The following is a 113055-nucleotide window of genomic DNA, read 5'->3' on the forward strand; positions in this document are numbered from 1 at the left end:
CACACCCAGCTCTACGCCTGGCGCCCGGAGATCGGCGCGGTGCTGCACACCCATTCGGTGAACGCCACCGTGCTCTCGCGCCTGACCGCAGGCGACCGCCTGGAGCTGGAAGACTACGAATTGCAGAAGGCCTTCGCCGGCATCACCACCCACGAAGGCCGCGTGACCGTACCGATCTTCGACAATGACCAGGACATCGCCCGCCTGGCCGCCAAGGTGCAGCCCTGGCTCGACGCCCATCCCGATTGCCCCGGTTATCTGATCCGTGGCCACGGTCTGTACACTTGGGGGCCACGCATGAGCGATGCGCTGCGCCAGATCGAAGCCTTCGAGTTCCTCTTCGAGTGCGAGCTGAAGGTGCTGAGCCTGCGTGGCGCCCGCTGAACAACCCTGAGAATCGAGTAGCCCGACCATGAGCAGCCTGACCGTCTACCACGAATCGAGCCCCGAGCAGCCGCTGAAGCTGCTGACTCATGCCGAGGACATCGCCTCGACCCTGGGCGCCGTCGGCGTGCGCTTCCAGCGCTGGCAGGCCAACGCGCCCATCGCCCCCGGCGCCAGCCAGGAGGAGGTGCTCGCCGCCTACCAGCACGAGATCCGCCGCCTGCAGGAGGAGGAGGGCTACGTCACCGTCGACGTGGTCAGCCTGAGCGCCGATCACCCGCAGAAGGACGAGCTCCGCGCCAAGTTCCTCGACGAACACCGCCACGGCGAGGATGAAGTGCGCTTCTTCGTTGCCGGTCGTGGGCTGTTCACCCTGCACATCGAGGATCACGTCTACGCCGTGCTGTGCGAGAAGAACGACCTGATCTCGGTGCCGGCCGGCACCCGCCACTGGTTCGACATGGGCGAGCGCCCGCATTTCGTGGCCATCCGCCTGTTCAACAACGCCGAGGGCTGGGTGGCCAAGTTCACCGGCGACGACATCGCCAAGCGCTTCCCGTTGCTGGAAGACTGAGTTGTTCACTGGGCCCCCGCGTTCGCGGGGGTGATGTTTTGGTTCGCGGTGGTGGCGTCATTCCCGCGAACGCGGGAATCCAGATGACTGGGCCCGACCAATAACGGGATTATCGTTTCCATGCCGATCAAAGCCATCCTCACCGACATCGAAGGCACCACCAGCGCGGTTAGCTTCGTCTTCGACGTGCTCTTCCCCTATGCCGCCGCGCACCTGCCGGATTACGTCCGTGAGCACGCCGGCGAGCCGGCCGTGGCCGAACAACTGGCCGCCGTACGTGCCGACAGCGGTGAAGCCGGCGCCGACACCGAGCGCTGCATCGAGATCCTCCTGGGCTGGATCGCCGAAGACCGCAAGGCCACGCCGCTCAAGGCGCTGCAAGGCATGGTCTGGGAGCAGGGCTACCGCGCCGGCCAGCTCAAGGGGCACGTCTACCCGGACGCCGTGGATGCGCTGCGCCACTGGCATGCCGAGGGCTTCAGGCTCTACGTCTATTCCTCCGGCTCGATCCAGGCGCAGAAGCTGATCTTCGGCTGCTCCGAGGCGGGCGACCTGACGCCGCTGTTCTCCGGCTACTTCGACACCACCAGCGGCCCCAAGCGCGAGGCCGAGTCCTACCGCCGCATCGCCGCCGCCATCGGCCTGCCGGGTGAGGAAATCCTGTTCCTGTCCGACATCGTGCAGGAGCTGGACGCCGCGCAGCAGGCCGGCCTGCAGACCATCGGCCTGGCCCGCGAGGGTGGAGTGCTGGAGGGGCACGACACCGTGGCCAGCTTCGCGGTGATCGACCCGGCGCGGGTCTGAGCTGTCGCTCGCGCCGCGGGGAGGCGGGACGCTATCATTAGCGGACCAACTTTCTTATAGAGGGATCTTGAATATGGGTTTCCTGCGCGAACTGATCGCCCTGGTTATCTTTGTTGTGGACATCTGGGCCATCCTCAACGTAGCGAGAAGCAACGCTGAAATACCGAAGAAGATCATCTGGATTCTGGTGATCGCCGTTCTGCCGGTGCTGGGGTTGATCGTCTGGGCGTTCGCCGGGCCGCGCAGCCAGACGCGGGGCTGAGAGCAGAAGTGTAGGGCGTATAACGTTCGACGTTATACGCCGTTTGACCTTGGTTCCCGGCCCTACGGACTCAATCCGGAAGCCTGCCACCGAGCGCTTTGAACTCGATCATCACGTCTACTGACGATCATGGTGCATCGGCGTACAACCGCGAACGGTTGTACGCCCTACGGGAGCACGACGGTTGCCCTGCAAGCTTGGCAGTTTCCGTAGGAGCAACTGTCTTCTACCGGGTTAATCCCTGCCTGCACTGCCCCCTCACCCCAGCCCTCTCCCTCAGGGAGAGGGAGCCGTCCGTGCCGGCTGACACTACGGTTTCATCCTGCACCGAACAGTCCCCTCTCCCGCTTGCGGGAGAGGGTTAGGGTGAGGGGCCCTTGATCTTGTAGGAGCGGACCTTGTCCGCGAAATCCCTCCGGCCCCTCCATGGCAACCAGCTACCCGCCTCAACCAAACCGATAATGTATCCGCACGCATCCCGGCTCGATGGTCTTGGCCGACACCAACGTCGGTGAAGCCTGGAAGCCGGTCGCCGGGAAGAGCGGGATGCCGCCGCCGATGATCTCCGGCATCACGTAGATCTCCAGCTCATCCAGCGCCCCGCGCTCCAGAAAGGCCATCTGCAACCGGCCGCCACCAAGCATCCATACGTCCCCGTCATCCAGCGCGCGCAGCTCCGCCACCAGCGCGTCGATATCGCTGCGGGTTTCCAGCGGGCCTTTCGGGTTCTCGATGGGGCGTGACGTCACCACCAGCACCCGCTGCTCACCGTACGGCCATGGGCTGGGGGCGGCTTCGAGAAAGTCATAGGTGCCACGCCCCATGACCAGGGTGCGAATGCGCTGGATAAACAGGTCGTAGTGGTGCTCGCCCAGTTCCAGCTTGTCGTGCCGGAACAACCAATCCAGCCCGTGCTCCGGGGTGGCGATGTAGCCGTCGAGGCTGGTGGCGATGTAACCGAGAACCCTGGCCATGCTGAATTTCCTCCGCTAAGATTCACCTAAATATATAAATGAATGTTCATTTATAAAAGAGGAAGGCATGGCTCGAACCAAGACGGTCAGCGACGAAGCGATACTCGACGCTGCCATGGCGCTGATGGTGCGCGAGGGGCCGGAGGCGGTGACTTTCGCCGCCGTAGGGCGCGAAGTGGGGTTGTCCGCCGCGACCCTGGTGCAGCGCCACGCGACCAAGGCCGAGTTCCTCCGTGCTGTGCTGTTGCGCGCCTGGGACCAGTTGGATGCGCAGACGGCGCGGCTGGACGATACCGCGGAGCTGAGCCCGGAAGGCGCGGTGCAAATGTTGGTGGCGATGTTCCCGGTGGGCGAGGGCGAGACCGATTACGCGGAAGGGTTGCTGATCCTGCGCGAGGACATGCGCGACCCGCTGCTGCGCGAGCGCGGCGCGCAGTGGGGCGAGGCGCTGGCGAAGGCGTTGGGCAGGCGCTTGAGCGGCGATCCGGCGCGCCAGGCGCTGCTCGGCCGCCTGATGGCCAGCCAGTGGCAGGGCGCGCAGCTGTGGTGGGCCTTCGAGCGCAAGGGCGACCCCGCCAGCGCTATCGGCGCTGAATTGCGCCGCTGGTGCGAGGTGACGCTGGCGGCGGAAAGGCTTGCGGGATAAGGCTCGGCGGCGGACACTCGGCCGATGCATTACTGCCTGATCGAAACAGAACTCGGCTGGTTCGGGCTCGCCTGGAGTCCGCGGGGAATCGTGCGCACCTATCTGCCGGGCGACTCCGTGCATACCCTGCGCGAACGCTTCGACAAGCTCGGCACCGAGACCGCCCACTGGCCGGCGTTTATCGACGAGGCGCGCCAGTTGATCCTCGGTTACGCGCGGGGCGAGGCGGTGTGCTTCGACAGCCTGCCGCTGGACCTGTCGGCCGTCAGCGATTTCCACCGCCGCGTGTATGACGACATCCTGCAGCTTGGCCGCGGCGAGACCACGACCTACGGCGAGATTGCCCGCCGCCTGGGCGACGTCGGCCTGTCCCGCGCGGTGGGGCAGGCGATGGGCAGCAATCCGATTCCACTGATCATTCCCTGCCACCGCGTGCTCGCCAGTGGTGGCAAGACCGGCGGCTTCTCCGCGCCGGGCGGGAGCACTTCGAAGCTGCGGATGCTGGCGCTGGAAGGCTTCCAGGAGCCACAGGCCGCGCAGACCGCCTTCGACTTCTAGGCCTTTTCCAGGGCCCCCTCCAGACGCAGCAGCAATTCCTTGCGCGGCAGGCCGCCGGCATAGCCGGTGAGGCTGCCGTTGCTGCCGATCACCCGGTGGCAGGGCACGATGATGCTGATGGGGTTGGCGCCGTTGGCCGCACCCACCGCGCGGATCGCCTTGGGCCGGCCGATGCGCCGTGCCAGTTCGGCATAGACGGTGGTGTAGCCGTAGGGGATCTCCAGCAGCGCCTGCCAGACCTGGCGCTGGAATTCGGTGCCGCCGGTGTTCAAGCGCACCTCGAAGCGCTGGCGCTTGCCGGCGAAATATTCGTCCAGCTGGCGCGCCACCTCGTCCAGCAGCGGGCTGCCCTCGTGCCAATCCGGTTCGGGGTAATGCCGCTGCTCCAAGTCCATGTAGAGCATTCGCAGGCCGCTTTCGTCGCCGGCCAGCAACAGGCGGCCGGTGGGGCTGTCGTGGTAGCGGTAGTGCATGGTCATCCTCCGGTGCGGCCGGCCTGGGAGTAGGCGTGCCACAGATACACGGCGGCGTAGGCGCGCCAGGGCCGCCAGGCTTCGGCGCGGCGTTGCAGGTCGCGGGCGGTGATGCCGTCGGCGCCCCAGACCGGCGACTTGAGCAGGCCCAGGTCGGCGGTGGGGAAGGCATCCGGATCGCCGAAGGCGCGCAGGGCCACGTATTCCGCAGTCCAGGGGCCGATGCCGGGGAGGGCGCAGAGGCGCTTCACCAGGTCGTCGGCGCCGTCGTCGACGTGCAGGGCCAGGGTGCCGCTGGCACAGGCGGCGGCGAAGCGTTGCAGGGTTTCCACGCGCTTGCCGGGCATGCCGATGCCGGCGAGGTCGGCGTCGGCCAGGGCCTGGGGCGTGGGGAACAGGCGGCTCGGCTGGCCTTCGGTTTCATCGGGCAGCGGCTCGCCCAGGCGCTGGACCAGCCGGCCGACGATGGTCACCGCTGCCTTGACCGTCACCTGCTGGCCGACGATGGCGCGCACCGCCTGTTCGAACGGGTCGAAGGCCGTGGGCAGGCGCAGTCCCGGCGCTTGGCGGATAAGCGGACCGAGCAGCGGGTCGTTGCCCAGGTGCTCGGCGATATGGCTGGGGTCGCTGTCCAGGTCGAACATCTTGCGCACCCGTGCCGCCAGCGCTTCGGCATGTTGCGGGGCGAGATGGACTTCCAGCTCCAGCTCGGCGCGATCCTCCAGCGGACGCACGCTGAACCAGCCGGCCTCGTCGCCAATGCGCACGCTGCGGGCGTAGCGCTCGGGCGACAGGCATTCCACGCCGCCCAGGCTGCGCAGGGCGAAGTGCTCGTGGAACTGCTGCCAGCTCCAGGGCGCGCGGTAGGGCAGGTGGATGATCCGGGACGTCGGGGATGTGTTTTTCATGCAGCGACCTTACCTGTTGCGGGCACGGCTGTCCTCCCGGCGCTGACTTTCAAACTGCCCGTCATGATCGCAGCTGACGACGGGGTTCGACCTGTCATCGTCAGGCACGTAGAATGCGCGCCTCTTTCGGGGCGGCGCGGCCGTCCCCTCCTATTGTCTTGTCCCGACGGGAGCCGACCCCATGCACGATTACCAGGAAACCCTCTACGACGGCTATGGCCAGCGTTTCAGCGTCGACAGGATGCTCCACGAGGTGCGCACCGAGCACCAGCACCTGGTGATCTTCGAGAATGCCCGCATGGGCCGGGTGATGGCGCTGGACGGCGTGATCCAGACCACCGAGGCCGACGAGTTCATCTACCACGAGATGCTCACCCACGTGCCGATCCTCGCCCACGGCGCGGCCAAGCGCGTGCTGATCATCGGCGGCGGAGACGGTGGCATGCTGCGCGAGGTGTCCAAGCACGCCAGCGTCGAGCACATCACCATGGTGGAGATCGATGGCACCGTGGTCGACATGTGCAAGGAGTTCCTGCCGAACCACTCCAAGGGCGCTTTCGATGACCCGCGCCTGAACCTGGTGATCGACGACGGCATGCGCTTCGTCGCCACCACCACGGAGAAGTTCGATGTGATCATCTCCGATTCCACCGACCCGATCGGCCCGGGCGAGGTGCTGTTCTCCGAGAACTTCTACCAGGCCTGCCACCGCTGCCTGAGCGAGGGCGGCGTGCTGGTGACCCAGAACGGCACGCCCTTCATGCAGCTCGATACCGTGCGCAACACCGCCGGCCGCATGAACGGACTGTTCGCCGACTGGCACTTCTACCAGGCGGCCGTGCCGACCTATATCGGCGGCTCGATGACCTTCGCCTGGGGCTCGACCAACCCGGCTCTGCGCCATGTCGATGTCGCCACCCTGGCCCAGCGCTTCGCCGCCAGCGGCATCCAGACCCGCTACTACAACCCGGCCATCCACCAGGGCGCGTTCGCCCTGCCGCAGTACGTGCTGCAGGCCATCGGCAAGCCGGCCAACGACTGATAGCCGCGTCTCCTTCGCCATCCAGCGACAAGGGTATGCGCCGTTTCCCGCAGCGGGTTGCGGCGTCATGCCTGGCGACCGGCGGTCGGTCATGACAGTTTCTTCACCCCTCGTTCGGCACTCTGCCGTGCCCGCCGTCCGGCAGTCGTAGCGCTGGTGCCAGGTGCTCGTATCATTCCGAAACGATTGTCCGCGCCGGCTTAATGTCGACTTCAGCGGTGCCGAATAGAATGCGCCGCCACTGCTTTTGCGGTGTAATGCCGCAGTTTTTTCGCGCTCACGCAGGGCCCCGCACGGGCGGCGCGCCTTCGAACCCACACGTTCACAACGGAACCTAGAAATGGGCCAACCAGAAGTCCTGACCAATCGCCAGAACGGTACGAGCCTCACGCGGCCGACCGTCTCCAGTCATCTGGCGTTCACTGCGCTCAGCGTCCTCGCGCTGATGGCGATGTTCTCCCTGTCGCGTCTTGCGCTGTTCATCTACAACCGCGAGCTGATCGGCACCACGCCGGCCTCCACCTTCGTCGAGGCGTTCATCACCGGCATGCGTTTCGACATCCGCGTGGTGGTCTACATCGTCGCCCCGCTGGTCTTCGCCATCCTCAGCGCTCGCGCCATGGGCTGGCGCTGGTTGTGGAAGGCCTGGCTGACCCTGACCGCGAGCCTCACGCTGTTCCTCGGCGTGCTGGAGATGGACTTCTACCGTGAATTCCACCAGCGCCTGAACAGCCTGGTGTTCCAGTACATGGCCGAAGACCCCAAGACGGTCATGAGCATGATCTGGTACGGCTACCCGGTGGTCCGCTACCTGCTGGCCTGGGCCTTCGCCACCTGGCTGCTGTACGTCCTGTTCCGCGGCATTGACCGTGCGACCCGCCCGAGCGCCTCCGGCCCGGCCGTTGCCGCCTGGTACATCCGCATCGCCGTGATGCTGGTGGTGGTCGCGCTGTGCGTCGTTGCCGCCCGTGGCACCCTGCGCCAGGGCCCGCCGCTGCGCTGGGGCGATGCCTTCACCACCGACTCGATGTTCGCCAACCACCTGGGCCTCAACGGCACCATGACGCTGATCAAGGCCGCCGAGGACCGCTTCGGCGAGGACCGCGCGAATATCTGGAAGTCCACGCTGCCCAATGACCAGGCCCGCGACACCGTGCGCCAGATGCTGCTCACGTCGAACGACAAGCTGGTCGACGCCGACACCGCTGCCATCCGCCGCGACTTCACCCCGCCGGCCGATGGCACCCTGCCGATCAAGAACGTGGTGGTGATTCTGCTGGAAAGCTTCGCCGGTCACTTCGTCGGCGCGCTGGGCGGAGAGGGCAACATCACCCCGTACTTCGACAAGCTGTCGAAGGAAGGCCTGCTGTTCACCCAGTTCTTCTCCAACGGCACCCACACCCACCAGGGCATGTTCGCCACCATGGCGTGCTTCCCCAACCTGCCGGGCTTCGAATACCTGATGCAGACGCCCGAGGGTGGCCACAAGTTCTCCGGCCTGCCGCAGCTGCTGTCGGCGCGCAAGTATGAAGATGTCTACGTCTACAACGGCGACTTCGCCTGGGATAACCAGTCCGGCTTCTTCGCCAACCAGGGCATGACCACCTTCATCGGCCGTAACGACTTCGTGAACCCGGTGTTCTCCGACCCGACCTGGGGTGTGTCCGACCAGGACATGTTTGCCCGCGGCAACGAGGAGCTGGACAAGCTCGAGGCCACCGGCAAGCCGTTCTACGCGCTGCTGCAGAGCCTCTCCAACCACGTGCCCTATGCACTGCCGAAGGACCTGCCGGTGGAGCGCGTGACCGGTCATGGCAGCCTCGACGAGCACCTGACCGCCATGCGCTATTCCGACTGGTCGCTGGGTCAGTTCTTCGAGAAGGCCAAGAAGTCGCCGTACTACAAGGACACCCTGTTCATCGTGGTGGGTGACCACGGCTTCGGCGCGCCGGACCAGCTGACCGAAATGGACCTGTTCCGCTTCAACGTGCCCTTCCTGATGATCGCTCCGGGCATCCAGGAGAAGTTCGGCGCTACCCGTAACACCGTCGGCACCCAGATCGACATCGTGCCGACCATCATGGGCCGCCTGGGTGGCGAGACTCGCAACCAGTGCTGGGGCCGCGACCTGCTGAACCTGCCCGAAGGCGACAAGGGCATCGGCGTGATCAAGCCCTCCGGCAGCGAGCAGGTAGTGGCGATCATCAACGGCAACCGCATCCTGATCAAACCCAAGGAAGGCGACATCCGCGTCTACGACTACAAGGTCGGCAAGGACTTCGGCGTGACCCGCGTGGAGAACGCGCCGGACCAGGAGGCCCTGCGCCTGCGCCTGGAGTCCTTCATCCAGACCGCGACCAAGAGCCTGCTGGACAACACCGCTGGCGTGGTGGACCCCAAGTCAGGCACCAAGTGATCGCCGGGTGAGTGGAAAGGGGGCCTTCGGGCCCCTTTTTCTTTGTTGGGTCCGGGCGCGTGCGGAAAACGCTCCGATTCCCCCGTAGGAGCGGACTTTGTCCGCGATCAGGTTCGGGGCGGGGCCATCACGGACGGAGTCCGCTCCTACGGTCAAGCCCCGAGCGGTGTTCCAGACGGCTCGGCGCGGAAAAGCGCAACCGGGCTTCAGGTGAAGACAAGTTATAAAGTAAGACCACAACGGTCTAATGGATTATAAGAAAAGTCGTTATCCTGCCGCCCACACCACGAGGTGATCAGTTACGCCAGTCAGGACTCGCAGATGGATGTTGGCAATATCGGTTTCGTAATCGCGGGTCTTGTCGTTGGTTTCATCGTCGGTATGACCGGCGTCGGGGGTGGTTCGCTGATGACCCCCATCCTGCTCTGGTTCGGCATCAACCCCGCCGCGGCGGTGGGTACCGACCTGCTCTATGCCGCCATCACCAAATCCGGCGGCGTCCTGGTTCACCGCAAGAACGACAACATCGACTGGCGCATCACCGGCTGGCTCGCCCTCGGCAGCGTGCCGGCGGCGGCGCTCACCCTGCTGTTCCTGCACAACCTGCATGCCGACACCTCGGCGATGAACAGCCTCATCAAGCATGCCCTGGGCGTCGTCTTGCTGCTCACCGCGCTGGCCGTGCTGTTCAAGAAGCAGGCGCTGGCCTTCGCCCAGCGCCATGCCGGCGACAGTTTCCACTTCAGCGGCCCGAAGCTGAACAGCCTGACCGTCGTCACCGGCGCCATCCTCGGCTCCATGGTCGCGCTGACCTCCATCGGCGCCGGCGCGCTGGGTACCGTGGCGCTGTTCGTGCTCTATCCCTTCCTCGCCACCCGCCGTCTTGTAGGAACCGAGATCGCCCACGCCGTACCGCTGACCCTGGTCGCTGGCCTCGGCCACGCCAGCATGGGCAACATGGACTGGGGCCTGCTCGGCTACCTGCTGATCGGCTCGCTGCCGGGCATCTACGTCGGCAGCCACCTGGCCGGCCGCATTCCGGACGGCGTGCTGCGCCCGTGCCTGGCGGTGATGCTGGCGTCGATCGGCTACAAGCTGGTCTTCTGACGGCGCCCGTCAGCCGCGGCGGAAACGCCCCGGCGTCACGCCTTTCCAGCGGCGGAAGGCGTGAATGAAGTTCGACACCTCTCCATAGCCGAGCCGCTCGGCAATCTCCTCCAGACGAATCACGCCCGTGGCCAGCAGTTCCTCGGCCAACGCCTGGCGCACCTCGTCCACCAGCACGCGGAAACTGCTGCCTTCGGCCTCCAGGCGGCGGCGCAGGGTGCGCGAGGTCATGTGCATGGCCTCGGCCATCTGCTCCATATCCGGCAGACGTCCCGGCGTGGCCAGCAGGCGGTCGCGGATCTGCCCGGACAGCCCGGTGCGCACCTGGCGGCGGGCGAGCAGGGCACGGCATTGTTCTTCGCAGCGCAGCGCCACTTCCGGGTTGGCGCCCGGTAGCGGCAGTTCGAGGATGTGGCTGTCGAAGACGATGCGATTCTCCGCCTGGCCGAACAGCGGGCGTACGCCCAGCTCGTCGATGTAGGGCTGCACGTCGCCGGGCGCTTCGCGGCGGAAGCTGACCTGGCGCACGGGCGCCGGCTGGTTGGTCAGGTCGCGCTGGATGCGCAGCACGCCGCCGCCGTCGCGTTCGATCAGGAAGTCGCGCAGGTCCTCCGGGATGGCGGTGTCGTCCAGCAGCAGGTGCGCCTCGCCGTCGTGCTCCTCCAGGCGCATGCGGTGGAAGGCGTAGGTCAGGTCGAGGTAGCGCAGCCCCAGGCGCGCGGCGCTGAGGAAGGTGGCGCTGCTGAGCAGGGCGAAGCCCCAGATGCCGTAGGTGTTGAGGTGATAGCGCAGCCCGGCCTGGAGGCCGATGCCGGAGATGTGCCCCAGGTGCCGGGCGAGATTGCGCACCAGGCTCAGCTCCTGCTCCGCGTCCACTTCCGCACCGGGATCGGCAAGCACGCCGATGTCGAGGCCGGTGCCGCCCAGGCACTGTTCCAGGTTCAGGCCGTGGTCCAGGGCGAACTGCGTCAGCAGCTGCACGCTGACGGCGCTGCGGCGGGGCGACCAGGGGGGAGAGGCAGGCATGAGAATCCTCGTCGGACAAAGTGACCGAAAGTCACAATTTTATGTCCGACTATGCCATAACCCACGGGCGAATGAAGCCCTAGGATGTTCCCATCCGCCATCGGGCGGGAAATACCACCGGGAGCACAACAATGACAAACACTTCCCCCGGGTCGGCTGCCGTGCGCGTGCTGATCATCGGTGCCGGCTTTGCTGGCCTGGGCCTGGCGATCCGCCTGAAACAGGCGGGCATCGACGACTTCCTGATCCTCGAAAAGGCTGGCGACGTCGGCGGCTGCTGGCGCGAGAACCGCTATCCGGGCGCCGCCTGTGACGTGCCTTCGCACCTGTATTCCTTCTCCTTCGAACCCAAGGCCGACTGGTCGCGCAAGTTCGCGCCGCAGGCGGAAATCCTCGACTACGCCCGGCACTGCGCGGACAAGTACGGCCTGCGCGAACGCATCCGCTTCCACCGCGAGGTCAGCGCGGCGAGCTTCGACGAAGTAGCCGGGGAGTGGCGGGTGACGTGCACCAATGGCGAGGCGCTGCGCGCCCAGTCGCTGGTCTGCGCGCTCGGCCAGCTGAGCCGGCCGTTGATTCCACATCTGCCGGGTATCGAGCGCTTCCAGGGCAAGGCCTTCCATTCCGCGCAGTGGGACGCCGAGGCGCCGCTGGAGGGCCGGCGGGTGGCGGTGGTCGGCACCGGCGCCAGCGCCATCCAGTTCGTGCCGCAGATCGCGCCGAAGGTCGCCGAGCTGCTGCTGTTCCAGCGCAGCGCAGCCTACGTGATTCCCAAGCCGGACCGCCCCTACGCCGACTGGGAGCGCCGCCTGAAGGCGCGCCTGCCGTGGTTGCAACGCCTGGACCGGGGGCTCAAGTATGTCCAGCACGAAGCGCGGGCGCTGGCTTTCACCGTGTTCCCGCCGCTGATGAAGATGATGCGGCTGAGCTTCCATCGCCATCTGCATCGCGGCATTCCCGACGCGGGCCTGCGCGCGCGCCTGGAGCCGGATTACCCGCTGGGTTGCAAGCGCATCCTGATCAGCAACGACTACTACCCGGCGCTGGCGCGCAGCAATGTGAAGCTGGTGGATACGGGCATCTGCGAGGTCACCGAGGACGCTATCGTCACCCGCGACGGCCAGCGCCATCCGGTGGATACCATCATCTACGGTACCGGTTTCGCCGCCACCGAGTTCCTTGCGCCGATGCGTGTCCAGGGCCTGGGTGGGCGCGAGCTGAACCAGGCCTGGAAGGATGGCGCGGAAGCCTACAAGGGCATCAGCGTCAGCGGCTTCCCCAACCTGTTCATCCTCTACGGGCCGAACACCAACCTGGGGCACAACTCGATCATCTACATGCTGGAAAGCCAGTTCCCCTACGTGCTGGGCTGCCTGCAACGCATCCGCCGCGAGGGCCTGAAGTACCTGGACGTGAAACCCCAGGTGCAGCAGCGCTTCAACCAGCACCTGCAGCACGAACTCCGCCATACCATCTGGGAGCGCGGCTGCAACAGCTGGTACAAGACCGCCAGCGGCCGCAACACCGTCAACTGGCCAGGCTTCACCTTCCGCTATCGTCAACAGACCCGTCAGCCGGAGTTCGCCGACTATGACTGCATCCGTTGAGCCTGTGATGCCGCTGTCCCTTGGCCAGAAAATCCTCACCGCCACCTTGCGCGGCCTGCTCAACCTGCTGTTCCGTGGCCTGATGGGGCCGCAGCTGCCGGTGAACGCCCAGCGTGCGCTGCTGCGCGGGTTGACCGCCGCGACCCTGACGCCCCGTGGCGTGCAGCGCGAGCAGACGACCCTCGGCGGGCTGCCCTGCGAGGTCTGGCGACCCCGTGAGGGCGGGACGGGGACGGCGATCCTCTACCTGCATGGCGGCGCCTACCTGGTCGGCTCGCCGGCCACCCACCGCGCCATCACCGCCAACCTGGCGCGGCGCTGCCGGGCGGAGGTCTGGGTGGTGGATTACCGCCTGGCCCCGGAATACCGCTTCCCGGCCCAGCGCGACGATGCCGTGGCGGCTTATCGAGGGTTGCTGGACAAGGGCATCCCGGCAACGGCCATCGCCATTGCCGGAGACTCCGCCGGCGGCCACCTGACCCTGCAACTCGCCCTGCAAGCCAAGGCGCTCGGCCTGCCCATGCCCGGTGCGCTGGTGACCTTCTCGCCGGTGACCGATCTCTCCTCCGAGCACCTGCACGCGCCGGCGGCGGGTGACCCGCTGATCACCCGCGCCTGGATCGACAGCGCCATGGCGATGTTCTGCCCGCCGGACGTGCCCCGCAGCGATGCGCAGTTGTCGCCGTTGCATGCCGATCTCGCCGGCCTGCCGCCGTTGCTGATCCAGGTGGGCGAGGATGAAGTGCTGCGCAACGACAGCCTGCGTTTCGCTGATGCCGCGCGGCGCTACGGCGCCGTTGTGAAGCTGCAGCGCTTCCCGAACTGCTGGCATGTGTTCCAGGCCCACGCCGGGGTGCTGAAGGTGGCCGACCGCGCATTGCAGGACGCCGCCGATTTCGTCGCCCGACATCTGCAGGGAGTGCGTCGATGAACAACATCCTCATCAGCGGTGCGGCCTCGGGCATTGGCGCCGCGACCGCACGGCTGTTCCACCGGCGCGGCTGGCGAGTTGGCCTGATCGATCTGAATCCCGAGTCGTTGGCGGAGCTTGCCATTGAACTGGGCGGCGCCTGGCAGCGGGCGCTGGATGTCACCGATGCCGAGGCGCTGAGCGCGGCCGTGCGCGAGTTCGCCGAGGCCAGCGGCGGTGGTCTGCGCCTGCTGTTCAACTGCGCGGGCATCCTGCGTTTCGGCCGCTTCGAGGACATCACGCTGGCCGAGCACAACCGGATCATCGCGATCAACGTGCAGGGCGTGCTCAACTGCTGCCATGCCGCGCTGCCGTACCTCAAGCGCACGCCGGGTGCGCAGGTGCTGAACATGGGCTCGGCCTCCGGGCTGTATGGCGTGCCGCAGATGGCCAGCTACTCGGCGTCGAAGTTCGCCGTGCGCGGCCTGACCGAGGCGCTGGAGCTGGAGTGGCGCGAGCATGGCATCCGCGTCGCCGACCTGATGCCGCCCTTCGTGCGCACGCCGATGGTCGCCAGCCAGACCGTCGAGCCGCCGGTGCTGCGCCGTCTGGGGGTGACCCTGAGCGCCGAGGATATCGCCGAAGCCGCCTGGCGCCAGGCGCAGAGCCGGGCGGTGCACCGGCCCATCGGCGCGCTGTTCCGGGCGATGTACTGGTCCGGCCAGCTGTCGCCGCCGGCGCTCAATCGCTGGGTGATGGCCTGGCTCAGTCGCGCCTGAGGTATCCCGCGAGAGATCGTTCACGCTCTGCCATCGGGTTTTGCGCGATTTTCCTCGCGGGGCTGCCCCTGAGGTCGCGGGCCTCGTAGACTCCTCGCCGGCTTGCACAGTCTTCGAGGAATCTGCTCCATGCGGCGCCCCCGCCCATCCTGGAAAACGGCCTGGCAACAGGCCTGGAATGATGTCACCAGCCCCTTCGATCGCCTCAGCGAAGGGGCGTTCGGCGTGGTCATGGCCCTGACCATCATCTCGGTCATTCCGGCTGCCGCCCAGGGTGCCGGCCGTCATGACCTGATCGTTGCCGCGCTGGGGTGCAACCTCGCCTGGGGGATCGTCGACGCGATGATGACCCTGGTGGGTATCCGTGTGCGTCTGGAGCATGACCATGACCGCCTGCACGCCTTGCGCGGGGCGAAGGAGGAGCGCGGTTTCCGGGAAGGGCTGCGCGATTTCCTGCCGGACGCCGTGGTCGATGGCATGTTGCCGGAGGAGGTGCAGCGCATGCGCCGCAACCTGCTCGCCTCCGACATGGGCACCGGTGCCGCGCCACGTCTGGGGCGTCAGCACTGGCTGGCCTGGCCGCTGCTGGGCATGCATACCTTCGCCGCCACCTTGCCGATCATCCTGCCGTTGCTGCTGATCCCCGATGACCTGCTGGCGCTGCGTGCGGCCCAGGTGGTCGGGCTGGCCATGCTGTTCCTCCTGGGGTGGCGGCTGGCGCGTTGGAGCGGAGGTTCGCCCTGGAGATCCTCGCTGGGGTTCACGGGCCTCGGGGTGGCGATGACCGGAATCTGCCTGGCACTGGGCGGATAGTGTTTCGGGCTGTTTCAACCCTTGCGCGGAGGTGGAGCAGCCCGGATGCTGGAGCGTCGTCCCGCCGGGACGGTTCTTCACCTGATGCAAGGATGCCGTCATGCCATTCGCCTTCGCCTGCCTGGCCCTGTCGATGCTGCTCGTCGGGGGCAACATCGCCATCGGCAAGCTGATCCTGGCCGAAGTCCCGGTCTACCTGTTCGCTGCCTTGCGCTTCCTCATCGCCAGCCTGGTGCTGTTGCCGGGCATGTTTCTCCGTGACGCCCGCCGGGGGCTAGATCGCCGGGCCTGCGGCGGGCTGTTCCTGCAGGCATTCTTCGGCTGCTTCCTGTTCAGCCTGTGCATGCTGCACGGCGTGCTGCTGACCTCGGCGACCAGCGCCGGAATCATCACCAGCGCCACGCCGAGCGTGATCGCGCTGCTGGCCTGGCTCTGGCTGCGTGAGCGGATCAGCGCGCCGCAACTGCTGGCGATCGTGCTGGCGGTGTCGGGCATTGCCGCGCTGAACCTGCTGGAACATCCGGAAACCGGCAGTGGCAGTGTCGCCGGCAACCTGCTGGTGCTCGGGGCGGTGCTGGCCGAGGCGCTGTTCGCGGTGTTTTCGCGCCGCCTGTCGCTCAGCGTGCGCCCCTGGGCCATGGCCTTCGGCGTCAATCTGGCCGGGCTGCTGCTGTTCCTGCCATTGGCCGCGCCCCAGGCGCTGGCCTTCGACTGGAGCCTGCCCGGCGCCGCGACCTGGGGCTGGTTGCTGTTCTACGCGCTGAGTGCCAGCGTGCTGTCCTTCCTGCTCTGGTACCGCGGTATTGCGCAGGTGCCGGCCAATGTCGCCGGGCTGTTCACCGGCCTGATGCCGGTCAGCTCCGCGTTGGTCGGGGTGTTGCTGCTGGGCGAACATTTCAGCGTCGGCCACGCGCTGGGCATGCTGCTGGTGTTGGCGGCGCTGGTGCTGGGCATGCGTCGCGCAGAATTGCCGCCTGTCGCCGCCGCCGCGGCCGACGCCGCGAAGTAGCGGCAACTCGCTGGCGGAGGCGCTACGCTGGAAAGGTAGCCTTTGAAGTCCGTCACGTTATCGTGCCTTTCAGCGGTTTTGGCGGACTTGGCTTCCTGTTGGGGGACGTTGATTGACTTGGCGTTTCCTATGGCACATAGAGGTGCCCGGAACGCGTCCTTGCCGTCGGCAGGGTGCGTTCGTTGGCGGGGAATAAACTCTGAACGTCTCGAAAGGAGGTGCGTACCATGGAAAAGCCCCTCTCGGAGGATATCAGCGTCAACGTGTTGCGCCGGATGAAGGAAGGTGGCTTCGATTTCGCTCGCATTCATCCCATCGACTTTTTCGCCATCTTTCCCGATGAACAGAACGCCCGTAAGGCCGCCCGGCAATTCCGCGGCGAGTCGTTGAGGGCGCAGGTCGAAGCCCGCGACGATGGCGGGTGGAGCCTGCAGATCAGCAAGGTGATGTTCGCGACCCACGCGGGCATCGGCGCTTTCGAACACGACCTGGAGGAAGTCGTGGCGCCGCTGGGAGGTGTTCTGGACGGCTGGGGCGTGACCCAGGAAGTGAGTTCCCTGCGCCCTTAGCAATGCGTTCCCAGGCCGTCGACCGACGGCCGCAATTGTCTACCCGCAACCGCATACGCGCCGTCACCCAGTGTGACGGCGCGGTTTACGTGCGGGTACGCCGGGGGTTTATGGCGCCTCACCGATGCGGCAGACTGCCGTGCGGAGGTGACCATGACCGATATTCTGATTCTGACCCACGTCGATTTCTGCCCGCCGGGCCACCTGGCCACGGTGCTGGACCGTTGCGGCCTGTCGTTCGAGGTGCGCCGCGCCGACCTCGATGAGTTGCAGGGCTATGACCTGGAGCGGCCGAAGGCCGTCGCCATCATGGGCGGGCCGATGAGCGTCAACGACGATACGCCGTGGCTGCGCACGGAGATCGCGGCGATCCGCCGGTTCATCGAGCGCGACGTGCCGATGATCGGCCACTGCCTGGGCGGACAACTGCTGGCCAAGGCGCTGGGCGCGGACATCCACCGGCTGCCCTACACCGAAATGGGTTGGCAGCCGATGCGTCGGCTGGAGTCGCAGAGCCCGTGGCTGGCGCACCTGCCGGACGAATTCCCGATCTACCAGTGGCACGGCGATACCTTCGACCTGCCCGAAGGCGCAACGCACCTGCTTTCCAGCCCCTGGTGCGAGAACCAGGCGTTCAGCTTCGGCGAGCGCATCCTCGGCCTGCAGGGCCACCCGGAGATGACCGAGGAGCTGGTGAGCGGCTGGATCAAGGGCTGGCCGGAATACCTCGACCCCAGCCAGCCGAGCCAGGAAAGCGCGGAAGTGATGCTGGCCGAGCTGCCGCAGAAGGTCGCGGCGATGAACCGCGTGGCGGAAGGGTTCTACAGCCATTGGCTGAAGCTGGCCGGGCTGGTCTGATCCATTGAGGCCTTGATACGGCATCGCGGACGGAGTTCGCTCCTACGAGATCAAGAGCCCCTCACCCTAACCCTCTCCCGCAAGCGGGAGAGGGGACCGTTCGGTACAGGATGAAACCTCGGTGTCAGTCGACACGATCTGCCCCCTCTCCCGGAGGGAGAGGGCTGGGGTGAGGGGAAGCACCGGCACAGACTGTCCAGAAGAAGGCAATCGCTCCTACGGCTGTCTCTCCTCCTCAATGCTTGATCATGATGTGCCGCGCCACGGTGTAGTCCTCCAGGCCGTACATCGACAGGTCCTTGCCATAGCCCGACTGCTTGAAGCCGCCGTGGGGCATTTCACTGCAGAGCATGAAGTGGGTATTCACCCAGGTGCAGCCGTACTGCAGGCGCGCGGCCACCCGTGAGGCGCGGCCGACGTCGCGGGTCCAGACCGAGGAGGCGAGGCCGTAGTCGGAGTCGTTGGCCCAGCGGATCGCCTCGTCCGCGTCACTGAAGGGCGTCACCGAAACCACCGGGCCGAACACCTCGCGGCGGACGATTTCGTCGTCCTGCTCGGCGTTGGCCACCACCGTCGGTTCGTAGAAGAAGCCCTTGCCGCTGACGATATTGCCGCCGGTGGCAATGCGGATGTGCGGGCTGGCCTTGGCCCGCTCGACAAAGCCGGAGACGCGTTCGCGCTGCGCCGCGGTGATCAGCGGGCCGAGCTCGGTATTCGGGTCGTTCTGCAGGCCGGTCTTCAGGCTGCCCACCGCGCTGGCCAGGTCAGCGACGAAGTTGTCGTAGATCTTCCTGCCGGCGTAGATGCGGCAGGCGGCGGTGCAGTCCTGCCCGGCGTTGTAGAAGCCGAAGGTGCGGATGCCGGCCACCACGTCCGCCAGGTCCGCGTCATCGAAGACGATCACCGGGGCCTTGCCGCCCAGTTCCATGTGCAGGCGCTTCACGCTGTCGGCGGCGCTCCTGATGATCGCCTTGCCGGTGCCCACGGAGCCTGTGAGGGAAACCATGCGCACCAGGTCGTGGCTCACCAGCGGCGAACCCACGGTCGGGCCACGGCCGAAGACCAGGTTCACCACCCCGGCGGGGAACAGTTCGGCGATGAATTCGGCGAGCCGCAAGGCGGTCAGCGGAGTCTGCTCCGAGGGCTTGAGCACCACGCAATTGCCGGCGGCCAGGGCCGGGCCGAGTTTCCAGGCGGCCATCATCAGCGGGTAGTTCCAGGGCGCGATGGAGGCGATCACGCCCACCGGATCGCGGCGGATCATCGAGGTAAATCCGGGCAGGTACTCGCCGGCGGCGGAGCCGGGCATCACGCGGCAGGCACCGGCGAAGAAGCGGAACACGTCGGCGATGGCCGGGATTTCGTCGTTCAGTGCCGCGGCGTAGGGCTTGCCGCAGTTGTCGGATTCCAGGCGGGCCAGCTCCTCGGCGTGCTCCTCGATGCGGTCGGCCAGGCGCAGCAGGAGCATGGCGCGGTCCTTCGGTGAGCTCTGCGACCAGCTGTCGAAGGCCTTGTCGGCGGCGCGCACGGCGATGTCCACCTGGGCTTCGCTGGCCTCGGCGATCTGCCCGATTACCTCGCCGGTGGCGGGGTTGAGGATGTCCAGCTTCTCGCCTTCGCCAGCGACGAACTGGCCGTTGATCAGGAGTTTGGTTTGCATCGCGTCCTCCGTGCAGCTGCGGTTGATGGATTCGCGGGTTATTTGCCGCTCCCCGCCACGTCGCTGGTGCCCCTTGTCAGGTAGTAGGCGCCGAGGATCGGCAGCATGGTGGCGAGCATCACCAGCATGGCGACGACGTTGGTGATCGGCACGTCGCGCGGGCGGGTCAGCTGGTTGAGCAGCCACAGCGGCAGGGTGCGCTCGTGGCCGGCGGTGAAGGTGGTGACGATGATCTCGTCGAACGACAGGGCGAAGGCCAGCATGCCGCCGGCCAGCAACGCCGTGGCGATGTTTGGCAGGATGATGTAACGGAAGGTCTGCCAGCCGTCGGCGCCCAGGTCCATGCTCGCTTCGATCAGGCTGAATGAGGTACGGCGGAAGCGCGCAATCACGTTGTTGTAGACGATCACCACGCAGAAGGTGGCGTGGCCGATGACGATGGTGAGGAAGCCGGGGTCGACGCCGAGGGTCTTGAACGCCGAGAGCAGGGCGATACCGGTGATGATGCCGGGCAGGGCGATGGGCAGGATCAGCATCAGCGAAATGCTCTCCTTGCCGAAGAAGTCGCGGCGGTACAGCGCGCCGGCGGCGAGCGTGCCGAGGACCATGGCGATCAGCGTGGCCACGCAGGCGATCCTTACCGACAGCCAGATGGAGTCGAGCACGTCGCCGCGTTGGAAGGCGATGCTGAACCACTGCAGGGTGAAGCCTTGCAGCGGGAAGCTGTAGGCCGACTCCTCGGTGTTGAAGGCGTAGAGCAGGATCACCAGGATGGGGAAGTGCAGGAACACCAGCCCGCCCCAGGCGGCCAGGCGAAGGAACCAGGACGGACGGTCGTCAGAGCGCATCGAAGGCCCCCAGCCGCTTGGCGATGGACAGGTAGACGGCGATCAGCACGATGGGCACCAGGGTGAAGGCCGCCGCCAGCGGCATGTTGCCGATCGCGCCCTGCTGCACGTAGACCATGGTGCCGATGAACAGCCCGCTGGGGCCGACCAGCTGGGGGATGATGAAGTCGCCCAGGGTCAGGCTGAAGGTGAAGATCGAGCCGGCCACCACGCCGGGGAAGGCCAGCGGCAGGACCACCTGAAAGAAGGTCTGCCGCGGGTGCGCGCCAAGGTCCGCCGAGGCCTGCAGCAGCGACGGCGGCAGGCGTTCCAGCGAGGCCTGGATCGGCAGGATCATGAACGGAAGCCAGATGTAGGTGAACACCCAGAAACGCCCGATGTGCGAGGTGGACAGGGTGTTGCCGCCCACGCCGGGCACTTCCAGCAACAGGCCCAGCGGGCCGAGCAGATGCAGGCGCTCGATCACCCAGTAGAGGATGCCGCCCTTGGCCAGGATCACCGTCCAGGCGTAGGCCTTGACGATGTAACTGGCCCACATCGGCAGCATCACCGCGATGTAGAAGAAGGCTTTTTCCTTGGGGCCGGCGTAGCGCGCCATGTAGTAGGCGATGGGGAAGGCGAGGATGGCGCTGGCGATGGAGACGCTGATGGCCATGCCCAGGGTGCGCAGCACGATGTCGTAGTTGGCCGGGTTGATCAGCGCCTTGTAGTTGGCCAGGGTCAGCTCCGGCGTCACCGCCATGGTGAAGTCGTCGAAGGTGTAGAAGCTCTGCCAGAGCAGGGCGAACAACGAGCCGATGTAGATCACCCCGAACCACAACAGGGGCGGAATCAGCAGCATCAGCAGGTACAGCGTGCTGCGCCGGTAGAGGAAGCTGGAGACGCCGCGCATCGGGCTCATGGCGCCGGTTCCTCCAGCAACGGCACCAGTGCGCTGCGCGCCCAGCAGGCGGTGACCGGCTCGCCCGGTTGCGGCCGGCGCTCTTCGCGCTCGCCGTTGGGCAGCGCGGCGACCAGGCGTGCGCCGTCGTCCAGCTCGATCTCGTAGCGGCTGCTGGCGCCCATGTACTGCACGTCGAACAGGGTGCCGCTGACTTCCAGCTCGCCATCACCGGCACGGCCGAAGCGCACGTGCTCGGGGCGCAGCGAGTGCGGCCGGGTTTCGCCGAGCAGGCGCTGCGCCAGGTCCCCGCGCAGCACGTTGGCGGTGCCGACGAACTCGGCGACGAAGCGCGTGGCTGGTTTCATGTAGAGGTTGCGCGGGGTGTCGACCTGCTCGATGCGGCCCTTGTTGAACACCGCCACGCGGTCGGACATGGACAGCGCCTCGCCCTGGTCGTGGGTGACGAAGATGAAGGTGATGCCCAGCTGGCGCTGGAGCTTCTTCAACTCCACCTGCATCTGTTCGCGCAGCTTGAGGTCCAGCGCGCCGAGGGGTTCGTCCAGCAGCAGAACGCGGGGGCGATTGACCAGGGCGCGGGCCAGGGCTACGCGCTGGCGCTGGCCGCCGGACAGCTGCGCCGGCTTGCGGGAGCCGTAGCCGCCCAGGGCCACCATGCCCAAGGCCTCTTCGGCGCGCTTGAGACGCTCGGCCCTGGCCACGCCCTTCACCTTGAGGCCGTAGGCCACGTTGTCCAGCACGTTCATGTGCGGGAACAGCGCGTAGTCCTGGAACACGGTGTTGACGTCGCGCTCGTAAGGCGGCAGCCCGGCCGCTTCCTGGCCGTGGATGCGGATGGAGCCTGAGGTCGGCTGTTCGAAGCCGGCGATCAGGCGCAGACAGGTGGTCTTGCCCGAGCCCGACGGGCCGAGCATGGAGAAGAACTCGCCGTCACGGATCTCGATGGACACCCGGTCGACGGCGCGCACTTCGCCGTAATGACGGCTCACCTCGGTGAACTGGACGGCTGTGGTCATGCTGCTGGCTACCTGAATGGCGGGGCTGCTTCAGAAAAGGTAGCGCATGGGGGCGAGGGTGCTTGCCGGCGTGCGGGAAAGGTGAGGGCTCTTCGCAGGATCGAGGGGGACGCCTGGTTCTTGCTCGCGAACAGCTCCGCAGCGGAGGTTGGTTCGCGAGCAAGCTCGCTCCTACAGGTCAGTCACGGCGCGAGCGGGCGTCACCTCCCGCCCATGATCGCGATGTAGTCCTGCGTCCAGCGGCTGTACGGCACGCACTGCCCCTGGCTGCACTTGGCCTGCGGGGTCTTCCAGAAGGCGATGCGGTCGAACTGGTCGTAGCCGTTGGTGGCGCAGCCCTGGGCACCGAGCAGCTGGCTGCCGCTGCAACCGGCGGGGGAGGCGGGCACCGAGCCGAACCAGGCGGCCACGTCGCCCTGCACCTTGGGTTCCAGCGACCAGTTCAGCCACTTGTAGGCGCAGGTCGGGTGCTTGGCGTCGACGTGCATCATGGTGGTGTCGGCCCAGCCGGTCACCCCTTCGACCGGGATGGTCGACTGGATCGGCTGCTTCTCGCCCACCAGCGCGTTGACCTGGTACGGCCAGGAGCCGGAGGCGGCCACGCCTTCGTTCTTGAAGTCGCTCATCTGCACCGTCGCGTCGTGCCAGTAGCGGTGGATCAGCTTCTGCTGGTCGCGCAGCAGCTTGAGCGTGGCGGCGTACTGTTCCTCGTTGAGCTCGTAGGGGTCCTGGATGCCGAGGGCGGGGTTGGTGGTCTTCAGGTACAGCGCGGCGTCGGCGATGTAGATCGGCCCGTCGTAGGCCTGCACGCGGCCCTTGTTGCTCTTGCCGTCGGGCAGCTTCTGTTCGCTGAACACCACGTTCCAGCTCAGCGGTGCCTTGGGGAAGACCTTGGTGTTGTACATCAGCACGTTCGGGCCCCACTGGTAGGGCGTGCCGTAGTGCTTGCCATCCACCGTGTGCCACGGCGCGTTCTGCAGGCGCGGGTCGACGTTTTTCCAGTTGGGGATCAGGGCGGTGTTGATCGGTTGCACGCGCTTGCCATAGACCAGTCGCAGCGAGGCATCGCCCGAGGCGGTGACCAGGTCGTAGCCGCCCTTGGCCATCAGGCTGACCATCTCGTCGGAGGTGGCGGCGGTCTTCACGTTGACCTTGCAGCCGGTGTCCTTCTCGAACTGAGTGACCCAGTCGTAGTTCTTGTCGCTCTCGCCGCGTTCGACGTAGCCGGGCCAGGCGATGATGTCGAGGGCGCCTTCGGGCTGGCCCAGTTGTTTGAGCGCGTCGGCGGCCTGGAGGGAGGCGCTGCTGAGCAGGCTGACGCAGGCGAAGGCCAGCGCCGCGGCTTTCCCTGAAGACAATTGCACTGATGACATGAATCGACTCCTGTTGTTCTTCGTTGTCGGAGCCTCTGCGGCCGAACCGCGCCGTAAGGTCGGCACCTGGTTGATAGCGATGTGCCCCATCGGGAGGGGTGCTCTTGCAGCGTAGTTCCGGCCCCGGAGACTGACAAGAAAGCCCCCTGCGCCCTGCAAGGCCCCGCCCGCTGGCCCTTGCGGCCCCAAACGGGGCGCGCCGGGACGCACCGGCCGACAAAGCGCACCAAGGGAGTGCGAGGCGTTCGAGTGGTCTTTGCAAGTCATTGAACCAAAAGGAAATCTACCTCTGGCACGAGCCTTGCGATGCTCTTCCCAACCGAGGACAAGCGGCAGCAAGGAGTAGAAAATGGCTCGGGTGTTCTATGACGAAATGCATGACGCCGCTGGCGCCTGCCGACCGCACTACACGGAGTTCGCCCGCTGGCTGGCGGACATGCCCGGTGAACAGCTGCAACAGCGCCGCCGCGAGGCCGACCTGCTGTTCTATCGCGCCGGGATCACCTTCACCCTCTACGGCGACGACCAGGGCACCGAGCGCCTGATCCCCTTCGACACCATCCCGCGCAGTATTCCCGCCAGCGAGTGGAAGATCATCGAGGCCGGCTGCATCCAGCGCGTGCAGGCGCTCAACCTGTTTCTCGCCGACCTCTACCACGACCAGCACATCCTCAAGGAAGGCCTGATTCCGCCCGAGCAGGTCCTGGCCAACGACCAGTACCAACTGGCCATGCAGGGCCTGGATGTGCCCGGCAACGTCTATGCGCACATCGCCGGCATCGACCTGGTGCGCGACGGCAACGGCGCCTACTACGTTCTTGAGGACAACCTGCGCACCCCCAGCGGCGTCTCCTACATGCTGGAGAACCGCAAGATGATGATGCGCCTGTTCCCCGAGCTATTCGGCGCCCAGCGCATCGCGCCCATCGACCACTACCCGAACCTCCTGCTCGATACCCTGCGCCAGGCCAGCGAAGTGGAGCAGCCCTGCGTGGTGGTGCTGACTCCGGGTCGCTTCAACAGCGCGTACTTCGAACACGCCTTCCTCGCCCGCGAAATGGGCGTGGAGCTGGTGGAAGGCGCCGACCTGTTCGTCCGCGACGAGCGCGTCTACATGCGCACCACCTCAGGCCCGCAGGCGGTGGACGTGATCTACCGCCGGGTGGACGACGACTTCCTCGACCCGCTGGCCTTCAACCCCGACTCCATGCTCGGCGTACCCGGCCTGCTGGCCGCTTATCGCGCGGGCAACGTGGTGCTGGCCAACGCCATCGGCACCGGCGTGGCCGACGACAAATCCGTCTACCCCTACGTGCCGGAGATGATTCGCTTCTACCTGGACCAGGAGCCCATCCTGCACAACGTGCCGACCTGGCAGTGCCGCCGCCCGCAGGACCTGTCCCACGTGCTGGCGCACCTGCCCGAACTGGTGGTGAAGGAAGCCCAGGGCTCCGGCGGCTACGGCATGCTGGTCGGCCCGGCATCGACCACGGCGGAAATCGAAGCCTTCCGCGCCCGGCTGATAGCGCGGCCGGAGGCCTATATCGCCCAGCCGACCCTGAGCCTGTCGACTTGCCCGACCTTCGTCGAGAACGGCATCGCCCCGCGCCACATCGACCTGCGGCCCTTCGTGCTCTCCGCGCCGGACAACGTGCGCCTGGTGCCCGGCGGGCTGACCCGCGTGGCGCTGCGCGAAGGCTCGCTGGTGGTCAACTCGTCACAGGGTGGCGGTACCAAGGACACCTGGGTGGTGGAGGACTGAAACCATGCTCAGTAGAACCGCTTCCGACCTGTACTGGATGTCGCGCTACCTGGAGCGCGCCGAGAACCTCGCGCGCATGCTCGACGTGTCCTACTCGCTGTCGCTGATGCCCCAGGACGACCGCGGTAATGGCCTGGAGGAACTGGCCATGCCGCTGCAGATCACCGGCAACCTCGACGCCTACCTCTCCCGCCACGGCGAGCTGCACGCCGAGCGCATGCTGAACTTCTTCGCCCTGGATGCGCAGAACCCGGCGAGCATCTACTCCTGCTTCGGCGCCGCCCGCGCCGGCGCCCATGCGGTGCGCGGGCGCATCACCACCGACATGTGGGAGAACATCAACGCCACCTGGCTGGAGATGCGCGACATCGCCCACCAGGGCCTGCTGCGCTACGGCATCAGCCACTTCTGCGAATGGGTGAAGGACCGCTCGCACCTGTTCCGCGGTGCCACCCTCGGCACCAGCATGCGCAACGACGCCTTCCACTTCATCCGCCTGGGTACCTACATCGAGCGCGCCGACAATACCCTGCGCCTGCTCGACGCGCGCCAGCAGGTACTGGGCGCGCACGGCGCCGGCCCGGCCGAGGGTTCGGCGCGCGGCTACTACCAGTGGACGGCGCTGCTGCGCGCGCTGTCGGCCTTCGAGGGCTACACCGAGCTGTACCGCGATGCGCTCAACGCACGGAACATCGCCGAACTCCTGTTGCTGCGCGAAGACGTGCCGCGCTCGCTGCTGGCCTGCGCCGAGGAGCTGCGCCAGATCCTCGCCAGCCTGCCCGGCGCCAACGGGCGTCCGGCCCAGCGCCTGGCCGCCGAGCTGGAGGCGCGGGTGCGCTACACCGGCATCGACGAAGTGCTGGGCAGCGGCCTGCATCCCTGGATCACCGACCACATCGGGCTGGTGCGCCAGCTCGCCAACGCCATTCACAGCTCGTACCTGGAGGCCGCATGAAACTCTCCATCCGCCATGACACCACCTACCGCTACGAAGACCAGGTGCGCGCGAGCATCCAGTACCTGCGCCTGACCCCGCAGGAAAGCGAGCGCCAGCACGTGCTCGACTGGCAGTTGCACCTGCCGCGCCCGGCGCATCCGCAGCGTGATGCCTACGGCAACATCCTCCACGTACTGACCCTGGACGAGCCCCACGAAGCCATCGTCATCGCCGCCCACGGCCACGTGGAAATCGACGTGGAGAACGAGCGCGAGCACGATCACCTGTCGCCGTTGCCCTTTCTGCGCAGCACCCGCCTGACCCAGGCTGACGGCGCGCTGCAGGAGTTCGCCTACGCCCAGTGCGCCGGACAACGCGACCGCAAGGCGATGGTCCAGCTGATGCAGGCGTTGCACGAGCGCATCGCCTACGTGCCGGGCTCGACCCAGGTGGACAGCACCGCTGCCGAAGCCTTCGCCGCGGGGCAGGGTGTCTGCCAGGACCACGCCCACGCCTTCCTCGCCTGCCTGCGCCACCTGGGCGTGCCGGCGCGCTACGTGTCCGGCTACCTCTACACCGACGCCGAGGAACACCTGGCCAGCCATGCCTGGGCCGAGGCCTGGCTGGACGACGCCTGGTACAGCTTCGACGTGACCAACGTGCTGGATCGCCCGGAGCGCCACCTGAAACTGGCCGTCGGCCTGGACTACCTCGACGCCTGCCCGGTGCGCGGCATGCGCCGGGGCGGTGGCGGCGAGCAGATGCACGCCCGCGTTACCGTGGCGCCGGGGCACCTGCAGCAGATGCAGCAGGCGCAGCAGTAAGGAGGCGTGGCACGCGGACTGGCGCCGGCATAAGATCGGTGCCAGTTCCTTCCGCCATAAAGACAGTCATGAGACCGCTATGACCTATTGCGTCGCCATGAACCTCGCCCAGGGCCTGGTCTTCGTTTCCGATTCGCGCACCAACGCCGGCGTCGACAACATCGCCGTGTTCCGCAAGCTGCATATCTTCGGCACGCCCGGAGAGCGCCTGATCGTGGTGCAGACCGCCGGCAACCTGGCCACCTCGCAGTCGGTGATCAGCGTGCTGCGGCAGCGCCTGGGCAGCGACCAGCCGAACCTGGACAACGTCGAGAACCTTTTCGAGGCGGCCCGGCTGGTGGGTTCAACGCTGCGCGAAGTGGTCGACCATGACGAGAACATCGGCCAGAACCAGGGCGTCGACCTGGGCAGTTCCTTCCTGGTCGGCGGTCAGATCGGCAGCGAAGTACCGCGCCTGTTCAACGTCTACCCGCAGGGCAACTTCATCGAGTCCGGTCGCGACACGCCTTACTTCCAGATCGGAGAGAGCAAGTACGGCAAGCCGATCATCGATCGCGCCATGAGCTACTCCACCCCGCTGGAGCAGGCCCTGCGCTGTGCGTTGATCAGCTTCGACTCGACCATCCGCAGCAACCTCTCGGTGGGCATGCCGCTGGACCTGCTGGTGTACCGCGAGGGCAGCCTGGAAGTGCCGGCGGGATACCGCATCCAGGAGGGCGATCCGTATTTCGAGGGTATCCGCGGGAAGTGGGGCGCGGGGTTGCGGCAGTTGCTGGGCGAACTGCCGGCGCCGCCGGGGGATTACTGGCACTGAGGCTCGGCGCTCGGGCGGGGGTGCGCTTTCCGGTCAGCCCCGTAGGGCGAATAACCTGGAACAGGTTATCCGCCGGCCCGAGCGGCGGATAACGCTGGCGCGTTATGCGCCCTACGAACTATGAACATCCGATACCTCTACCCGCCAACCTTCACCTTTCGCCCCGCCATGTGCTTGAGATAAGCCACGATCTCATCCAGCTCCTGGTCGCTGATCACCTCCGGCGCGAAGCCCTTCATCCGCGCTTCCGGCCAGTGCCGCAGGCTCTGCGGGTCGCGGATGTACTGCTTGAGGTAGCCGGCGGCGAAGTACTCGGTGGGGTTGTGCGGCAGGTTCAGGTCCGGCCCGAATTGCGAGTCGCCCGCGCCGTTGAGGCGATGGCAGGCCAGGCAGTTCTTCTGGAACTGGGCGAAGCCCGAGTGCACCTTCTTCGACGCGTCCTTGGCCGGCAGCAGGGCGGAGAAGCGCTCGGCCAGCGGTTTCAGGTAGCGGAGGCTGGCGACCTGGTAGGGCCATTGCTCGGGCCCGATGCCGGCGACCTTGGGGTCGGTCCAGACCAGGTAGAACGGGCCGGCCGAGGGTTTGCCGGCGGCCAGTTCCGGCCAGGGCTTGTCCGGTTCCTCGATGGCCAGCCAGGCGCGCGAGCCCTGGTTCGCCAGCAGCGGCGCGGCCGGCAGTTCGGCGGCGAAGCCATCCAGCGCCACGGCTTGCAGGTGGTCGCCGGACTTCACGCTCTCCAGCAGCGCGGCCAGGGGCACGGCGCGGTAATGCATGGTGCGGTTGTAGGAGACGTCAGCGGGAATCTCGATGTCCTGCGCCTTGGGGTTGGCCAGCAGCTGTTCGGTGGTCAGGCGGTGCTGGCCATTGGGCAGCTCAAGGGTCAGGGTGGCGGCGAAAGTCGTGGGGCAGAGCAGCAGAATGGACAGCAGCAGTGGGCGCATGGTCGGTTCCGTGAGCGGAGTGGGCGGCCGAACCATAGCAGAAGGAGGGGAGTGGAGGAGGTGACTCCCGTGCTGCGTTGACCGTGGCTCGCGAGTGGCGGCACGCGGTGCGCAGCAACGGGGTCGCCGGTTTGTTGTCCCTAGCCGACCAGGCGACTCAGATTGGGGATGATCAGTACCACTGTGGTGGCAAAGACGATCAGGCTAGCCTGACGCCATTTTCTTGATTGTTGATGATCCATCATGGCCTTCCGCCTTTCTTGTTGTTGGCGCGGGTCCGATCCGCACTCACGGCCTGTCGGCAGTGGAGCCCGCACCTTGGCTTCTGACCGCCCCGGCAATACCCGGCGGCGGCACTTTTCGCAGCGTCTGCAAAATGGAGTCTAAGCCTAGTGCGACGTGGGCTTAGACCATCTGGCAGCAAGTCCTGCAGTTCCAGGCATATTCCATCTATATGACCTGGGCGTGACAGCTCTGGCCTGCATGTCGACCGTTTGTCCGGCGCCTTGCGCATGCCTTTTCCAGAGCCTGCGCCCCCTTGGCCGCCGGTCGGAGGTTGAGCGTGGCGGTCAATGCGCCTGAGCGCTGCGGTCATTGTCGGTGCCCGCCACGCCGCTAAGGTAGGTCGACACGCCACGCCTGCGTGACGACAACTCTAAGAGAGAACGCCATGACCGAAGCATTCATTTACGACGCGGTGCGTACTCCCCGCGGCAAAGGCAAGAAGGACGGCGCGCTGCACAGCGTCAAGCCGGTCAACCTGATGGCCGGCGTGCTGCGCGCGCTGCAGCAGCGCAACCAGCTCGACACCGTCCAGGTCGACGACATCGTCCTGGGTTGCGTGACCCCGGTGGGCGACCAGGGGGCGGACATCGCCAAGACCGCCGCGCTGGTGGCGGACTGGGACGAGCAAGTCGCCGGCGTGCAGATCAACCGCTTCTGCGCCTCGGGCCTGGAGGCGGTCAACCTGGGCGCCATGAAGGTGCGCTCGGGCTTCGAGGACCTGGTGGTGGTCGGCGGCGTGGAATCCATGTCCCGCGTGCCCATGGGCTCCGACGGCGGCGCCTGGGCGCTGGACCCGGAAACCAACCTGCACACCAGTTTCGTCCCGCAGGGTATCGGCGCCGACCTGATCGCCACCCTGGAAGGCTTCAGCCGCGCCGACGTCGATGCCTTCGCCCTGCGCTCCCAGCAGAAGGCCGCCAAGGCCCGCGCCGAAGGGCTGTTCGCCAAGTCGCTGGTGCCGGTGACCGACCAGAACGGCATCGTCCTGCTCGACCACGACGAGTTCATCCGCGCCGACTCCACCCTCGAAGGCCTCGGCGGGCTCAAGCCCAGCTTCGAAATGATGGGGCAGATGGGCTTCGACGCCAGCGCGCTGCGCAAGTACAGCTTCGTCGAGCGCATCGAGCACGTGCACACGCCGGGCAACAGCTCCGGCATCGTCGACGGCGCCGCCGCCATGCTCATCGGCTCCGAAGCCAAGGGCCGCGAGCTGGGCCTGAAGGCGCGCGGGCGCATCGTCGCCACGGCGGTGACCAGCACCGACCCGACCATCATGCTCACCGGCCCCGCACCGGCCACCCGCAAGGCGCTGGCCAAGGCCGGGCTGAAGGCCGAGGACATCGACCTCTATGAAGTGAACGAAGCCTTCGCCTCGGTGGTGATGAAGTTCATGAAGGACATGGGCGTGCCCGAGAGCAAGGTCAACGTCAACGGCGGCTCCATCGCCATGGGCCACCCGCTGGGCGCCACCGGCTGCATGATCCTCGGCACCCTGCTGGACGAGCTGGAGCGGCGCAACCTGCGCTACGGCCTGGCCACCCTCTGCGTGGGCGGCGGCATGGGTATCGCGACGATTATCGAACGAGTTTAAGGATCGATCATGGGCTACTGCGCTCGGCCATGCTGCGTTGGAAATGCTCCGGGAATGCTCATTGGCTACAGCCAACTCCGCTTCCCGAAGCATTTCCGCCTTGCCTGACCTTCGCTCGTGACGCCCCTGAAGCGATCCTCCAGAACGGGAAGAAGACAAAAATGACTGACGCCATCCGTTATGAGAAAGGCCAGGACAACATCGTCGTCCTGACCATGGACATGCCCGGCCAGAGCGCCAACACCATGAACGGTGTGTACCGCGAGGCCATGGCCGCCACCGTCGCGCGCCTGGAAGCCGAGAAGGATTCGATCGCCGGCGTGGTGATTACCTCGGCGAAGAAGACCTTCTTCGCCGGCGGCGACCTGAATGAACTGATCAAGGTGACCAAGGCCGATGCCCAGGCCTTCTATGAAGGCATCCTGGTGCTCAAGGGCCAGCTGCGCCGCCTGGAAACCCTCGGCAAACCGGTGGTCGCCGCCATCAATGGCGCGGCCCTGGGTGGCGGTTGGGAAATCTGCCTGGCCTGCCACCACCGCGTCGCCCTGGACGAAAGCCACGTCCAGCTCGGCCTGCCGGAAGTCACCCTGGGCCTGCTGCCCGGCGGTGGCGGCGTGGTGCGCATGGTGCGCCTGCTCGGCTTGGAGAAGGCCCTGCCGTACCTGGCCGAAGGCAAGAAGGTGCGCCCGGAGCAGGCCCTCAAGGCCGGCCTGATCCATCAGTTGGCCTCCAGCCGCGAAGACATGCTGGCCAAGGCCCGCGAGTGGATCGCCGCCAACCCAGCCGCCAAGCAGCCGTGGGACAGCGCCGGCTACAAGATCCCCGGCGGCACGCCGTCCAGCCCGGCCGTGGCGCAGATGCTGGCGATTGCGCCCTCCGTGCTGCGCGACAAGACCAAGGGCTGCTTCCCGGCGCCGGAGAAGATCATGTGCGCCGCCGTCGAAGGTGCGCAGGTGGACTTCGACACCGCCCAGCTGATCGAGGCGCGCTACTTCACCGAGCTGACCACCGGCCAGGTGGCGAAGAACATGATCGGCACCTTCTGGTTCCAGCTCAACGAGATCAACGCCGGCAAGTCCCGTCCGCAGGGGATCTCGCCGCAGCAGACGAAGAAGGTCGGGGTGGTTGGCGCCGGCATGATGGGCGCGGGCATCGCCTACGTCTCGGCCGCCGCTGGCATCGAGGTGGTGCTCAAGGACGTGTCCATCGAAGCGGCCGAGAAGGGCAAGGCCTACTCCGCCGGCCTGCTGGACAAGAAGGTCGGCAAGGGCCAGATGAGCGCCGAGAAGCGCGATGCCTTCCTCGCACGTATCCAGCCAACCGCCAGCGACGCCGACTTCGAAGGCTGCGACCTGATCATCGAAGCCGTGTTCGAGGACCGTGGCCTGAAGGCCAAGGTCAGCGCCGCCGCCGAGTCCTCCGCGCTGCCCGACGCGGTGATCGCCTCCAACACCTCGACCCTGCCGATCACCGGCCTGGCCGAGGCAGTGGCGCAGCCGCAGAAGTTCATCGGCCTGCACTTCTTCAGCCCGGTGGACAAGATGCCGCTGGTGGAGATCATCCGCGGCGAGAAGACCGACGACGCCACCCTGGCCCGCGCCTTCGACTACGTCCTGCAGATCAAGAAGACCCCGATCGTGGTCCATGACAGTCGTGGCTTCTTTACCTCCCGCGTGTTCGGCACCTTCACCAATGAAGGCCTGGCCATGCTCGGCGAGGGCGTGTCCGCGGCGATGATTGAGAACCAGGCGCGCCAGGCCGGCATGCCGGTGGGCCCGCTGGCGATCAGCGACGAAGTGTCGATGAGCCTGATGACCCACATCCGCGAGCAGACCCGCAAGGACCTGGAGGCCGAAGGCAAGCAGCTGCCGAAGCACCCGGCCTTCGCCGTGGTGGACCTGATGGTCAACGAGTACAAGCGCCCCGGCAAAGCCGCCGGTGCCGGTTTCTACGACTATCCCGCCAATGGCAAAAAGCACCTGTGGCCGGAGCTGAAGCAGCGCTTCGAGAAGGCCGACGCGCAGATATCCGCCGAGGACGTGCGCGACCGTATCCTCTTCGTGCAGGCCATCGAGACGGTGCGCTGCGTGGAGGAGGGTGTGCTGACCTCCACCGCCGACGCCAACATCGGCTCGATCTTCGGCATCGGCTTCGCGGCCTGGAGCGGCGGTGCGCTGCAGTTCATCAACCAGTACGGCCTGAAGGACTTCATCGCCCGCGCCGAGTACCTGGCCGAGCAGTATGGCGAGCGCTTCCTGCCGCCGGCGCTGTTGCTGGAGAAGGCGGCGCGGGGGGAGAGCTTCTGAGGCGGCTCCTTCAAGAGCCCCTCACCCCAGCCCTGGCTACGCGCCCCGCTCCGAAGGGAGAGGGAGCAGATCGTGCCGGCTGATACATTGGTTTCACCTTGCACCCAAGCAGTCCCCTCTCCCTTTGGGAGAGGGTTAGGGTGAGGGGAATAGGCAGGCACGGACTTTCAGGCGCGCTCTTAAATAGAGAAACCGGCCCTGGTGGCCGGTTTTTTCTTGCCCGCACAGACCGTAGGATGATGCCTTCCCACTCACCAGGTCCGTTCCGATGACGCCACCCGCCCTGTTGATCATCGACCAGCAGAAAGGCATGCGCGAAAGCCCCGAGCCGCGCAACAACCCGCACGCAGAGCAACGCATCGGCGACCTGCTGGCAGCCTGGCGCAAGGCCGGCTGGCCGGTGGTGCACGTCCGGCACATTTCCCGCACGCCCGGCTCGCCGTTCTGGCCGGGGCAGCCGGGGGCGGAGTTCCAGGAAGCGCTGGCGCCGCTGGACCACGAACATGTGGTGGAGAAGAACGTCCCCGACGCCTTCATCAACGGCGGCCTGGAGCGCTGGCTGCGGGTGCGCGGCATCGATGCGCTGGTGATCTGCGGCGTCAGCACCAACAACTCGGTGGAGGCCACGGCGCGCACGGCGGGCAACCTGGGCTTCTTCACGCAGGTCGCGGCGGACGCCTGCTTCGCCTTTGACAAGCGCGATTTCAACGGCGTGCAGCGCAGCGCGGAGGAGGTCCATGCCATGTCACTGGCCAACCTGCAAGGCGAATATGCGCAGGTGCTGGATGCGAACTCGATCCTGCGAACGCTGTCCCTGACCTGAATCCTTGCCGACCGGCCGTCACCCTTGTGCATCCACGCAATTGAAGGGTGATGGATTTTCCGGTATTTCCCCTCAAATTCCTGCACAAGAATCGGCTTCGGCATCTTGTGCGGTGAAAAAAATGGGCGTAATTTTCACGCGCGTTTCATCAGTGTCAGGAAAACCATTCTTATCAGCCGCTAACCCCCCAGGAATCACCCCTGCATGTCGTTGCACATCTGCATTCTGGAAACCGACATCCTCCGCCCCGAGCTGATCGACCAGTACAAAGGCTATGGCTGGATGTTCCAGCAACTGTTCGCCAAGCAACCCGTTCCGGCCGAATTCAAGGTCTACAACGTGGTGGAAGGGCATTACCCGCCCGAAGATGAGAAGTTCGACGCGTACCTGGTGACCGGCAGCAAGGCGGACTCGTTTGGTACTGATCCCTGGATCCAGACCCTCAAGGACTACGTGCTGAAGCTCTATCAGCGCGGCGACAAGCTGCTGGGCGTGTGCTTCGGCCACCAACTGCTGGCCCTGGTGCTGGGTGGCAAGGCCGAACGCGCCGATCAGGGCTGGGGCGTGGGCATCCACGACTACCGCATCGAGGAGCAGCCGGAGTGGATGAGCCCGTCGCTGGGCGATGGCCTGACCCTGCTGGTCAGCCACCAGGACCAGGTCACCGAGCTGCCCCACGGCGCGCGCCGCATCGCCTCCAGCGACTTCTGCCCGAACGCTGCCTACGCGATTGGCGACCAGGTGCTGTGCTTCCAGGGTCACCCGGAGTTCCAGAGCGACTATTCCCAGGCGATCCTGGAACTGCGCAAGCACGTCTTCAGCGAGCCGGTGTTCCAGTCCGGTATCGATAGCCTCGCGCGCCCGCACCAGGGCACCGCGGTGGGCGAGTGGATGATGCGCTTCGTGCAGCAGGGCCGCGAGAAGAAGCAGAACGCTGCCTGATTCCGGCTATGCCCCACTAAAACGCCGCTCAATTGAGCGGCGTTTTCGTTTGTGTAGCGCGCCTTTCGCGCCCATCGCGGACGGAGTCCGCTCCTACGCAAATGTGCGGCTCTTGTAGGAGCGGACTCTGTCCGCGATCCGGCCATCAGGCCGCCAGGCATCAGAGCCACTCCGCCTGCTTGAAGCTGATGTACAGCCCGACGCACCCCAGCACCAGCAGGCCCATGACCAGGAAGTAGCCGTAGTGCCAGTGCAGCTCCGGGATGTATTCGAAGTTCATCCCGTAGATGCCTGCCACCGCCGTGGGAAACGCGAGGATCGCCGCCCAGGCGGCGAACTTGCGTTGCACCACGCTCTGCCGTGAAGACTCCAGCGCCAGCCCGACCTCGATGGTCTGGGTGGCCACGTCGCGCAGGGTGGTGAGGTCTTCCAGCAGGCGATTGACGTGGATCGCCACGTCACGGAAGTAGGGGCGCATCTGCTTGTCGATGAAGGGGAAGTCCAGGCGCTGCAGTTCCTGACAGATCTCCACCATGGGCGCGGCATAGTGCTTGAGCCTGAGCACCTCGCGGCGCAGGCCGTAGATCTTCTCGATCTGCTCCTGGGTCAGCGACTTGCGCAGCACCTGTTGCTCTACTTCCTCGATTTCCCCGCGAATGGCTTCCACCACCGGCTCGTAGTTGCTGACTACGAAGTCGAGCAGGGCATAGAGCACGAAGTCGGTGCCGTGGGCCAACAGCAGCGGCCGAGCCTCGCAGCGCTGGCGCACCTGGGAGTAGGACTGCGAGAAGCCGTGGCGGGCGCTGATGATGTAGCCGACGCCGGCGAACAGGTGGGTCTCCACGAACATCAGTCGGCTGTCAGCACGGATTGGCGAATAGATCACCATGAACAGCGCGTCGCCGAAGGTCTCCAGCTTCGGTCGGCTGTGCTTTTCCAGGGCGTCGGAGACGGCCAGTTCGTGCAGGTTGAACTGCCGCTGCAGGTTGAACATTTCTTCCGGTGTCGGCTCCTGTAACCCCGTCCAGACAAAATGATCGGGTTGGCAAGCCCAGCGGTAACCGTCCTCCAGGGGAATATCGGAGACCTTGCGGCCCTTGCTGTAGACGGCGGATGCGATGACACGGCCCATGGTGACCCCCGCAACTGGCTGGCGCGCGGGACGGTTCGCCCCACGACGCAGACGCTCACGCGGACAGTGTTGGACAAGCTGGCCGGCAGCGCCAGCCGACAGGCATCAGGAATGGGGTGTGAGGGCGCCCTGCAGGCCTTGCAGGGCCACTGGCAGTGCCTGGTTGATGCGGGTGAAGAGCGCGCCTCTGTCGACGTTGTCCACCGGTGCGCGGCGGACGCTGTCGTAGCCTGCCGCCAGCGCCATGATGACCAGGATCACCATGGTGTAGAGCCCCAGGGCGGCGAGGGCGCCGTTGCGAGCGTAGCGGTGGGCCTGGCGATTCATGGTGGCGACTCGGGCGGTTGGAAGCGATGGCTCAGTGTCGCCGTCGCTCCGCCCGTTGAATAACGAAGCCGGTTGCTTTCGAGTATCAGGGAAAATGATGGGGTGCCGAGGTGCCTGCCGCCGTGGCGTTCGGAGGGGGTGCTCGGAAGTTTCCGAGAACTGGGCTGCGTTCATGGGCGTTTGACCCGCGTCAAAAATGGGGAGGCTGCCGGGCGTAGCGTGGGAATCAGGGGGTAGCGCGACGCTGCCACGGACATTCCGAACACAAGGAACTCTTCATGATTCGATACGTTGAAGGCGACGTTCTGCTCAGCAAGGCCCAGGTCATCGCGCATGGCATCGCGCCGCAGGACCACTTCGACTCCGGCCTGGCGCTGGCACTGCGCGAACGCTGGCCGTCGATGGTGCGCGACTACCGCCACGCCGCCCATTCGGATGCGCCCGAGGCCGGCTCGATCTGGGTCTGGTCGGGCGTCGATGCCGATGGTGATACCCGTTGCATCGCCAACCTGCTGACCCAGGACATGCAGGGTTCGGGACGCAGCGCGCGACCGGGGAAGGCGACGCTGGAGAACGTCGGACATTGTCTGAAGGAGTTTGCCCGCTACCTGCTGAGCGAGCGGGTGAGCAGCGTGGCGCTGCCTTGCCTGGCGACCGGGGTGGGCGGGCTCGACTGGAAGGACGTGAAGCCGTTGGTCGAGCGTTATCTGGGCGATCTGGGCATTGCAGTGGTGGTCTACGAGGTCTACCGCAAGGGAGTGGCCGCCGCTGAGTGACGACGCCCCGTCGCCCTTGAAAAGCCCGGCTGCAAGCCGGGCTTTTCGCATCGGGCTGGAGGGCATGATGTCACCTGCTGTGGGCGAGGGCGGTGTCAGCCTTGCTTGGCAGTGGCTTCCACGGTGTGGCTGGCCGCCTGCTCGGTCGGTTGCTGCTGGGCGCTCTGGACCAGGTCGAGCATACGGTTCTGCATCAGCGGGGATTCTTCGGCGAAGCTGGCCTGGGCGGCGATGGCGGTGGCAGCGGCGAAGAGGGTTGCGGCGATAACCTTGAGTTTCATTATGAACACCTCCGATGGTGTTGCTTTGGGTTCATCCATAGGTTAATGCGCAATAATTTTTGAAAAACAGCAATTCGGCTTAATGAGTTTTTACAAAAACGCAACAGTAGGCTTGCGCAATGAAAGTCCCTGCCATAAAAAAGCCCGGCGCAAGGGCGTACTGCCAGGCGGGGCTCTTTCGCTCCTGCCGCTCGTCGCTCGAGTACTGGCTCAACGCCAGTTCCCACATTCCTGTCTAGACTGCGATGCAGGGCCTCATTGAGCCCCGCCTTAGCCGCTTTCCCACATACCCAGAGGCGCGGCCGCCACGGAAAGGACTGGAGACTACATGGACGGTCGTCAATTCCCACAATCCCGCCAGTACCTGCTGCCATTGCTGGTAACCCTTACCCTGATGCTCGTTTTCGGGGGGCTGGTGCTCTGGCAGTGGCTGGCTCTGGAAGCGCGCAACCGTACCGAGTACGAGCAGCGCTTCAAGCTCGAGGCCGAGGAAATCGCCCATCGCGTCAGCAACCGGATGCGCTCCTACGAGATGGTTCTGCGCGGTATGTCCGGCCTGATCGTCGGCACTGACGCGGTGTCGGCCGAGGAATGGGCGCGGGCCACTGACCAGTTGCAGTTGCAGGACCGCTATCCGGGCATCCAGGCGCTGGCGTGGGCGCGCTACCTGAAGCGTGCAGAAGTCAACGAGTTCGTCAGCGAGATCTGGGATCAGGGTCGCCGCGATTTCCGCATCATCCCTCCGGAGCCGCGGGACGAGTACATCGTGGTGCAGTACAGCAGCCCCATGGACTGGCGCAACCGCCGCACCCTGGGGTTCGACATGCTTACCGAGCCGGTGCGCCGGGCGGCTCTCGACCTCGCCCGGGAAACCGGCGAGGTGAGTCTCACCGGGCCGCTGAAACTCAGGCAGGAAACCGAGCAGCAAGCGCAGAGCGGTGTGATCCTCTATATGCCGGTGTACCGCCCGGACGCGCCCAGCACCTCGGTCGAAGAGCGCCGTGCCGGGCTGCTTGGCATGGTCTGCGGTGCTTTTCGGATAAACGACCTGATGGCCGGCATCCTGGGTGCCCAGAGCAACCTCTACAGCATCGATCTCAGGGATGCCGGCAGTTCCGAGCCCATGCTGCAGGTATCCGACAAAGGTCACCAGCCGCGCTTCCACGAGGTCGAGGAACTGAAGCTGTTCGGCCGCACCTGGGCCCTGGGAGTGGGCAGCACGGCCGAGTACGAGGCCATGCAGAGCAACAACCGCATCACCTTCAGCCTCTGGACCGGCCTGTCTGCCGCGCTGTTGCTGGCCCTGTTGGTCGGGAGCTACCTCTACCAGCGAGAGCGGAGTCTGCAGCTCAGCCTGTCCGCGACCGCCGAACTGACCGAGCGCGAGGAGCGTTTCCGCCTGCTGCTGCAGCATCTGCCGGTGGCCACCCTGACCTGCGGGGAGAATGGCCGTATCGAGATGGCCAATGCCCGCGCCGGAGAGCTGTTCGCCTGCGAGGCGGAGAGCCTGGTGGGGCAGAACCTGCGCCGGTTCGTGCCGAGCCTGGTGGACCTGCCGCAACAATTGGCCACGCAGGCTCCCGCCGCCCTGACGGAGATCGAGGCCTTGCAGGAGGACGGTGAGCGAGTTGCCGTGGCTTTCAGCCTGAGCACCTTCAACCACGGCAATGACCAGCGCTACCTGCTCAGCCTTGTGGACATGCAGGCGCGCAAGAGCGCCGAGGAGCGTTTCCGCCTGGTGGTCGAAGCCTCGCCCAACGCCATCGTCCTGGTGGATACCCGTGGTCGGATCGCCATGGTCAATCGCCAGACCGAACAACTGTTCGGCTATAGCCGTCACGACCTGCTCGAATCGTCCGTGGAAATGCTCCTTCCCGAGGCCCTGCGCGAGGCCCATGTGGCATTGCGCGAAAGCTTCCAGCGCAAGCCCGAGCAACGGCGCATGGGCAACAATCGGGAGTTGTTCGGCGTACACCGGGACGGCCACATGATCCCGATGGAGGTGGGCCTGTCGCCGATCCGCGCCGGCCGCGAACTGCTGGTGCAGGCAGTGATCATCGACATCAGCGAGCGCAAGGCCGCCGAGCAGCGACTGCGTGACCAGGCCGAGCAATTGATGCTGGCCAACCGCTACAAGTCGGAATTCCTCGCCAACATGTCCCATGAGTTGCGCACGCCACTGAACAGCATCCTGATCCTCAGCGATCAGCTGCGGCAGAACATGGCCGGAAACCTCACCGAGAAACAGACCCGCCACGCCGATATCGTCCATCGCGCCGGCAGTGACCTGCTGCAATTGATCAACGACGTGCTCGACCTGGCCAAGGTCGAGGCAGGGCGCATGCAGCTCAAGCTGGAGCCACTCAATGTGCAGGACATGCTCGCCGAGCTGGACGGCAGCCTGCGGCCCATGGCCGAGGTCAAGGGCCTGCGCCTGTCCACCCACGTCCAGGCCGGCGTGCCAAGGGTTATCCATAGCGACCGGGTGCGCATGCACCAGATCCTGCGCAACCTGCTGTCCAACGCCCTGAAGTTCACCGAGCAGGGCGAGGTAGATCTGTCCGTAGAGCTGGACCCGGCGGCGGCGATCGATGAGCGCGAAGTGTTGTGCTTCGTCGTCCGTGATACGGGCGTCGGCATCCCCGAAGACCAGCACGAACGCATCTTCCAGGCCTTCCAGCAAATCGATGGTTCCACCAGCCGGCGCTTCGGCGGCACCGGCCTGGGCCTGGCCATCACCCGTCAGCTGGTGCTTGCCCTGGACGGCACCATCACCCTGGAAAGCGTGCCGGGGCAGGGTTCGCGCTTCAGCGTCCGGCTGCCGGTGGCGGTGGGCGCGAGCCAGCCGAAGTCCGATGAGCCCCCCGCACAACCGGTGCGTGGCGGCCAGGGGCCGGCGGTGCTGATCGTCGAAGACGACGTCAACTTCGCCTCGGTGATAGCCGAGGAGGCCCAGACCCGTGGCTTCTCCAGCGTCCACTGCCGCAGCGGCAAGCAGGCTATCGAGTTGCTGCAGAACGAGCGCTTCGCTGCCGTCATCCTCGACATCTTGCTGCCGGACGTCAGTGGCTGGCAGATCTACCGGCGTTTGCGTAGCCATTCGAACCACCGCGCGACCCCGGTGAATATCGTTTCCTGCGTGCCCCAGCCCCAGGACTGGCACGAGGACGCCACCCGCTACCTGGTCAAACCCATCGCCCGCGAGGATCTGGAGCAAGTGTTCCAGGACCTGGAAGGCGGCCGTCCGCCGGTGGAGCGCAAGCTGTTGCTGGTGGAGGACGTGGACGTGGAGCGCGAGCACTATCGCGAGCACCTGGAGCAACTGGGCTTCAAGGTGGTGGCCAGTGCCAATGGCGAGGGTGCCCGCAAGGCCTACGCGGAGAACAATTTCTCCGCTCTGGTGATAGACCTCGACCTGCCTGACCAGGATGGTTTCGAGCTGCTCGACAGCCTTCACCGCGAACGCCCACTGGATGGTTCGCGGGTGGTCATCAACACCGGTGTCGACGTCAACCAGCAGAACCTGCAACGCCTGCGCCGCTATTCGGCGGTGGTGGTGCCCAAGGCGGGCGGAGACCTCAAGAACCTCAGTTCGGCGGTCCAGGGATTCCTCGCCGGCCTGCGCGAACCGCAGGCCAGCTCGTGGTCGGACCCGCTGGAAGGCAGCCGCGTGCTGCTGGTGGACGATGACGTGCGCAACATCTACGCCCTCAGCGCCCTGCTCGACGAAATCGGCATGAAGGTCACCGCCGCCCGCGACGGCCTGGAGGCCATCGAATGCTTCCAGCGCGAACCCTTCGACCTGATCCTGATGGACATGGCCATGCCCAACATGGACGGCTACACCGCCACCCGCGTGCTCAAGCAGGAGCACGGCTGCGGCATCCCGATCATCGCCCTGACCGCCCATGCGATGAAGGGCGACCGGGAGAAATGCATCACCGCGGGCGCCGACGATTACCTGGCCAAGCCGGTGAGTCGCCAGGAATTGCTGGACATGCTTTACCGCTGGCTGGAACAACCGGGAGTTCGCCATGGCGCACCTGCAGCTTAAGGAGGCCCCTGCGGCCAACACCCTGCTGGTGGTGGATGACCGCCAGGAAAACCTCATCGCCATGGAAGCATTGCTGGACGACGGTGAATGGCAGGTGCTGACCGTGGATTCCGGCGAGGCAGCGCTGAAATGCCTGCTGGAGGAAGAGGTCGGCCTGGTGCTGCTGGATGTGCAGATGCCGCGCATGGACGGTTTCGAGGTGGCGCGGCTGATGCGCAGCAGTCCGTTGACTCGCTATACGCCGATCATCTTCATTTCCGCCATCGCCCACACCCATGAAGCCGTGCTGCACGGCTATTCGTCCGGGGCGGTGGATTTCATCCTCAAGCCCTTCGACCCCCAGGTGCTGCGCCTCAAGATCCAGTCCCTGCTGGCCCATGAACGCAACCGGCGCGACCTGCTGCAACTCAGCCAGCAACTGGACAGCGCCCGCGCCTTCAACGCCTCGGTGCTGGAGAACGCCGCCGAAGGCATCCTGGTAGTCGGCGAGGACGGCCTCATCAGCTTTGCCAACCCGGCCTCGGCGCAAATGTTCCAGGGCTCGGTGGGGGATCTGGAGGGCAAGCCGCTGCTGAATCTGATCGCCCACCCGGAGATGAGCGGCGAGTGGAAGCTGTCGGACTTCTACCGCCACTGGAAGCGGAACGAGACCTACCGCCTGCACGACGCCAGTCTCAAGACCATGAACGGCGAGCGCCTGCCGGTAGCGTTGTCGGCGTCGCCCCTGCCACGGCTGCAACGCTCCATGGTGGTCATCGCCCTGGATATGTCGGTGGTGCACCACCTCCACGCGCAACTGGAATCCCAGGCCATCACCGATGCCCTCACTGGGCTGCTCAACCGCCGCGGCTTCCACAAGGCGCTGGAAGCCTCCCTGGCTCGCGTCGAGCGCAATGGCAAGCGCATGGCGGTGCTCTACCTGGATCTGGACGGCTTCAAGCTGATCAACGATTCCCTCGGCCACGAGGCCGGCGACCGCGTGTTGCGGCGGGTAGGGGAACAGCTGAAGAACTGCCTGCGCCCCTACGACATCCTGGCGCGCATGGGGGGCGACGAGTTCACGGCGCTGCTCGACAGCCTCGACCACCCCGAAGACGCCGCGCGAGTGGCTGAGAAGCTGATCGAGATGGTTTCGGTGCGCCATCGCATCGACGGCATCGACGTCACCATTGGCGCCAGCGTCGGCATCGCCAGCTTCCCCGAGTGCGGACAGACCGTGGACGGCCTGTTGCGCGCGGCGGATATCGCCATGTACGAGGCCAAGCGCGCCGGCCGCCAGCAGTACCGCTTCTATTCGCCGGAAATGAACGGCCGCGCCCGCTCCCGGTTGATGCTGGAAGAGAGCCTGCGCAATGCCATCGAGCAGAACGACTTTCATCTGGTCTACCAGCCCCAGATCCACCTCGAGACCGGCCGCCTGCGCGGCTTCGAGGCGCTGCTGCGCTGGGAACACCGGGTGGCCGGCATGGTTCCGCCCAATGTGTTCATTCCGCTGCTGGAGGAAACCCGGCTGATCAACCGCCTGGGCGACTGGGTGCTGCGGGAGGGGGCCAGCCAGTGCAGTGCCTGGAGGCAGGGCTTCGGCGACGACCTGGTGGTCAGCATCAACGTCTGCCCGCTGCAGTTCGGCATGCCGCAACTGGTGGAAGACCTGCGGCGGGTGCTGGGCAACTTCAGCTTGCGGCCCTCGCAACTGGAAGTGGAGGTCACCGAAAGCGCACTGATGCAGGACCTGGAGCTGACTCGCGAACAGCTCCGGCAACTGCGCGCCCTGGGCGTGCGGATCGCCATCGACGACTTCGGCACCGGCTATTCGTCCCTGGCCTACCTGCGCCATTTCGAGCTGGATACCCTGAAGATCGACCGCCTGTTCATCTCCAACATGCTGGAATCGCCGCGCGATGCCGCGGTGGTCAGCACCATCATCGACCTCAGCCGCCACCTGGGCCTGGAAGTCATCGCCGAAGGTGTGGAAACCGCAGCCCAGCGCGACTGGCTGCTGGCGCATGGCTGCACCTACATGCAGGGTTTCCTGGTGGCGCCGGGGCTGCCCGTGGCAGAGGCCGGGGCCTTTCCTCGTGTAGTGGACTGGCGCGCTTTGCAAGAAGCGGCCCTCACTGCCAGCCGCTCTCCCTGACGTGGAGAGGGGCGTTCATCCGCGCCGATGAACGCTTGAGTGAGAAGCGATCAGGCCGGGGCGCAAGGCGAGGGTTGCAAGGTCTACCCGGTACGCCGGCTCACCACCGGCGCGCACACGTCAATCCCTACACGTCACCTGTCGGGGCATCCGGGATCACGCCCCGGCATATCGCGATAAGGCGGCTCCATGTCTTGCTTTGTTGTGGCGTATCCCAACGCGCCAGGTGCCAAGTTCGATTTCACCTACTAGTGCGAGGAGCACATCCCACTCCTGACCCGCCTGATCGGCGAGAACCTGGTGAAAGTCGACGTGCGCAAGGGCCTGGCCGCAGCGGATGGGCGGAAAGGTCCAACGCCGACGCCACCCACTCAATCGGGATGTGTTGCGTGACGGTGCTCAGATCGGAGAAGTCGAACAGGTCGCCAGGTCGTGCAGTTGCTGTTGGAAGGACATAAAAAATCCGATGCCAGAAGTCTGGCATCGGATTCTCAGGGAGCCCCGGCAGCAGCTCAAATGCTTAAGTGAACAGCATTACGGCGCAAGGCCGGGCTCTTTCATTGCGCACTCAGGCGAGGTGCTGCTTGTCCTGCTCGATGGCGCGGTCGAGGGTCTCCAGCAGTTGCTTGCGCACTTTCAGCTTGGTGTTGCGGTGTGCGGTCATGTTGAGCTTCTTCAGGTGGCGTGCCGCTTCGAGGGCTGCCTCCCGCAGTTGCTCGGTCGGCACAACCTTGTCGAGGAAACCGGCGTCCACGGCATCGCGCGGGTTGAACATCTCGGCGTTGATCACCGAGCGGGTGAAGGCGGAGCGACGCAGGCGGTCGCGGGCCAGTTCGATGCCCACGTGGTGCATGGTCATGCCGATGGCGACTTCGTTCAGGCCGATCTGGAACGGGCCGTCGACGCCGATGCGGTAATCCGCCGAGAGCAGGATGAACGCGCCCTTGGCCACCGCATGGCCGGTGCAGGCGACGATGACCGGGTAGGGGTGGGAGAGCATGCGGCGCGCGAGAGTGGAGCCGGCGGCCACCAGATTCACGGCGTTCTCCGGGCCGGAGGTCATCACCTTCAGGTCGTAGCCGCCGGAGAGAATGCCCGGCTGGCCGGTGACGATGACCACCGCGCGATCCTGCTCCGCCTGATCCAGCGCCTGATTGAAGGCCTCGATGACGGCGGGGGAGATCGCGTTCACCTTGCCGTTGTTCAGGGTCAGGGTGGCGATGCCGTCTTCGAGTTGGTAGGTGATCAGCTCACTCATGGCGGTAGTCCTTGGTTGGAAGTGCGGCAGAACATACTGACGGGGGAGGCGGGCGTAAAGCACTTTGGCTGACCGGTGAGTCACCCGGAATCCGGGGCTTGTGGGGAGTCGTACGCATTTCCGGGAAGCCGTCGTGGAGGCTGTTCGACAGTGCTGTTAAGCTGCCACTATTGCCTGTGATACCCCCGCTCTCGCAAGGACCGCCGCTGCATGTCGAAACTCGTCAAATGGTTATTCCTCGCCCTGATCGCCGTCGCGCTGATCATCAAGGTGTCGCTGTGGCTGTCCGTGCGCAGCATCGTCGATGATGCGATTGCGCAGCTGTCGCCGATGATGGAGATCAGCTACGGCGGCATTTCCTCGTCCTTCGACGGTCGGGTCGGGCTCAAGAACGTGGTGATCAGGGTGCCCCTGGCCCACGACAGCCTCAAGGTGGCCCACGCCCAATTGAAGTTCAACGGCTTGCGGGCGCTGCTGAGCTTCAAGGAGCGCCTGGCCGAGCACAAGCTGCCCGAGCAGCTGGCGCTGGAGCTGCAGGGCGTGGAATTGGAGGTGGCCGGCCCGTTCGTGCAGCAGCTGTATGCCGTGCCCGCCGATAAGAGCGCGTTCACCGCGATGAGCGAAGTGGCCTGCGGCAATGTCCGAAATATCGGTGTCGATGAGTTGCTGCAGATGGGCTATCGCACGCTGCAATCGGACCTCGAGTTCTCCTATCGCTTCGAGCCCGGTGCGCAGAAGCTCACCTTCAACCTGCGCAACGATGCCCGCGACATGCTGGACCTGCACCTGAGCATGTCGCTGATGAATGTGTCCGAGCGTCCGGGTGACATGCGCGTGAACCCGCCGAGGGTCGAGCAGGTCACCGTGCAGATGGACGACAACCAGTACCAGCGCCGGGTCACCGAGTTCTGCCGCGGCAAGATGGGCCTCGACCAGAAGGCGTACCTGGCCCAGTCGCTGGAGCAGTTCGACAAGTCCCTGCGCCAGCAGCGCATCGCCCTGGACAAGCCGGTGCTCGAGGCTTACGGCCGCTACCTGAGTGATCCCCGTTCGCTGCGCATCGAACTGACCCCCAGCGAGGGGATGACCTGGGATGGTCTACAGTTCTTCGAGCCTAAGGATGTCATCGGGATGCTCCGACCGAGCGTTCTGGTCAATCAGGAGGCGGTATCCCAGCTGGGCTTCACCTGGGTCGATCCGCTCAAACGCAAAATCACTCCGGAAAACGACCTTCAAAAGGTTTCGGCTGAAGAAACGGTTGAGTCGGAGGCTAGAACGCAGCAATATGAGTTCGTTAATGTTGACAGCCTTGCCCAGTACACCGGCAAGCGCCTGCAGTTCATCACGTTTGATGGTGCCTATTACCAGGGTGTGCTGCACAAGGTGGAGAACGGTCGAGCCTATATCACAGTCCTGATCGGGACCGGCTCGGCGGAAATGTTCCTCCGCCTGAACAAGATCAATCAGGTGCGGGTCATGTTGTGAGGCCCCAGAAGGAGAGAGCAAGTGAGTGAGTCGTTGTCCATCCATCACGATGAAACCAGCCACCAGTTCGTCACGACGGTGGACGGCCATCGCGCCTATCTGGCCTACATGGATCTGGGCAAGCAGACGCTCGATATCTATCGCACCTTTGTCCCGGACACCCTGCGTGGCCGTGGTATCGCCGCCGCCCTCACTGAGCACGCCCTGCAGTACGCCGAGCGCAAGGGCTACAGCGTGATCCCGTCGTGCTCCTATGTGGAGCGCTACCTGGAGCGCCGCCAGCGCCATACCGATACCGCGCTCTGATCCTCGGATCGCAGAGATGAAAAAGCCGGGCACATTGCCCGGCTTTTTGTTTGATGCGTAATCCGCCCGAGCGGCGTGGCGCTGCTTTCTGTTGGAGCGAGCTTGCTCGCGAACAGAGATTCCAGGGACGTCGGCGTCAAGCGGTTCGCGAGCACGCTCGCTCCCAAAAAACAGCCATCCCCGAAGCACGTGCGAGCCAAAGAAAAAGCCGGGCAATCGCCCGGCTGTTTCGTGCCCGCTTGAAGGGTCAGCCGCGCTGACGCTTGGGCAGGACGTCCTTGAGCTTGGCGTGCATGCTGCGCACGGCCTTCTCGGTGGCGTCCCAGTCGATGCAGGCGTCGGTGATGGAAACACCGTACTGCAACTGGCACAGGTCCTTCGGGATCGGCTGGCTACCCCAGCCCAGGTGGCTTTCCACCATCAGGCCGACGATGGAGTTGTTGCCTTCGGCGATCTGGTTGGCGACGTTGTCCATCACCAGCGGCTGCAGGGCCGGGTCCTTGTTGGAGTTGGCGTGGCTGCAGTCGACCATGATGTTCAGCGGGATCTTCGCCTTGTTCAGTTCCTGCTCGCACAGCGCGACGCTGACCGAATCGTAGTTCGGCTTGCCGTTGCCGCCGCGCAGCACCACGTGGCCGTAGGCGTTGCCCTTGGTGGTCACGATGGAGACGCCGCCTTCCTGGTTGATGCCCAGGAAACGGTGCGGGCTGGAAACCGATTGCAGGGCGTTGATCGCCACGGTCAGGCTGCCGTCGGTGCCGTTCTTGAAGCCGACCGCCGAGGATAGGCCGGAGGCCATCTCGCGGTGGGTCTGGGATTCGGTGGTGCGCGCGCCAATGGCCGACCAGCTGATCAGGTCCTGCAGGTACTGCGGGGAGATCGGGTCGAGCGCTTCGGTGGCAGTGGGCAGGCCCATCTCGGCGAGGTCGCGCAGCAGCTGGCGACCGATGTGCAGGCCGTCCTGGATCTTGAAGGAGTCATCCAGGTAGGGGTCGTTGATCAGACCCTTCCAGCCCACGGTGGTGCGCGGCTTCTCGAAGTACACGCGCATCACCAGGAACAGGGTGTCGGAGACTTCCGCGGCCAGCACCTTCAGGCGTTCGGCGTACTCGTGGGCGGCCTTGATGTCGTGGATCGAGCAGGGGCCGATCACCACGAACAGGCGGTGGTCCTTGCCGTCGAGGATATCGCGGACGACCTGGCGGCCGTTGGCAACGGTGCGCAGGGCGGCATCGGTCAGGGGGATTTCGCGCTTGAGCTGCTCCGGCGTGATCAGGGTCTCGTTGGAGGCAACGTTAAGGTCGTCGATCTGTAAATCAGCCATCGTGGTACTCAATCAGGTCACGGGTGCCGGCCGCCAGAAATCCCCGTGCGATGGGGCGCAGGCAGATGTGTCGCTAAGGGGAATCCGAACCTTAACCGGTCCGACGCTGGCTCGACAATGGCCTTTGGCAGGAAAATGCCCGGACCACGGGCATTCGCGCGACTTTCTGCGCGAGCGGCGTCAGACCGCGCAAAACAATGGGAAGTCCTGGGCGTTGTGCGCGATCCATTCCAGGGCGAGTTCCTCGAACGACAGCGTGACGCCCGTCTCCTCTTCGCGCTGCCGCCGGTAGCGCTCTATCTGGCACACCTGCTCGACCATGCGGGCGCGGAACAGCGTGTCTTCATCGATGAAGGCGATCCCGACGAGGTAGTCGCTGCTCTGTTTGCGGCTCCAGGCCACCACGCCGGGGTAGCACGCCGAGTCGCCCAGCAGGGGAATGCGCAGCTCGATGGACGTGCCGCGGCGAAAGCCCCGCGGCGAGTTGCACGCCACACCGCCGAGGCTGATATTGTGCAGGCGCTGGCGCGGCAGGAAGGTCTGCTTGCGAATGACCAGCTCAACCGGAAGGTCACAGGGGTGACGCAGGAACTGACGCATGACGGAATGCTCCGACTGCAATCTTTCTAGTATTGGCCATTTGAGTATAGTGCCGGCCCTGGAGCTGACCGACCTGGACGCCGACCGCCGGCTGCTTTCCCTGCCGGGCGTGTCGCTGCTGGTGTTCACCAGCGAGGGCTGCTCCTCCTGCCGCTGGGCGCGGATGAAGCTGCCGGAGTTCGGTCTTCCCGTGGATCGCCTGTGCTGGATCGACGCCGGCCGCAGCGGCGGACTGGTGGCGCGCTACGGCGTGTTCCACCTGCCGGCGATGTTCCTGGTGCGCGACGGCGATTTTCTCGGCCCGGTCCACGCCGCACTGCGCCCCGAATCCCTGATCGAAGCCCTGCGCGCCGGCCTGTCGCGCCCGGCTGAGGAGTTGCCTTGATGAATCTGCGAATCGGCATCATCGGAACCGGCGCCATCGGCGGTTTCTATGGCCTGATGCTGGCCCGCGCTGGCCACGACGTGCATTTCCTGCTGCGCAGCGAGTACCCGGCGGTGGTGGAGAACGGTCTGCGCCTGAACAGCCAGGTGTACGGTGAACTGAGCCTGGCGTCGGTGAATGCCTACGACGACGTCGAGCATATGCCGCCCTGCGATTGGCTGCTGGTCGGCGCCAAGACCACCAGCAATGCCAGCCTGGCGCCGCTGATCGCCCAGGCGGCCGCCCGGGGCGCCAAGGTCCTGCTGCTGCAGAATGGCCTGGCGGTGGAGGACGAACTGCGGGAGCTGCTGCCGGATCACCTGCATCTTTTAGGCGGCCTCTGCTTCATCTGCGTGCACCGTACCGCGCCGGGTGTCATCGAACACCAGGCCTTCGGCGCGGTGAACATCGGTTACCACTCCGGCCCGGCAGTGGATGAACCGGCGCGCCAGGCCATAGTCGAGGAGGGCGTCGGGCTGTTCCGCAGCGCTGAACTGGGCTCCAACGCCATGCCCAGCCTCGAGCACGCGCGCTGGCAGAAGCTGGTGTGGAACATCCCCTACAACGGTCTCTCGGTGCTGCTCGACAGCGGCACCCGGGCGATCATGGACAACCCTGACAGCCGGGCGCTGGTGGCCGAGCTGATGGAGGAGGTGGTGGCGGGCGCGAAGGCCTGCGGGCATTCGCTGCCGCCGAACATCGTCGGCGCGATGCTGGCCTCCACCGACGCCATGCCGGACTACCTGCCGAGCATGTATCACGACTTCGCGCAGCGCCGTCCGCTGGAACTCGGCGCGATCTACGCTGCGCCATTGCAAGCGGCGCGGGAGGCGGGGCGCGAGATGCCGAAGATCGAGGCGCTCTACCGCGCCCTGCGCTTCATCGACGCGCGCAACCAGGCTCATTGAGCCATACCCACGGAGAGCGACATGGCGAAGGGACTGGGTGACAAGCTGGTGGTGGCGATTTCCTCGCGGGCGCTGTTCGACCTGCGCGAGAGCCACCAGGTGTACGAGCGCGAGGGCGTCGAAGCCTATCGCCAGTACCAGATCGCCCGAGAGGACGAGGTACTGCCGCCCGGCGATGCCTTCGCCCTGGTGCAGAAGCTGCTGGCGCTCAATGGCGACTCGGACAGCGCGCCGGTGGAGGTCATCCTCGTATCGCGCAACAGCGCCGATACCGGCCTGCGCGTGTTCAACTCGATCCAGCACTACGGCCTGGGCATTTCCCGCGCCGCCTTCGTCGGTGGTCGCAGCCCCTATCCCTACCTGAAGGCATTCAACTGCCACCTGTTCCTCTCCACCCATATCGACGATGTGCGCAGCGCGCTGGAGGCCGGTTTCGCCGCCGCCACCATCCTTTCCGGCGGCACCCGGCGCGAGAGCAATGGCGAGCTGCGCTTCGCCTTCGATGGCGATGCGGTGCTGTTCTCCGACGCCTCCGAGCGCGTCTTCCAGCAGGGCGGGCTGGAGGCGTTCCAGACCCATGAGCGCGAGTCCGCCCGCGAGCCCCTCGGCGGTGGGCCGTTCAAGCCCTTCCTCGCGGCGCTCAACCGGGTGCAGCAGGCGTTCCCGCAGGAGTCCTGCCCGATTCGCACCGCGCTGGTCACCGCGCGTTCGGCGCCGGCGCACGAGCGGGTGATCCGCACGCTGCGCGAATGGGATATCCGCCTCGACGAGTCGTTGTTCCTCGGCGGCCTGGACAAGGCCGCGTTCCTCGAAGCCTTCGCCGCCGATGTGTTCTTCGACGACCAGGCGGGCCACTGCGAGAAGGCTCGCGAGGTGGTCGCCACCGGGCATGTGCCGCACGGTGTGAGCAATGAAAAGCAGGCCGCCGGATAGCCGCCAGGCCGCGACAGTCGGTCCCTGCGGAGCGCCGCGCGTTCTGCTGCTACGCTGCTGATAGGCCCGCCGCGCAGGCAGTCGAGGAGGCCGCATGATCCGATCGATTCTTTACGCCACTGACCTTGGCCTCTACGCGCCTTATGTCCTCCAGCATGCCCTTTCGCTGGCCCGCGCCTATGGGGTTCAGTTGTACGTGGTGCACGCCGTGGAGCCGCTCGGGCTGTTCGCCGAGTCGGTGCTGCAGACCTATCTGGACGAGAACACCCTCAATGAAATGCGCGCCAATGGCCTGAAAAACGTCATGGGCAGCATCGAGCAGCGCGTGATGGAAGGGTTCCGCGACGAGTTGGGGGAACTGCGTCAGGATGCCGAGTTGATCCACTCCGTGCGGGTCATCCAGGGGGACCCACCGATGGTGATTCTCGACGAGGCACGGCGCCTGGGGGTGGACCTGATAGTGGCCGGCAGCCACAGCCATGGGGAGGGGCTGAACACGCCGCTGGGGCGCACAGCGGCGCGTCTGGTGCAATTGGCGGAGGTGCCGGTATACCTGGTGCCGATGCTCCTGCACCGTTGAACGCAGTGTGACGGCGTGCCGAGCAAACCCTGAATTTCCGTAAGGCTTTAGACGAATGGCATGCAGGGCTAAAAAAAACGTCTAGTTTTATTCCTTAAACCATTAATATGGTTATAAAACATAAGCCCCTGATCGCGGGTCGCGACATTCTTTCCGAGGAAATTCCATGAAGCTCCAGCAATTGCGCTACATCTGGGAAGTCGCGCACCACGATCTGAACGTTTCGGCCACTGCCCAAAGCCTGTATACCTCCCAGCCCGGCATCAGCAAGCAGATCCGCCTGCTGGAAGACGAGCTGGGCGTCGAAGTCTTCGCCCGCAGCGGCAAGCACCTCACCCGCGTCACCCCGGCCGGCGAGCGCATCATCAACACCGCCGGCGAAATCCTGCGCAAGGTCGAGAGCATCAAGCAGATCGCCCAGGAGTTCTCCAACGAGAAGAAGGGCACCCTGTCCATCGCCACCACCCACACCCAGGCACGCTACGCGTTGCCGAGTGTGATCAGTGGCTTCATCAAGCAGTACCCGGACGTCTCCCTGCACATGCATCAGGGGACGCCGATGCAGATCGCCGAAATGGCCGCCGACGGCACCGTCGACTTCGCCATCGCCACCGAGGCGCTGGAACTGTTCGGCGACCTGATCATGATGCCGTGCTACCGCTGGAACCGTTGCGTGATCGTGCCCCAGGGCCACCCGCTGACCAAGGTGCCGAAGCTGACCCTGGAGCTGCTGGCCGAGCAACCCATCGTCACCTACGTGTTCGGTTTCACCGGTCGCTCCAAGCTGGACGAAGCCTTCAGCCAGCGCGGCCTGGTGCCGAAGGTGGTGTTCACCGCCGCCGACGCCGACGTGATCAAGACTTACGTGCGCCTGGGCCTGGGCGTGGGCATCGTCGCCCACATGGCGGTCGATCCGAAGCTCGACAGCGACCTGGTGATGCTCGACGCCAGCCACCTGTTCGAGTCCAGCGTGACCAAGATCGGTTTCCGCCGTGGCACCTTCCTGCGCGGCTTCATGTGCGACTTCATCGAGAAGTTTGCCCCGCACCTGACCCGCGACCTGCTCTCCAAGGCGGTGCAGTGCCACAACAAGACCGAGCTGGACGAGCTGTTCGAAGGGATCGAGTTGCCGGTTTACTGAGTACCGATCGCGCTAAAGAAAAAGCCCGGCATCTGCCGGGCTTTTTCGTTTCAGCGAATGCGCCAGCGCAACAGCAGCAGCGCGACGAAGGCCAGGCCCGCACCGGCGAGGAAGGTGGAGCTGGCGCCGAAGCTCTGCCAGAGCCAGCCGGCCAGCACGCTGGCCAGCAGCATGGCGATGCCGCTGGCGAGGTTGAACACGCCGAAGGCGGTGCCCTTGAGGTCGGCCGGGGTGGTGTCGGCGATCAGCGTCGCCAGCAGTCCCTGGGTGAAGCCCATGTGCAAACCCCAGACAGCCACGCCAAGCAGCATCAAGGGTGTGGAATCGGCCCAGGCCAGCAACAGGTCTGCCGCCACCAGCAGGAGCATGCCGATGGCCAGCAGGCCGGTGCGGTCGGTGCGGTCCGACCACCAGCCCACCGGGTAGGCCGAGAGCATGAACAGCAGCGACATCACTACCATGACCACTGGCGTCCAGGCCATCGGCAGGCCCAGGTTCTGCGCGCGCAGCACCAGGAAGGCCTCGCTGAAGCGGGCGAGGGTGAACACCGCACCGATCCCGACCACCCACCAGTAGCGCGCCGGGAAGCTGCGCAGCGCGTCGCGATGGATTGGTGAGCGGAAGCGATGCGGGCCGGCGGCATGCTCCGGCTCCTTGACGAAGAAGATGATCGCCAGCACCGCAAGGCCCGCCGGGATGCAGGCGAACCAGAACACCAGCGGCAGGTCGTTGCCCAGCCAGAGCATCAGGGCGATCGCCAGCAAGGGACCTGCGAAGGCGCCGACGGTATCCATCGACTGGCGCAGGCCGAAGCAGGCGCCACGGATCGTGGCTGGCGCCACATCGGCGATCAGCGCATCCCGTGGGGCACCGCGAATGCCTTTGCCGATGCGGTCGAGCAGGCGCGCAGTGAAGATGGCTTCGCCGGAGGTGGCCAACGGGAACAGCGGCTTGGACAGCGCGGCCAGGCCATAGCCGAACAGCACCAGGCCCTTGCGCCGGCCGAGGAAGTCGCTGATGGCGCCGGAGAACACCTTGACGATCAGCGCGCTGGCTTCGGCGATGCCTTCGATCAGGCCGACCGCGACCATGCTCAGCCCCAGGCTGCCGACCAGGAACAGCGGCAGCAGGCTGTGCAGCAGTTCGGAGGACAGGTCCATGAACAGGCTGACGAAACCCAGCGCCCAGACGGTGCTGGGGATGCGCGGGCGGGAGTGTTCCGAACCGTCGGGCATGGCCGACATCCTTGTGCGATACAGGGGGAGGCAGTATCGCCGAGGGGGAATCAAGAAAGCGTCAAGTCGGCCGCTTCAGAGACGGTCGAGATCGTCCCGGCTGGCCAGCTCCGCCAGTGCCTCGCGGGAGTCCAGCGGCAGCTCGCCGCGACCTTCCAGCACTTCGTGGAGGAAGCTCATGAACACGGTGTAGACGACCTCGCGGCAGTCATCGTGGCGGACGACGAAGAAGGGGGCGGTATCCACGCCGTACTGTGCGGCGACCATCCAGCCGGCGCTGGTGGGGTTGCGCTCGTCGGCGACCAGGGTGCGGTCGATGCGCTCCAGATAACCGCCTTTCTCCAGGCGCTCATGGACTTCGCGGCACTTGCGGCAGTCCTGGCCATCGGCCAGGACTTTCTTAACCAGGGTGATGCGCATGGGATCGGCTCCGCCGCAGGCGTGCAGGCGTCCGATCCTGGGCTGCGGGCTGACGTAGGAATTTCCGTCAGCCGAGGGTAAGGCCTCAGGCCTTGCTGATCAAATTGCCGGCGTGCAGGCCGCATTCCTTCTGCGTGGCTTCTTCCCACCACCAGCGGCCTTCGCGCTCGTGCTGGTTGGGCAGCACGGGGCGGGTGCAGGGCTCGCAGCCGATGCTGATGAAGCCGCGTTCGTGCAGGCTGTTGTAGGGGATTTCCAGCATGCGGATGTAGGCCCAGACTTCCTCGCTGCTCATGTTGGCCAGCGGGTTGAACTTGTACAGCGGCTTTTCCGGGGTGGAGAAGGCGCTGTCCAGTTCGACCACCGCGACCTGGCTGCGGGTGCCGGGGCTCTGGTCCTTGCGTTGGCCGGTGGCCCAGGCGGTGACGGTGGACAGCTTGCGCTTGAGCGGCTCGATCTTGCGGATGCCGCAGCACTCGCCGTGGCCGTCCTTGTAGAAGCTGAACAGGCCCTTTTCCTTGACGAAGGCTTCCAGCAGGCGCGGATCGGGCGACATCACCTCGATGGCGATGCCATAGTGCTCGCGTACCTGCTCGATGAAGCGGTAGGTCTCCGGATGCAGGCGCCCGGTATCCAGGCTGAAGACCTTCACGTTCTTGTTGAGCTTCCAGGCCATGTCCACCAGCACCACGTCCTCGGCGCCGCTGAAGGAGATCCACAGGTCGTCGCCGAAGTGCTCGAAGGCGAACTTCAGAACGTCCTGGGGGGATTTGCTGGCATAGCTCGCGGCGATTTCCGCGATGTCGAACGGATGGCTCATCAGGCGGTATTCCTAGTTTTAGTGGCGCAAGGCGCTCTTTGCCCGGATGGTAGCAAAGAGGCGGATATGCCCCTAAATAACCTTCAGGAAGGTGCACTGTGGTGTTTGGGTATAAGTGCCGCGTTGCGCCGCCCCGAGCGAGCCGCTAGAGTGCCGCCTCTCAAGTCAAACCTGCGGGGAAATCGTTCGTGGAAATCGCCTGTCTCGACCTGGAAGGAGTTCTGGTTCCGGAAATCTGGATCGCCTTCGCTGAAAAAACCGGTATCGAAGCGCTCAAGGCGACGACTCGTGATATTCCGGACTACGACGTGCTGATGAAGCAGCGTCTGCGCATCCTCGACGAGCACGGCCTGAAGCTGTCCGACATCCAGGAAGTGATCGCCACCCTGAAGCCGCTGGAAGGCGCGGTGGAGTTCGTCGACTGGCTGCGTGAGCGCTTCCAGGTGGTGATCCTCTCCGACACCTTCTATGAGTTCTCCCAGCCGCTGATGCGCCAGCTCGGCTTCCCGACCCTGCTGTGCCACAAGCTGATCACCGACGAGACCGACCGCGTAGTCGGCTACCAGCTGCGCCAGAAAGACCCGAAGCGCCAGTCGGTCATCGCCTTCAAGAGCCTGTACTACCGTGTAATCGCCGCCGGCGACTCCTACAACGACACCACCATGCTCAGCGAGGCCCACGCCGGCATCCTGTTCCATGCGCCGGACAACGTGATCCGCGAGTTCCCGCAGTTCCCGGCGGTGCACACCTATGAGGACCTGAAGAAGGAGTTCCTCAAGGCGTCGAACCGTCAGCTCAGCCTGTAAGACCGGCTGTGACGAAAAAGCCCCGCAATCGCGGGGCTTTTTCTTTTGTGGCGGCTTTTCGTAGGAACGAGGGGGACGCCCAGTTCTTGCTCGCGAACCGCCTAACACTGATGTGGCCGGGCAATCCGTTCGCGAGCAAGCTCGCTCCTACAGGACTCCTGTTACAGGGTTCATAGGTTTTCCAGCGTCCGCAGCAGCACGCCGACCTTGGTCAGCGACTCCTCGTACTCTTCCTGCCAGTCCGAGTCGGCGACGATGCCGCCGCCGCCCCAGCAGCTCACCTGGTCGTCCTTCACCAGCAGGGTGCGGATGGCGATGGAGCTGTCCATCTCGCCGCGTACGTCGAGGTAGAGCAGGCTGCCGCAGTAGATGCTGCGCCGGGTCGGTTCCAGTTCGTCGATGATCTGCATGGCGCGCACCTTCGGCGCGCCGGTGATGGAGCCGCCGGGGAAGCTGCCTTCGAGCAGGTCCAGGGCATCCTTGCCGGCCGCCAGCTCGCCCGTGACGCTGCTGACCAGATGGTGCACGTTGGGGTAGGTCTCCAGCGCGAACAGCTCCGGCACCCGCACGCTGCCGGGACGGCAACTGCGGCCCAGGTCGTTGCGCAGCAGGTCGACGATCATCAGGTTCTCGGCGCGGTCCTTCTCGCTGGCCAGCAGGGCTTCGGCGTTGGCCTGGTCCGCTTCCGGCGTGGCGCCGCGCGGACGGGTGCCCTTGATCGGGCGGGTTTCCACCTGCCGGCCGTGGAGCTGGATGAAGCGCTCGGGCGACAGGCTCAGTACCGCGCCTTCCGGCAGTTCCAGGTAGCCGGCGAAGGGCGTCGGGCAGGCTTCGCGCAGCGCCCGGTAGGCCAGCCACGGCGAGCCGCTGCAGGGGGCGCGGAAGCGCTGGGTGTAGTTCACCTGGTAGCAGTCGCCGTCGAGGATGTAGCGGTGCACCCGGTCCAGGGCGTCGCGGTATTGCTCGCGTGCGAGGTCCGGGTTGAATGGCGAGCCGAGGCGGAAGGGCGGCAGCATCTCGGCTTGCGCATCGCTCTCGAACAGCGCGATCAGCCGCTGGCGTTCGCCCGGCGCCAGGGCCGGGTGGAACACCAGCTGGCTGGTGCGTTCCTGATGGTCGGTGACCTGCGCCCAGGCGTAGAGGCCAAGGCGGGCATCGGGCAGGTCGAGGTCGTCGAGCGCCGGGGCGGCCAGGCGCTCGACGCGGCGGCCGAAGTCGTAGCTCAAATAGCCGATGATTCCGCCGACGAATGGCAACTTCCGCTCATCCGGCAGCCGGGCTTCGCCCAGGCTCTGCAACGCGCTTCTCACCCGGGCGAAAAAGCGCTTGGCCGATTCGTCGGCGATCGGTGCCAGTTCTGCCAATGGCCAGGCGCTCAGAAGGTCATAGCGTCCACGGGTGGCAAAAGGGCGGCCGGCGTCCAGCAGGACGGCGCCGGGTGCTCGATGGATCAGGGCGAAGCGGTCACCAGGGTCTTCCTGATAGGGAAGAGGGTGTATGAAACAGTGAGGCATGAGTGAAAGCGTGCAAGGCGAATGGGAGGTTTCAGATCGTCTGAATCGTCGATCCTAGAGCCATTTCTTCAGTTTACGTAGGAAACGCATTCTGTTAAGAATTGAATTATCCCGCGGGGATTATGCTCCGTACCACAACGATAATGACATAGGGATACAGGCCGTGGATGTAGTACTTGAGCCCGCAGCCGGCAGCCTTTCGCGCTCCAGATTAACACCCCCTCAGGTGCCTGCTGATTATTTGATTCGTCCCCGACTCCAGAATGCTCTGGATCGTCATCCATACGCCTCCGTGCTTTCGTTCACCGCACCGGTCGGTTTTGGCAAGACCACCGCCCTCGCGGCAATGGCCAGAGCGCGCGAAGTGAACGGCAATGCCGTCGCCTGGATTTCGCTCGAAGAACAGGACGACGACCCCGGCCGCTTCTGCCTGAAGCTCATCCAGGCGTTGTCCGGCGCCTTGCCCGGTATCGGCGAGGACGCACAGGGCTACCTGCAGAACACCATGCGCGTGCCGGTGGTGGCGGTCATGGAAAGCCTGCTGATCGACCTGTCGCGCCATGAGCACCAGGTGCTGCTGGTGCTGGACGATCTTCATGCGATCAGCCACGCCGACGTGTTCACCGGCCTCAACCGCCTGGTGCAGTACGCGCCACCCGGGCTCACCCTGGCCATCGGCAGCCGCTCACAGCCGCCGCTGAACCTCGCCACCTGGCGCGCCAAGGGCCTGTTGTTGGAAATCGGCCAGGACGAGCTGCGCCTGAGCGAAGACGAAACCCGCGAATACCTCGCCCGCGACGGCCTGCAACTGGACGATACCTGTCTGCAGAGTCTGCACAACCAGACCGAGGGTTGGGTGGCCGGCGTGCATCTGGTCAGCCTGTGGCTGCGCCAGCAGCCGGGAACGCCCGAGGACCTCAAACCGCTGAGCAGCGACAAGGCCGCTGTGGGCGACTATCTGCTGCGGGTGGTGTTCGAGCGCCTGCCAAGCGATATCCAGGACGCGCTGCTGGCGCTGAGCATCGCCAACCGGTTGAGCGGCGACCTGGCCAACACCCTGACCGGCCGCCAGGACGGCCAGGCCCTGCTGGAGCGCCTGGACAGCATGCAGCTGTTCCTCCTGCCGCTGGACCGCGACCGCCAGTGGTACCGCTTCCACCAGCTGTTCGCCGATTTCCTCCGTGCGCGCCTGCGCGAGCGAGACCCTGAACGCTTCAAGCAACTGCACTTCAACGCCAGCCTCTGGTTCACCAACCACCACATGCCGACCCTGGCCATCGAGCATGCCTGCCTGGCCGAGGACCCGGAGATGCTTGCCGCGCTGGTGGACGGCTGCGGCCTGGAGCTGATCAACCGTGGCCAGCTGTACCTGATCTCGCGCTGGCGCCGCCACGTGCCGAACGAAATCGCCGAGCGCTACCCGATCCTGGTGCTCAGCGATGTCTGGACCCGTGCCTCGGATCTCAGCCTGCCCGAAGCCAATCGCATGATCGATGAGCTGCTGGCGCGCTGGGGCGACCCCAAGGGCAGCGGCCCGATGGGCGACCAGTACCTCTCCGCATTGGCGGTCAAGGCCGTGCTGGCGCTGCAGAAGGACGACCTGGAGCAGTGCATCACCCTGGCCCGGAAGGTCGAGAGCCAGCTGGGGCGCAACTCCGCATTCCTCGAGGGCGCGGTGCTGCTGATCGCCGCCTTCGCCCAGGTGGTGCGCGGACAGGCCGATCAGGCCCGGCGGCTGATGGGACTGGCGCAGCAGCGCAATCACTTCCTCGATGGCCGCTACCTGCACATGCAGCTCTCCACCATCGAAGTGGTGCTGGCGCTGGAGCAGGGCCAGGTCAAACAGGCGCAGTTGCTCATCGAGCGTCTCCGCCAGCAGGCCATGCCGCTGTTCGACAAGCGCTCCCAGGCCCTGGCGCTGCCGACGATTGCCGAGGCGCTGACCGCTTATTACCGCACCGACATCGACGGCCTCGAAGAGCGCCTGCGCTGGGCGCTGGGGCGGGTCGACGTGGTCAACCCGATCGACCTCTACGCCCAGGGCATGCAATGCCTGGCGCGCGTCCAGCGCCTGCAGGGGCGCGGCAAGGAGGCGTTGAGCACCCTCGGGCTGATGCAGACCCTGGCCTCGCGCAATCACTCCTGGCGTTTCTTCGCCATGGCGGTGGGCGAGGAAATCAACCTGATCCTGCAGGAGCCGGCCACCGACCGCTGCAAGCGCGCCGAGCAGCGCCTGAAGGCCATCGACTGGCAGAAGCTCGCCAGCCATTACAAGCAGATGCCGTTCAACCCGGTGCTCTGGGTGCTGGGCATCAGCCGCGTGCGCCTGTTGCAGGCGCGCGGGCATTTCAGTGAGGCGCTGCACGAGATCACCCAGCTGCGCGGTATGCTGCAGCCGGGGTGGCACGGCCTGCAGCGTCTGCGCCTGGACCTGCTGGCGGCGCTGAGCTACCAGCGCCTGGGTTACCAGGAGCGTTCCCACAGCCTCCTCGGGCAATGCCTGGTCGGCGCCGAGCGGGAAGGGGTACGGAGCATTTTCATCGAAGAAGGTGAGGGGATTCGCCAGCTGTTGCAGCAGCTCGAATCCACTGAGCGACAACCGGCCCTGCAGGCGTTCATTCGCGGTCTGCTGACCGTCTGGCCGGGGCAGGAAGCACGCAGGTCGCCCGAAGCGCTCGAGGAAGGTCTGACCGACCGCGAGCGCGAGGTGGTGTGCCTGGCCGCGCAGGGGCTCTCCAACGAGGAGATCGGCCGACAGCTGTCGCTGGCGCTCGGTACCGTCAAATGGCACCTGCACAACATCTACGAGAAGCTCAAGGTACGCAATCGTACCCAGGCGATCCGCCGTGCCCGCGAGCTGAGTCTGCTCTGAATGACGACCCTGACCTCCCTGCCGCAGCCGCCGATGCCGCTGCTGCGTACCAAACTGTTCCCGCCGCGCACCGACAGCACCGCGCTGCTGCCGCGCCGGGCGCTGATCGATCGCCTGTTCGCCGCCCGCCAGCAGCGGGTCCTGGTGCTCAGCGCGCCGGCGGGATTCGGCAAGAGCACCGTGCTCAGCCTGTTCCGCCAGCGTCTGCAGCAGAGCGGGGCGCGGGTGGCCTGGCTGTCCTGCGACGAGGGTGACAGCGAGCCGCAACGCCTGGTGCAGTACCTGGTGGCGAGCATCAGCAGCGTCGAGGAAGGCTTCGGCGTCAACACCTCGAACCTGTTGCAGTCGGACATGACCCTGCCGCTGGAGGGTGTCATCGATGCCTTCCTGTCCGACCTCAGTCGGCTCGACGGCCCGCTGTACCTGATCCTCGACGACTTCCACCAGATTCGCCATCCGGCCCTGGCCCATGGCGCGCGCTACCTGATCGAGCACCTGCCGGAGAGCGTGCGGCTGGTCACCAGCACCCGTTATCGCCCGCGCTTCCTGGTCGATGAGCCGGCGCTCGCGCCGCTGACCTTCTGCCTGAGCGGCGACGACCTGCGCCTGACCCGCGAAGAGACCGACACCTACCTCATCGAGCTCAAGGGACTGTCGCTCAGCGACGCCGAGCTCAAGCTGCTGCACAAACGCACCGAGGGCTGGATTACCGCGCTGCACCTGGCGGCGCTGGCGCTGGTGCGACATCCGGATCGCGCGGCGTTCCTCAAGGGCTTGTCCGGCTCCGAGCGCGACCTCGCCGACTACCTGGCCGAGGACGTGCTGCGCAGCCTGCCCGAATCGCTGCAGCAGTTCCTCGACCAGACCTCGGTGCTGGACGAGTTCTGCGCCGAGCTGTGCAACGCGCTGACCGGCCGCCGCGACGGCCTGGACATGCTGATGCGGTTGCAGAACGAGCAGCTTTTCATCATCCCGCTGGACGACCAGCGCGAATGGTTCCGCTACCACCACCTGTTCGCCGAGTTCCTCCAGGGCCGGCTGGCCCGGCACGCGGATCCGACGCCGCTGCTGCACGCCGCCGCGCGCTGGTGCGAGAGCCATGACATGGCCGACCGCGCGATCAAGTACGCGCTGCGCGCCCGCGATTACGGTTTTGCCGCCGACCTGCTGGAGCGCCAGGGCGCCAAGCTGATCGCCGGCAACCGCGTCTACGGCATCCTCGGCATGCTCGGCAGCATTCCCGCCGAGGTGATCCGCGAGCATCCGGTGTTCCAGATTTTCTATGCCTGGCAGCTGGCCTTCGAGCAGAAGTTCGCCGAGGCCGAGGCGCTGATCGAGGAGCTCAGCGTCCGGTTGCTGCAAGGGCAGGGCAAGGCGCGCAACTTCGGCCTGGCCGAGTTGCTGGCGGTGGCCCAGGTGCTCAAAGCGCTGGTGCTGCTCTACCAGGACAAGCTGGAGGGCTGCCTGAAGGTGGCCCGCCAGTGGCTGGCGCTGGTGCCGGGCAATCAGCCGGTGTTTCGCGCCAGCCTGTCGTGCATCCAGGCGGCGGCGTATGCGCTGCTGGGGGATTATGCCGAGGCGGCGAGCGCCATCGGGGTCGCACGGGAATGCCTGCGGATGGCCGACAGCGAGTACCTGCAGGTCGTGGCGAGCATGATCGAGGCGCTGATCTGCAAGGAGCGCGGCGAGCTGGAGCGCGGCCGCACCATCGCCGAGAGCGCGCGCGGCCGGGTGGAGCGGGTGTTCGGCCGCCGCAGCCGGGTCGGCGGCCCGCTGTCGCTGGCCTATGCCGACATTCTCTACGAGCAGGACCGGCATGCCGCGATCCTCGCCGAGCTGCCCTTGGCGACCACCTGGCGCGATGTCGCCACGCCCGTGGAACTGCTCAGCCGTGGCCAATTGGTGATGGCCAAGGCGCGATTCTTCGCCGGCGAGTCCGAACAGGGGTTGGCCCAGCTCGACGAATGGCTGGTCGGCCTGCAGTCGCCGGGTTATGAGCGGGTCTACGCGCTGGCCATGAGCTGCAAGGTGCAGCTGCTGCTGTGGATGCGCCGGCCGAACGAGGCGGAGCGAGTGTGCCTGCAACTGGCGCGGCATCTCTCCGGACTCTCCGCCGAGCGCTACGCCGACGCCCAGTCCGCGCTGGTGATGGCCGAGGCGCGCCTGGCGCTGTCCGAGCGCCATGCCGAGCGCGCGCAGCAGCGCCTGGAAGCCTGTCTGGCGGGCTTCACCTCGCCCTACCAGCGCGACCGGCGGTTGCGCTTGTCGTTGTTACTTTCTGTGGCGTTTTGGCAGAAAGGTAACAGCGAAAAAGCCTTTGCCTTGTTCGCGCCGACGCTGGAAGAGGCGTGGAATCTGGGCTACCGCCGGCTGTTCCAGGACGACGCCCTGTGGCTGCTGCCGTTGTGGGAAGCCTGGAAAACGGCCGAACCCAAGCGTGCCGCTGCCTGGCAAGGGGTGGCGGAAATGCTTCGCGAACAGTGCCGGCGGCTCTCCGTCGACCCTGAAAGTTTCGATGAAAATCAGGATGTTAGTCACCGCGAGCGGGAGATCCTGCGGCTCGTGGCGGCAGGCTTGTCGAACCGGGACATCGCCCAGGCGGTGCATCTGTCGGAGGCCACCATCAAGTGGCATCTGCACAACCTGTTCGCAAAGCTCGGTGTGCGCAGCCGGACCCAGGCGGTGCTCAAGGGCAAGAGCCTGGGCTTGCTCAGCGAAGCCTGAGTCAGGCGGTGGGTTTTGCGCCATCCCTTGGATGGGCTGGCAGGTGGGGGGCGGGTCAGTAGCTTGGAGATCAGGACGCGAAGCATGGTGCTTCACGAATCCATGCCCACGGCGCCTAGGGAAGTAGCTGTGGGTCTGGAGGGCCGGCGTAGCCGGCCGACCTGCAGCGGGGCAGGACGCCCCTTGCAGTGCCTGGGGCAACCCACCTGAACACTGGAGAGAAATAACAATGAAAAAAATCAAGCAACTGGTTCTTGCAAGCGCAGTTCTGGCTACTCCGTTCCTGGCACATGCCGACATGCAATCCATGGATGACGCTGCTCTGTCCGGTGTGACCGGCCAGGACGGCATCAGCATCGCCGGTACCTTCAATGCACAGATCGGTGCGGTCACCTACACCGACGCCGATACCAAGGGCGGTTCCCTGGTGCTCGAAGGCATCCACCTGCCGAGCGTCACCATCAGCGACGACTCCCCGATGACCGTCGACGTCGTTACCAACGACGTCAAACCGCTGTCCGGCGGCGCCGCTGTTGCGACCCAGCAGCTGCAACTGGGCCTGCCGAGCATCACCGGCAACGTCACCGTCGACGCCGTCAAGGTCGGCTCCGGCGGCGCCAGCATCGGCTCGCTGACCGTTTCCAACCTGAACCTCGCCGGTTCCCAGGTTCGCATCTGGGGTCACTGATCGACCGCGTGTAGTTCCAGACGGGTCTTGCCGGCGTCCAGCCGGCAAGGCTTTTCCCGATCGAGGAGGAGTGGATGTTCGAGATATTGCTGGGAAGCCTGCTGGGGCTGTTCGGTTTTACCCAGGCCGTGGATACCAAGCCACAACAGCAGGGCACAGTGAACATCTCGCAGCCGCTCACACCCAATGGTCCGTTCCGCGAGTCGGTACAGCTTGAACCGATGAGCCAGGTGCAGTTTCGCAACGTCATCCACCAGGCCTATGACTACAGCTGCGGCTCGGCGGCGCTGACCACGCTGCTGGACTACTACCTGGGGCGCAACCTGGAAGAGCGTCAGGTCATGGAGGGCCTGATCAAGTACGGCGAGGCCGACAAGATCGTCCAGCGCCGTGGATTCTCGCTTCTGGACATGAAGCGCTATGCCGCCGCACTCGGCTACAAGAGTGGCGGCTTCCGTGCCGAGTTCTCCGACCTGGACTCGCTCGAACACCCGGCGCTGGTGCCGATCCACTATGCCGGCTTCAAGCATTTCGTCGTGGTCCGCGATGTCTACAACGACCACGTCTTCGTTGCCGATCCTGCCTTGGGCAACATCAGTTTCACCCGCGCCCGTTTCGAGGACATCTGGGACCAGAACGTCCTGTTCGTCATCTACCCCAGTGGCCAGGAGCCCAGGAATGCCCTGGCGCTGCAGGACACCGACCTGCGCCTGGTGGATGACCGCACCGTCAGCCTGCTGGCGTTCCGGGAGTTCCCGGAGATGAGCAAGCTCACCCAGAACCAGATCGGCGAAGCCGCAACGAAGGGGGATGTCCAATACATCCGGCGCAAGTGATTGCCCGATCGGCCCGTACGAATAAGAACAAGACCAGGGGATAGCAACATGAATTTGAAGGGGTTTGCGTGCGTTGCCGCTCTGGCTTTGCTGGTAAGCGCCGCCGCCATGGCGGAAGAGGCGACGTCCGAGGATGCACGCGATGCGCTGGCCAAGAAGGACACCGATGCCGACAGCGCCAAGGCGCTCGAGCAGGTGTTCCAGGCTACCGAGAAGAGCTACACCCTGCTCAAGAAGGGCGAGCGCCAGCTCACCTATGGTTTCGATTACTCGCTGATGCGCGACACCCGCATCCAGGCCGTGCGCAGTGGCCAGAACGTCTACAGCGTGCTGGCGCAGAGTGAGGCGCAGCACACCTTCACCAACTCCTTCACCTTCGACTACGGCATCTGGGACAACCTGACCTTCAGCATGCGCCTTCCGTTCGTGGCCAAGTACGACACCGAACGCGACATCCATGCCTACAGCCTGGGCGACATCTCCGCGACCCTGCGCTGGCAGCCTTGGGAGTCGCGCCGCGGGCGCCCGGTCACCACCCTCTACGCCACCCTCGGCCTGCCCACCGGCGACAGCCCCTACGACATGAACGTCGAGAAGGACGTCTCCACCGGCAACGGTTACTACAGCCTGGGCGTGGGCGCCAACACCTCCTACGTGATCGACCCGGTCGTGCTCTACGGCTCGCTCGGTTACACCTACAACATGCAGGTCGACAGCATCCACCAGACCCAGTACGGCGAAGAACTGGAGAAGGTGGTGCCCGGCGATACCATCAACTTCGCCATGGGCATGGCCTACGCGCTGTCCTACGACGTCTCGCTCGCCACCTCCTACCAGATGGCCTACTCGCTGAAGAACAAGTACTACTTCAACGACCGTACGGTGGAGGCGCCCGAGCAGACCAGCGCGATCATGAACTTCTCGCTCGGTTTGCGAACGTCACCTGACTACATCGTCAACGTGAACGCCGGTTTCGGTCTGACCGAAGACTCGCCGGATGTACTGCTGGGGCTGTCCCTACCCCTGGATATCCAAGGCCTCAAAGCCCAGTAACCGACGAGCGAACACCACATGACAATGCGCATTTCGCCACTCGCGTTGGCGATGGCAGGGGTGAGTCTTGGCTGGACGTCGCTGGCCTGCGCTCAACTGGCCAACGATCTGACCATCGGCAACCCCAAGGCGATGGCCATGGCCAACGCCGTCACCGCCGACTCCACCGGCATCGACGCGGTGCACTACAACCCCGCCGCGCTGACCAAGCTCAAGGGCCGGCAGACCCAGCTCAAGCTGGTCAGCGGGGTGATGGACATCCGCGCCGACTTCAAGGCGCCGCCGAACTATGGCGCCGCCGCCTTCGGGCTCGATGACGACCCGGTGGCCAACAGCAGCAGCCGCACCCTGACCCCGACCATGTACCTGCCGGGTCTGGGCGGGATGACCGACATGCCGTTGCTGGTGGCACCGCTGGCCGGGCTTTCGATCAATCCGCCGGGGTCGAAATTCACCTTCGCCACCAACGTCTACGCACCCCAGGCGCTGGGCTACTCGCGCGACTCCGACAGCGATCCGGCACGCTACGAAGGGCGCCGGGTGTCGCTGCAGCGCATCACCTACTTCTCGCCCTCGGTGGGCTACGAGATCAACGACACGCTTTCAGCGGGCCTGTCGATCGGCTTCTCGCACCAGGCGATGGCCCTGGATACCGACTTCCGCAACCCCGGCCTGCTCACCGGCCTGCTGCAGACCCTGCACGACACCACCTGCGTGCCGGGCGCGCAGGAGATCGTCGAGCTGGTGTTCAACGTCTGCGGTGGCCGCATCGGCCCCTACGACTCGCTGGCCAACCTGAAGCTGGACATGCAGCAGAGTCTCTCGCCGAGCTTCAACCTCGGCGTCCTCTGGGAGCCCCGCGACTGGTTCGCGTGGGGCGCGACCTACCAGAGCGAGTCGCGCATGCACCTCAAGGGCAAGTACCGGGTCGATTACACCAAGGACTGGCAGGGCTTCTGGTCGGGCCTGCAAGGCTCGATCTTCGGCGCCTTCCTGAGCCCGCTGTTCCCCTACGGCAACACGGACGAGGAGCACGGCGTGGCGACCATGAACATGGTCAACCCGGACAGCTTTTCCACCGGCATCAAGCTGCGCCCGTTCGACAAGTGGCAGTTCAACTTCGACCTGAAGTGGACCGACTACAGCGACTGGAACAAGCTGGAAATCGAGTTCGACAAGGAGCTCGATCTGCTGCGCATCGCCAAGAACTTCGCACCCAATGGCGCCACCGACCACAGCATCATCCTCGACCGCGGCTACCAGGACACCTGGAGCTACGCCATGGGCATGCAGTACGACGTCAACGACCGCCTGCAGCTGCGCGCCGGCTACGAGTACCGTCCTTCGGCGATCCCCAAGGACAAGGCCGACGCCCTGGTGCCGATCGGCGACGCCGATCTCTATGGTCTGGGCCTGGGCTACCAGTGGGACAAGGACACGGTGATCGACCTGGGCTTCAACTACTTCGTCTCCAAGCAGAGCATCAAGTCCGGTACCAGCTGCAACCTGAACTGCACCGGCATCGACAACCTGGTCTACAACCCCTATGCGGGGCTTGACGTCAGCACCACGGTGAAGGCCTATATCTTCGCCATGACGTATCGGACGACTTTCTGAGGGCATCGGACATGGGCAAGCGGACTCTGCTGACGGGCTGCCTGATCGCCGCCGGACTGGCCGCCCCGGCGATGCAGGCCGCCAGTGGGCGATACCTGTCCTGGGTGGACGACAATGGCCAGGTGCACAACACCTTCGTCGACGCCAGCTTCAGCCAGCAGCAACGCCAGGCCGACAAGCGCATCGACCAGAGCGACCGGGCACGCCAGCTCGACGTGTCCGGCACCCAGTGGCCGGGCGCGCAGCCGGCGGGGGAGAGCAAGCGCCGCTACTTCACCTGGGTCGACGCCCAGGGCAACATCCAGAACAGCTTCTACGCGGCCGGCCAGGTGCCGCCCGGCCGCGCCGACTACGTGCTGCCCAACGGCGACCACTCTTCGGAATACATCGATGCCGAGGCCTACGAGGACAAGGGCTTCGTCCGCAGCGAGAACGGCAACCCGTACTACACCTGGGTCGACGAGCAGGGCCGCATGCACAACTCGCCGATCAGCGCGGAGCAGCGGGCCGAAGCGTTCCGCCGGGGCGAGCAGGGTGGCAGCAAGGTTGCCTACACCGAGGGGCGGCAGATCGAGTTCAAATCACGCCCGCCGGAGCTGCCCGGCCTGGATGGCAGCGGCGAGCAGACTGATGCCATGAAGGCACTGCTCAAGGGCAGCGGCAAGACCCTCGACGATCTCTACCAGGACCTGCAGCGTCGCTGCTGCGAGCAGATGGCCGATGGCGACTTCACCGAGCTGAGCGCGGAAGAGCCGCGCTATGAAGAGCTGAACAAGTTCTCCCCGAGCTTCGACTTTCCCATGGGCAAGAGCTACTTCGTGGCGATGAAGCTGCCCAGCTCACAGCGGGTTTACGGCCTGCGTGTACGCAGCTTCGCCAACCACCAGGTGGTCTATCCGTCGCTGCTGTTCCTCGACGAGCGCAAGCGCCCGACCCGCTTGGTGAGTGATGCGGTGTACAAGCTCAACCCGGAAACCTGGTACCGCTACGCCTTCATCGAAGGCACGGTGCCGGTGCGCGCCAACCAGGGCGAGCGTTACGTGTTGCTGCTCACCACGGATGAGGATCGCAGCCTGCAGACCCTCGACAACAAGCCGTACAAGCGCCCGCTGGAGAACCTGGCGGTGAACGAGGCGGGGATGAAAGTGCGCGAGCATGGCGACCAGGGTGGGTTCGAGTTGGCGGTGGTGCGCTGATCCGTTGCACCGGATAGCCCTTCGTAGGAGCGAGCTTGCTCGCGAACCGCCCAACACCGAAGTCACCGAGGAATCCGTTCGCGAGCAAGCTCGCTCCTACAGGTGCCGCCCTGCCTTTCGCGGCCCCATGAAAAAGCCCGGCAATCGCCGGGCTTTTTCATGGGGCAGGACGCCTTAGATTTCCTTCGGCCGAACGTGCCCGAACAGCTGCTGGGCGAAGCGCACGCGCTCCTCCACGGTCTCCTTCACGCCCTGGGCTTCCATCTCAGCGATGTGCGCCTCGACGGCATGGGTGCGCAGGGTCAGGCCACAGTCGTTGGCGATCTGGATGTTCAGCCCGGGGCGGGCGTTCAGTTCGAGAATCAGCGGGCCCTTGTCCTGGTCCAGCACCATGTCCACGCCGATGTAGCCCAGGCCGCAGAGCTCGTAGCAGCCGGCGGCGAGCTTCATGAAGCCGTCCCAGTTGGGCAGTTGCACGCCGTCCACCGCGTTGGTGGTGTCCGGGTGCTTGCTGATCTTGTTGTTCAGCCAGGTGCCGCGCAGGGTCTGGCCGGTGGCCAGGTCCACGCCCACGCCGATGGCGCCCTGGTGCAGGTTGGCCTTGCCGTTGGACTGGCGGGTCGGCAGGCGCAGCATGGCCATCACCGGGTAGCCCAGCAGCACGATGATGCGGATGTCCGGCACGCCTTCGTAGCTGATGCTCTTGAAGATCGGGTCCGGGGTCACGCGGTATTCGATCAGCGCGCGGTCGCGGTGACCGCCCAGCGAGTACAGGCCGGTGAGGATGCTCGACAGCTGGTGCTCGATTTCCTCGTGGCTGATGATCCGCCCGGAGACCGACTTGTAGCGGCCCTCGAAGCGGTCGGCGATCACCAGGATGCCGTCGCCGCCGGCGCCCTGCGCCGGCTTGATCACGAAGTCGTTACGCTCACCGATGATCTCCGGCAGACGCTCGATCTCTTTCTCGGTGGAGATGATCCCGTACATTTCCGGTACGTGGATGCCCGCCTCGATCGCACGCTGCTTGGTGATGATCTTGTCGTCGACGATCGGGTACAGGTGCCGCTTGTTGTACTTGAGCACGTAGTCCGCGTTGCGCCGATTGATGCCCATGATGCCGAGGGCGCTCAGGGCTTTCCATCGCTTGATCAGGCCGAACATGGCTTAGTCCTTGAGGAAGGCTTTGAAGCGGAACAGTTCGGTCAGGCGGTATCCGCGGTAGCGACCCATCGCCAGCATGAACGCCACCAGGATCAGCAGCACGGCCGGGAAGGTGAACACGAAGTACACCAGCTCCGGAATGCGCATCAGGATGTGCGCCAGGGCGGCGGCGACCAGGGTGCCGATGGCGGCCTTCATGGCGTGCGCGGCACCGCGCTCTTCCCAGGTGATCGACAGGCGCTCGATGCTCATGGTCAGGATCACCATCGGGAACAGGGCCACCGACAGGCCGCTCTCGAAGCCCAGCTTGTGGCTGAGCAGGCTGATGGCGGCGATCATCACCACCACGAAGGTCAGCACCACCGACAGGCGCGGCAGCATCTGCAACTTCAGGTGTTCCAGGTACGAGCGTAGCGACAGGCCCAGCGCGGTAATCACGGTGAACAGGCCGATACCCCATTGCAGGCCGGTTTCGCGGAAGGCCAGGGCGATCAGCACCGGGGTGAAGGTCCCCAGGGTCTGGATGCCGATCAGGTTGCGCAGCACCAGGATCACCAGCACGCCGAACGGGATCATGATCATGATCTGGAAGGTCTGCTGGGTGGACAGCGGCAGGCCGTACAGCGAGTACTCGAGGAAGGCCGCGTCGGTGTTTTCGTCCGAAAGCTTGGCCAGGCGGATGGCGTTCATCTCGCTGCTGTTGAGGCTGAAGTTGACCTGGGCCTTCTTGCCGCCTTCGATGGACAGCAGGCTTTCATCACCCAGCCACCAGATCAGGCGGTCGGCGGGCAGGCCGCGCTCGCCGCTTTCGGGGTTGAAGTACAGCCACTCCTTGCCGTTGTAGCTGCGCAGCCAGAGTTCGGGCTGCTGCGGCTGGTTGGCCACCAGGCGGATGGTGTGCACGCGCTCCAGCGGCACGTGGGCGACGGCCAGCAGGGTCTCGACCACGTGGGAGCGTTTTTCCAGGCTGGTGTCGCCGGCCAGCAGCAGCTTGACGTTGTCGTCGTTGAGGTTGTTGGCGCGCTTGATGGCTTCGCTGACGAAGGTCTCGACATCCGCCGAATGCTGGCGGATGGGGGCGATCAGGGCCTCGGCGGCGATCTTTTCCGGGCCTTCCAGGGGCAGGCTGTCACGGAAGATCGGGCCTTTTTCCTTGGGCTTCTCGCCAGCGGCGCCGGTGTAGCGCTTGGTCAGCACCAGGCGGTAGTAGAGCGTCTGTTGGCCGCTGGCGCGACGCGAGGACCAGGTTACCTTGCGGTTGCCGTCGGCGCGGTTGATGCCCACGCCGTAGTTGTTGGACACGAAGCTCTCGTTGAGGCTGACGTAGTTCTGGCTCAGCGGCGGCACGAACATCTGCACCTTCACCGGCGTCTTCGGCGTGGCGACGAACTCGACCTTGGCGTCGACGTTCCACAAGTCGTCGGTCTCGGCCTCGCTCATCGGGATGCCGAGGATGAAGATCTGGTAGGCGGTGATCGCGACGCCCAGCGTCAGCAGGATGGCGATCAGGACCTTCAGATGCAGGGTAAGAGAGCGCATGGGATTACTCGGCAGGTTTCGCTACGGGTTGGCAGCCGGGTTTGCCGGCGGCGTATTTCAGGCTTGGGTCGACCAGGGCGCCGAATCGCTTGAGGGCGTCGGAGCCGATCAGCAGCGGGTATTGGAAGGCACTTCGGTCGGTAAGGTTCACTTCGATGGTGCGTCTGATCTTGCCCATGCAGACGTCCAGCTCGATCACCGGGCGTGCGGTATAGGCCTTGCCCTCGTCAGGGTCGTAGTCGCCATGGCGGCGCTTGATCTTGCTGATGCGTGCCAGGGGCTTCTCGATGGGCTGGCTGTCGGCGGTGTCGGTGGCCAGGTAGAAGCGTACCCAGGTCTCGCCGTCGCGCTTGAAGCGCTTGATGTCGCGGGCGCTGAGCGAGGCGGTCTTGGCGCCGGTGTCCAGCTTGGCGGCCAGCTCCAGACTCAGGTCGTCGATGCGGGCGTACTCGTTCAGACCGTAGACAGTCTTGCCGGCAGCGGCGCTGACGCCGGAAAACAGAACGATGCTCAGGAGCAGCAGGGCAGTGGGCTTGAGTCTCATAGATCTTGATGAGTGGGTGGCCGCAAAGCCTTGGAAAAGAAGGTGTCCCGGTCGTCTCCCGCGCTCGGGCAGGGCCGGCTCGCCACCAGGCAGGGCCCAGAGACGCCAGGCAATAGCGCGGCGGATTCTACCATGTGGTTTTTACGTGGCGACAGTCGGTTGGTCTGTTGGCAGGGTATTTGTTGCTGGCGTGTGGCGACCGTCCCATGCGTACTGGACGCACGGGCGCGGTCGCCGCACTCGTTTCCCCAGGTCTTGGCAGCCTGGCCGCCACTGACGAGCGCGGAGGCTCAGGGGCTTTCCGGAGCCTTGACTTCGTTCCAGCTGCTGTCGGGGTCGAAGCGGGTCATCTTCAGGGCGATCTTGTCGCCATTGGGCCCCAGGTTCTTGGAGAAGATCTCCCCGTCGTGGCTGATCATGAAGCTCATCACGCCGCTGTCGCCATAACGGACCGGCCAGGCGATCAGGGCGAAGCCACGGGTCATCTTGCCGCCGATCAGGTAGTCATAGGCGCCGCCGGGTGCAGAAGGACCCTGGGCGGTAAGTATCCGATAGTGGTAGCCGTGCCAGCCGCCGTCCGGGAGTTCGTCGCCGAACAGGGGGCCGAGCGGGCTTTCCTCGCCGTCTTCCTCCTCCGGCCAGTACAGGCCGTCGTGGCGACCGTCGCTGCTGACGAACTTCTGCGCATATTCCAGTATGCCGTCGCCATTGCGGTCGACCTCGGCAAAGTCCATTTGCGCATCGTGGTAGGCCTGCACCGCGTTCACCGCCGCTTCTTCGTTGCTGCCGATTCGGCGGATGCGAATTTCCTCACCGCCCGCCTTGGCGTTGAAGGCCCAGCCCTGCTTCTCGTGCAGGATCGGCAGGGGCAGCGTCCAGGGATCGTCGCCGACCACCAGGTGGGCGCGCTCGGGGCTGTCTTTCTCGATCTGGTGCTTGACCTTGTAATGCGCGAGGAAGGCGTCCACTTCCTCCCGCTCGATGCCTTCGAGTGGGATGTAGTTGCGCCAATCCTTGCCGAGCAGGGCGGCCAGGCGTTCAGGGTCAGCCTTCTGGGTGCCGAGCGCGGTGATGAAGGCGTCGGCGGCGGCTTCCGGCGTGGGGAAGGTTTCCTGCGCCAGCAGGCTGCAGGGCAGTGCGCCCAGGAGGGCGAGCGCCAGTAGGCGCGATGCGAAATGCATGACTCGTCTCCTATCGGCGCCGTCCGCCGCCGGATGGCGCGCGAGCTGGACGTTGTACGGTGTGGCCGGCGCGTGCCGCCTGCGGTCGGCTGGCGACGGCGCGGCTGGCTTGTCCGCGGTTGGCGAGTTCACGGGATTGCCTCGGGTTGTTGGCTCCGGCGAAGGCGTTGTTTCGCGGCGCCTGGGTCCTGGCGCGCTGCTGGCGGGCCTGTTCGCGGATTTGCGCGTTGTTCTGCGCCCGTGGCCGTTGCTGTGCCTGGGCGCTGCGGTTCTGCGCGACGTTTTGCGCGCGCTGGCGGGCATCAGGGTTGTTGCCCAATTCGCGGGTGGCGGCCTGCGCACGCTCGCGGGCCTGCTGGTTGTCGCGCAACTGATTGCCTTGCTGGGCGCGCTGCAAGGCTTGCGGGTTGTCCCTCAGGTCGCGGGTGGCGGCCTGGGCGCGATCGCGGGCCTGGGCATTGTTCATCGCCGGCGGCTCGATGCCGCGCTGGGCGAGGCTTTCGCGAGCCCTGGAGCGTTCCTCGGCTCGGGCGGAGTCGAAGCCGCGCAGTGCCTCGCGCTGGTCGCCACCGGCCAGCCGGCGGTTGTACTGCTCGCGGCTGGCGGCATCGCGGTAGGGCACGCCGTTGCGGTAGGTGGGGTCATGGCGCCAAGTGGCGCGGTTGCTGCCGTTGATCTGCCGATTGCCGTTGAGTTCGCGGTTGACGTTCCGGTTCACGTTCCGATTGCTGTTGAGGTTGTTGTAGTGCTCGACATCCACATCGATCTCATGGTCGTCCCAGTCGCAGTCGCCCCAGAGCGAGTTGACGATGGCCACGCCCGCGCCGAACGCAAGGCCAGTGGCCAGCGCGGTGGCGACGGGGTACTGGTATTGCGGAGGTGGCGGATAGTAGGTCGGCGGGCTGGAAGGGTAGGCCCAGGTGCCATAGACCTGGTTGGGGTTGTAGCTGGGAACGTAGACCACCTGCGGGTTGGTCGGCTCGATGATGATCGTCTGCGAGGGGGCAGGCTGTTGCACGACCACGGTGTCACCGCTGGGGGGCGGCGCAGCCGGCTTGATGCTGATGGTCTGCTGTTCGTTGGACTTCAGATTGCCGGCGGCCTGGGCCTGGCGGCGCAGGCGCTGGACGGAGTCCATAACGGCGTCGGGTTGGGCCAGGAAGGCATCGCCGACGCGCTGTACCCAGGCGGGGTCCTGTTCCAGCGTGGCCAATACGACGGGGAAGGCGACCAGCGACTGGACGCTCGGGTCCCACGGCTGGTTGGCAACCTGCTTCACGGCTTCATCGCCGCTGACGCCGGGGTGGGCCTTGGACCAGGCGGCCGCATCGGCCACGTTGCCCGGGTAGGTGGCGGCCATCAGCACCTGGGCCAGCAGGGAGTCCGGGTACAGCGCCAGCGGCGCGAGCATCTGGTCGAGCTCTTCGGCGCTGAATACTGCCTGTGACGTTTTTGCCGGAGCGGCCGGGGGCGCCGCGGTCGCGGAGGCGGGCGCAGGAGGCGCTGCTGGCGCGGCTGCCGGCGCGGGTGCCGCAGGTGCCGCAGGTGCCGGTTGGCTGGCGGCCGGAGCGTTGGGGGCGGCGGCCTTGGCGTTGGGCGGTTCACTCTTGTCGCAGCCGGCCAACGCCAGCAGGGCGGCCAGAATCAGGTGCTGACATTCTCGCATGGCGCTCTCCTTTGCCTGTGCCGGGGAATGCCCGACCCGCTAAAAATGCCACGGGCAAATCTCGGGTCTACAGAATGATAGGCGGGTTGGCGAGAGGCTGCAGAAAGACTAACGGCCGGGGATGCCGGCCGTCGATTGAGGGTATTTCGAGAGTGGGGTGGCTACTTGAGCCGGCGCTCCACGCCTTTCTCGACGAGGATCTTGGCGGAGATCTCTTCCACCGAGAAATGCGTCGAGTTGATGTAGGCGATGTTCTCGCGGCGGAACAGGTTCTCCACCTCGCGCACCTCGAACTCGCACTGGGCGAAGCTGGCGTAGCGGCTGTTGGGCTTGCGCTCGTTGCGGATGGAGGTGAGCCGGTCGGGATCGATGGTCAGGCCGAACAGCTTGTGCTTGTAGGGCTTGAGCGCATTGGGCAGCTGCAGGCGCTCCATGTCCTCCTCGGTCAGCGGATAGTTCGCTGCGCGGATGCCATACTGCAGTGCCATATAAAGGCAGGTCGGGGTCTTGCCGGAGCGCGATACGCCCACCAGGATCAGGTCGGCCTTGTCGTAGTAGTGGGTGCGGGCGCCGTCGTCGTTGTCGAGCGCAAAGTTAACTGCGTCGATACGCTCCATGTAATTGGAGTTGTGGCCGATGCTGTGGGATTTTCCGACGGAATACGACGAGTCTGCGGACAATTCCTGCTCAAGCGGGGACAAAAACGTCGAGAAGATGTCAATCATGAAACCGTTGGATTGCGCAAGGACCGAACGGATCTCGCGGTTTACGATGGTGTCGAAGATGATCGGGCGTGCCCCGTCCGCCTCGGCAGCATTGTTGATTTGCTGTACCATGACGCGCGCTTTTTCTTCGGTATCGATGTAAGGTCGCGTCAGTTTGACGAAGTTGATGTTCTCGAACTGCGCAAGAAGGCTCTGGCCGAGGGTTTCGGCAGTAATGCCGGTGCCGTCGGAAATGAAGAATGCAGTTCGTTTCATATGCGCTGCGGGCCTTAAGGTAGGAACGTTTCTTGGCTATGATAGGCCGCGCGTTTGCAAGGCCCTTTGCCGGGGCATTCTTACTCATTTTTCTGGCCCGGGCCAGAAGAGTGGCGCCGCACCGGCCCGTACGACCTTTTCCAACACCTTAGTGGAGAGATCACCTTGGTAGAGTACGTAGTTTCCCTCGATAAGCTCGGCGTCCATGATGTCGAACGTGTGGGGGGCAAGAACGCATCCCTGGGCGAAATGATCAGCAACCTCGCCGGTGCCGGCGTTTCCGTACCGGGTGGTTTCGCTACCACCGCCCAGGCCTACCGTGACTTCCTCGAGCAGAGCGGCCTTAACGATCGCATCCATGCTGCGCTGGACGCTCTCGATGTGGATGACGTGAATGCCCTGGCCAAGACCGGCGCGCAGATCCGCCAGTGGGTGATGGATGCCGAATTCCCGGCCCAGCTCGACGCCGATATCCGCAAGGCCTTCATCGAAATGGCCGGCGGCAATGACAACATGGCTGTTGCCGTACGCTCCTCGGCGACCGCCGAAGACCTGCCGGACGCCTCCTTCGCCGGCCAGCAGGAGACCTTCCTGAACATCCGTGGCGTGGACAACGTGATCCGCGCAGCCAAGGAAGTCTTCGCCTCCCTCTTCAACGACCGTGCCATCGCCTACCGCGTGCACCAGGGCTTCGACCACAAGCTGGTCGCCCTGTCCGCCGGCGTGCAGCGCATGGTCCGCTCGGAAACCGGCACCGCCGGCGTGATGTTCACCCTGGACACCGAGTCCGGTTTCCGTGATGTGGTGTTCATCACCGGCGCCTACGGCCTCGGCGAGACCGTGGTGCAGGGTGCAGTGAACCCCGACGAGTTCTACGTCCACAAGCCCACCCTGGAGGCCGGTCGCCCGGCGATCCTGCGTCGCAACCTGGGCAGCAAGGCCATCAAAATGGTCTATGGCGAAGAAGCCAAGGCCGGCAAGTCGGTCAAGGTGGTCGATGTGGAGAAGGCCGATCGCGCGCGCTTCGCCCTGTCCGACGCCGAAGTGACCGAGCTGGCCAAGCAGGCCCTGATCATCGAGAAGCACTACGAGCGTCCGATGGACATCGAGTGGGCCAAAGATGGCGACGACGGCAAGCTGTACATCGTCCAGGCCCGCCCGGAAACCGTGAAGAGCCGCGTCAGCGCTAACGTGATGGAGCGCTACCTGCTCAAGGAAAAGGGCAAGGTCCTGGTGGAAGGTCGCGCCATCGGCCAGCGCATCGGCGCGGGCCCGGTGAAGGTGATCCATGACGTTTCCGAGATGGACAAGGTCCAGCCGGGCGACGTGCTGGTCTCCGATATGACCGACCCGGACTGGGAGCCCGTGATGAAGCGCGCCAGCGCCATCGTCACCAACCGTGGCGGCCGTACCTGCCACGCGGCGATCATCGCCCGTGAGCTGGGCATTCCTGCTGTCGTCGGCTGTGGCAACGCCACCGCGGCGCTGAAGGACGGCCAGCGCGTGACCGTGTCCTGCGCCGAAGGCGACACCGGCGTGATCTATGAAGGCGAACTGGGCTTCGACATCCGCCAGAACTCGGTCGACGCCATGCCCGATCTGCCGTTCAAGATCATGATGAACGTCGGCAACCCGGACCGCGCCTTCGACTTCGCCCAACTGCCGAACGAAGGTGTGGGCCTGGCCCGCCTGGAGTTCATCATCAACCGCATGATCGGTGTGCACCCCAAGGCGCTGCTGAACTTCGCAAGCCTGCCGGCGGACATCAAGGACAGCGTCGAGAAGCGCATCGCCGGTTACGACGATCCGGTCGGCTTCTATGTCGAGAAGCTGGTCGAGGGCGTCAGCACCCTGGCCGCCGCCTTCTGGCCGAAGAAGGTCATCGTGCGTCTGTCGGACTTCAAGTCCAACGAATACGCCAACCTGATCGGCGGCAAGTTGTACGAGCCGGAAGAAGAGAACCCGATGCTCGGCTTCCGTGGCGCCTCGCGCTACATCAGCGAGTCCTTCCGCGACTGCTTCGAGCTCGAATGCCGCGCGATGAAGAAGGTTCGCAACGAGATGGGCCTGACCAACGTCGAGCTGATGGTGCCGTTCGTGCGTACCTTGGGCGAAGCCTCCCAGGTCGTCGACCTGCTGGCCACCAATGGTCTGAAGCGTGGCGAGAAGGGCCTGCGCGTCATCATGATGTGCGAACTGCCGTCCAACGCCCTGCTGGCCGATGAGTTCCTGGAATTCTTCGATGGCTTCTCCATCGGCTCCAACGACCTGACCCAGCTGACCCTGGGCCTGGACCGTGACTCCGGGATCGTCGCGCACCTGTTCGACGAACGTAACCCGGCGGTGAAGAAGCTGCTGTCCAATGCCATCCAGGCGTGCAACCGCGCAGGCAAGTACATCGGCATCTGCGGCCAGGGCCCGTCGGACCATCCGGACCTCGCCAAGTGGCTGATGGAGCAGGGCATCGAGAGCGTGTCGCTTAACCCCGACTCGGTCCTCGATACCTGGTTCTTCCTTGCCGAAGGCCAGTCCTGACGGTTCCTTCACCATCTGAGAAAAGGGCGGGTGATTTCACCCGCCCTTTTTTGTGCCAGCCGATTCCATGCAAAGCAGCAGTCAACTCTTTCCCGTTGCGCTCCTGAGCGCAGAGTTCCGCGGTGACCTCACCGAGGACGTGTACCGCTTGAAACCGGGCAACAGCCCCGACTCCAGCGTCGAACTGGTGCTCACCCGTCTCGGGGGGCGCGACGGCCCCCGTGGTGTGCCGGTAATCCTCTTGCACGGCAGCTTCTCCAACCGCCGCTTCTGGTATTCGCCCAAGTGCATCGGCTTCGGCCCGTACCTGGCGCGTGCCGGCTTCGACGTCTGGATTCCGGAAATGCGCGGGCACGGGCTTTCTCCGCGTAACCAGGACTACGACCGCAACCGCGTGGCCGACTACGCCCGATTCGACCTGCCGGCGATCGCCAGCTTCGTCGTCGAGCAGTGCGCCCAGGCGCCGCACTGGATCGGCCATTCCCTGGGTGGCATTACCCTGGCGGCGGCGCTCGGCGGCGGCTATCTGGAAGAGGGGCAGGCGGCCAGCGTGGCGCTCTGTGGCAGCCAGATCAGCCGCACTTACTGGCCACTCAAGCTGCCGCCCGTGGCCTGGAGCGGGCGCTTCCTGCTCAAGCGCATGGGTGGCCTGTCCGGCTCCAGGCTCAAGCGCGGTCCTGAAGACGAACCGCTTGGTCTCGCCCTGGAAACCCTGCGCTGGTACAGCCTGTTCGGCCGCTTCGGCGAGAAGGACAACGACTGGTGGGGTGGTCTGCAGAACGTCAATGTGCCAGTGCTCGCGGTGGCCTCCGACGGTGACTACCAGGACCCGGCCTGGGCCTGCCGCCAGCTGCTGGAACAGTTTGGCTCCGAGGTCCGGGAATACCTGCGCCTGGGCAAGCGACACGGATTCTCCGAAGACTTCGGCCACGTCGAGATGCTGATCAGCAAGGGGGCGCAGCGTGAAGTCTGGCCTCTGCTGCAGCATTGGCTGGAGCAGGGTGCGTTGCCGGCCGGGCAGGGCGCTCTGGCGCAGGCTTGAGCGTTCCTCGTCGGCGCCGTAGCGGGTAGACTGTGACGCCAGTGAGCCTTTCGGTCACGTCAGGGCCGGATTGCCTTATCCGTTTTCATCAAGAGGAGCGTCTCCATGCATTACGTCACCCCCGATCTGTGCGATGCCTATCCGGAGCTGGTCCAGGTCGTCGAGCCGATGTTCAGCAACTTCGGCGGGCGGGACTCCTTCGGTGGCGAGATCGTCACCATCAAGTGCTTCGAGGACAACTCGCTGGTCAAGGAGCAGGTCGAGAAGGACGGCAAGGGCAAGGTCATGGTGGTGGATGGCGGTGGCTCGCTGCGCCGCGCGCTGCTCGGCGACATGCTGGCCGAGAAGGCGGCGAAGAACGGCTGGGAAGGCATCGTGGTGTACGGCTGCATCCGTGACGTCGACGTGATCGCCCAGACCGACCTCGGTGTGCAGGCGCTGGCCAGCCACCCGATGAAGACCGACAAGCGCGGCATCGGCGATTTGAACGTCGCGGTGACCTTCGGTGGCATCACCTTCCGCCCGGGCGAGTTCGTCTATGCCGACAACAACGGCATTATCGTTTCGCCTAAGGCGTTGAAAATGCCGGAATAAATCGAACCTCCGAGCTCGGTTCGAGTCAATGCCGGAAGCGAAGGCTTCCGGCATTTTTCATGGAGCGCCCCAGGGGCGAACGCGGGAGAGGGCATGCAGGCATACGAAAGTGGCACCGAGCGCGGCTTGATCGACGGCTTCGTGCTCGATGGGCGTGGCGGCGCCCGGGAGGTCTCCCGCAATGAATTGCCGCTGCTGGATCTCAAGCCCGAGGAAAGTCTCTGGGTGCACTGGGATCGTGGCGTCCCGGAAGCGCAGAGCTGGCTGCGCGAGTCCAGCGGACTCAATGAGTTCGCCTGCGACCTGCTGCTGGAGGAGGCGACCCGTCCGCGCCTGGTCGATCTGGGCGGCGAGCGCCTGCTGCTGTTCCTGCGGGGTGTGAACCTGAACCCCGGAGCGGTGCCGGAAGACATGGTATCGCTGCGCGTCTACGCCGAGTCGCAACGGGTGATTTCCCTGCGTTTGCGCCCGCTCAAGGCAGTGGCCGACCTGCGCACCGACCTCGCGGCCGGGCGCGGCCCGAAAACGGCCTCGGAAGTGGTTCTGTACCTGGCGCACTACCTCACCGACCGGGTCGATACGCTGATCGGCGGCCTGGCCGACCAGCTCGACACCATGGAAGAGGCCATCGAGGAGGACGAGCGCAGCATTCCCGACCAGCACCAGTTGCGCACGCTGCGCCGGCGCGCCGCCGGGTTGCGGCGGTATCTCTCGCCCCAGCGCGACATCTACGCGCAGATGATCAAATTCAAGCTGTCCTGGGCGGTTGCCGATGACGCTGACTACTGGAACGAGCTGTACAACCGCCTGACCCGGAACCTGGAGGAGCTGGAGCTGATTCGCGAGCGCATCAGCCTGATTCAGGAGGCCGAACATCGTCGAATTACCGAACGAATGAACCGCACCATGTATCTGCTTGGTATCATTACCGGCTTTTTCCTGCCCATGAGCTTCGTGACGGGGCTTCTGGGTATCAACGTCGGCGGTATTCCGGGGCAGCAGGCGCCTTATGGTTTCGCGCTGGCCTGCCTGCTGATCGGCGGCATCGCGGCGTTCCAGTGGTGGGTCTTCCGCCGCCTGCGTTGGCTCTAGGTGTGACTTTTGAGGTGGTGGGGGCGTCAAGCACCTCACACAGGCGAGGTGCGTATGCACGACCCATTTGAAGAATCCTTGCGCGATCTGCTGAAGATGCCGCCGGAGCAGCCGGGCGATGACTCGCGCCTGGATCGCGTGCTCAAGACCGCCAACCGGCAGGTCGGCGCGGGTGATCTGTTCAGCATGATGGGCCATTGGCTGGAAGCGCTGTCCATTGGCGTCACCCGCGGTGCCGCTCACCTTGCGCCCGTTTCGCGCCGCGTGCAGAATTCCGCCCCTTCCGCTGACAAGGCCGATTGAACATGCAATTCGACATCTGGACGCAAAGCCTGCTCACCGCCATGAACACCCTGTGGGGCAAGCTGGCCGGGTTCATTCCGAACCTGCTCGCCGCGCTGGTGATCGTGCTGCTGGGCTTCATCGTCGCCAAGCTGCTCGACGCGCTGCTGTCCAAGCTGCTGGCCAAGCTGGGCCTGGACCGTCTGATGGCGGGCACCGGCCTGACCAAGCTGATGTCCCGCGCCGGTATCCAGGTGCCGGTCTCGACCCTGATCGGCAAGATCATCTACTGGTTCGTCCTGCTGGTGTTCCTGGTCTCCGCCGCGGAGTCGCTGGGTCTGCAGCGCGTTTCCGCCACCCTCGACATGCTCGCGCTGTACCTGCCGAAGGTCTTCGGCGCTGCGCTGGTGCTGATCGTCGGCATTCTCCTCGCCCAACTGGCCAACAGCCTGGTGCGCGGCGCCGCGGATGGCGTCGGCCTCGAATACGCCAATGGCCTGGGGCGTGTCGCCCAGTGGCTGGTCATCATCATAAGTATCTCGGTGGCCATCGGCCAGCTCGAGGTCAAGACCGACCTGCTGAACTACATCATCGCTATCGTGCTGATCACCATCGGCCTGGCGGCGGCGCTGGCCCTCGGCCTGGGCAGCCGGGAGGTCGCCGGTCAGATCATCGCGGGCATTTATGTGCGTGAGCTGTACCATGTCGGGCAGCAAGTGAAAGTCGCGGATGTCGAAGGCATCATCGAGGAAATTGGTACCATCAAGACTATCCTGCTGACGGATGAGGGCGAGCTGGTGTCCATCGCCAACCGCATCCTGCTCGATCAGCGAGTGACCAGTCGCTGAGATGATGACCGATCGCCGATGCCGCTCCATGGGGGTTGCATCGGCCGCTGACATGACCTGGCCCGACCCGACTTGAACACGCCGCAATCACTGCCCTTGCGCTACGACCCGCGCCAGCTCACCGATGAGGAGCTGGTGGAGCGTTCTCATGCGGAGCTGTTCCACGTGACCCGGGCCTATGAAGAGCTGATGCGCCGCTACCAGCGCACGCTGTTCAATGTCTGCGCCCGATATCTGGGCAATGACCGGGACGCCGATGATGTGTGTCAAGAAGTGATGTTGAAGGTTCTGTATGGTTTGAAGAACTTCGAGGGCAAATCGAAGTTCAAGACCTGGTTGTACAGCATCACTTACAACGAGTGCATTACCCAATATCGGAAGGAGCGGCGCAAACGGCGATTGCTTGATGCGCTGAGTCTGGATCCGGTGGAGGAGGCTTCCGAAGAGAAGTCTCCGAAAGTGGAAGAGCGTGGTGGGCTAGACCGATGGCTAGTTCATGTCAATCCCATTGATCGGGAAATTCTGGTGTTGCGATTCGTGGCCGAGCTCGAATTCCAGGAAATCGCCGATATCATGCACATGGGGTTGAGCGCCACCAAAATGCGCTACAAGCGTGCACTCGATCGATTGCGGGAAAAGTTTTCCGGTGTGACGGAATCTTAGTTTAGGAAATATTGTCTCTTTGACGGGGAAGTTCTGATAAACTTGCCCACCAAGTTGTACGGCCTATGGCTTGACAACTTATTGACCACCAAGATGGGGATTTAACGGATGAAACTGAAGAACACCCTTGGCGTCGTTGTCGGCTCTGTAATCGCCGCCACCGCTGTAAACGCCTTTGCTCAAGGCCAGGGCGCGGTCGAGGTCGAGGCCTTCGGCAAGCGCTACTTCACCGACAGCACCCGCGATATGAAGAACGCGGACCTGTACGGCGGCTCGGTCGGCTACTTCCTGACCGACGACGTCGAACTGGCTCTGTCCTATGGTGAGTACCACGACGTTCGTGGCACCTACGAGACCGGCAACAAGAAGGTTCACGGCAACCTGAGCACTCTGGACGCCATCTACCACTTTGGCACTCCGGGTGCTGGCAACCTGCGTCCGTACGTGTCGGCAGGTATCGGCCACCAGAGCCTGACCAACATCCACGACGACAATGGCAGCCGTCAGAACCTGACCATGGCCATGATCGGTACCGGTCTGAAGTACTACTTCACCGAGAACTTCTACGCCAAAGCCAGCCTCGACGGCCAGTACGGCCTGGAGCAGCGTGACAACGGTCACCAGGGCGAGTGGATGGCTGGCCTGGGCGTCGGCATGAACTTCGGTGGTGGCAAAGCCGCCCCGGCTCCGGAGCCGGTTGCTGAAGTCTGCTCCGACTCCGACAACGACGGCGTTTGCGACAACGTTGACAAGTGCCCGAACACCCCGGCCAACGTCACCGTTGACGCCAACGGCTGCCCGGCTGTTGCTGAAGTCGTTCGCGTTCAGCTGGACGTGAAGTTCGACTTCGACAAGTCCAAGGTTAAAGAGAACAGCTACGCTGACATCAAGAACCTGGCTGACTTCATGAAGCAGTACCCGTCCACCTCCACCACCGTTGAAGGCCACACCGACTCCGTCGGCACCGACGCCTACAACCAGAAGCTGTCCGAGCGTCGTGCCAACGCCGTTCGTGACGTACTGGTCAACGAGTACGGTGTTGAAGGCGGCCGCGTAAACGCTGTTGGTTATGGTGAGAGCCGTCCGGTTGCTGACAACGCAACTGCCGAAGGCCGCGCTGTTAACCGCCGCGTAGAAGCCCAAGTAGAAGCCCAAGCCAAGTAATTGGTCTGAGCTCCTGAGAAAAACCCGGCCTAGGCCGGGTTTTTCTTTGCCTGCAGAAAAGCGCTTGGCTCAGGCGCTGCGGACCAGTGCGACCTGTTGCGCGGCGGCGGCCACCTCGCCAATCACCAGAATTGCCGGGCTTTTCAGGGCGAAACGTTGTGCATCGTCGAGCATGTCCTTCAACAGGCTGCGGTACTCGCGTTGGCTGGGCAGGGAAGCGTTTTCGATCATCGCCACCGGCATGTCGGTGCACATTCCGCCGTCCAGCAGGCCGTCGCGGATTTCCGCCAGCTTCGCCACGCCCATGTACACCACCAGCGTCGTGCCGCCTTCGGCCAGGCCGCGCCAGTTCAGGGGGCTGTCGTCCTGGGTGTGGGCGGTCACCAGGGTCACGCCCCGGCTCACGCCACGCAGGGTCAGCGGGATGCGACACTGAGTCGCAGCTGCCAGTCCGGCGGTAATCCCGTTCACCAGTTCGCACTCGATACCCCGCGCGCCGAGCCAGTCGGCTTCCTCGCCGCCACGCCCGAAGATGCACGGATCGCCACCTTTCAGGCGCGCCACGCATCGCCCCTGGCGGGCATAGCGCAGCATCAGCCGATGGATGAAATCCTGCGGGGTGGAGCGGCAGCCGCCGCGCTTGCCGACGGAAATCACCCGGGCCGATGGGCAATGTTCCAGCATCGCCGGATTGACCAGATCATCGATCAGGACCACCTCGGCCTGTGCCAGGACACGTACCGCCTTGAGGGTCAGCAGCTCCGGATCACCCGGGCCTGCGCCGATCAGCCAGACTTTTCCACTCATATCCATCTCCTCGGGCTACCGTCTACGCGGCTCGATTCAGGCCGTCGCGGCCAGCGGGTGCCGGGCCAGCAGACGTTTGATTTCCGGTACGCAGGAGCCGCAGGCGGTCCCGCACTTGAGTTCGCATTTGAGGCCGTCCAGGTCCAGGCCCTTGTCGATGCCGGCCTGGATGCGGCTCTGGCTGACGTTCAGGCAGTTGCACAGAGTCTTGTCCGACGCGGTGCCGGCCTTGCCCGGCGCCGCGCTGAGCGGGGCGAGCAGCCACCGGCGCAGTTCCTGGTCGGCGCGGCCTTCCTTCCACAGTTCGCGGAGCCAGGCGCGGGCGGCGGTTTCCCCCGCCAGGCGCAGCGAAACGATGCGCGATTGCTCAATGCGCACGCGCTTGCCGACCGAGAGGCGGGGATCGTCGTAAGCCATGACCGGCCCCTCGTTGAGATCGAGCAGCGCATCGATGGCAGCCAGCCATTCCGCGCTAGGCGCCTCAACGTGTGCGGCGCGGATCACCAGGGCCGGACGCTCGCGGCCGGTGGGGCTGAAGCTGGCGTAGCGCAGGTCTTCGAACAGCGGGCGCAGGGCATCGAAGCGCGACTGCAGGTCACCTTCCACCAGGGCGAAGAACTGCCAGGGCAGCTCGATGCGGCTGACCTCCACGGTGGCGTGCTTGAGTTCGGGCTGACGCGACAGTGGGTCAACGGCTGGCAGGGTGAGGACATTGATGCCCAGTCCCTTGAGGAAACGATCGCCCCAGTGCATGGGCAGGAAGGCCTGCCCGGGGCGCAGGCGGTCGTCTGCCTGCACCGGCAGCACCAGTGCGCCGCGCCGGCTGTGCAGGCGCACCAGTTGGCCGTCGCTGATGCGGCGGCGGCGTAGTTCGTCCGGATGCAGGCCCAGCACGGCCTCTTCGACGTGGCCGAACAACTGCGGCGCCGTGCCGGTACGGGTCATGCCGTGCCACTGATCGCGCAGGCGGCCGGTGTTGAGGATCAGGGGATAGCGCGCATCGCGCTTTTCCTTGGGGGCGCGGTAGGGCTCGGCGATCAGCTTGGCGCGACCATTGGCCGTGGGGAATTGCCCGTCGCTGTAGAGGCGCTCGGTGCCCTGGGCAGTGTCCGAAGGGAGCGGCCACTGTTGCGGGCCACGGCTGTCCAGCAGCGCGTAGCTGATACCGGAGAGATCAAGATCGCGCTCACGGGTCAGCAACTTGTATTCATCGAACAGCGCGGACGGCGAATCGAAATCGAACAGGCTGGTTTCACCAGGCCGCAGACGCTGTTCCAGGCGACGGGCAAAGTCGCAGACGATGTTCCAGTCCGCCCGCGCCTCGCCGATGGCGGGAATGGCCGGGCGCACATGGCTGATGCGCCGTTCGGAGTTGGTCACCGTGCCTTCCTTCTCGCCCCAGCTGGCGGCAGGCAGCAGCAGGTCGGCGTACTGGCAAGTTTCGCTGGTGGTAAAGGCTTCCTGAACGATGACGAAAGGGCAGGTAGCCAGGGCTTCGCGTATGCGGGTCTGGTCGGGCAGGGATTGCGCCGGGTTGGTGCAGGCGATCCACAGGGCCTTGATGCGGCCGTCGCGCACGGCGTCGAACAGCTCGATGGCGCTCAGGCCGGGGGTCTCCGGCAACTGCTCGACGCCCCAGTAGGTGGCGACTTCGGCGCGGTGCTCGGCATTGCCGGCCTCGCGATGTCCTGGCAGCAGATTGGACAGGCTGCCGGTCTCGCGGCCGCCCATGGCGTTGGGCTGGCCGGTGAGGGAGAAGGGGCCGGCGCCGGGGCGGCCGATCTGTCCGGTGGCCAGGTGCAGGTTGATCAGAGCGCTGTTCTTGGCGCTGCCGGCGGTGGACTGGTTGAGGCCCATGCACCAAAGCGACAGGAAGGACGGGGCCTGGCCGATCCACTGCGCGGCGCGTTGCAGGTCATCCACGGCGATGCCGCAGATTTCCGCCACGGCCAGCGGGCCGTAGTCGCGCACCAGGGCTTTCAGTTCATCCAGGCCTTCGGTGTGGGCGTCGATGAAGGCGCGGTCGATCCAGCCCTCCCACAGCAGGATGTGCAGGATGCCGTGGAACAGCGCGACGTCGGTACCGGGCAGGATGGCCAGGTGCAGGTCGGCCGCCTCAGTGGTGTCGGTAACGCGCGGGTCGATGACGATCAGCTTCATCTCCGGGCGTCGCGCGCGGGCTTCTTCCAGGCGGCGGAACAGTACCGGGTGGGCGTAGGCCATGTTGCTGCCGGCGATCATCACGCAATCGGCCAGTTCGATGTCCTCGTAGCTGCAGGGCGGGGCGTCGGCGCCGAGGCTGCGCTTGTAGCCCACTACCGCCGAGGACATGCACAGCCGCGAATTGCTGTCGATGTTGTTGGTGCCGACCAGGGCGCGGGCGAGCTTGTTGAAGGCGTAGTAATCCTCGGTCAGCAACTGCCCTGAGACATAGAAGGCCACGCTGTCCGGTCCGTGCTCGCGGAGGGTTTCGGCGAAGACGCCGGCCGCATGTTCCAGCGCGGTGTTCCAGTCCGTGCGGCTGCGCGCCAGGCCCTTGCCCAGGCGCAGCTCCGGGAACTGCGCGCGGGCGGCGGCATCGCCGGTCAGGTGCAGGGTCGAGCCCTTGCTGCACAGGCTGCCGAAGTTGGCCGGATGGGCCGGATCGCCCTGTACGCCCAGGATGCGCTCGTCGTCGTGCTCGATCAGTACGCCGCAGCCCACCCCGCAGTAGCAGCAGGTGGATGCGGTAGTGCGACGGTTCGGGTTCATGGCTCGGCCTCGCTCCTCTGACTCAGGCGCAATTGGCCACGGGCGCGCGAATGGCCAGCAGCACGCGTCCATCCTCGACCTTCACGTCGTGGCGATGGGCGCAGCCCTGGTCTGGGGCGACGGCTTCGCCGCTGGCCAGCTCGATCTGCCAGTTGTGCAGCGGGCAGGCCACGCGCTTGCCGTAGATGAGGCCCTGGGACAGCGGACCGCCCTTGTGCGGGCAGCGGTCGTCGAGGGCGAAGACCTCGTCGTCAGAGGTGCGGAAGATCGCGATGTCGCCTTGGGGGCCGGCGATGACGCGGGAGCCCAGCGGGTTGATGTCGTCCAGGGCGCAGATGTCGAACCAGTTCATGGGGTGTCTCCAGCATTCGGATGGGAAGGGCCCCGATGGCGAGGCCCGGCGGGCAGTCAGGCGGTTTCCAGTTGCTTGAGCGGAATCCGTTCGAATTCCTTCTTCAGCGGCTGCTGGGCGATGCGCTCCTGCCACGGGTCCTGTTCCAGGGACAGGGAGAACTGCAGGCGCGCGTTGAGCGCCTTGCGGTTTTCCGCGTCTTCCAGCACGGCCTTCTTGATGCGCTCCATGCCGACCCGTTGCAGGTAGTGCACGGTGCGTTCGAGGTAGAAGGCTTCCTCGCGGTAGAGCTGGAGGAAGGCGCCGCTGTACTCGCGCACTTCGTCCGAGGTCTTGAGCTTGACGAAGAACTCCGCCACCTCGGTCTTGATCCCGCCGTTGCCGCCGATGTACAGCTCCCAGCCCGAATCCACGCCGATGATGCCGATGTCCTTGATGCCGGCCTCGGCGCAGTTGCGCGGGCAGCCGGAGACCGCCAGCTTGACCTTGTGCGGCGACCACATGTTGAACAGGTCGTGCTCCAGGTCGATGCCCAACTGGGTCGAGTTCTGCGTGCCGAAGCGGCAGAACTCGCTGCCCACGCAGGTCTTCACGGTGCGGATGGACTTGCCGTAGGCGTGGCCGGAGGGCATGTCCAGCTCCTTCCAGATCGCCGGCAGGTCGTCCTTTCTGATGCCCAGCAGGTCGATGCGCTGGCCGCCGGTGACCTTCACCATCGGCACCTGGTACTTGTCGGCGACGTCGGCGATGCGCCGCAGCTCGGCGGCATTGGTCACGCCGCCCCACATGCGCGGGACCACCGAGTAGGTGCCGTCCTTCTGGATGTTGGCGTGGGCGCGTTCGTTGATCAGGCGCGACTGCGGGTCGTCCTTGGCTTCGCCCGGCCAGGTGGAGATCAGGTAGTAGTTGAGCGCCGGGCGGCAGGTGGCGCAGCCGTCCGGGGTGCGCCAGTCCATGAAGCGCATGGCATCGCTCAGGGTAATCAGGTGATGGTCGCGGATCGCCTGGCGCACCTGGCCGTGATTGAGGTCGCTGCAGCCGCAGATGGCTTTCTCGCTCTTGGGCTTCACGTCCGCCGCGCCGCCCACGGTGCTGATCAGGATCTGCTCCACCAGCCCTGCGCAGGAGCCGCAGGAGCTTGCGGCCTTGGTGTGCTTCTTCACCTCGTCGACGCTGAACAGGCCGTTCTCCTGGATCGCCTTGACGATGGTGCCCTTGCACACGCCGTTGCAGCCGCAGACTTCGGCGCTGTCGGGCATGTTCGCCGCGCTGCTCTGGCCCTGGTGGCCGACGTCGCCGAGGCTGCTCTCGCCGAACATCAGGTGGTCGCGGATCTCGGCGACGTTGTGGTTCTCGCGGATCTGCCGGAAGTACCAGCCGCCGTCCGCGGTGTCGCCGTAGAGGCAGGCGCCGACCAGCACGTCGTCCTTGATCACCAGCTTCTTGTACACGCCGCCGATGGGGTCGGAGAGGGTGATGGTCTCGGTGCCTTCGCCCCCCATGAACTGGCCGGCGGAGAACAGGTCGATGCCGGTGACCTTGAGCTTGGTGGAGGTCACCGAGCCCTGGTAACGGGCGAAGCCGAGCATGGCCAGGTGGTTGGCGCAGACCTTGGCCTGCTCGAACAGCGGCGCCACCAGGCCGTAGGCGATGCCGCGGTGGCTGGCGCATTCGCCCAGGGCGTAGATGCGCGGGTCATAGGTCTGCAGGGTGTCGTTGACCAGGATGCCCCGGTTGCAGGGCAGGCCGGTCTTTTCCGCCAGTTCGGTGTTGGGGCGGATGCCGGCGGCCATCACCACCAGGTCGGCGGCGATCACTTCACCGTCCTTGAAGCGGATGGCGCAGACCCGGCCGCTGCCGTCGTCGATCAACTCCTCGGTCTGGGTGTTCAGGCGGAAATGGATGCCGCGGGCTTCCAGCGCGCCTTGCAACAGCTTGCCGGCGGTACGGTCCAGCTGGCGTTCCAGCAGCCAGTCGGAGAGGTGCACCACGGTGACGTCCATGCCGCGCAGCTTGAGGCCGTTGGCCGCTTCCAGGCCGAGCAGGCCGCCGCCGATGACCACCGCGTGGCTGTGGCTGCCGGCGGTGTTGATCATGGTCTGGGTGTCGGCGATGTCGCGGTATCCGATCACGCCCTCCAGGCGATTGCCTGGTACCGGCAGGATGAAGGGGTTGGAGCCGGTGGCGATCAGCAGGCGGTCGTACTCGGCCTCGCTGCCGTCTTCGGCGTAGACCTTGCGGCGATGGCGGTCGATGCGGGTGACCTTGCGGTTGAGCAGCAGGCGAATGCCGTTCTCGCTGTACCAGTTGAGGTCGTTGAGGACGATGTCCTCGAAGGCCTGCTCGCCGGCCAGCACGGGGGAGAGCAGGATGCGGTTGTAGTTGGGGTGGGGTTCTGCGCCGAACACGGTGATGTCGTAGAGGTCCGGGGCGATCTTCAGCAGTTCTTCCAGGGTGCGCACACCGGCCATGCCGTTGCCGATCAATACGAGCTTGAGCTTTTTCATGTCAGGGCTCCGCGTCACGGAAAAATCACGCATAAACAAAAAAGGCGTCCCGCCGGTTACCCAGCGAGGACGCCTTTGTCCAAGTCCCGATCGATCGGGAAGTGCGAGCCTCTTCGTTGAGGGACGCGCTTTTGTAGATTGTTGTCAGGGCTATTGCAGAGGCTGTGCCAACTTGTCCGGGGCCCGGATTTCCGGGCCTTGCGGTCGATTCGGAGGATTTTCCGGGCGGGCACGTGCACTGCGGTGAAGCGTTTCGAACCGATCTGGTGCGACCTCAGCCGTGGTGCAGCAGCCAGAACAGCAGCGCCAGGTTGATCGCCAGCGAGGCCAGCGCGACCCCGCGCCAGACCCGCAGCGGCTCGCGTTCCAGCAGTGGGCGCGGACGGGCCGGGGCCTGGCGTTCCCCCTGTTCCAGGGCCAGCAGGCATTCCTCGGCGGTTTCGAAGCGCTGCTGTGGCTGGGCGGCGGTCAGGCGGGCCAGCCAGTCGTCCAGCCAGGCCGGCACGTCCGGTCGATAGCGACTGGCCGGCGCCGGCGCGCCGAAGCGCGGATGCTGGAAGGCTTCGATCTCGCCGTAGGGGTAATGGCCGCAAAGCAGGCGGTAGAGCGTGACACCGGCGGCGTAGAGGTCCTGGCGGGCGTCCGGCGCTGCGCCCTGGAACGCCTCGGGTGCCAGGTAGCTGGGTGTGCCGGGGAGGTCGTGCGGGTCTTCCCGTGACAGTCCAGGGCAATAAGCCAGGCCGAAGTCCAGCAGGCGCAGCTCGCCGTCGTTGGCCCAGTGCAGGTTCTCCGGCTTGATGTCGCGGTGCAGGATGTTGCGCCGGTGCAGCTGGCCGAGCCCGCGTAGCAGGCGATGGGCGATGTCCAGCCAGTCTGGGAGGGGGAGCGGGCCGTTGAGCTTGAGGTGTTCGGCGAGGGTCTGGCCCGGGTACTCGCGCATCACGTAGTACAGGTGCTGGCGCTGCGGCAGGCTGTGCAGTTCGGGGAAATAGCGGCCCTGCACGCGGCGCAGGAACCATTCCTCCAACAGCAGCGCCTGGGCGGCCTCGGGGGAATCGTGCTGGGCCGGTGGCAGCGTTTTCAGCAGCCAGGGGCGGCCCTGGCGGTCGCGGACGCGGTAGATCAGTGACTGGCGCGATTGCGCCAGCCGGCCTTCGACCTCCCAGCCTTCGAACTCCTGCTCGTCCCTCAAGGCGGGCGGCGCGGGCCAGTGGTCGAGCTGGGCGAGGGCATCGCCGAGGCTGGCCGGCGGCAGTTCGTCCACGCGCAGCAGCAGGGCGCTGGCGTTGTCCTGGCTGCCGGCGAGGTGCGCGGCGTTGACCAGGGCGTCGGCGCAACTCTCGAGGCTTTGCGCGTCTTCCAGCAGGCGCTGGATACCGCTGTCGCCCAAGGTCGCCCAGACGCCGTCGCTGACCAGCAGGAAGCATTGCCCGGCTTCCAGCTCGCCGTCGCGGTAATCCACCACCAGATGCTGGTCGAGCCCCAGCGCGCGCTTGAGCACGTGCTGCATGCCGGGTTGTTCCCAGACATGGTCCTGGGTCAGGCATTCCAGAAGTCCCGCGTGCCAGCGGTACAGGCGGCAATCGCCGACGTGGGCGAGAGTGAAGCGCCGTCCGCGCAGGACCAGCGCGCTCAGGGTGGTGAGCAGCGGCTGGCCGCCGCCGTTGGCTTGCAGCCAGCGGTTCTGCGAGATCAGCAGGCGGTCGAGGGCCTGGGCGACGGCCCAGGTCTCGGGGGTGGCGTAGTAGTCGGCGGCCAGCGCCTGGAGCGTCAGCCGCGCGGCCAGGCCGCCGTCGGCGCAGTGGCTGACGCCGTCGGCGATGGCGAACAGGTGCCCCTTGCTTGCGGCCAGTCCTGCGGGCGGGGTGACCACCCGCAGGGCATCCTGGTTCTCGTCGCGCGGGCCGGTGGCGCTGGCCTGGGCGAAGCTCAGGGTCAGGCTCATGTCCGGCTCCTGTGGGATGGATTTGCGCTAGGGGCGGCCCTCACCCTAACCCTCTCCCAGAGGGAGAGGGGACCGTTCGGTGCAAGGTGAACCCATGGCGTCAGCCGGCACGGGCGGCTCCCTCTCCTTGGGGAGAGCGGTAAGCAGGTGCACGGATTTTCCGTAGAAAGACAGTTGCTCCTGCAAAAATTGCGTGCCGCTGCAAAGGGCATAGCCTAAACCCGCGCCGCGGTGACGGCCGCGCTGCCCCAGGTGGTGCGCCAACGGAGCTTCACCCCGTGCAGGCCGAACCAGGCCAGCACGCCGAGGCTGGCGAACAGCCACAGGCCGAGCTGGTAGTCACCAGTGGCCTGCTTGATCGCGCCCAGGCCCGCGGTCAGGCAGAAACCGCCGATGCCGCCGGCCATGCCGATCAGGCCGGTCATCACGCCGATGGTCTGGCGGAAACGCTGCGGCACCAACTGGAATACCGCGCCATTGCCCGCGCCGAGGCTGAGCATGGCGACCACGAAAAGGCTCAGCGCCGCCACCGCGCTGGGCAGGTGGAAGCCCACGGCGGCGATGCAGATCGAGGCGACGGTGTACATCACCAGCAGGCTGCGGATGCCGCCGATGCGGTCGGCCAGGGCGCCGCCCAGCGGGCGCATCAGGCTGCCGGCGAAGACGCAGGCGGCGGTGTAGTAGCCGGCTTTCACCGGGTCCAGGCCGTACTGGTCGTGGAAGTAGCCGGGCAGGGTGCTGGCCAGGCCCAGGAAGCCGCCGAAGGTCACGCTGTAGAAGAACATGAACCACCAACTGTCGCGGTCGCCCAGCGCCTTCAGGTAGTCGCCCACGGCTTTCGGCGCGGGGCGCTCCGGTGCATTGCGGGCGAGCAGGGCGAACACCAGCAGAGTCGCCAGCAGGGGAATCAGCGCAAAGCCGAAGACGTTCTGCCAGCCGAAGGCCGCGGCGATGGTCGGAGCGAACAGGGCGGTCAGCACGGTGCCGGAGTTACCCGCACCGGCGATGCCCATGGCCTTGCCCTGGTGCTGCGGCGGGTACCACTGCGAAGCCAGCGGCAGCGCCACGGCGAAGGAGGCGCCGGCCATGCCCAGCAGCACGCCGAGGATCATCGCCTGTTCCAGGCTGTGGATGCCCAGCCGCCAGGCGCCGAACAGGGCGCAGATAACGATGGCCTGGCCAAGGATGCCGGCGGCCTTGGGCGACCAGCGATCTGCCAGCAGGCCCATGAGAAAGCGCAGGATGGCGCCGGAGAGGATCGGCGTGGCGACCATCAGCGCACGCTGCTGCGTGGTCAGTTGCAGGTCGGTGGCGATCTGCACCGCCAGTGGGCCGAGGACGTACCAGACCATGAAGCTCAGGTCGAAATAGAGGAAGGCGGCAAAGAGGGTCGGCGCATGGCCGGCTTTCCAGAAACTCGTGTTCATCGAACACCTCATCAGCAACGGTTGAGGAGCCCGGTCGTGCGCCACGCGGCAGCCGCCGGGTTCGAGAAGGTCGTGGGCCCCTGCGCCGGGGCAAACAAAAAAGGCGTCGCTCCACCCACCGCACGGTGCGGGTGTGGATGCGACGCCTTTGTCGTAGTCGGGTAATCGCCGTTGATTACCATCAGCCTGCCTACAGCAAGGCGCGGGCCAAGAGTGAAAAGTCGCGGCGAACCAAGGGGTTAGAGGAAGTCGTGAAGTGTGGGCTGTACCACAACGGGGCGCTCGCGGTCAGGGCGTGCTCCCCGTTGGGGCGATGGCTCAGGAAGGTGGCGGAGAGGGGAAGACGACGGCCGGCCCCTTGGGGGCACTGCCCGGCGGCAGGTAGGCGGGAGCGACCTGTCCGGCCGGCCCCAGCTGGCGGATGTAGCGGTAGATCCCGCGCAGATCGTCCTCGCTCATCACGCGCAATATATGGGAGGGCATGGGCGGGCGGAAATTCGCCTGCCGCGCCGTGGCCAGCCACTGCTCCTCGCTGCGGTCCTGCATGTACAGGCGCAGATTGGCGGGGTAGGTGGTGCCCCAGGGGCCGCTCCAGCCCAGCTGGTCACCGGTAAGCCAGGCGCTTTCCGGGACTTTCTCGGGGGCCATGGCGTAGCCGGGGGTGTGGCAATCGTTGCAGCCGGCGATCTGGACCAGATAGCGGCCGCGTTGCAGGGAGTCGGTGTCCGCCGCCGGGCTGGGCGTGGACAGGGTCAGGATAGGCAGGCACAGACAGCCGGACAGCGCGCCCACCCGAAGGAAGGACGGCATTGGGAGTTCTCCTCTGATGTCGGTTTGGTTTACGGCTCCAGAGGTATAGCGCGTTGCCAGCATCCCTGCCCGGCGAGGTTCAGGCGATCCAGTTCACATTGGGGAATGCGTCACGAAACGCTTCGGGAATGGGCGCGACCTTGCCGATCTGGTAGTCGAAGAACACGAAGCCGGACTTGGCCATGGCCACCAGGGTGCCGTCCGCCGGGCGGGTGATGCGGAAGATGATGTCGCCACCGTACTTGTTGAAGTCCATGACGCCGACTTCGAACAGCAACTGGTCGCGGGCATGGGCTTCGGCGCGGTAGGTGGTGGCCAGGTCGGTGACGATGATGCCGGACTCGCGGATGCCGTAGTCGAACAGGAAACGCGCGCGGGCCTCTGAAATCATCGAGATCATCGAGTCGTTGCCCAGGTGGTTGGCGCCGTTGATGTCGGTGACGCGCACGGTCAGCTTGGTGGTGTAGATGAAGAGTTCTTCGGGGAATTCCAGTTTCAGGCGGGCCATGGGGCGCTCTCGGATCGCTGAGAATGCGCCATTGTACGGGGCCCGCCGCCGGTTTCGCAGTGCCATAGGCGGGCTGAATGGACGCGTCAGTGCGTCAGGTTGACATGGTAGAAGGTCACGCGGCCGCCTTCGTCGTCGGTGCCCTTGTTGTCGCTGATGTAGGCGCCGGCCTTGAAGTAGAGCAGCTGTTTGCTCCAGGTCGTACTCAGGGCCTGCCCGTAGTACTTCTGCTCGCCATCGGAGGTTTCGGCGCGCAGACCCAGCTGGCCGCTGGAGGTCACGCGCAGGCTGTAGGTCACGCGCTCGTTCAGGCGCACGTCCTTGAGCAACGGGATGTTCTTGCTGACCGTGTCGGTGGGGTGGTTGCGCACCAGGGCTTCGATGCTGCCGGTCTGGGTGTCGGGGTGGTAGTAGTACTGCAGCTTCACCAGCGGCTCGCCGTCGCCGCTGGTGGGCGATTTGCTGTGGATCTGGCCGATGATGATCTTGTTCTGCGAGGGGACGCGGCCGACGCTCAGGGTGGCGCGCAGCTCGTTGTCGCCGCCGGTGTAGTACCAGTTGTAGATGCTGCCGTCGCGCTTGGTTTCGCGCAGCTCGGTACGCGGGTAGGTGCTGTCTTCGGTGTGGGAGCCGTTGACCGGTACCCAGAACACGATGCTGTCGCCATCGCGCTTGAAGTAGCTGCTCTGGTAGCCATTCAACAGTTGCTGGGTGGTGATTTCGGTGGGGCGGGGGTCGTTGGGGATGGTCAGGTTCCAGGTGGAAAGGTCGATCATGCTGTCTCGCTCGCGAAGGGGTCGGATGCGACCGGCGGGTTCCTGGCCAGCAGGCCGCACTGCGGACTTCCATGGTCGTGCAATGGAAGCGAGGGCGCCGCACTAGATCTGGCGCGGCGCGCGGAGGATACGCAGTGGCCGCGCGGGCGGGGGCCAGCAGGCGGGCTGGCGATCTGATCGCGGGATGCCGCCGCTGGCAGATGGCCTGTCAGTGCCCGAGCATCTCGTGCATTGCAATGATCTGCTCGGCCACCTGCACCAGCTTCTGCTGGCGCCCCATGGCCTGGCGGCGCATCAGGGTATAGGCCTCTTCCTCAGGGCAGCCCTTCATCTTCATCAGCAGCCCCTTGGCCAGTTCGATGCGCTTGCGCTCGGCCAGTTGCTGGTCGCGGGCCAGCAGTTGCGCCCGCAGCGCCTGGTCGCTTTCGAAGCGCGCCATGGCGACGTCGAGGATCGGTTGCAGGCGCTGGGCCTGGATGCCTTCGACTATGTAGGCGCTGACCCCCGAGCGGATGGCCTGGCGCATCACCTGCGGGTTGTGCTCGTCGGTGAACATGACGATGGGGCGCGGCTGGTCGCGGCTGACCAGCACCACCTGCTCCATCACGTCGCGGCCGGGGGATTCGGTGTCGATGAGGATCACATCCGGGCGCAGGGCTTCCACGCGTTGCGCCAGGTCGACGGTGAGACCGGATTCGTCGACCACGTCGAAGCCGGATTCCACCAGCGCTGCCTTGAGGCGCCCGACCTTCTTCGGGGTGTCGTTGATCAGCAAGACGCGCAGCATGCTCAACCTCGCTCCATCAGGGCGTTCAATTCGAAGCTGTGGGCATAGCCGGCCGGATCGCTGCCGTCCCAGGTGCGGCCGTCGATCAGCGTCGAGCGGCGCATGTCGGCGCTCGGCACAGCGACGCCCACGGCTTCGGCGGCCTGGCGGTACAGGGCGAGCTGTTGCACCTGGCGGGCGATGCCCAGGTAGTCGACGTCTTCGCGCAGCAGGCCCCAGCGGCGGAACTGGGTCATGAACCACATGCCGTCGGACAGCCAGGGGAAGTTGGCCTGGCCGCCGTCGAAGAAGCGCAGTGGATGGGCATCCTGCCAGGCGTGGCCGAGGCCGTCCTGGTAGCGGCCGAGCAGGCGTGGCTCGATGCTGGAGAGCGGCGCGTCGACATACTCCTGGCCGCTGATCAGCTGTGCCGCACCGCGCAGGTTGTCCTCGCTGGCCTCGATGAAGCGGCTGGCATCGAGGATGCTCATCACCAGGGCGCGGGCGGTGTTGGGGTATTGCTCGACGAAGGCGCGGGTGGTGCCCAGCACCTTTTCCGGGTGGTCCGGCCAGATCTGCTGGCTGGTCGCCAGGGTGAAGCCCAGGCCTTCATCCACCGCCAGCGCGCCCCAGGGGCCGCCGGCGCAGAAGCCGTCGATGCGCCCAGCCTTCAGGTGTTCCACCATCTGTGCCGGCGGCACCACCAGCGAGCGCACGTCGCGCAGCGGGTGGATGCCGTGGCTGGCCAGCCAGTAGTACAGCCAGAGTGCGTGGGTGCCGGTGGGGAAGGTGTGCGCCAGGGTCAGCGGCGCACCGTTGTGGCGCGCATGCTGGCGGAGTGCTTCAGCGCAGGTCACGCCGTCGCGCATCAGTGGTGCGGAAAGATTGATCGACTGGCCGTTCTGGCACAGCCCCATGAGCACGGCCATCTCGGTGGCGGGGGCGCCGCCCAGGCCGAGCTGCATGCCGTAGATCAGGCCGTAGAGCCCCTGCGCCGCGTCCAGTTCGCCGCTGAGCAGGCGATCGCGCAGGCCGGCCCAGGAGCTTTGCCGCTGCAGGTTGAGGGTCAGGCCGTAGGGTTGGGCGAAGCCCTGGGTGGCGGCGACCACCAGGGACGCGGAGTCGGTGAGGGCCATGAAGCCCAGGTTCAGTGCGCTCTTTTCCGGGGCGTCGGAGCCGGCGACCCAGGCCAGGCTGTCCGGGCGGCCGCTTGTGCTGTCGATCATTTCCACCTCTGAAGGCAAAGGGCGCCGCTCCACCAGCCGTCGCTGGGCGGGGAGGCGACGTCATCGTCTTTCAGGGCCCGACGTTGGGCTGCCTGTTGCTGGGCGTACAGCAAGGCGTGTGCCAGATGCGGCGGAAAAAACAAGCCCCGCCGCAAGGGCGGGGCTCAGAGGAAGGGAGCGCACCTCTGGAGGGTTCCATCAAGGGCACCTGAGCACGGATATGGGCAGGGCCTGCTGACACCTTAGACAGGCGGGCCGCAGGCGCAACGGTCAATAAGTATTAGCCCCATCGTGAGTAGCGGTGCGGGCCGCTCTGTTTCGGGCGCTGCAAAAGAAAAGCCCCGCACGGGGCGGGGCTTTTCATCACGCTAGGAGTCTCAGACCTGGACGGCCGGGATCTTCGCGTTGGCTGCAGCTTCGCGGAACTCGGCGATCTGGTCGAAGCTCAGGTAGCGGTAGATATCGGCAGACATGCTGTCGATGTCCTTCGCGTAGGCCATGTACTCCTCGACGGTCGGCAGCTTGCCGATGATCGAAGCGACAGCGGCCAGCTCGGCGGATGCCAGGAACACGTCGGTGGCGTCGCCCAGGCGGTTCGGGAAGTTACGGGTCGAGGTGGAGACCACGGTCGAACCGGTCTGTACGCGAGCCTGGTTACCCATGCACAGCGAGCAGCCCGGCATTTCCATGCGCGCGCCAGCCTTGCCGTAGATGCCGTAGTAGCCTTCCTCGGTCAGCTGGTGGGCGTCCATCTTGGTCGGCGGAGCCAGCCACAGACGGGTCGGAATGCCACCCTTGACCTTGTCCAGCAGTTTGCCGGCAGCGCGGAAGTGACCGATGTTGGTCATGCAGGAACCGATGAAGACTTCATCGATCTTGCGGCCTTCGACGCTGGACAGCAGACGAGCGTCGTCCGGGTCGTTCGGAGCGCAGAGTACCGGCTCCTTGACGTCGGCCAGGTCGATCTCGATGACCGCGGCGTACTCGGCGTCCTTGTCGGCTTCCAGCAACTGCGGGTTGGCCAGCCAGGCTTCCATCGCTTGCGCGCGGCGCTCCAGGGTGCGGGCGTCGCCGTAGCCTTCGCCGATCATCCAGCGCAGCAGGGTGATGTTGGACTTCAGGTACTCGGCGATGGCCTCTTCCGGCAGCTTGATGGTGCAACCGGCAGCCGAACGCTCGGCGGAGGCGTCGGACAGCTCGAAGGCTTGTTCGACGGTCAGGTCGTTCAGACCTTCGATCTCGAGGATGCGGCCGGAGAAGATGTTCTTCTTGCCCTTCTTCTCGACGGTCAGCAGGCCGGCCTGGATGGCGTAGTAGGGGATGGCATGGACCAGGTCACGCAGGGTGATGCCCGGTTGCAGCTTGCCCTTGAAACGCACCAGAACCGATTCCGGCATGTCCAGCGGCATGACGCCGGTGGCAGCGGCGAAGGCGACCAGGCCGGAACCGGCCGGGAAGCTGATGCCGATCGGGAAGCGGGTGTGCGAGTCGCCGCCGGTGCCGACGGTGTCGGGCAGCAGCATGCGGTTCAGCCAGCTGTGGATGATGCCGTCGCCCGGACGCAGGGAGACACCGCCGCGGGTCATGATGAAGTCCGGCAGGGTGTGGTGGGTCTTGACGTCGATCGGCTTCGGATAAGCGGCGGTGTGGCAGAAGGACTGCATCACCAGGTCGGCGGAGAAGCCCAGGCAAGCCAGGTCTTTCAGCTCGTCGCGGGTCATCGGGCCGGTGGTGTCCTGGGAACCGACGGTGGTCATCTTCGGTTCGCAGTAGGTGCCCGGACGCACGCCCTGGCCTTCGGCCAGGCCGCAAGCACGGCCAACCATCTTCTGGGCGAGGGTGAAGCCCTTGCCGCTGTCGGCCGGCGCTTCCGGCTTCTTGAACAGGTCGGAGGCGCTCAGACCCAGCTCGGCGCGGGCCTTCTCGGTCAGGCCACGGCCAACGATCAGCGGGATACGGCCGCCGGCGCGGACTTCGTCCAGCAGAACCGGGGTCTTCAGCTCGAAGGTGGTGACCACTTCGCCGCTGTCATGACGCACGACCTTGCCTTCGTACGGGTACACGTCGATGACGTCGCCCATGGCCAGGTTGGTGCAGTCGAATTCGATCGGCAGGGCGCCGGCGTCTTCCATGGTGTTGTAGAAGATCGGGGCGATCTTGGTGCCGAAGCAGAAGCCGCCGGCACGCTTGTTCGGAACGTAAGGGATGTCGTCGCCGAAGAACCACAGCACCGAGTTGGTGGCGGACTTACGGGACGAACCGGTGCCGACCACGTCACCGACGTAGGCGACCGGGAAGCCTTTGGCTTTAACGGCTTCGATCTGCTTCAGCGGACCGACGGCGCCCGGCTGGACCGGCTCAATGCCGTCGCGGGCCATTTTCAGCATGGCCAGGGCGTGCAGCGGGATGTCGGGGCGCGACCAGGCGTCCGGAGCGGGGGACAGGTCGTCGGTGTTGGTTTCGCCGGGGACCTTGAACACGGTCAGGGTCAGCTTCTCGGCGACGGCCGGCTTGGCCTTGAACCACTCGCCATCGGCCCAGGACTGCAGCACGGCCTTGGCGGCGGCGTTGCCTTTCTTGGCGCGCTCAGCGACGTCGTGGAAGGCGTCGAACATCAGCAGGGTGTGCTTGAGTTGCTCGGCGGCGACTCCGGCCAGCTCGGCGCTGTCCAGCAGCTCGACCATGGTGGCGATGTTGTAGCCGCCCTGCATGGTGCCCAGCAGCTCAACGGCGCGGGATTTGGAGATCAGCGGGGAAGTGGCTTCGCCCTTGGCGATGGCGGAGAGGAAACCGGCCTTGACGTAGGCGGCTTCGTCGACGCCCGGCGGCACGCGGTTGGTGATCAGATCGAGGAGGAATTCTTCTTCGCCGGCCGGCGGGTTCTTCAGGAGTTCGACCAGACCAGCGGTCTGCTCGGCGTTCAGCGGCTGGGGCACGACGCCCTGGGCGGCACGCTCTTCTACGTGTTTGCGGTAGGCTTCAAGCACAGTTTTTCCCTCATCAGTGGTCCCGGAGGACGCGTATCCAGGAGACCCTTCCGATCCATTCGTCAGGCATGGTGGACGGTAATCCACTGACCTACGACGGCACCGGCGATCTCCGGGCAGAAGCTGTTTTCAAAGTTTTACGCCGGTGTGGCCAGGGACTGATGGGCCTGAACGCTTGAGGGGAGCGCCCAGGCCGCGCGGCTGCCGGAATCTGTGCTTCGTGACGCTTTGAAAACAGCTTCTTTCGGACAATGACGCCAAAAAGGCGAAAGGATTCTAATGGAAAAAAACGGTGTTGGTAAGCCGATTTGCTACCCCCGCAAGGGTGATATCGCCTAGACAAAGGTCGCGTCCGACGACACGGCAATGCGGTTTGCGGGGAAGCCCCCTCGGACACTAATATGCCGCTTTGCCCGCTACGCCTTCCGTCATGTCTTCTTCGCGCATCAAAACTCCCTGTGTCGGGCTCTGCTCGACGGTCTACGGCGACCTGGTCTGCCGTGGCTGCAAGCGTTTCCACCATGAAGTGGTGCACTGGAACGGCTATAGCGACGAGGAGAAACGCTCGGTGCTGAGCCGTCTGGAGGTCCTGCTGACCCAGGTGATGATGGCCAAGCTGGAGGTCTTCGACCCGCAGCGCCTGCGTGCGCAACTGGAGCAGCGGCAGATTCGCTTCGTTCCCGACCAGTCTCCCTATTGCTGGGCCTACCAGCTGATCGCCCGCGGCTCGCGGATGATCAACCAGGTGGAGGCCTATGGCCTGGCGCTGCTGCCGGAATTCCGCGACTGGCCGCTGCCGGAGTTGCGCGACGCCATCGACAGGGAATTCTTCATCCTCTCCGAGGCGCACTACGAGCGTTACATCGCGCCGCGCTTCCTGGCCGAGGGTATGGAGTCGCGGGTCTGAAGTTGTCTGGATGAAAAAAGCCGCCCGATGGGCGGCTTTTTTTGTGGGGGATTTGTAGGCGCGAGCTTGCTCGCGAACCGCCCAGCGCCTCAGTTGCCGGAAAATGGTTCGCGAGCAAGCTCGCTCCTACACGTCGTCATTGCGACCACTGGCGGAGTCCCGTCAGGTCTGTGCGGCGAGTTCTTCCAGATGGGCGATGATGTCGTCCGGCTTGAGCACCAGAACGTCGCTTTCCAGCGCATCCAGCACCACCTCGGCAGTGTTGCCGATCAGCGCGCCGGAGAAGCCGGTACGGGCCACGCTGCCGATCACCGTGACGGCAGCCGTCAGGTTGTGCGCCGCGCGCGGGATGAGTATGTCGGCCGGACCCTCCTCGATGTGCAGGTGGTCGTTGTCGACGCCGTACTCGGCCTGGAACGCCCGACAGGCCTCGCGGTACTTCGCTTCGATGGTTTCGCTGAGCTGGAAGGTCGGGTCGGCGGCCGACAGCATGGGGGAGGGATGGGCGCTGATCACGTGCAGCTCGCCGTGGGCCAGCCCGGCAATGTCGTATGCGTGACTGACGATGCCGGCGTGCAGGGTGCGGTGTTCGGTGTCGCTGTTGCCCACGTCCACCGCCGCGAGGATGTTGCGCCCGGCCCAGGGCTGGTTGGTTTTCACCAGCAGCACGGGGGAGGGGCAGTGGCGCAGCAGTTTCCAGTCGTCCGGGGTCAGCAGCGCCTTCTTCAGGGGGTTGTCGGGGGTGTGCTGCTTGATCACCAGGCCGCAGCCTTCGGCCTGCTGTTCGGCGATGATGGTCTGGTGCAGGCCGTCCTTCCAGGCCTGCCGGCTGGAAGCGCTGAAGCCTTCCTCGCGCAGCCCCTGAGTGATCTCTTCGAGGGCCGCGCTCAAGTCGCCGCGCTTCTCGCAGGCCAGCAGATGCAGGTGGGACTGGGTGACGCTGGCGATCAGGCGGGCCCGTTTCAGGGCGAGACCGTCCGGCTGGTCGGGGTCCACGACTACGAGGATGCTACGGATGGCTTGCATGATCGTCTCCCTTCGTGCGCGTTGTTTATGTGGAACAACTGTAGTCGGGATATCGTCGTCATGACGTTGAGGCATATCAAGGGCGGGTGCTGGTTCCGCGCGGCGGCATTCGTATAATGCCCCGCATTTATGACACCGGCCAGCCGGTGGAACGCTTCATTGGAGTTGAACATGTTGTCTGAAATCAGGGATTTCCTCGGTTGTGCCACGCCGGATGCGTGGGTGGAAGCCGCGCTGCGGGATCAGGCGGTGATGCTGATCGACCACAAGAACAACGAGTTCAAGGCCGCCAGCACGGCCCTGGCCCTGATCGCCAAGTACAGCGCCCACGAGGAGCTGGTGAACTTCATGTCGCGCCTGGCCCGCGAGGAGCTGCGCCACCACGAGCAGGTGCTGGCGATCCTGAAGAAGCGCGGCATTCCGCTGCGGCCGATCTCCGCCAGCCGCTACGCCTCCGGCCTGCGCTCCGTGGTGCGCAATCATGAACCGCACAAGCTGGTGGATACCCTGATCGTCGGCGCCTTCATCGAATGCCGCAGCTGCGAGCGTTTTGCTGCGCTGGTGGATCATCTGGATGCGGATCTGGCCAAGTTCTACGGCTCGTTGCTCAAGTCCGAGGCGCGGCATTTCCAGGGTTACCTGAGCCTGGCGCGCCGTTATGGCGACGATGCCGACATCGATCGCCGGGTGATCGAGATTCGCGAGGTCGAGGCCGAGCTGATCCGCTCGCCGGACAGCGAATTCCGCTTCCATAGCGGTGTGCCCAGCGAGCTGGCGGCCTGACCTGCCCGCCAGAATGAAAAAAGCGCCCTGATGGGCGCTTTTTCTTTGCTGCTTTTTTGTAGGAGCGAGCATGCTCGCGAACCGCCTCAGCATCGGAGGTGGCCGGGAAGTTTGTTCGCGAGCAAGCTCGCTCCTACAGGTTGGGATTCCGATTCAGGCTCAGTCCTTCACCTTCAGGTCCAGCGCCAGATCGCGCGCTGCCTTGGTGGCCAGTACGCCCATCAACTGGCCGATTTCGTCCTGGCGGCTGCTGGCCCCGGTCGGACCGCCCGCCATCATCACGTTGGGCACCGGCGCCTGGGCGGCAGCCTCGGCCCATACCTTGTTGATGGCGATCAGGGCGTCGAGCTTGGGCTGCAGCGCGCCGTCCGCCTTGATCACCGCTTCACGGGCGTAGGCGTCGGCATCGGCGGTGATCTTGGTGGCCTGGGCGGTCACGGCGGCCTTGTCGCGCAACAGTTCGGCGGTCTGTTTCTCGATCTCGGCGCGCTGCTTTTCGCGCTCGGCATTGATCACAGCCAGTTGCTTGTCGGTTTCCGCCTGGGTGGTGCGCTCGATCTGGTCGCGCAGGGTCTCCTGGCGCTTGGCTTCCACTTCCTTCTCGCCACGGGCGGTGACCAGCAGCTTCTCTTCCTCTTCCTTCAGGCGGTTCTGACGGGCGACGGCCAGCTCGGCCAGGGCCTGTTGCACCTTGACCATGCGCTGCTTGTACTGCGGGTTGGGGTCGACGTTGGTGATGCGCGCTTCCACCACTTCCACGCCGAACTTGCGGAATTGCTGCTGCTTGCGCACCGGAATGCCCTTGGCGTCGGTGACTTTCTCGGTGACGAACTGGCTGGCGTTGTTGTCGCCGAAGCTGCCCTGTTCGGTGCCGGCCTGGAGGATGGCGGTCTGGTGGGGCAGGGCGCCGCGCGGGCCGCGGACTTCCTTGCGCTTGATCAGGTACAGGCCGTCATTGAGCTGGTTTTCGAACTCCGCGGCGAATTCGCTGCGGGCGCCGGCGTAGTAATCGTCGGCGGTCATCAGCGAGGCAGTGGCCTGCAGGGTTTCCTTGATCGCCGGGACCAGTGCTGTGCGGATGAAGTTGTCCGGGTTGCGGTATTCCTGGGCCATCTTCAGGAACTGGTCGCCGCCGGGCAGGCGGAAGCGCGCCGAGGATTCGACCTTGGCATCGACGTTGCCGAGGAAGACGATCGGGAAGGCCTCGATGGTGGCGCCCAGGGCGTCGTTGTCCGGATTGTTGTCGTTCTCGTCCATGGCCAGCACGGACTGCACGCTGATGGCCTTCTTCCAGGTGGTGGCGCGGCCGAACCACTTGGTGGCGTAGCCCACGTCGTCGACGATCTTCTCGTCGCCGAAGATGGTGCGCACGTGGGTCATGTAGCCGGCTTCGTTATAGAAGAAGATCCCGTTGAACAGGATGAAGCCGGCGGCGGCCACCGCCAGGGGTGCGGCGGCATATTTGATGAGACTTTCCTTGGATGGCAGCATGGTTCTTCCTTGAATGAGCAGAGCGGCGATGCTGCGTAAGGCCATGCCTGTCGGTCAAGGGGAAACGTCTGATAGTGCAGGGCGGGTTGCTCCGAACGGCCGCTCGGAGCGTGGCCGGAAATTTCAGAGCGGAAAGGGCGCCTGCTGAAACCCCTGGTCGTCGGCTTCCAGGGCCCAGCCCTGGCGGTCCCAGTCGCCGAGGACGATGCGTCGGGCGGCCCGCCCGTCGATCTCCAGGTCGTGCACGGCGGGGCGATGGGTGTGGCCATGAATCAGGATGCGCACGCCCTTGTCGCGCATGATGCGCTCCACTTCCGCGGGGGTGACGTCGACGATCTCGCTGGCTTTCATGCTGGTCTGCGCACGGCTTTCCTTGCGCAGCTTGCGCGCCAGCTTGTGGCGAGTGGCCAGTGGCAGGTTGCGCAGGATGAACAGGGTCAGCGGGTTGCGCAGCCAGCGGCGCAGCTTCATGTAGGCCGCGTCCAAGGTACACAGGCTGTCGCCGTGCATCAGCAGGACTTTTTCGCCGCCCAGGTCGATAAGGCTCGGATCGCGCAACAGGGTACACCCCGCTTCGCGGCAGAACGCCTTGCCGATCAGAAAGTCGCGATTGCCGTGCATCAGGTAGATGCGCGTGCCGCTGTCGGAAAGCTCCCGCAGGGCGCGGGCGATGGAGTGCTGGAACTCGTCCATGCCGTCGTCGCCGATCCAGGCTTCGAAGAAGTCGCCGAGGATGTACAGCGCTTGGGCTGTGCGTGCGCGGGTGGCCAGGAAATGCAAGAACGCCCGGGTGATGTCCGGGCGTTCCGCTTCGAGATGCAGGTCCGAGATGAACAGGACGCTCATCGACTCACTCGCCGAGGATTTCGGCTTTCTCGATGATCACGTCGTCGGCCGGTACGTCCTGGTGGCCTGCGCGCATGGTGGTGGCCACGCCCTTGATCTTGTTGACCACGTCCATGCCGTCCTTCACCTGGCCGAACACGCAGTAGCCCCAGCCCTGCACGGTCGGCGCGCTGTGGTTGAGGAAGTCGTTGTCGGCAACGTTGATGAAGAACTGCGCGCTGGCCGAGTGCGGCTCCATGGTGCGGGCCATGGCGACGGTGCCGATCTTGTTGCCCACGCCGTTGTTGGCTTCGTTCTTGATCGGCTTGTTGGTGCTCTTCTGCTTCATGCCCGGCTCGAAACCGCCGCCCTGGATCATGAAGTTGTTGATCACACGGTGGAAAACGGTGTTGTCGTAATGGCCGGCCTTCACGTACTCCTTGAAGTTGGCCACGGTTTCCGGCGCCTTGTCGTCGAAGAGTTCGAGGGTGATATCGCCGAAGTTGGTCTGCAGTTTGACGGTGGTAGTCATCAGGGAATTCCGCTGGTTGGAAAAATCGAAGGCCTGTCAGGGGGTTGACAGCTTCGGCTATGATAAGCGCTTTGGTTTGGCTGGCCTACCCTGGCCGAACACCAGCATGATCAAGGACACCATGAGCAAGCCTACCGCCGATACGAAAGAAGCCACTGTTGCCGCCAACTTCCTGCGCCCGATCGTTGCGGCCGACCTGGAAAGTGGCAAGCACCAGAAGATCGTCACCCGCTTCCCGCCGGAGCCCAACGGCTACCTGCACATCGGCCACGCCAAGTCCATCTGTCTGAACTTCGGCCTGGCCAAGGAGTTCGGCGGTGACTGCCACCTGCGCTTCGACGACACCAACCCGGCGAAGGAAGACCAGGAATACATCGACGCCATCGAAGCCGATGTGAAGTGGCTGGGCTTCGACTGGGTCGGCCCGGTGCGCTATGCGTCCAGCTACTTCGACCAGCTGCACGCCTGGGCCGTCGAGCTGATCAAGGCCGGCAAGGCTTTCGTCTGCGACCTCAATGCCGAGGAAATGCGCGCCTACCGTGGTTCCCTGACCGAGCCGGGCAAGAACAGCCCGTTCCGCGACCGTTCGGTGGAAGAGAACCTGGACCTGTTCGCCCGCATGAAGGCCGGCGAATTCCCGGACGGCGCCCGTTCGCTGCGCGCCAAGATCGACATGGCCTCGCCGAACATCAACCTACGCGACCCGATCCTCTACCGCATCCGCCACGCCCATCACCACCAGACCGGCGACAAGTGGTGCATCTACCCCAGCTACGACTTCACCCACGGCCAGTCGGACTCCATCGAGGGCATCACCCACTCCATCTGCACCCTGGAGTTCGAGGATCACCGCCCGCTGTACGAGTGGTTCCTGGCCAACCTGCCGGTCCCGGCCCAGCCGCGCCAGTACGAATTCGCACGCCTGAACCTGAACTACACCATCACCAGCAAGCGCAAGCTCAAGCAGCTGGTGGACGAGAAGCACGTCGACGGCTGGGATGACCCGCGCATGTCGACCCTGTCCGGCTACCGCCGTCGCGGCTACACCCCGGCGTCGATCCGCACCTTCTGCGACATGATCGGCGTGAACCGCGCTGGCGGCGTGGTGGACATCGGCATGCTGGAATTCGCCATCCGTGACGACCTGGACGCCAATGCCGGCCGCGCCATGTGCGTGCTCAAGCCGCTGAAGGTAGTGATCACCAACTACCCGGAAGGCCAGGTCGAGAGCCTCGAACTGCCGTGCCATCCGAAGCAGGACATGGGCATGCGCGTGCTGCCGTTCAGCCGCGAGATCTACATCGACGCCAGCGACTTCGAAGAAGTGCCGCCGGCCGGCTACAAGCGCCTGATCCCGGGTGGCGAAGTGCGCCTACGCGGCAGCTATGTGATTCGCGCCGACGAAGCGATCAAGGATGCCGACGGCAACATCGTCGAACTGCGTTGCAGCTACGACGAAAACACCCTGGGCAAGAACCCCGAGGGCCGCAAGGTCAAGGGTGTGATCCACTGGGTGCCGGCCGCCGAGAGCGTAGAGTGCGAAGTGCGCCTGTACGACCGCCTGTTCCGCTCCGCCAATCCGGAGAAGTCGGAAGAGGGCGGCAGCTTCCTCGACAACATCAACCCGGAATCCCTGGTGGTGCTCAAGGGCTGCCGCGCCGAGCCGTCGCTGGCCGGCGCCACCGCGGTCGACCGCTTCCAGTTCGAGCGCGAGGGTTACTTCTGCGCCGATTCGAAGGATTCCAAGCACGGCGCCCTGGTGTTCAACCGCACCGTGACCCTGCGCGATTCCTGGGGGCAGTGAGGCATGGCTGACTTGCAGATCTACAGCACGCTGTCCAAGACCAAGGACGCCTTCAAGCCGCTGGTCGGCAACCAGGTGCGCATGTACGTGTGCGGCATGACCGTCTACGACTTCTGTCACATCGGCCATGCCCGGGTGATGGTGGCGTTCGACGTGATCGCCCGCTGGCTGCGCCATCGCGGCTATGACCTGACCTATGTGCGCAACATCACCGACATCGACGACAAGATCATCCGTCGCGCCCAAGAGAACGGCGAATCGTTCGAAGACCTGACCGCCCGCATGATCGCCGCGATGCACGAGGATGAGGCGCGCCTGTCGGTCCTGCGTCCGGACATCGAGCCGCGCGCCACCGGCCACATCGTCGGCATGCACGAGATGATCCAGACCCTGATCGACAAGGGCTACGCCTACGCGCCGGGCAACGGTGACGTCTACTACCGGGTCGGCAAGTTCGCCGGCTACGGCAAGCTGTCGCGCAAGAAGATCGAAGATCTGCGCATCGGCGCGCGGATCGAGGTCGACGAATCCAAGGAAGACCCGCTGGACTTCGTGCTCTGGAAAGGTGCAAAGCCGGGCGAGCCGAGCTGGGAGTCGCCCTGGGGCGCCGGTCGTCCGGGCTGGCACATCGAGTGCTCGGTGATGTCCACCTGCTGCCTGGGCGAGACCTTCGACATCCACGGCGGCGGCCCGGACCTGGTGTTCCCGCACCACGAGAACGAGATCGCCCAGAGCGAGGCGGCCACCGGCAAGCTCTACGCGGCCAGCTGGATGCACGCCGGTGCGGTGCGCGTGGACGGCGAGAAGATGTCCAAGTCCCTGGGCAACTTCTTTACCATCCGCGAGGTGCTGGAGAAATACCATCCGGAAGTCGTGCGCTTCCTGCTGGTGTCCAGCCACTATCGCAGCCCGATCAACTACTCCGAAGACAATCTGAAGGAAGCCAAGGGCGCGCTGGAGCGTTTCTATACCGCGCTGCGTGGTCTGCCTCAGGTTGCCGCCGAGGGTGGCGAGGCTTTCGTCGAGCGATTCGCTGCAGCGATGGATGACGACTTCGGTACGCCGGAAGCCGTGGCCGTGCTGTTCGAGATGGCGCGCGAGATCAACCGTCTTCGGGATAGCGAGCCGGCAGCGGCCGCGGGTCTGGCGGCACGCCTGCGTGAGCTGGCCGGCCTGCTGGGCGTGCTGCAGCTGGATGCGGACGAGTTCCTCCAGGCCGGCGCGACGGGCAAGGTCGACGCTGCACGGGTCGAAGCGCTGATCCAGGCGCGCCTGGATGCCCGCGCGGCGAAGAACTGGGCCGAGTCCGACCGCATCCGTGATGAGCTGACCGCTCTGGGCGTGGTGCTGGAAGACGGCAAGGGCGGTACGACCTGGCGCCTCGCCGAGTAATTGCCTCCTGGAAATGAAAAAGGCCGCTGATCAGCGGCCTTTTTCTTGTGCGTCGCGAATGTATCAGGTGTGCAGGTGTTCGGCGGCGTACAGGGTGTTTTCCAGCAGGCAGGCGCGGGTCATGGGGCCGACGCCGCCCGGAACCGGGGTAATCCAGCTGGCGCGCTCGGCGGCCACGTCATATTCCACGTCGCCCACCAGCTTGCCGTCTTCCTGGCGGTTGATGCCCACGTCGATGACGATGGCGCCTTCCTTGATCCACTCGCCCTTGACCAGGCCCGGCTTGCCGGCGGCCACGACCACCAGGTCGGCACGGCGCACGTGATCGGCCAGGTCGCGGGTGAAGCGGTGGGTCACGGTGACGGTGCAGCCGCCCAGCAGCAGTTCCAGCGCCATCGGGCGCCCGACGATGTTGGACGCACCCACCACCACCGCATCCATGCCGTACAGATCGACGCCGGTGCTTTCCAGCAGGGTCATGATGCCCTTCGGGGTGCAGGGGCGCAGCAGCGGGATGCGCTGGGCCAGGCGGCCGATATTGAAGGGGTGGAATCCGTCCACGTCCTTGTCCGGACTGATGCGCTCTAGCAGTTGGGAGGCATCGAGGTGGGCGGGGAGGGGGAGCTGAACCAGAATGCCGTCGATGGCCGGATCGGCGTTCAGGCGGTCGATCAGGGCCAGCAGCTCTTCCTGGGTGGTGCTGGCGGGGAGGTCGTACGCCTGGGAGAGGAAACCGACCTCTTCACAGTCCTTGCGCTTGTGCGCGACATAGACTTGAGAGGCGGGATCGCTGCCGACCAGGATCACGGCCAGGCCAGGAATGCGCAGTCCTTGCTGGCGGCGTTCGTTGACGCGTTGGGCAATCTGCTGGCGGAGGCTGGCGGCGATCGCTTTGCCGTCGATCAGTTTTGCAGTCATGTCGGGGGGATAACCATTAAGGCGGGTGAAAAGATGGCGCGCATTTTCGCACGCTGCCTTCATAAGGCAAAGGCGGGCACCCTCGATTTGCCGTAACTCCTTTATCTCTTTGAATTTTTTTTAAAAAAGTTGTTGACGAGGTATAGGCGCATCGATAACATGCGCCCCGCTTGCCGAGCACAGCCTGAAACACGAAAGAGGCGGTGCCAACCGATTCAGTGGTTCCACTGGGTCTGCTTAGCAAGGGTTGCCGCCACTAAAGCGCCCGTAGCTCAGCTGGATAGAGCATCCGCCTTCTAAGCGGATGGTCGCAGGTTCGAGTCCTGCCGGGTGCGCCAAGTGGCGTTCGGTACAAGCAAGTGTAATATGGTGGGCGTAGCTCAGTTGGTAGAGCACAGGATTGTGGCTCCTGGTGTCGTGGGTTCGATTCCCATCGTCCACCCCATATTCCGAAGCGCCAGGCCTAGAGCCTGGCGTTTTCGTTTCTGCGGTACCCTGCGGACGTGGTGAAATTGGTAGACACGCTGGATTTAGGTTCCAGTGGCGCAAGCTGTGAGAGTTCGAGTCTCTCCGTCCGCACCATCTTCTTTCCATAAGCTCTCGCATCCGTGAATCTCTGCAGCTTCCGGCCTGGGTGACTTCTGCAATTCTAGCTACTAGAATGCTTGCCCTTGATTCTGGGAGCCGGGAGGACCGGCTTACGTCTGTGCCACGAGGAATATCCATGCAAGTTTCCGTTGAAAGCACCTCCGCTCTTGAGCGCCGCATGACCGTTGGCGTGCCGGCCGAGCGTATCGAGACCGAAGTCAACAAGCGTCTGCAGCAGACCGCTCGTCGCGCCAAGGTTCCTGGCTTCCGTCCCGGCAAGGTGCCGATGAGCGTCATCCGTCAGCGCTACGAAGCCTCCGCTCGTCAGGAAGCTCTCGGTGACCTGATCCAGGAAACCTTCTACGAAGCCGTAGTCGAGCAGAAGTTGAACCCGGCCGGTGCTCCGTCTGTCGAGCCGAAAGTGTTCGAGAAGGAGAAGGGCCTCGAGTACGTCGCTACCTTCGAAGTCTTCCCCGAGTTCCAGGTTGCCGGTTTCGACGGCATCAAGGTCGAGCGCCTGCAGGCCGACGTGGCCGATGCAGACCTCGACAACATGCTGGACATCCTGCGCAAGCAGAACACCCGTTTCGAAGCTGTTGACCGCGCCGCTCAGAACGACGACCAGGTGAACATCGACTTCGTCGGCAAGATCGACGGCGAAGCGTTCGCTGGCGGTTCCGCCAAGGGCACCCTGCTGGTGCTGGGCTCCGGCCGCATGATTCCGGGCTTCGAAGAAGGCCTGGTCGGCGCCAAGGCCGGTGAAGAGCGCGTTCTGAACGTGACCTTCCCCGAGGACTACCAGAACCTGGACCTGGCCGGCAAAGCCGCCGAGTTCGCCGTTACCGTCAACAGCGTTGCCGAGCCCAAGCTGCCGGAACTGAACGAAGAGTTCTTCGCTCTGTTCGGCGTGAAGGAAAGCACTCTGGAAGGTTTCCGCACCGAAGTTCGCAAGAACATGGAGCGTGAACTGCGTCAGGCCATCAAGTCCAAGGTGAAGAACCAAGTGATGGAAGGTCTGGTCGAGACCAACCCGATCGAAGTTCCGAAGGCCCTGATCGGCAACGAAGTCAACCGTCTGCGCGTGCAGGCCGTTCAGCAGTTCGGCGGCAACATCAAGCCGGACCAGCTGCCGGCTGAGCTGTTCGAAGAGCAGGCCAAGCGCCGCGTCGTGCTGGGTCTGATCGTCGCCGAGCTGGTCAAGCAGCATGAACTGAAGGCCGACGAAGCCCGCGTTCGCGAAATGATCGAAGAGATGGCTTCCGCTTATCAGGAGCCGGAACAAGTTGTTGCCTGGTACTACAAGAACGACCAGCAACTGAACGAAGTCCGTTCGGTTGTACTGGAAGAACAAGTTGTAGATACTGTCTTGCAGAAGGCCAATGTGACCGACAAGCAGGTATCCTACGAAGACGCGGTCAAGCCTGCTGAAGCTCCGCAAGCGGCCTGATCCAGCGCTTCGTTCGATTGTCACAAGCCAGCCTTCGGGCTGGCTTGTGCGTCTATAGAGACATGACTTTTTATTAGGGAGTGATCGTCGGACATGCATAATCCTTATATGCCGCAAGTTCCGAACATTCAGGCCGCTGGTGGTCTGGTGCCGATGGTGGTGGAGCAATCCGCCCGCGGTGAGCGTTCCTACGACATCTATTCGCGCCTCCTGAAGGAGCGGATCATCTTCCTGGTCGGCCAGGTCGAGGACTACATGGCCAACCTGGTGGTTGCCCAGCTGCTGTTCCTCGAGGCCGAGAATCCGGACAAGGATATCCACCTCTACATCAACTCCCCGGGCGGCTCCGTGACTGCCGGCATGTCGATCTACGACACCATGCAGTTCATCAAGCCCGACGTGTCCACCATCTGCGTGGGCCAGGCGTGCAGCATGGGTGCCCTGCTGCTGGCCGGCGGCGCCGCTGGCAAGCGCTACTGCCTGCCGCATTCGCGCATGATGATCCACCAGCCGCTGGGCGGCTTCCAGGGCCAGGCCTCGGACATCGAGATCCACGCCAAGGAAATCCTCTTCATCAAGGAGCGCCTGAACCAGGTGCTGGCGCATCACACCGGCCAGCCGCTGGATGTCATCGCCCGCGACACCGATCGCGACCGCTTCATGAGCGGCGAAGAGGCTGTCGGCTACGGCCTGATCGATCAGGTCTTTACTCAGCGTCCTTCCGCCAGCTGAGTTTCTCCGCAATACCGCGGCCGGTAATCCGGCCGCTTCGCGGGCTTGAAAATGCCTGCGAATGCCTTCATCTTGTCCTTCACGTATATCCCCGATTGGAACGATCGAATGACTGACACCCGCAACGGCGAGGACAACGGCAAGCTGCTGTATTGCTCCTTCTGCGGCAAGAGCCAGCACGAAGTGCGCAAGTTGATTGCCGGCCCCTCGGTCTTTATCTGCGACGAGTGCGTCGACCTGTGCAATGACATCATCCGCGAGGAGGTGC

At 65.2% G+C, this 113055-nt stretch carries 100 protein-coding genes and 3 tRNA genes (2 of these 103 running past the window's edge); 60 read left to right on the plus strand and 43 right to left on the minus strand.

The genetic code is table 11. The annotated features are described in order from the left end of the window. The 4 genes from ACNFBT_RS15835 to ACNFBT_RS15850 all read left to right on the plus strand — a co-directional run. A protein-coding gene (locus ACNFBT_RS15835; RefSeq protein ID WP_416750856.1) for a methylthioribulose 1-phosphate dehydratase crosses the window boundary here: on the plus strand, window positions 1-384 show its 3' portion. The gene continues 240 nt to the left of window position 1, outside the view; only the last 384 of its 624 coding nucleotides appear in the window; the start codon falls outside the window, past its left edge; it ends in the stop codon at window positions 382-384. Window positions 385-412: 28 nt separating this feature from the next. Then, window positions 413-958 carry a 1,2-dihydroxy-3-keto-5-methylthiopentene dioxygenase gene (locus tag ACNFBT_RS15840; RefSeq protein ID WP_416750858.1) on the plus strand — a complete coding sequence of 182 codons (546 nt, stop codon included), beginning with the start codon at window positions 413-415 and terminating at the stop codon, window positions 956-958. A 120-nt stretch (window positions 959-1078) separates the two neighbouring features. After that, window positions 1079-1762 carry an acireductone synthase gene (gene mtnC / locus ACNFBT_RS15845; RefSeq protein WP_416750860.1) on the plus strand — a complete coding sequence of 228 codons (684 nt, stop codon included), beginning with the start codon at window positions 1079-1081 and terminating at the stop codon, window positions 1760-1762. Between the two features lie 73 nt (window positions 1763-1835). After that, the gene (locus ACNFBT_RS15850; protein WP_416750862.1) at window positions 1836-2024 is read left to right on the plus strand and encodes a PLD nuclease N-terminal domain-containing protein; all 189 of its coding nucleotides are present in this window, start codon (window positions 1836-1838) and stop codon (window positions 2022-2024) included. Window positions 2025-2470: 446 nt separating this feature from the next. Here the strand turns inward: ACNFBT_RS15850 and ACNFBT_RS15855 are convergent, their stop codons facing one another. After that, the gene (locus ACNFBT_RS15855) at window positions 2471-2998 is read right to left on the minus strand and encodes a dihydrofolate reductase family protein (RefSeq protein ID WP_416750864.1); all 528 of its coding nucleotides are present in this window, start codon (window positions 2996-2998) and stop codon (window positions 2471-2473) included. Window positions 2999-3065: 67 nt separating this feature from the next. Here ACNFBT_RS15855 and ACNFBT_RS15860 point away from each other — a divergent pair, with 67 nt between their 5' ends. Together ACNFBT_RS15860 and ACNFBT_RS15865 are read left to right on the plus strand one after the other, a co-directional pair. Next, a complete protein-coding gene (locus tag ACNFBT_RS15860) occupies window positions 3066-3644 on the plus strand; it encodes a TetR family transcriptional regulator (RefSeq protein ID WP_416750866.1) in 579 nt (192 codons plus the stop codon). A gap of 90 nt (window positions 3645-3734) precedes the next feature. Beyond that, entirely contained in the window at window positions 3735-4202 is a 468-nt protein-coding gene (locus ACNFBT_RS15865; protein ID WP_416750869.1) for a methylated-DNA--[protein]-cysteine S-methyltransferase, read from the plus strand. On the opposite strand, the gene ACNFBT_RS15870 is transcribed toward ACNFBT_RS15865, so the two are convergent. Next, complete coding sequence (locus ACNFBT_RS15870) at window positions 4199-4675, minus strand: methylated-DNA--[protein]-cysteine S-methyltransferase (RefSeq protein ID WP_416750871.1); 477 nt, start codon at window positions 4673-4675, stop codon at window positions 4199-4201. The genes ACNFBT_RS15865 and ACNFBT_RS15870 overlap by 4 nt on opposite strands. A 2-nt stretch (window positions 4676-4677) precedes the next feature. Further along, window positions 4678-5583 carry a DNA-3-methyladenine glycosylase family protein gene (locus ACNFBT_RS15875; RefSeq protein WP_416750873.1) on the minus strand — a complete coding sequence of 302 codons (906 nt, stop codon included), beginning with the start codon at window positions 5581-5583 and terminating at the stop codon, window positions 4678-4680. Window positions 5584-5764: 181 nt separating this feature from the next. Between ACNFBT_RS15875 and speE the strand changes: the two genes are divergently transcribed. The 3 genes from speE to ACNFBT_RS15890 all read left to right on the plus strand — a co-directional run bounded on the left by speE (window position 5765) and on the right by ACNFBT_RS15890 (window position 10148). Next, window positions 5765-6625: a polyamine aminopropyltransferase gene (gene speE, locus ACNFBT_RS15880; protein ID WP_416750874.1), complete on the plus strand. Its 861-nt coding sequence runs from the start codon at window positions 5765-5767 to the stop codon at window positions 6623-6625. A 340-nt stretch (window positions 6626-6965) separates the two neighbouring features. Continuing rightward, a complete protein-coding gene (locus tag ACNFBT_RS15885) occupies window positions 6966-9041 on the plus strand; it encodes an LTA synthase family protein (protein ID WP_416750876.1) in 2076 nt (691 codons plus the stop codon). Window positions 9042-9362: 321 nt separating this feature from the next. Further along, window positions 9363-10148, plus strand: coding sequence for a sulfite exporter TauE/SafE family protein (locus ACNFBT_RS15890; RefSeq protein WP_416750878.1), 786 nt, complete (start codon window positions 9363-9365; stop codon window positions 10146-10148). Between the two features lie 9 nt (window positions 10149-10157). Here ACNFBT_RS15890 and ACNFBT_RS15895 read toward each other — a convergent pair whose 3' ends face one another. After that, window positions 10158-11174 (minus strand): AraC family transcriptional regulator, encoded by a 1017-nt coding sequence (locus ACNFBT_RS15895; protein ID WP_416750880.1) that lies wholly within the window; start codon window positions 11172-11174, stop codon window positions 10158-10160. A gap of 131 nt (window positions 11175-11305) precedes the next feature. On the opposite strand from ACNFBT_RS15895, the gene ACNFBT_RS15900 reads away from it, so the two are divergent. The 7 genes from ACNFBT_RS15900 (at window position 11306) to ACNFBT_RS15930 (ending at window position 17719) form a co-directional block, all read left to right on the plus strand. Further along, the gene (locus ACNFBT_RS15900) at window positions 11306-12781 is read left to right on the plus strand and encodes a flavin-containing monooxygenase (protein ID WP_416750882.1); all 1476 of its coding nucleotides are present in this window, start codon (window positions 11306-11308) and stop codon (window positions 12779-12781) included. Further along, window positions 12765-13712: an alpha/beta hydrolase gene (locus ACNFBT_RS15905; RefSeq protein ID WP_416750884.1), complete on the plus strand. Its 948-nt coding sequence runs from the start codon at window positions 12765-12767 to the stop codon at window positions 13710-13712. The genes ACNFBT_RS15900 and ACNFBT_RS15905 overlap by 17 nt, the downstream gene beginning before the upstream one ends. Next, a complete protein-coding gene (locus ACNFBT_RS15910; protein ID WP_416750886.1) occupies window positions 13709-14470 on the plus strand; it encodes an SDR family oxidoreductase in 762 nt (253 codons plus the stop codon). The genes ACNFBT_RS15905 and ACNFBT_RS15910 overlap by 4 nt, the downstream gene beginning before the upstream one ends. 129 nt (window positions 14471-14599) lie before the next feature. Further along, on the plus strand, window positions 14600-15283 hold the full coding sequence (locus tag ACNFBT_RS15915; RefSeq protein ID WP_416750888.1) for a hypothetical protein: 684 nt from the start codon (window positions 14600-14602) through the stop codon (window positions 15281-15283). A gap of 100 nt (window positions 15284-15383) precedes the next feature. Continuing rightward, window positions 15384-16292: a DMT family transporter gene (locus ACNFBT_RS15920; RefSeq protein ID WP_416750889.1), complete on the plus strand. Its 909-nt coding sequence runs from the start codon at window positions 15384-15386 to the stop codon at window positions 16290-16292. Between the two features lie 227 nt (window positions 16293-16519). Further along, the gene (locus ACNFBT_RS15925; protein WP_207887148.1) at window positions 16520-16861 is read left to right on the plus strand and encodes a ribonuclease E inhibitor RraB; all 342 of its coding nucleotides are present in this window, start codon (window positions 16520-16522) and stop codon (window positions 16859-16861) included. A 153-nt stretch (window positions 16862-17014) separates the two neighbouring features. After that, window positions 17015-17719: a type 1 glutamine amidotransferase gene (locus tag ACNFBT_RS15930; RefSeq protein ID WP_416750891.1), complete on the plus strand. Its 705-nt coding sequence runs from the start codon at window positions 17015-17017 to the stop codon at window positions 17717-17719. A 235-nt stretch (window positions 17720-17954) separates the two neighbouring features. Here ACNFBT_RS15930 and ACNFBT_RS15935 read toward each other — a convergent pair whose 3' ends face one another. From ACNFBT_RS15935 to ydcS, 5 genes are all read right to left on the minus strand, one after another. Further along, window positions 17955-19379 (minus strand): gamma-aminobutyraldehyde dehydrogenase, encoded by a 1425-nt coding sequence (locus ACNFBT_RS15935; RefSeq protein WP_416750893.1) that lies wholly within the window; start codon window positions 19377-19379, stop codon window positions 17955-17957. A 38-nt stretch (window positions 19380-19417) separates the two neighbouring features. After that, a complete protein-coding gene (locus ACNFBT_RS15940) occupies window positions 19418-20227 on the minus strand; it encodes an ABC transporter permease (RefSeq protein WP_416750895.1) in 810 nt (269 codons plus the stop codon). Next, a complete protein-coding gene (locus tag ACNFBT_RS15945; protein WP_416750898.1) occupies window positions 20217-21128 on the minus strand; it encodes an ABC transporter permease in 912 nt (303 codons plus the stop codon). Before ACNFBT_RS15945 ends, ACNFBT_RS15940 begins: the two co-directional genes overlap by 11 nt. After that, a complete protein-coding gene (locus tag ACNFBT_RS15950; RefSeq protein ID WP_416750900.1) occupies window positions 21125-22144 on the minus strand; it encodes an ABC transporter ATP-binding protein in 1020 nt (339 codons plus the stop codon). Before ACNFBT_RS15950 ends, ACNFBT_RS15945 begins: the two co-directional genes overlap by 4 nt. Before the next feature lie 200 nt (window positions 22145-22344). Beyond that, a complete protein-coding gene (gene ydcS / locus ACNFBT_RS15955; protein WP_416750902.1) occupies window positions 22345-23517 on the minus strand; it encodes a putative ABC transporter substrate-binding protein YdcS in 1173 nt (390 codons plus the stop codon). Between the two features lie 349 nt (window positions 23518-23866). Here ydcS and ACNFBT_RS15960 point away from each other — a divergent pair, with 349 nt between their 5' ends. The 4 genes from ACNFBT_RS15960 (at window position 23867) to ACNFBT_RS15975 (ending at window position 27854) form a co-directional block, all read left to right on the plus strand. Continuing rightward, window positions 23867-25279, plus strand: a complete 1413-nt coding sequence (locus ACNFBT_RS15960; RefSeq protein ID WP_416750904.1) for a circularly permuted type 2 ATP-grasp protein — start codon at window positions 23867-23869, stop codon at window positions 25277-25279. Window positions 25280-25283: 4 nt separating this feature from the next. Then, a complete protein-coding gene (locus ACNFBT_RS15965; protein WP_416750906.1) occupies window positions 25284-26234 on the plus strand; it encodes an alpha-E domain-containing protein in 951 nt (316 codons plus the stop codon). After that, a complete protein-coding gene (locus ACNFBT_RS15970; protein ID WP_416750907.1) occupies window positions 26231-27040 on the plus strand; it encodes a transglutaminase family protein in 810 nt (269 codons plus the stop codon). Before ACNFBT_RS15965 ends, ACNFBT_RS15970 begins: the two co-directional genes overlap by 4 nt. A gap of 79 nt (window positions 27041-27119) precedes the next feature. Next, on the plus strand, window positions 27120-27854 hold the full coding sequence (locus ACNFBT_RS15975; RefSeq protein WP_416750909.1) for a peptidase: 735 nt from the start codon (window positions 27120-27122) through the stop codon (window positions 27852-27854). Window positions 27855-27991: 137 nt separating this feature from the next. Here ACNFBT_RS15975 and ACNFBT_RS15980 read toward each other — a convergent pair whose 3' ends face one another. Continuing rightward, window positions 27992-28795 (minus strand): c-type cytochrome, encoded by an 804-nt coding sequence (locus ACNFBT_RS15980; RefSeq protein WP_416750911.1) that lies wholly within the window; start codon window positions 28793-28795, stop codon window positions 27992-27994. A 670-nt stretch (window positions 28796-29465) separates the two neighbouring features. Between ACNFBT_RS15980 and ACNFBT_RS15985 the strand changes: the two genes are divergently transcribed. From ACNFBT_RS15985 to ACNFBT_RS16000, 4 genes are all read left to right on the plus strand, one after another. Next, window positions 29466-30671: an acetyl-CoA C-acetyltransferase gene (locus tag ACNFBT_RS15985; RefSeq protein ID WP_416750913.1), complete on the plus strand. Its 1206-nt coding sequence runs from the start codon at window positions 29466-29468 to the stop codon at window positions 30669-30671. Window positions 30672-30832: 161 nt separating this feature from the next. Continuing rightward, on the plus strand, window positions 30833-32977 hold the full coding sequence (locus ACNFBT_RS15990; RefSeq protein WP_416750915.1) for a 3-hydroxyacyl-CoA dehydrogenase NAD-binding domain-containing protein: 2145 nt from the start codon (window positions 30833-30835) through the stop codon (window positions 32975-32977). Window positions 32978-33245: 268 nt separating this feature from the next. After that, window positions 33246-33800 (plus strand): cysteine hydrolase family protein, encoded by a 555-nt coding sequence (locus tag ACNFBT_RS15995; protein ID WP_416750917.1) that lies wholly within the window; start codon window positions 33246-33248, stop codon window positions 33798-33800. Window positions 33801-34004: 204 nt separating this feature from the next. Beyond that, window positions 34005-34742 carry an amidotransferase gene (locus ACNFBT_RS16000; RefSeq protein WP_416750919.1) on the plus strand — a complete coding sequence of 246 codons (738 nt, stop codon included), beginning with the start codon at window positions 34005-34007 and terminating at the stop codon, window positions 34740-34742. 160 nt (window positions 34743-34902) lie between these two features. Here the strand turns inward: ACNFBT_RS16000 and ACNFBT_RS16005 are convergent, their stop codons facing one another. Further along, a complete protein-coding gene (locus ACNFBT_RS16005) occupies window positions 34903-35874 on the minus strand; it encodes a magnesium and cobalt transport protein CorA (RefSeq protein ID WP_416750921.1) in 972 nt (323 codons plus the stop codon). A gap of 105 nt (window positions 35875-35979) precedes the next feature. After that, window positions 35980-36201: a hypothetical protein gene (locus ACNFBT_RS16010; protein WP_416750923.1), complete on the minus strand. Its 222-nt coding sequence runs from the start codon at window positions 36199-36201 to the stop codon at window positions 35980-35982. A 278-nt stretch (window positions 36202-36479) separates the two neighbouring features. Here ACNFBT_RS16010 and ACNFBT_RS16015 point away from each other — a divergent pair, with 278 nt between their 5' ends. Then, complete coding sequence (locus ACNFBT_RS16015) at window positions 36480-36977, plus strand: macro domain-containing protein (RefSeq protein WP_416750925.1); 498 nt, start codon at window positions 36480-36482, stop codon at window positions 36975-36977. Between the two features lie 95 nt (window positions 36978-37072). Here ACNFBT_RS16015 and ACNFBT_RS16020 read toward each other — a convergent pair whose 3' ends face one another. Beyond that, window positions 37073-37258 (minus strand): hypothetical protein, encoded by a 186-nt coding sequence (locus ACNFBT_RS16020; RefSeq protein ID WP_416750927.1) that lies wholly within the window; start codon window positions 37256-37258, stop codon window positions 37073-37075. 328 nt (window positions 37259-37586) lie between these two features. Here ACNFBT_RS16020 and ACNFBT_RS16025 point away from each other — a divergent pair, with 328 nt between their 5' ends. Both ACNFBT_RS16025 and ACNFBT_RS16030 read left to right on the plus strand, forming a co-directional pair. Continuing rightward, window positions 37587-41312, plus strand: a complete 3726-nt coding sequence (locus tag ACNFBT_RS16025) for a response regulator (RefSeq protein ID WP_416750929.1) — start codon at window positions 37587-37589, stop codon at window positions 41310-41312. Continuing rightward, entirely contained in the window at window positions 41293-43449 is a 2157-nt protein-coding gene (locus ACNFBT_RS16030; protein WP_416750931.1) for a putative bifunctional diguanylate cyclase/phosphodiesterase, read from the plus strand. Before ACNFBT_RS16025 ends, ACNFBT_RS16030 begins: the two co-directional genes overlap by 20 nt. Before the next feature lie 568 nt (window positions 43450-44017). Here the strand turns inward: ACNFBT_RS16030 and ACNFBT_RS16035 are convergent. Then, window positions 44018-44707 (minus strand): crotonase/enoyl-CoA hydratase family protein, encoded by a 690-nt coding sequence (locus ACNFBT_RS16035; protein ID WP_416750933.1) that lies wholly within the window; start codon window positions 44705-44707, stop codon window positions 44018-44020. A 210-nt stretch (window positions 44708-44917) separates the two neighbouring features. On the opposite strand from ACNFBT_RS16035, the gene ACNFBT_RS16040 reads away from it, so the two are divergent. Together ACNFBT_RS16040 and ACNFBT_RS16045 are read left to right on the plus strand one after the other, a co-directional pair. Beyond that, window positions 44918-46192: a hypothetical protein gene (locus tag ACNFBT_RS16040; protein WP_416750935.1), complete on the plus strand. Its 1275-nt coding sequence runs from the start codon at window positions 44918-44920 to the stop codon at window positions 46190-46192. Window positions 46193-46213: 21 nt separating this feature from the next. Beyond that, the gene (locus ACNFBT_RS16045) at window positions 46214-46498 is read left to right on the plus strand and encodes a GNAT family N-acetyltransferase (protein WP_152222548.1); all 285 of its coding nucleotides are present in this window, start codon (window positions 46214-46216) and stop codon (window positions 46496-46498) included. A 247-nt stretch (window positions 46499-46745) separates the two neighbouring features. Here ACNFBT_RS16045 and ACNFBT_RS16050 read toward each other — a convergent pair whose 3' ends face one another. Continuing rightward, window positions 46746-47822, minus strand: coding sequence for a 3-deoxy-7-phosphoheptulonate synthase (locus ACNFBT_RS16050; protein WP_416750938.1), 1077 nt, complete (start codon window positions 47820-47822; stop codon window positions 46746-46748). A 180-nt stretch (window positions 47823-48002) separates the two neighbouring features. Next, window positions 48003-48422, minus strand: a complete 420-nt coding sequence (locus ACNFBT_RS16055; protein WP_416750940.1) for a PilZ domain-containing protein — start codon at window positions 48420-48422, stop codon at window positions 48003-48005. Here ACNFBT_RS16055 and ACNFBT_RS16060 point away from each other — a divergent pair. The 5 genes from ACNFBT_RS16060 to cysB all read left to right on the plus strand — a co-directional run bounded on the left by ACNFBT_RS16060 (window position 48421) and on the right by cysB (window position 52408). Next, entirely contained in the window at window positions 48421-48807 is a 387-nt protein-coding gene (locus ACNFBT_RS16060) for a thioredoxin (RefSeq protein ID WP_416750942.1), read from the plus strand. The two genes, ACNFBT_RS16055 and ACNFBT_RS16060, sit on opposite strands and share 2 nt — an antisense overlap. Continuing rightward, a complete protein-coding gene (locus ACNFBT_RS16065; protein WP_416750944.1) occupies window positions 48807-49754 on the plus strand; it encodes a putative 2-dehydropantoate 2-reductase in 948 nt (315 codons plus the stop codon). The genes ACNFBT_RS16060 and ACNFBT_RS16065 overlap by 1 nt, the downstream gene beginning before the upstream one ends. Before the next feature lie 21 nt (window positions 49755-49775). Continuing rightward, complete coding sequence (locus tag ACNFBT_RS16070; protein ID WP_416750946.1) at window positions 49776-50687, plus strand: 5'-nucleotidase; 912 nt, start codon at window positions 49776-49778, stop codon at window positions 50685-50687. 94 nt (window positions 50688-50781) lie between these two features. Next, window positions 50782-51267, plus strand: coding sequence for a universal stress protein (locus tag ACNFBT_RS16075; protein WP_416750948.1), 486 nt, complete (start codon window positions 50782-50784; stop codon window positions 51265-51267). Window positions 51268-51433: 166 nt separating this feature from the next. After that, entirely contained in the window at window positions 51434-52408 is a 975-nt protein-coding gene (cysB, locus tag ACNFBT_RS16080; protein ID WP_416750949.1) for an HTH-type transcriptional regulator CysB, read from the plus strand. Window positions 52409-52458: 50 nt separating this feature from the next. Here the strand turns inward: cysB and ACNFBT_RS16085 are convergent, their stop codons facing one another. The 3 genes from ACNFBT_RS16085 to ACNFBT_RS16095 all read right to left on the minus strand — a co-directional run bounded on the left by ACNFBT_RS16085 (window position 52459) and on the right by ACNFBT_RS16095 (window position 54883). Beyond that, window positions 52459-53643 (minus strand): MFS transporter, encoded by a 1185-nt coding sequence (locus tag ACNFBT_RS16085; protein WP_416750951.1) that lies wholly within the window; start codon window positions 53641-53643, stop codon window positions 52459-52461. 75 nt (window positions 53644-53718) lie between these two features. Then, a complete protein-coding gene (locus ACNFBT_RS16090; protein ID WP_416750953.1) occupies window positions 53719-54063 on the minus strand; it encodes a hypothetical protein in 345 nt (114 codons plus the stop codon). 85 nt (window positions 54064-54148) lie between these two features. Continuing rightward, entirely contained in the window at window positions 54149-54883 is a 735-nt protein-coding gene (locus tag ACNFBT_RS16095) for a phosphoadenylyl-sulfate reductase (RefSeq protein ID WP_416750955.1), read from the minus strand. Window positions 54884-55071: 188 nt separating this feature from the next. Between ACNFBT_RS16095 and thrH the strand changes: the two genes are divergently transcribed. After that, on the plus strand, window positions 55072-55689 hold the full coding sequence (gene thrH, locus ACNFBT_RS16100; RefSeq protein WP_152222567.1) for a bifunctional phosphoserine phosphatase/homoserine phosphotransferase ThrH: 618 nt from the start codon (window positions 55072-55074) through the stop codon (window positions 55687-55689). 170 nt (window positions 55690-55859) lie between these two features. Here thrH and pabB read toward each other — a convergent pair whose 3' ends face one another. Beyond that, window positions 55860-57203, minus strand: a complete 1344-nt coding sequence (gene pabB, locus ACNFBT_RS16105) for an aminodeoxychorismate synthase component I (protein WP_416750957.1) — start codon at window positions 57201-57203, stop codon at window positions 55860-55862. Window positions 57204-57366: 163 nt separating this feature from the next. Between pabB and ACNFBT_RS16110 the strand changes: the two genes are divergently transcribed. The 7 genes from ACNFBT_RS16110 to ACNFBT_RS16140 all read left to right on the plus strand — a co-directional run bounded on the left by ACNFBT_RS16110 (window position 57367) and on the right by ACNFBT_RS16140 (window position 68189). Next, window positions 57367-60075 carry a LuxR C-terminal-related transcriptional regulator gene (locus tag ACNFBT_RS16110; RefSeq protein ID WP_416750959.1) on the plus strand — a complete coding sequence of 903 codons (2709 nt, stop codon included), beginning with the start codon at window positions 57367-57369 and terminating at the stop codon, window positions 60073-60075. Beyond that, window positions 60076-62799: a LuxR C-terminal-related transcriptional regulator gene (locus tag ACNFBT_RS16115; RefSeq protein WP_416750961.1), complete on the plus strand. Its 2724-nt coding sequence runs from the start codon at window positions 60076-60078 to the stop codon at window positions 62797-62799. It begins immediately after the preceding gene. A 229-nt stretch (window positions 62800-63028) separates the two neighbouring features. Further along, complete coding sequence (locus tag ACNFBT_RS16120) at window positions 63029-63487, plus strand: DUF6160 family protein (protein WP_416750963.1); 459 nt, start codon at window positions 63029-63031, stop codon at window positions 63485-63487. A 74-nt stretch (window positions 63488-63561) separates the two neighbouring features. Then, entirely contained in the window at window positions 63562-64323 is a 762-nt protein-coding gene (locus tag ACNFBT_RS16125; protein ID WP_207887181.1) for a C39 family peptidase, read from the plus strand. A gap of 48 nt (window positions 64324-64371) precedes the next feature. Next, on the plus strand, window positions 64372-65376 hold the full coding sequence (locus ACNFBT_RS16130) for a transporter (RefSeq protein ID WP_416750965.1): 1005 nt from the start codon (window positions 64372-64374) through the stop codon (window positions 65374-65376). A gap of 18 nt (window positions 65377-65394) precedes the next feature. Then, window positions 65395-66993, plus strand: coding sequence for an outer membrane protein transport protein (locus tag ACNFBT_RS16135; RefSeq protein ID WP_416750967.1), 1599 nt, complete (start codon window positions 65395-65397; stop codon window positions 66991-66993). 11 nt (window positions 66994-67004) lie between these two features. Continuing rightward, window positions 67005-68189 (plus strand): MalM family protein, encoded by a 1185-nt coding sequence (locus ACNFBT_RS16140; RefSeq protein ID WP_416750968.1) that lies wholly within the window; start codon window positions 67005-67007, stop codon window positions 68187-68189. A gap of 174 nt (window positions 68190-68363) precedes the next feature. Here the strand turns inward: ACNFBT_RS16140 and ACNFBT_RS16145 are convergent, their stop codons facing one another. From ACNFBT_RS16145 to ACNFBT_RS16170, 6 genes are all read right to left on the minus strand, one after another. Next, window positions 68364-69350, minus strand: coding sequence for an alpha-L-glutamate ligase-like protein (locus ACNFBT_RS16145; protein WP_416750970.1), 987 nt, complete (start codon window positions 69348-69350; stop codon window positions 68364-68366). A 3-nt stretch (window positions 69351-69353) separates the two neighbouring features. Then, on the minus strand, window positions 69354-70889 hold the full coding sequence (locus ACNFBT_RS16150; protein WP_416750972.1) for an inactive transglutaminase family protein: 1536 nt from the start codon (window positions 70887-70889) through the stop codon (window positions 69354-69356). Between the two features lie 4 nt (window positions 70890-70893). After that, window positions 70894-71433 (minus strand): ATP-dependent zinc protease, encoded by a 540-nt coding sequence (locus ACNFBT_RS16155; RefSeq protein WP_416750973.1) that lies wholly within the window; start codon window positions 71431-71433, stop codon window positions 70894-70896. A 290-nt stretch (window positions 71434-71723) separates the two neighbouring features. Further along, window positions 71724-72614 carry a DUF2950 domain-containing protein gene (locus tag ACNFBT_RS16160; protein WP_416750975.1) on the minus strand — a complete coding sequence of 297 codons (891 nt, stop codon included), beginning with the start codon at window positions 72612-72614 and terminating at the stop codon, window positions 71724-71726. A 10-nt stretch (window positions 72615-72624) separates the two neighbouring features. After that, complete coding sequence (locus ACNFBT_RS16165) at window positions 72625-74280, minus strand: DUF3300 domain-containing protein (protein WP_416750977.1); 1656 nt, start codon at window positions 74278-74280, stop codon at window positions 72625-72627. A gap of 161 nt (window positions 74281-74441) precedes the next feature. Beyond that, window positions 74442-75260, minus strand: a complete 819-nt coding sequence (locus ACNFBT_RS16170) for a pyruvate, water dikinase regulatory protein (protein WP_152222596.1) — start codon at window positions 75258-75260, stop codon at window positions 74442-74444. A gap of 165 nt (window positions 75261-75425) precedes the next feature. Between ACNFBT_RS16170 and ppsA the strand changes: the two genes are divergently transcribed. From ppsA to ACNFBT_RS16210, 8 genes are all read left to right on the plus strand, one after another. Next, the gene (gene ppsA / locus ACNFBT_RS16175) at window positions 75426-77795 is read left to right on the plus strand and encodes a phosphoenolpyruvate synthase (RefSeq protein WP_416750979.1); all 2370 of its coding nucleotides are present in this window, start codon (window positions 75426-75428) and stop codon (window positions 77793-77795) included. Between the two features lie 67 nt (window positions 77796-77862). Then, entirely contained in the window at window positions 77863-78837 is a 975-nt protein-coding gene (locus ACNFBT_RS16180; protein ID WP_416750981.1) for an alpha/beta fold hydrolase, read from the plus strand. Window positions 78838-78942: 105 nt separating this feature from the next. Then, window positions 78943-79431: a ribonuclease E activity regulator RraA gene (gene rraA / locus ACNFBT_RS16185; RefSeq protein ID WP_152222602.1), complete on the plus strand. Its 489-nt coding sequence runs from the start codon at window positions 78943-78945 to the stop codon at window positions 79429-79431. Between the two features lie 93 nt (window positions 79432-79524). Then, on the plus strand, window positions 79525-80523 hold the full coding sequence (locus ACNFBT_RS16190) for a zinc transporter ZntB (RefSeq protein ID WP_416750983.1): 999 nt from the start codon (window positions 79525-79527) through the stop codon (window positions 80521-80523). A 54-nt stretch (window positions 80524-80577) separates the two neighbouring features. After that, on the plus strand, window positions 80578-80826 hold the full coding sequence (locus ACNFBT_RS16195; RefSeq protein ID WP_416750985.1) for a CrfX protein: 249 nt from the start codon (window positions 80578-80580) through the stop codon (window positions 80824-80826). Between the two features lie 2 nt (window positions 80827-80828). After that, window positions 80829-81653, plus strand: coding sequence for a mechanosensitive ion channel family protein (locus tag ACNFBT_RS16200; RefSeq protein ID WP_416750987.1), 825 nt, complete (start codon window positions 80829-80831; stop codon window positions 81651-81653). Between the two features lie 72 nt (window positions 81654-81725). Beyond that, complete coding sequence (sigX, locus tag ACNFBT_RS16205; RefSeq protein ID WP_416750989.1) at window positions 81726-82316, plus strand: RNA polymerase sigma factor SigX; 591 nt, start codon at window positions 81726-81728, stop codon at window positions 82314-82316. Window positions 82317-82424: 108 nt separating this feature from the next. Beyond that, window positions 82425-83480, plus strand: a complete 1056-nt coding sequence (locus tag ACNFBT_RS16210; RefSeq protein ID WP_416750991.1) for an OmpA family protein — start codon at window positions 82425-82427, stop codon at window positions 83478-83480. Between the two features lie 69 nt (window positions 83481-83549). Here the strand turns inward: ACNFBT_RS16210 and cobA are convergent, their stop codons facing one another. From cobA to acnB, 12 genes are all read right to left on the minus strand, one after another. Then, on the minus strand, window positions 83550-84287 hold the full coding sequence (cobA, locus tag ACNFBT_RS16215; RefSeq protein ID WP_416750992.1) for a uroporphyrinogen-III C-methyltransferase: 738 nt from the start codon (window positions 84285-84287) through the stop codon (window positions 83550-83552). A gap of 36 nt (window positions 84288-84323) precedes the next feature. Then, window positions 84324-87038, minus strand: coding sequence for a molybdopterin-dependent oxidoreductase (locus ACNFBT_RS16220; protein WP_416750994.1), 2715 nt, complete (start codon window positions 87036-87038; stop codon window positions 84324-84326). Window positions 87039-87060: 22 nt separating this feature from the next. Next, on the minus strand, window positions 87061-87390 hold the full coding sequence (gene nirD / locus ACNFBT_RS16225) for a nitrite reductase small subunit NirD (RefSeq protein ID WP_416750996.1): 330 nt from the start codon (window positions 87388-87390) through the stop codon (window positions 87061-87063). A 56-nt stretch (window positions 87391-87446) separates the two neighbouring features. Further along, a complete protein-coding gene (gene nirB / locus ACNFBT_RS16230; RefSeq protein ID WP_416750998.1) occupies window positions 87447-89897 on the minus strand; it encodes a nitrite reductase large subunit NirB in 2451 nt (816 codons plus the stop codon). A gap of 274 nt (window positions 89898-90171) precedes the next feature. Beyond that, window positions 90172-91842, minus strand: a complete 1671-nt coding sequence (locus ACNFBT_RS16235) for a protein kinase domain-containing protein (RefSeq protein ID WP_416751000.1) — start codon at window positions 91840-91842, stop codon at window positions 90172-90174. Between the two features lie 215 nt (window positions 91843-92057). Beyond that, the gene (locus tag ACNFBT_RS16240) at window positions 92058-93269 is read right to left on the minus strand and encodes a nitrate/nitrite transporter (RefSeq protein WP_416751002.1); all 1212 of its coding nucleotides are present in this window, start codon (window positions 93267-93269) and stop codon (window positions 92058-92060) included. A 318-nt stretch (window positions 93270-93587) separates the two neighbouring features. Then, entirely contained in the window at window positions 93588-94079 is a 492-nt protein-coding gene (locus ACNFBT_RS16245) for a cytochrome C (protein ID WP_416751004.1), read from the minus strand. A gap of 79 nt (window positions 94080-94158) precedes the next feature. After that, window positions 94159-94587: a thioesterase family protein gene (locus ACNFBT_RS16250; RefSeq protein WP_416751006.1), complete on the minus strand. Its 429-nt coding sequence runs from the start codon at window positions 94585-94587 to the stop codon at window positions 94159-94161. An 86-nt stretch (window positions 94588-94673) separates the two neighbouring features. Beyond that, complete coding sequence (locus ACNFBT_RS16255; RefSeq protein WP_416751008.1) at window positions 94674-95363, minus strand: polysaccharide lyase family 7 protein; 690 nt, start codon at window positions 95361-95363, stop codon at window positions 94674-94676. 208 nt (window positions 95364-95571) lie between these two features. Beyond that, window positions 95572-96150 carry an ANTAR domain-containing response regulator gene (locus tag ACNFBT_RS16260; RefSeq protein WP_416751010.1) on the minus strand — a complete coding sequence of 193 codons (579 nt, stop codon included), beginning with the start codon at window positions 96148-96150 and terminating at the stop codon, window positions 95572-95574. Between the two features lie 2 nt (window positions 96151-96152). Continuing rightward, window positions 96153-97355, minus strand: coding sequence for a CmpA/NrtA family ABC transporter substrate-binding protein (locus tag ACNFBT_RS16265; RefSeq protein ID WP_416751011.1), 1203 nt, complete (start codon window positions 97353-97355; stop codon window positions 96153-96155). 377 nt (window positions 97356-97732) lie between these two features. Further along, window positions 97733-100342 carry a bifunctional aconitate hydratase 2/2-methylisocitrate dehydratase gene (acnB, locus tag ACNFBT_RS16270; protein WP_416751013.1) on the minus strand — a complete coding sequence of 870 codons (2610 nt, stop codon included), beginning with the start codon at window positions 100340-100342 and terminating at the stop codon, window positions 97733-97735. A gap of 430 nt (window positions 100343-100772) precedes the next feature. Here acnB and ACNFBT_RS16275 point away from each other — a divergent pair, with 430 nt between their 5' ends. Further along, the gene (locus ACNFBT_RS16275) at window positions 100773-101249 is read left to right on the plus strand and encodes a DUF1289 domain-containing protein (RefSeq protein WP_416751015.1); all 477 of its coding nucleotides are present in this window, start codon (window positions 100773-100775) and stop codon (window positions 101247-101249) included. 162 nt (window positions 101250-101411) lie between these two features. Here ACNFBT_RS16275 and ACNFBT_RS16280 read toward each other — a convergent pair whose 3' ends face one another. Beyond that, complete coding sequence (locus tag ACNFBT_RS16280; RefSeq protein WP_416751016.1) at window positions 101412-102275, minus strand: universal stress protein; 864 nt, start codon at window positions 102273-102275, stop codon at window positions 101412-101414. 171 nt (window positions 102276-102446) lie between these two features. On the opposite strand from ACNFBT_RS16280, the gene ACNFBT_RS16285 reads away from it, so the two are divergent. Further along, complete coding sequence (locus ACNFBT_RS16285; protein ID WP_416751018.1) at window positions 102447-103058, plus strand: tRNA-(ms[2]io[6]A)-hydroxylase; 612 nt, start codon at window positions 102447-102449, stop codon at window positions 103056-103058. 159 nt (window positions 103059-103217) lie between these two features. Here the strand turns inward: ACNFBT_RS16285 and ACNFBT_RS16290 are convergent, their stop codons facing one another. The 3 genes from ACNFBT_RS16290 to ACNFBT_RS16300 form a co-directional block, all read right to left on the minus strand. Then, window positions 103218-104549 (minus strand): SPFH domain-containing protein, encoded by a 1332-nt coding sequence (locus tag ACNFBT_RS16290; RefSeq protein WP_416751020.1) that lies wholly within the window; start codon window positions 104547-104549, stop codon window positions 103218-103220. 123 nt (window positions 104550-104672) lie between these two features. After that, window positions 104673-105395 carry a UDP-2,3-diacylglucosamine diphosphatase gene (gene lpxH / locus ACNFBT_RS16295; RefSeq protein ID WP_416751022.1) on the minus strand — a complete coding sequence of 241 codons (723 nt, stop codon included), beginning with the start codon at window positions 105393-105395 and terminating at the stop codon, window positions 104673-104675. A 4-nt stretch (window positions 105396-105399) separates the two neighbouring features. Then, complete coding sequence (locus ACNFBT_RS16300; RefSeq protein WP_416751024.1) at window positions 105400-105906, minus strand: peptidylprolyl isomerase; 507 nt, start codon at window positions 105904-105906, stop codon at window positions 105400-105402. A gap of 121 nt (window positions 105907-106027) precedes the next feature. Between ACNFBT_RS16300 and ACNFBT_RS16305 the strand changes: the two genes are divergently transcribed. Next, window positions 106028-107710 carry a glutamine--tRNA ligase/YqeY domain fusion protein gene (locus ACNFBT_RS16305; protein WP_416751215.1) on the plus strand — a complete coding sequence of 561 codons (1683 nt, stop codon included), beginning with the start codon at window positions 106028-106030 and terminating at the stop codon, window positions 107708-107710. A gap of 3 nt (window positions 107711-107713) precedes the next feature. After that, on the plus strand, window positions 107714-109102 hold the full coding sequence (cysS, locus tag ACNFBT_RS16310; protein ID WP_416751026.1) for a cysteine--tRNA ligase: 1389 nt from the start codon (window positions 107714-107716) through the stop codon (window positions 109100-109102). Between the two features lie 63 nt (window positions 109103-109165). On the opposite strand, the gene folD is transcribed toward cysS, so the two are convergent. Next, window positions 109166-110020 (minus strand): bifunctional methylenetetrahydrofolate dehydrogenase/methenyltetrahydrofolate cyclohydrolase FolD, encoded by an 855-nt coding sequence (folD, locus tag ACNFBT_RS16315; protein ID WP_416751028.1) that lies wholly within the window; start codon window positions 110018-110020, stop codon window positions 109166-109168. Window positions 110021-110281: 261 nt separating this feature from the next. Between folD and ACNFBT_RS16320 the strand changes: the two genes are divergently transcribed. The 6 genes from ACNFBT_RS16320 to clpX form a co-directional block, all read left to right on the plus strand. Continuing rightward, window positions 110282-110358 (plus strand) — tRNA-Arg (locus ACNFBT_RS16320). A 31-nt stretch (window positions 110359-110389) separates the two neighbouring features. Next, a tRNA-His gene (locus ACNFBT_RS16325) sits at window positions 110390-110465 on the plus strand. A gap of 52 nt (window positions 110466-110517) precedes the next feature. Beyond that, window positions 110518-110602 (plus strand) — tRNA-Leu (locus tag ACNFBT_RS16330). A gap of 142 nt (window positions 110603-110744) precedes the next feature. Next, window positions 110745-112055, plus strand: coding sequence for a trigger factor (tig, locus tag ACNFBT_RS16335; protein ID WP_416751031.1), 1311 nt, complete (start codon window positions 110745-110747; stop codon window positions 112053-112055). 93 nt (window positions 112056-112148) lie between these two features. Further along, on the plus strand, window positions 112149-112787 hold the full coding sequence (gene clpP / locus ACNFBT_RS16340) for an ATP-dependent Clp endopeptidase proteolytic subunit ClpP (RefSeq protein WP_416751032.1): 639 nt from the start codon (window positions 112149-112151) through the stop codon (window positions 112785-112787). Between the two features lie 108 nt (window positions 112788-112895). Continuing rightward, on the plus strand, window positions 112896-113055 hold the beginning of the coding sequence (gene clpX, locus ACNFBT_RS16345) for an ATP-dependent Clp protease ATP-binding subunit ClpX (protein ID WP_416751034.1). It continues 1121 nt past the right edge of the window; 160 of the gene's 1281 nt are visible here — the first part of the coding sequence; it begins with the start codon at window positions 112896-112898; its stop codon lies off the right edge, out of view.

The organism is Pseudomonas sp. NY15181, from assembly GCF_048068055.1.
GTDB lineage: Bacteria > Pseudomonadota > Gammaproteobacteria > Pseudomonadales > Pseudomonadaceae > Pseudomonas.

Coding starts and splice junctions, on each gene's coding strand:
- ACNFBT_RS15985 (WP_416750913.1), top strand. CDS start 29,466: ATGACCGAAGCATTCATTTACGACGCGGTGCGTACTCCCCGCGGCAAA.
- ACNFBT_RS15900 (WP_416750882.1), top strand. CDS start 11,306: ATGACAAACACTTCCCCCGGGTCGGCTGCCGTGCGCGTGCTGATCATC.
- ACNFBT_RS16290 (WP_416751020.1), bottom strand. CDS start 104,549: ATGCTGCCATCCAAGGAAAGTCTCATCAAATATGCCGCCGCACCCCTG.
- ACNFBT_RS16140 (WP_416750968.1), top strand. CDS start 67,005: ATGGGCAAGCGGACTCTGCTGACGGGCTGCCTGATCGCCGCCGGACTG.
- ACNFBT_RS15980 (WP_416750911.1), bottom strand. CDS start 28,795: ATGCGCCCACTGCTGCTGTCCATTCTGCTGCTCTGCCCCACGACTTTC.
- speE (WP_416750874.1), top strand. CDS start 5,765: ATGCACGATTACCAGGAAACCCTCTACGACGGCTATGGCCAGCGTTTC.
- ACNFBT_RS16275 (WP_416751015.1), top strand. CDS start 100,773: ATGTCTTCTTCGCGCATCAAAACTCCCTGTGTCGGGCTCTGCTCGACG.
- ACNFBT_RS15940 (WP_416750895.1), bottom strand. CDS start 20,227: ATGCGCTCTGACGACCGTCCGTCCTGGTTCCTTCGCCTGGCCGCCTGG.
- ACNFBT_RS16220 (WP_416750994.1), bottom strand. CDS start 87,038: ATGAACCCGAACCGTCGCACTACCGCATCCACCTGCTGCTACTGCGGG.
- ACNFBT_RS16050 (WP_416750938.1), bottom strand. CDS start 47,822: ATGGCTGATTTACAGATCGACGACCTTAACGTTGCCTCCAACGAGACC.
- ACNFBT_RS15975 (WP_416750909.1), top strand. CDS start 27,120: ATGACCTATTGCGTCGCCATGAACCTCGCCCAGGGCCTGGTCTTCGTT.
- ACNFBT_RS15875 (WP_416750873.1), bottom strand. CDS start 5,583: ATGAAAAACACATCCCCGACGTCCCGGATCATCCACCTGCCCTACCGC.
- ACNFBT_RS16165 (WP_416750977.1), bottom strand. CDS start 74,280: ATGCGAGAATGTCAGCACCTGATTCTGGCCGCCCTGCTGGCGTTGGCC.
- ACNFBT_RS15995 (WP_416750917.1), top strand. CDS start 33,246: ATGACGCCACCCGCCCTGTTGATCATCGACCAGCAGAAAGGCATGCGC.
- ACNFBT_RS16020 (WP_416750927.1), bottom strand. CDS start 37,258: ATGAAACTCAAGGTTATCGCCGCAACCCTCTTCGCCGCTGCCACCGCC.
- ACNFBT_RS16245 (WP_416751004.1), bottom strand. CDS start 94,079: ATGCCGTCCTTCCTTCGGGTGGGCGCGCTGTCCGGCTGTCTGTGCCTG.
- ACNFBT_RS16025 (WP_416750929.1), top strand. CDS start 37,587: ATGGACGGTCGTCAATTCCCACAATCCCGCCAGTACCTGCTGCCATTG.
- ACNFBT_RS16235 (WP_416751000.1), bottom strand. CDS start 91,842: ATGAGCCTGACCCTGAGCTTCGCCCAGGCCAGCGCCACCGGCCCGCGC.
- ACNFBT_RS15915 (WP_416750888.1), top strand. CDS start 14,600: ATGCGGCGCCCCCGCCCATCCTGGAAAACGGCCTGGCAACAGGCCTGG.
- ACNFBT_RS16285 (WP_416751018.1), top strand. CDS start 102,447: ATGTTGTCTGAAATCAGGGATTTCCTCGGTTGTGCCACGCCGGATGCG.
- ACNFBT_RS15945 (WP_416750898.1), bottom strand. CDS start 21,128: ATGAGCCCGATGCGCGGCGTCTCCAGCTTCCTCTACCGGCGCAGCACG.
- ACNFBT_RS15890 (WP_416750878.1), top strand. CDS start 9,363: ATGGATGTTGGCAATATCGGTTTCGTAATCGCGGGTCTTGTCGTTGGT.
- ACNFBT_RS15970 (WP_416750907.1), top strand. CDS start 26,231: ATGAAACTCTCCATCCGCCATGACACCACCTACCGCTACGAAGACCAG.
- ACNFBT_RS15960 (WP_416750904.1), top strand. CDS start 23,867: ATGGCTCGGGTGTTCTATGACGAAATGCATGACGCCGCTGGCGCCTGC.
- ACNFBT_RS15910 (WP_416750886.1), top strand. CDS start 13,709: ATGAACAACATCCTCATCAGCGGTGCGGCCTCGGGCATTGGCGCCGCG.
- ACNFBT_RS16155 (WP_416750973.1), bottom strand. CDS start 71,433: ATGAGACTCAAGCCCACTGCCCTGCTGCTCCTGAGCATCGTTCTGTTT.
- folD (WP_416751028.1), bottom strand. CDS start 110,020: ATGACTGCAAAACTGATCGACGGCAAAGCGATCGCCGCCAGCCTCCGC.
- ACNFBT_RS15950 (WP_416750900.1), bottom strand. CDS start 22,144: ATGACCACAGCCGTCCAGTTCACCGAGGTGAGCCGTCATTACGGCGAA.
- ACNFBT_RS16060 (WP_416750942.1), top strand. CDS start 48,421: ATGACGGAATGCTCCGACTGCAATCTTTCTAGTATTGGCCATTTGAGT.
- cobA (WP_416750992.1), bottom strand. CDS start 84,287: ATGAGTGGAAAAGTCTGGCTGATCGGCGCAGGCCCGGGTGATCCGGAG.
- ACNFBT_RS16075 (WP_416750948.1), top strand. CDS start 50,782: ATGATCCGATCGATTCTTTACGCCACTGACCTTGGCCTCTACGCGCCT.
- nirB (WP_416750998.1), bottom strand. CDS start 89,897: ATGAAAAAGCTCAAGCTCGTATTGATCGGCAACGGCATGGCCGGTGTG.
- ACNFBT_RS15930 (WP_416750891.1), top strand. CDS start 17,015: ATGACCGATATTCTGATTCTGACCCACGTCGATTTCTGCCCGCCGGGC.
- nirD (WP_416750996.1), bottom strand. CDS start 87,390: ATGAACTGGTTCGACATCTGCGCCCTGGACGACATCAACCCGCTGGGC.
- ACNFBT_RS15860 (WP_416750866.1), top strand. CDS start 3,066: ATGGCTCGAACCAAGACGGTCAGCGACGAAGCGATACTCGACGCTGCC.
- ACNFBT_RS16170 (WP_152222596.1), bottom strand. CDS start 75,260: ATGAAACGAACTGCATTCTTCATTTCCGACGGCACCGGCATTACTGCC.
- ACNFBT_RS16095 (WP_416750955.1), bottom strand. CDS start 54,883: ATGAGCCATCCGTTCGACATCGCGGAAATCGCCGCGAGCTATGCCAGC.
- ACNFBT_RS16255 (WP_416751008.1), bottom strand. CDS start 95,363: ATGATCGACCTTTCCACCTGGAACCTGACCATCCCCAACGACCCCCGC.
- cysB (WP_416750949.1), top strand. CDS start 51,434: ATGAAGCTCCAGCAATTGCGCTACATCTGGGAAGTCGCGCACCACGAT.
- pabB (WP_416750957.1), bottom strand. CDS start 57,203: ATGCCTCACTGTTTCATACACCCTCTTCCCTATCAGGAAGACCCTGGT.
- ACNFBT_RS15895 (WP_416750880.1), bottom strand. CDS start 11,174: ATGCCTGCCTCTCCCCCCTGGTCGCCCCGCCGCAGCGCCGTCAGCGTG.
- ACNFBT_RS15905 (WP_416750884.1), top strand. CDS start 12,765: ATGACTGCATCCGTTGAGCCTGTGATGCCGCTGTCCCTTGGCCAGAAA.
- ACNFBT_RS16040 (WP_416750935.1), top strand. CDS start 44,918: ATGTCGAAACTCGTCAAATGGTTATTCCTCGCCCTGATCGCCGTCGCG.
- ACNFBT_RS16120 (WP_416750963.1), top strand. CDS start 63,029: ATGAAAAAAATCAAGCAACTGGTTCTTGCAAGCGCAGTTCTGGCTACT.
- ACNFBT_RS16090 (WP_416750953.1), bottom strand. CDS start 54,063: ATGCGCATCACCCTGGTTAAGAAAGTCCTGGCCGATGGCCAGGACTGC.
- ACNFBT_RS16280 (WP_416751016.1), bottom strand. CDS start 102,275: ATGCAAGCCATCCGTAGCATCCTCGTAGTCGTGGACCCCGACCAGCCG.
- ACNFBT_RS16210 (WP_416750991.1), top strand. CDS start 82,425: ATGAAACTGAAGAACACCCTTGGCGTCGTTGTCGGCTCTGTAATCGCC.
- ACNFBT_RS16190 (WP_416750983.1), top strand. CDS start 79,525: ATGCAGGCATACGAAAGTGGCACCGAGCGCGGCTTGATCGACGGCTTC.
- ydcS (WP_416750902.1), bottom strand. CDS start 23,517: ATGTCATCAGTGCAATTGTCTTCAGGGAAAGCCGCGGCGCTGGCCTTC.
- ACNFBT_RS15840 (WP_416750858.1), top strand. CDS start 413: ATGAGCAGCCTGACCGTCTACCACGAATCGAGCCCCGAGCAGCCGCTG.
- ACNFBT_RS16135 (WP_416750967.1), top strand. CDS start 65,395: ATGACAATGCGCATTTCGCCACTCGCGTTGGCGATGGCAGGGGTGAGT.
- ACNFBT_RS15850 (WP_416750862.1), top strand. CDS start 1,836: ATGGGTTTCCTGCGCGAACTGATCGCCCTGGTTATCTTTGTTGTGGAC.
- ACNFBT_RS16145 (WP_416750970.1), bottom strand. CDS start 69,350: ATGTTCGGCCTGATCAAGCGATGGAAAGCCCTGAGCGCCCTCGGCATC.
- ACNFBT_RS16125 (WP_207887181.1), top strand. CDS start 63,562: ATGTTCGAGATATTGCTGGGAAGCCTGCTGGGGCTGTTCGGTTTTACC.
- ACNFBT_RS16070 (WP_416750946.1), top strand. CDS start 49,776: ATGGCGAAGGGACTGGGTGACAAGCTGGTGGTGGCGATTTCCTCGCGG.
- ACNFBT_RS16015 (WP_416750925.1), top strand. CDS start 36,480: ATGATTCGATACGTTGAAGGCGACGTTCTGCTCAGCAAGGCCCAGGTC.
- ACNFBT_RS16010 (WP_416750923.1), bottom strand. CDS start 36,201: ATGAATCGCCAGGCCCACCGCTACGCTCGCAACGGCGCCCTCGCCGCC.
- ACNFBT_RS16005 (WP_416750921.1), bottom strand. CDS start 35,874: ATGGGCCGTGTCATCGCATCCGCCGTCTACAGCAAGGGCCGCAAGGTC.
- ACNFBT_RS16130 (WP_416750965.1), top strand. CDS start 64,372: ATGAATTTGAAGGGGTTTGCGTGCGTTGCCGCTCTGGCTTTGCTGGTA.
- ACNFBT_RS15885 (WP_416750876.1), top strand. CDS start 6,966: ATGGGCCAACCAGAAGTCCTGACCAATCGCCAGAACGGTACGAGCCTC.
- ACNFBT_RS16300 (WP_416751024.1), bottom strand. CDS start 105,906: ATGACTACCACCGTCAAACTGCAGACCAACTTCGGCGATATCACCCTC.
- ACNFBT_RS16180 (WP_416750981.1), top strand. CDS start 77,863: ATGCAAAGCAGCAGTCAACTCTTTCCCGTTGCGCTCCTGAGCGCAGAG.
- clpP (WP_416751032.1), top strand. CDS start 112,149: ATGCATAATCCTTATATGCCGCAAGTTCCGAACATTCAGGCCGCTGGT.
- ACNFBT_RS15920 (WP_416750889.1), top strand. CDS start 15,384: ATGCCATTCGCCTTCGCCTGCCTGGCCCTGTCGATGCTGCTCGTCGGG.
- ACNFBT_RS16065 (WP_416750944.1), top strand. CDS start 48,807: ATGAATCTGCGAATCGGCATCATCGGAACCGGCGCCATCGGCGGTTTC.
- ACNFBT_RS16305 (WP_416751215.1), top strand. CDS start 106,028: ATGAGCAAGCCTACCGCCGATACGAAAGAAGCCACTGTTGCCGCCAAC.
- ACNFBT_RS16160 (WP_416750975.1), bottom strand. CDS start 72,614: ATGCATTTCGCATCGCGCCTACTGGCGCTCGCCCTCCTGGGCGCACTG.
- ACNFBT_RS15925 (WP_207887148.1), top strand. CDS start 16,520: ATGGAAAAGCCCCTCTCGGAGGATATCAGCGTCAACGTGTTGCGCCGG.
- rraA (WP_152222602.1), top strand. CDS start 78,943: ATGCATTACGTCACCCCCGATCTGTGCGATGCCTATCCGGAGCTGGTC.
- ACNFBT_RS15855 (WP_416750864.1), bottom strand. CDS start 2,998: ATGGCCAGGGTTCTCGGTTACATCGCCACCAGCCTCGACGGCTACATC.
- mtnC (WP_416750860.1), top strand. CDS start 1,079: ATGCCGATCAAAGCCATCCTCACCGACATCGAAGGCACCACCAGCGCG.
- cysS (WP_416751026.1), top strand. CDS start 107,714: ATGGCTGACTTGCAGATCTACAGCACGCTGTCCAAGACCAAGGACGCC.
- ACNFBT_RS16250 (WP_416751006.1), bottom strand. CDS start 94,587: ATGGCCCGCCTGAAACTGGAATTCCCCGAAGAACTCTTCATCTACACC.
- ACNFBT_RS16115 (WP_416750961.1), top strand. CDS start 60,076: ATGACGACCCTGACCTCCCTGCCGCAGCCGCCGATGCCGCTGCTGCGT.
- ACNFBT_RS15870 (WP_416750871.1), bottom strand. CDS start 4,675: ATGCACTACCGCTACCACGACAGCCCCACCGGCCGCCTGTTGCTGGCC.
- ACNFBT_RS15935 (WP_416750893.1), bottom strand. CDS start 19,379: ATGCAAACCAAACTCCTGATCAACGGCCAGTTCGTCGCTGGCGAAGGC.
- ACNFBT_RS16150 (WP_416750972.1), bottom strand. CDS start 70,889: ATGCGCTCTCTTACCCTGCATCTGAAGGTCCTGATCGCCATCCTGCTG.
- tig (WP_416751031.1), top strand. CDS start 110,745: ATGCAAGTTTCCGTTGAAAGCACCTCCGCTCTTGAGCGCCGCATGACC.
- ACNFBT_RS16200 (WP_416750987.1), top strand. CDS start 80,829: ATGCAATTCGACATCTGGACGCAAAGCCTGCTCACCGCCATGAACACC.
- lpxH (WP_416751022.1), bottom strand. CDS start 105,395: ATGAGCGTCCTGTTCATCTCGGACCTGCATCTCGAAGCGGAACGCCCG.
- ACNFBT_RS15965 (WP_416750906.1), top strand. CDS start 25,284: ATGCTCAGTAGAACCGCTTCCGACCTGTACTGGATGTCGCGCTACCTG.
- ACNFBT_RS15990 (WP_416750915.1), top strand. CDS start 30,833: ATGACTGACGCCATCCGTTATGAGAAAGGCCAGGACAACATCGTCGTC.
- ACNFBT_RS16260 (WP_416751010.1), bottom strand. CDS start 96,150: ATGCTGCGCGTCTTGCTGATCAACGACACCCCGAAGAAGGTCGGGCGC.
- ACNFBT_RS16265 (WP_416751011.1), bottom strand. CDS start 97,355: ATGATCGACAGCACAAGCGGCCGCCCGGACAGCCTGGCCTGGGTCGCC.
- ACNFBT_RS16035 (WP_416750933.1), bottom strand. CDS start 44,707: ATGAGTGAGCTGATCACCTACCAACTCGAAGACGGCATCGCCACCCTG.
- ACNFBT_RS16240 (WP_416751002.1), bottom strand. CDS start 93,269: ATGAACACGAGTTTCTGGAAAGCCGGCCATGCGCCGACCCTCTTTGCC.
- ACNFBT_RS16085 (WP_416750951.1), bottom strand. CDS start 53,643: ATGCCCGACGGTTCGGAACACTCCCGCCCGCGCATCCCCAGCACCGTC.
- ACNFBT_RS16030 (WP_416750931.1), top strand. CDS start 41,293: ATGGCGCACCTGCAGCTTAAGGAGGCCCCTGCGGCCAACACCCTGCTG.
- ACNFBT_RS16000 (WP_416750919.1), top strand. CDS start 34,005: ATGTCGTTGCACATCTGCATTCTGGAAACCGACATCCTCCGCCCCGAG.
- ACNFBT_RS16055 (WP_416750940.1), bottom strand. CDS start 48,422: ATGCGTCAGTTCCTGCGTCACCCCTGTGACCTTCCGGTTGAGCTGGTC.
- ACNFBT_RS16195 (WP_416750985.1), top strand. CDS start 80,578: ATGCACGACCCATTTGAAGAATCCTTGCGCGATCTGCTGAAGATGCCG.